Annotated in this window: 114 protein-coding genes (2 of these 114 only partly in view); 58 read left to right on the top strand and 56 right to left on the bottom strand. The window is 75.5% G+C overall.

Going from position 1 to position 111036, the window contains the following annotated elements:
* Positions 1 to 649 carry the 3' portion of a class F sortase gene (locus tag HL663_RS05360; RefSeq protein WP_173027401.1) on the top strand. 62 nt of this gene lie to the left of the window's left edge, so the window shows 649 of its 711 coding nt (coding positions 63–711); its start codon lies off the left edge, out of view; its stop codon occupies positions 647 to 649.
* 24 nt (positions 650 to 673) lie between these two features.
* Here HL663_RS05360 and HL663_RS05355 read toward each other — a convergent pair whose 3' ends face one another.
* Both HL663_RS05355 and HL663_RS05350 read right to left on the bottom strand, forming a co-directional pair.
* Positions 674 to 898, bottom strand: a complete 225-nt coding sequence (locus tag HL663_RS05355) for a helix-turn-helix domain-containing protein (RefSeq protein WP_030526337.1) — start codon at positions 896 to 898, stop codon at positions 674 to 676.
* Complete coding sequence (locus HL663_RS05350) at positions 898 to 1512, bottom strand: DUF2975 domain-containing protein (protein ID WP_173027400.1); 615 nt, start codon at positions 1510 to 1512, stop codon at positions 898 to 900. The genes HL663_RS05355 and HL663_RS05350 overlap by 1 nt, the downstream gene beginning before the upstream one ends.
* 133 nt (positions 1513 to 1645) lie before the next feature.
* On the opposite strand from HL663_RS05350, the gene HL663_RS05345 reads away from it, so the two are divergent.
* Positions 1646 to 2287, top strand: a complete 642-nt coding sequence (locus HL663_RS05345) for a bacterial proteasome activator family protein (protein WP_286175951.1) — start codon at positions 1646 to 1648, stop codon at positions 2285 to 2287.
* 27 nt (positions 2288 to 2314) lie between these two features.
* On the opposite strand, the gene HL663_RS05340 is transcribed toward HL663_RS05345, so the two are convergent.
* Genes HL663_RS05340 through HL663_RS05330 form a run of 3 tightly spaced genes read right to left on the bottom strand, consistent with a single transcriptional unit; the run spans position 2315 to position 5474 of the window.
* Positions 2315 to 3511, bottom strand: coding sequence for an MFS transporter (locus HL663_RS05340; protein WP_173027399.1), 1197 nt, complete (start codon positions 3509 to 3511; stop codon positions 2315 to 2317).
* Complete coding sequence (locus HL663_RS05335; RefSeq protein WP_173027398.1) at positions 3508 to 4755, bottom strand: MFS transporter; 1248 nt, start codon at positions 4753 to 4755, stop codon at positions 3508 to 3510. Before HL663_RS05335 ends, HL663_RS05340 begins: the two co-directional genes overlap by 4 nt.
* Positions 4752 to 5474 (bottom strand): DUF6498-containing protein, encoded by a 723-nt coding sequence (locus HL663_RS05330; RefSeq protein WP_173027397.1) that lies wholly within the window; start codon positions 5472 to 5474, stop codon positions 4752 to 4754. The genes HL663_RS05335 and HL663_RS05330 overlap by 4 nt, the downstream gene beginning before the upstream one ends.
* 116 nt (positions 5475 to 5590) lie before the next feature.
* Between HL663_RS05330 and HL663_RS05325 the strand changes: the two genes are divergently transcribed.
* The 3 genes from HL663_RS05325 to HL663_RS05315 are packed head-to-tail and all read left to right on the top strand — an operon-like array spanning position 5591 to position 8859.
* Complete coding sequence (locus HL663_RS05325) at positions 5591 to 6685, top strand: zinc-dependent alcohol dehydrogenase family protein (protein WP_216842683.1); 1095 nt, start codon at positions 5591 to 5593, stop codon at positions 6683 to 6685.
* Between the two features lie 39 nt (positions 6686 to 6724).
* Entirely contained in the window at positions 6725 to 7651 is a 927-nt protein-coding gene (locus tag HL663_RS05320; RefSeq protein WP_173027396.1) for a LysR family transcriptional regulator, read from the top strand.
* Between the two features lie 50 nt (positions 7652 to 7701).
* Positions 7702 to 8859 (top strand): TDT family transporter, encoded by a 1158-nt coding sequence (locus HL663_RS05315; RefSeq protein WP_173027395.1) that lies wholly within the window; start codon positions 7702 to 7704, stop codon positions 8857 to 8859.
* Between the two features lie 24 nt (positions 8860 to 8883).
* Here HL663_RS05315 and HL663_RS05310 read toward each other — a convergent pair whose 3' ends face one another.
* Positions 8884 to 10557 (bottom strand): FAD-binding dehydrogenase, encoded by a 1674-nt coding sequence (locus HL663_RS05310; RefSeq protein WP_173027394.1) that lies wholly within the window; start codon positions 10555 to 10557, stop codon positions 8884 to 8886.
* A 10-nt stretch (positions 10558 to 10567) separates the two neighbouring features.
* The gene (locus HL663_RS05305; protein WP_173027393.1) at positions 10568 to 11284 is read right to left on the bottom strand and encodes an HAD family hydrolase; all 717 of its coding nucleotides are present in this window, start codon (positions 11282 to 11284) and stop codon (positions 10568 to 10570) included.
* Between the two features lie 445 nt (positions 11285 to 11729).
* Between HL663_RS05305 and HL663_RS05300 the strand changes: the two genes are divergently transcribed.
* Together HL663_RS05300 and HL663_RS05295 are read left to right on the top strand one after the other, a co-directional pair.
* Positions 11730 to 13940, top strand: a complete 2211-nt coding sequence (locus tag HL663_RS05300) for a DUF998 domain-containing protein (RefSeq protein ID WP_173027392.1) — start codon at positions 11730 to 11732, stop codon at positions 13938 to 13940.
* 241 nt (positions 13941 to 14181) lie between these two features.
* Entirely contained in the window at positions 14182 to 15336 is a 1155-nt protein-coding gene (locus HL663_RS05295) for a S1 family peptidase (protein ID WP_173027391.1), read from the top strand.
* A 62-nt stretch (positions 15337 to 15398) separates the two neighbouring features.
* Here the strand turns inward: HL663_RS05295 and HL663_RS05290 are convergent, their stop codons facing one another.
* A complete protein-coding gene (locus tag HL663_RS05290; protein ID WP_173027390.1) occupies positions 15399 to 16292 on the bottom strand; it encodes a ferredoxin family protein in 894 nt (297 codons plus the stop codon).
* Between the two features lie 147 nt (positions 16293 to 16439).
* Here HL663_RS05290 and HL663_RS05285 point away from each other — a divergent pair, with 147 nt between their 5' ends.
* Positions 16440 to 17492 carry an SGNH/GDSL hydrolase family protein gene (locus HL663_RS05285; protein ID WP_286175949.1) on the top strand — a complete coding sequence of 351 codons (1053 nt, stop codon included), beginning with the start codon at positions 16440 to 16442 and terminating at the stop codon, positions 17490 to 17492.
* Positions 17493 to 17535: 43 nt separating this feature from the next.
* Here HL663_RS05285 and HL663_RS05280 read toward each other — a convergent pair whose 3' ends face one another.
* Positions 17536 to 18525, bottom strand: a complete 990-nt coding sequence (locus HL663_RS05280; RefSeq protein WP_216842682.1) for a sugar-binding transcriptional regulator — start codon at positions 18523 to 18525, stop codon at positions 17536 to 17538.
* Positions 18526 to 18611: 86 nt separating this feature from the next.
* Here HL663_RS05280 and xylB point away from each other — a divergent pair, with 86 nt between their 5' ends.
* A complete protein-coding gene (xylB, locus tag HL663_RS05275; protein ID WP_173027388.1) occupies positions 18612 to 20030 on the top strand; it encodes a xylulokinase in 1419 nt (472 codons plus the stop codon).
* Between the two features lie 188 nt (positions 20031 to 20218).
* Here xylB and HL663_RS05270 read toward each other — a convergent pair whose 3' ends face one another.
* Complete coding sequence (locus tag HL663_RS05270) at positions 20219 to 21433, bottom strand: glucose-1-phosphate adenylyltransferase family protein (RefSeq protein WP_173027387.1); 1215 nt, start codon at positions 21431 to 21433, stop codon at positions 20219 to 20221.
* A gap of 50 nt (positions 21434 to 21483) precedes the next feature.
* Here HL663_RS05270 and HL663_RS05265 point away from each other — a divergent pair, with 50 nt between their 5' ends.
* Positions 21484 to 22746 (top strand): saccharopine dehydrogenase family protein, encoded by a 1263-nt coding sequence (locus tag HL663_RS05265; protein WP_173027386.1) that lies wholly within the window; start codon positions 21484 to 21486, stop codon positions 22744 to 22746.
* Between the two features lie 4 nt (positions 22747 to 22750).
* On the opposite strand, the gene HL663_RS05260 is transcribed toward HL663_RS05265, so the two are convergent.
* A complete protein-coding gene (locus HL663_RS05260; RefSeq protein ID WP_216842681.1) occupies positions 22751 to 23917 on the bottom strand; it encodes a flavin-containing monooxygenase in 1167 nt (388 codons plus the stop codon).
* A gap of 98 nt (positions 23918 to 24015) precedes the next feature.
* Here HL663_RS05260 and HL663_RS05255 point away from each other — a divergent pair, with 98 nt between their 5' ends.
* From HL663_RS05255 to HL663_RS05240, 4 genes are all read left to right on the top strand, one after another.
* A complete protein-coding gene (locus HL663_RS05255) occupies positions 24016 to 24447 on the top strand; it encodes a pyridoxamine 5'-phosphate oxidase family protein (protein ID WP_173027385.1) in 432 nt (143 codons plus the stop codon).
* Positions 24448 to 24463: 16 nt separating this feature from the next.
* Positions 24464 to 24955 carry a GNAT family N-acetyltransferase gene (locus tag HL663_RS05250; RefSeq protein WP_173027384.1) on the top strand — a complete coding sequence of 164 codons (492 nt, stop codon included), beginning with the start codon at positions 24464 to 24466 and terminating at the stop codon, positions 24953 to 24955.
* A 55-nt stretch (positions 24956 to 25010) separates the two neighbouring features.
* Positions 25011 to 25472 carry an HIT family protein gene (locus HL663_RS05245; protein WP_173027383.1) on the top strand — a complete coding sequence of 154 codons (462 nt, stop codon included), beginning with the start codon at positions 25011 to 25013 and terminating at the stop codon, positions 25470 to 25472.
* A 72-nt stretch (positions 25473 to 25544) separates the two neighbouring features.
* Positions 25545 to 25709 (top strand): hypothetical protein, encoded by a 165-nt coding sequence (locus HL663_RS05240; RefSeq protein ID WP_173027382.1) that lies wholly within the window; start codon positions 25545 to 25547, stop codon positions 25707 to 25709.
* A gap of 251 nt (positions 25710 to 25960) precedes the next feature.
* Here HL663_RS05240 and HL663_RS05235 read toward each other — a convergent pair whose 3' ends face one another.
* Genes HL663_RS05235 through HL663_RS05215 form a run of 5 tightly spaced genes read right to left on the bottom strand, consistent with a single transcriptional unit; the run spans position 25961 to position 30869 of the window.
* Positions 25961 to 26920: a 2-hydroxyacid dehydrogenase gene (locus HL663_RS05235; protein WP_173027381.1), complete on the bottom strand. Its 960-nt coding sequence runs from the start codon at positions 26918 to 26920 to the stop codon at positions 25961 to 25963.
* A gap of 2 nt (positions 26921 to 26922) precedes the next feature.
* Positions 26923 to 27672 (bottom strand): SDR family oxidoreductase, encoded by a 750-nt coding sequence (locus HL663_RS05230; protein ID WP_173027380.1) that lies wholly within the window; start codon positions 27670 to 27672, stop codon positions 26923 to 26925.
* Between the two features lie 43 nt (positions 27673 to 27715).
* Positions 27716 to 28792 (bottom strand): phosphotransferase family protein, encoded by a 1077-nt coding sequence (locus tag HL663_RS05225; RefSeq protein WP_173027379.1) that lies wholly within the window; start codon positions 28790 to 28792, stop codon positions 27716 to 27718.
* Entirely contained in the window at positions 28789 to 29598 is an 810-nt protein-coding gene (locus HL663_RS05220) for an SDR family NAD(P)-dependent oxidoreductase (RefSeq protein ID WP_173027378.1), read from the bottom strand. Before HL663_RS05220 ends, HL663_RS05225 begins: the two co-directional genes overlap by 4 nt.
* On the bottom strand, positions 29595 to 30869 hold the full coding sequence (locus tag HL663_RS05215) for an acyl-CoA dehydrogenase family protein (protein ID WP_173027377.1): 1275 nt from the start codon (positions 30867 to 30869) through the stop codon (positions 29595 to 29597). The genes HL663_RS05220 and HL663_RS05215 overlap by 4 nt, the downstream gene beginning before the upstream one ends.
* A gap of 40 nt (positions 30870 to 30909) precedes the next feature.
* On the opposite strand from HL663_RS05215, the gene HL663_RS05210 reads away from it, so the two are divergent.
* Complete coding sequence (locus HL663_RS05210) at positions 30910 to 31536, top strand: TetR/AcrR family transcriptional regulator (protein WP_216842680.1); 627 nt, start codon at positions 30910 to 30912, stop codon at positions 31534 to 31536.
* A 59-nt stretch (positions 31537 to 31595) separates the two neighbouring features.
* Here HL663_RS05210 and HL663_RS05205 read toward each other — a convergent pair whose 3' ends face one another.
* Positions 31596 to 33785: a molybdopterin-dependent oxidoreductase gene (locus HL663_RS05205; RefSeq protein ID WP_173027376.1), complete on the bottom strand. Its 2190-nt coding sequence runs from the start codon at positions 33783 to 33785 to the stop codon at positions 31596 to 31598.
* Entirely contained in the window at positions 33782 to 34579 is a 798-nt protein-coding gene (locus HL663_RS05200; RefSeq protein ID WP_173027375.1) for a crotonase/enoyl-CoA hydratase family protein, read from the bottom strand. Before HL663_RS05200 ends, HL663_RS05205 begins: the two co-directional genes overlap by 4 nt.
* Before the next feature lie 105 nt (positions 34580 to 34684).
* Between HL663_RS05200 and HL663_RS05195 the strand changes: the two genes are divergently transcribed.
* Entirely contained in the window at positions 34685 to 35077 is a 393-nt protein-coding gene (locus HL663_RS05195; protein WP_173027374.1) for a tautomerase family protein, read from the top strand.
* Between the two features lie 135 nt (positions 35078 to 35212).
* Positions 35213 to 36304 carry an alkene reductase gene (locus tag HL663_RS05190; RefSeq protein WP_173027373.1) on the top strand — a complete coding sequence of 364 codons (1092 nt, stop codon included), beginning with the start codon at positions 35213 to 35215 and terminating at the stop codon, positions 36302 to 36304.
* Between the two features lie 96 nt (positions 36305 to 36400).
* Here HL663_RS05190 and HL663_RS05185 read toward each other — a convergent pair whose 3' ends face one another.
* Positions 36401 to 37627, bottom strand: coding sequence for an MFS transporter (locus HL663_RS05185; RefSeq protein ID WP_173027372.1), 1227 nt, complete (start codon positions 37625 to 37627; stop codon positions 36401 to 36403).
* Positions 37628 to 37743: 116 nt separating this feature from the next.
* Here HL663_RS05185 and HL663_RS05180 point away from each other — a divergent pair, with 116 nt between their 5' ends.
* Complete coding sequence (locus HL663_RS05180; RefSeq protein WP_173027371.1) at positions 37744 to 38730, top strand: NADPH:quinone oxidoreductase family protein; 987 nt, start codon at positions 37744 to 37746, stop codon at positions 38728 to 38730.
* A gap of 139 nt (positions 38731 to 38869) precedes the next feature.
* Entirely contained in the window at positions 38870 to 39376 is a 507-nt protein-coding gene (locus HL663_RS05175) for a DUF2231 domain-containing protein (protein ID WP_173027370.1), read from the top strand.
* 86 nt (positions 39377 to 39462) lie between these two features.
* Here the strand turns inward: HL663_RS05175 and HL663_RS05170 are convergent, their stop codons facing one another.
* The gene (locus HL663_RS05170; protein ID WP_173027369.1) at positions 39463 to 41442 is read right to left on the bottom strand and encodes a YhgE/Pip domain-containing protein; all 1980 of its coding nucleotides are present in this window, start codon (positions 41440 to 41442) and stop codon (positions 39463 to 39465) included.
* Positions 41439 to 42071 carry a hypothetical protein gene (locus tag HL663_RS05165; RefSeq protein ID WP_173027368.1) on the bottom strand — a complete coding sequence of 211 codons (633 nt, stop codon included), beginning with the start codon at positions 42069 to 42071 and terminating at the stop codon, positions 41439 to 41441. Before HL663_RS05165 ends, HL663_RS05170 begins: the two co-directional genes overlap by 4 nt.
* Positions 42072 to 42142: 71 nt before the next feature.
* On the opposite strand from HL663_RS05165, the gene HL663_RS05160 reads away from it, so the two are divergent.
* From HL663_RS05160 to HL663_RS05140, 5 genes are all read left to right on the top strand, one after another.
* Positions 42143 to 42760 (top strand): TetR/AcrR family transcriptional regulator, encoded by a 618-nt coding sequence (locus HL663_RS05160; protein WP_173027367.1) that lies wholly within the window; start codon positions 42143 to 42145, stop codon positions 42758 to 42760.
* Positions 42761 to 42800: 40 nt separating this feature from the next.
* Complete coding sequence (locus HL663_RS05155; RefSeq protein WP_173027366.1) at positions 42801 to 44885, top strand: NAD(+) synthase; 2085 nt, start codon at positions 42801 to 42803, stop codon at positions 44883 to 44885.
* Positions 44882 to 46384: a fused MFS/spermidine synthase gene (locus HL663_RS05150; RefSeq protein ID WP_216842679.1), complete on the top strand. Its 1503-nt coding sequence runs from the start codon at positions 44882 to 44884 to the stop codon at positions 46382 to 46384. Before HL663_RS05155 ends, HL663_RS05150 begins: the two co-directional genes overlap by 4 nt.
* A 120-nt stretch (positions 46385 to 46504) precedes the next feature.
* Complete coding sequence (locus HL663_RS05145) at positions 46505 to 46765, top strand: hypothetical protein (protein WP_173027365.1); 261 nt, start codon at positions 46505 to 46507, stop codon at positions 46763 to 46765.
* Positions 46766 to 46814: 49 nt separating this feature from the next.
* Positions 46815 to 47645, top strand: coding sequence for a hypothetical protein (locus HL663_RS05140; protein WP_173027364.1), 831 nt, complete (start codon positions 46815 to 46817; stop codon positions 47643 to 47645).
* A 9-nt stretch (positions 47646 to 47654) separates the two neighbouring features.
* On the opposite strand, the gene HL663_RS05135 is transcribed toward HL663_RS05140, so the two are convergent.
* On the bottom strand, positions 47655 to 48086 hold the full coding sequence (locus HL663_RS05135; protein WP_286176045.1) for a GNAT family N-acetyltransferase: 432 nt from the start codon (positions 48084 to 48086) through the stop codon (positions 47655 to 47657).
* Between the two features lie 114 nt (positions 48087 to 48200).
* On the opposite strand from HL663_RS05135, the gene HL663_RS05130 reads away from it, so the two are divergent.
* Entirely contained in the window at positions 48201 to 48518 is a 318-nt protein-coding gene (locus HL663_RS05130; protein WP_173027362.1) for a DUF952 domain-containing protein, read from the top strand.
* A gap of 23 nt (positions 48519 to 48541) precedes the next feature.
* Here the strand turns inward: HL663_RS05130 and HL663_RS05125 are convergent, their stop codons facing one another.
* Positions 48542 to 50260 carry an aminotransferase class V-fold PLP-dependent enzyme gene (locus HL663_RS05125; protein ID WP_173027361.1) on the bottom strand — a complete coding sequence of 573 codons (1719 nt, stop codon included), beginning with the start codon at positions 50258 to 50260 and terminating at the stop codon, positions 48542 to 48544.
* 111 nt (positions 50261 to 50371) lie between these two features.
* Between HL663_RS05125 and HL663_RS05120 the strand changes: the two genes are divergently transcribed.
* The 4 genes from HL663_RS05120 to HL663_RS05105 all read left to right on the top strand — a co-directional run bounded on the left by HL663_RS05120 (position 50372) and on the right by HL663_RS05105 (position 55535).
* Entirely contained in the window at positions 50372 to 51085 is a 714-nt protein-coding gene (locus HL663_RS05120) for a hypothetical protein (protein WP_173027360.1), read from the top strand.
* Between the two features lie 49 nt (positions 51086 to 51134).
* Entirely contained in the window at positions 51135 to 52001 is an 867-nt protein-coding gene (locus tag HL663_RS05115; RefSeq protein ID WP_173027359.1) for a hypothetical protein, read from the top strand.
* A gap of 245 nt (positions 52002 to 52246) precedes the next feature.
* The gene (locus HL663_RS05110; protein WP_173027358.1) at positions 52247 to 52888 is read left to right on the top strand and encodes a TetR/AcrR family transcriptional regulator; all 642 of its coding nucleotides are present in this window, start codon (positions 52247 to 52249) and stop codon (positions 52886 to 52888) included.
* Positions 52889 to 52934: 46 nt separating this feature from the next.
* Complete coding sequence (locus HL663_RS05105) at positions 52935 to 55535, top strand: MMPL family transporter (RefSeq protein ID WP_173027357.1); 2601 nt, start codon at positions 52935 to 52937, stop codon at positions 55533 to 55535.
* A 200-nt stretch (positions 55536 to 55735) separates the two neighbouring features.
* Here the strand turns inward: HL663_RS05105 and HL663_RS05100 are convergent, their stop codons facing one another.
* Positions 55736 to 55957, bottom strand: a complete 222-nt coding sequence (locus HL663_RS05100) for a hypothetical protein (RefSeq protein ID WP_173027356.1) — start codon at positions 55955 to 55957, stop codon at positions 55736 to 55738.
* Between the two features lie 5 nt (positions 55958 to 55962).
* On the opposite strand from HL663_RS05100, the gene HL663_RS05095 reads away from it, so the two are divergent.
* Genes HL663_RS05095 through HL663_RS05080 form a run of 4 tightly spaced genes read left to right on the top strand, consistent with a single transcriptional unit; the run spans position 55963 to position 58763 of the window.
* Positions 55963 to 56913, top strand: a complete 951-nt coding sequence (locus tag HL663_RS05095) for an FAD:protein FMN transferase (RefSeq protein ID WP_173027355.1) — start codon at positions 55963 to 55965, stop codon at positions 56911 to 56913.
* A complete protein-coding gene (locus HL663_RS05090) occupies positions 56910 to 57473 on the top strand; it encodes a ferric reductase-like transmembrane domain-containing protein (protein WP_173027354.1) in 564 nt (187 codons plus the stop codon). Before HL663_RS05095 ends, HL663_RS05090 begins: the two co-directional genes overlap by 4 nt.
* Positions 57470 to 58567: an NADH-ubiquinone oxidoreductase-F iron-sulfur binding region domain-containing protein gene (locus HL663_RS05085; RefSeq protein ID WP_173027353.1), complete on the top strand. Its 1098-nt coding sequence runs from the start codon at positions 57470 to 57472 to the stop codon at positions 58565 to 58567. Before HL663_RS05090 ends, HL663_RS05085 begins: the two co-directional genes overlap by 4 nt.
* Positions 58551 to 58763, top strand: a complete 213-nt coding sequence (locus HL663_RS05080) for a ferredoxin (RefSeq protein WP_173027352.1) — start codon at positions 58551 to 58553, stop codon at positions 58761 to 58763. The genes HL663_RS05085 and HL663_RS05080 overlap by 17 nt, the downstream gene beginning before the upstream one ends.
* A gap of 24 nt (positions 58764 to 58787) precedes the next feature.
* Here HL663_RS05080 and HL663_RS05075 read toward each other — a convergent pair whose 3' ends face one another.
* Positions 58788 to 59702: a LysR family transcriptional regulator gene (locus HL663_RS05075; protein WP_173027351.1), complete on the bottom strand. Its 915-nt coding sequence runs from the start codon at positions 59700 to 59702 to the stop codon at positions 58788 to 58790.
* A gap of 81 nt (positions 59703 to 59783) precedes the next feature.
* Between HL663_RS05075 and HL663_RS05070 the strand changes: the two genes are divergently transcribed.
* Positions 59784 to 59951 (top strand): hypothetical protein, encoded by a 168-nt coding sequence (locus tag HL663_RS05070; protein WP_173027350.1) that lies wholly within the window; start codon positions 59784 to 59786, stop codon positions 59949 to 59951.
* A gap of 37 nt (positions 59952 to 59988) precedes the next feature.
* Here the strand turns inward: HL663_RS05070 and HL663_RS05065 are convergent, their stop codons facing one another.
* Positions 59989 to 60678, bottom strand: coding sequence for an exonuclease domain-containing protein (locus tag HL663_RS05065; protein WP_173027349.1), 690 nt, complete (start codon positions 60676 to 60678; stop codon positions 59989 to 59991).
* A gap of 10 nt (positions 60679 to 60688) precedes the next feature.
* On the bottom strand, positions 60689 to 62560 hold the full coding sequence (locus HL663_RS05060; RefSeq protein WP_173027348.1) for a DUF294 nucleotidyltransferase-like domain-containing protein: 1872 nt from the start codon (positions 62558 to 62560) through the stop codon (positions 60689 to 60691).
* Positions 62561 to 62666: 106 nt separating this feature from the next.
* Here HL663_RS05060 and HL663_RS05055 point away from each other — a divergent pair, with 106 nt between their 5' ends.
* A complete protein-coding gene (locus tag HL663_RS05055) occupies positions 62667 to 62927 on the top strand; it encodes a BatC protein (RefSeq protein ID WP_173027347.1) in 261 nt (86 codons plus the stop codon).
* Complete coding sequence (locus tag HL663_RS05050; RefSeq protein ID WP_173027346.1) at positions 62927 to 64162, top strand: cupin domain-containing protein; 1236 nt, start codon at positions 62927 to 62929, stop codon at positions 64160 to 64162. Before HL663_RS05055 ends, HL663_RS05050 begins: the two co-directional genes overlap by 1 nt.
* Here HL663_RS05050 and HL663_RS05045 read toward each other — a convergent pair.
* Both HL663_RS05045 and HL663_RS05040 read right to left on the bottom strand, forming a co-directional pair.
* Positions 64140 to 65108, bottom strand: coding sequence for a LacI family DNA-binding transcriptional regulator (locus tag HL663_RS05045; protein ID WP_216842732.1), 969 nt, complete (start codon positions 65106 to 65108; stop codon positions 64140 to 64142). The genes HL663_RS05050 and HL663_RS05045 overlap by 23 nt on opposite strands.
* 366 nt (positions 65109 to 65474) lie before the next feature.
* Entirely contained in the window at positions 65475 to 65924 is a 450-nt protein-coding gene (locus HL663_RS05040) for a rhodanese-like domain-containing protein (RefSeq protein WP_173027345.1), read from the bottom strand.
* A 163-nt stretch (positions 65925 to 66087) separates the two neighbouring features.
* Here HL663_RS05040 and HL663_RS05035 point away from each other — a divergent pair, with 163 nt between their 5' ends.
* Together HL663_RS05035 and HL663_RS05030 are read left to right on the top strand one after the other, a co-directional pair.
* Entirely contained in the window at positions 66088 to 66858 is a 771-nt protein-coding gene (locus HL663_RS05035; RefSeq protein ID WP_173027344.1) for a 3-hydroxybutyrate dehydrogenase, read from the top strand.
* A gap of 38 nt (positions 66859 to 66896) precedes the next feature.
* Entirely contained in the window at positions 66897 to 68732 is a 1836-nt protein-coding gene (locus HL663_RS05030; RefSeq protein WP_173027343.1) for a helix-turn-helix domain-containing protein, read from the top strand.
* A gap of 83 nt (positions 68733 to 68815) precedes the next feature.
* Here the strand turns inward: HL663_RS05030 and HL663_RS05025 are convergent, their stop codons facing one another.
* From HL663_RS05025 to HL663_RS05000, 6 genes are read right to left on the bottom strand one after another with little or no spacing between them, the layout of a single operon-like run.
* Positions 68816 to 69745 (bottom strand): alpha/beta hydrolase, encoded by a 930-nt coding sequence (locus HL663_RS05025; RefSeq protein ID WP_173027342.1) that lies wholly within the window; start codon positions 69743 to 69745, stop codon positions 68816 to 68818.
* Positions 69742 to 70779, bottom strand: coding sequence for a branched-chain amino acid ABC transporter permease (locus HL663_RS05020; RefSeq protein WP_173027341.1), 1038 nt, complete (start codon positions 70777 to 70779; stop codon positions 69742 to 69744). The genes HL663_RS05025 and HL663_RS05020 overlap by 4 nt, the downstream gene beginning before the upstream one ends.
* A complete protein-coding gene (locus HL663_RS05015; protein WP_173027340.1) occupies positions 70776 to 71660 on the bottom strand; it encodes a branched-chain amino acid ABC transporter permease in 885 nt (294 codons plus the stop codon). Before HL663_RS05015 ends, HL663_RS05020 begins: the two co-directional genes overlap by 4 nt.
* Positions 71657 to 72370: an ABC transporter ATP-binding protein gene (locus HL663_RS05010; protein ID WP_173027339.1), complete on the bottom strand. Its 714-nt coding sequence runs from the start codon at positions 72368 to 72370 to the stop codon at positions 71657 to 71659. The genes HL663_RS05015 and HL663_RS05010 overlap by 4 nt, the downstream gene beginning before the upstream one ends.
* A complete protein-coding gene (locus HL663_RS05005; protein WP_173027338.1) occupies positions 72367 to 73101 on the bottom strand; it encodes an ABC transporter ATP-binding protein in 735 nt (244 codons plus the stop codon). Before HL663_RS05005 ends, HL663_RS05010 begins: the two co-directional genes overlap by 4 nt.
* Positions 73098 to 74309, bottom strand: a complete 1212-nt coding sequence (locus HL663_RS05000) for a substrate-binding domain-containing protein (protein WP_173027337.1) — start codon at positions 74307 to 74309, stop codon at positions 73098 to 73100. The genes HL663_RS05005 and HL663_RS05000 overlap by 4 nt, the downstream gene beginning before the upstream one ends.
* A gap of 271 nt (positions 74310 to 74580) precedes the next feature.
* On the opposite strand from HL663_RS05000, the gene HL663_RS04995 reads away from it, so the two are divergent.
* Together HL663_RS04995 and HL663_RS04990 are read left to right on the top strand one after the other, a co-directional pair.
* Positions 74581 to 75957: an MBL fold metallo-hydrolase gene (locus tag HL663_RS04995; RefSeq protein ID WP_173027336.1), complete on the top strand. Its 1377-nt coding sequence runs from the start codon at positions 74581 to 74583 to the stop codon at positions 75955 to 75957.
* Positions 75958 to 76307: 350 nt separating this feature from the next.
* Complete coding sequence (locus HL663_RS04990; RefSeq protein ID WP_173027335.1) at positions 76308 to 77363, top strand: alcohol dehydrogenase catalytic domain-containing protein; 1056 nt, start codon at positions 76308 to 76310, stop codon at positions 77361 to 77363.
* A 12-nt stretch (positions 77364 to 77375) separates the two neighbouring features.
* Here the strand turns inward: HL663_RS04990 and HL663_RS04985 are convergent, their stop codons facing one another.
* From HL663_RS04985 to HL663_RS04975, 3 genes are all read right to left on the bottom strand, one after another.
* Positions 77376 to 78038 carry a PIG-L family deacetylase gene (locus tag HL663_RS04985; protein ID WP_173027334.1) on the bottom strand — a complete coding sequence of 221 codons (663 nt, stop codon included), beginning with the start codon at positions 78036 to 78038 and terminating at the stop codon, positions 77376 to 77378.
* 10 nt (positions 78039 to 78048) lie between these two features.
* Positions 78049 to 79056 (bottom strand): SLAC1 anion channel family protein, encoded by a 1008-nt coding sequence (locus HL663_RS04980; RefSeq protein WP_173027333.1) that lies wholly within the window; start codon positions 79054 to 79056, stop codon positions 78049 to 78051.
* Between the two features lie 68 nt (positions 79057 to 79124).
* Positions 79125 to 80462, bottom strand: coding sequence for an NAD-binding protein (locus HL663_RS04975; protein ID WP_173027332.1), 1338 nt, complete (start codon positions 80460 to 80462; stop codon positions 79125 to 79127).
* Between the two features lie 214 nt (positions 80463 to 80676).
* Here HL663_RS04975 and HL663_RS04970 point away from each other — a divergent pair, with 214 nt between their 5' ends.
* The 3 genes from HL663_RS04970 to HL663_RS04960 are packed head-to-tail and all read left to right on the top strand — an operon-like array spanning position 80677 to position 82987.
* Positions 80677 to 82134: an NAD(P)/FAD-dependent oxidoreductase gene (locus tag HL663_RS04970; protein ID WP_173027331.1), complete on the top strand. Its 1458-nt coding sequence runs from the start codon at positions 80677 to 80679 to the stop codon at positions 82132 to 82134.
* Complete coding sequence (locus HL663_RS04965; protein ID WP_173026454.1) at positions 82131 to 82301, top strand: hypothetical protein; 171 nt, start codon at positions 82131 to 82133, stop codon at positions 82299 to 82301. Before HL663_RS04970 ends, HL663_RS04965 begins: the two co-directional genes overlap by 4 nt.
* A 53-nt stretch (positions 82302 to 82354) precedes the next feature.
* Entirely contained in the window at positions 82355 to 82987 is a 633-nt protein-coding gene (locus HL663_RS04960; protein ID WP_173027330.1) for a class I SAM-dependent methyltransferase, read from the top strand.
* On the opposite strand, the gene HL663_RS04955 is transcribed toward HL663_RS04960, so the two are convergent.
* The 7 genes from HL663_RS04955 to trxA form a co-directional block, all read right to left on the bottom strand.
* The gene (locus tag HL663_RS04955; RefSeq protein WP_286175944.1) at positions 82962 to 83684 is read right to left on the bottom strand and encodes a hypothetical protein; all 723 of its coding nucleotides are present in this window, start codon (positions 83682 to 83684) and stop codon (positions 82962 to 82964) included. The two genes, HL663_RS04960 and HL663_RS04955, sit on opposite strands and share 26 nt — an antisense overlap.
* A 106-nt stretch (positions 83685 to 83790) precedes the next feature.
* The gene (locus tag HL663_RS04950) at positions 83791 to 84645 is read right to left on the bottom strand and encodes a hypothetical protein (RefSeq protein WP_173027329.1); all 855 of its coding nucleotides are present in this window, start codon (positions 84643 to 84645) and stop codon (positions 83791 to 83793) included.
* A 417-nt stretch (positions 84646 to 85062) separates the two neighbouring features.
* Positions 85063 to 85224, bottom strand: coding sequence for a DUF8730 family Cys-rich protein (locus HL663_RS04945; protein WP_173027328.1), 162 nt, complete (start codon positions 85222 to 85224; stop codon positions 85063 to 85065).
* A gap of 60 nt (positions 85225 to 85284) precedes the next feature.
* Positions 85285 to 85908, bottom strand: coding sequence for a class I SAM-dependent methyltransferase (locus HL663_RS04940; RefSeq protein ID WP_173027327.1), 624 nt, complete (start codon positions 85906 to 85908; stop codon positions 85285 to 85287).
* A gap of 13 nt (positions 85909 to 85921) precedes the next feature.
* Positions 85922 to 86182, bottom strand: a complete 261-nt coding sequence (locus tag HL663_RS04935; protein WP_173027326.1) for a metal-sensitive transcriptional regulator — start codon at positions 86180 to 86182, stop codon at positions 85922 to 85924.
* Positions 86183 to 86281: 99 nt separating this feature from the next.
* The gene (locus HL663_RS04930) at positions 86282 to 86602 is read right to left on the bottom strand and encodes a rhodanese-like domain-containing protein (RefSeq protein ID WP_173027325.1); all 321 of its coding nucleotides are present in this window, start codon (positions 86600 to 86602) and stop codon (positions 86282 to 86284) included.
* Between the two features lie 46 nt (positions 86603 to 86648).
* Complete coding sequence (gene trxA, locus HL663_RS04925; protein ID WP_030526272.1) at positions 86649 to 87017, bottom strand: thioredoxin; 369 nt, start codon at positions 87015 to 87017, stop codon at positions 86649 to 86651.
* Positions 87018 to 87235: 218 nt separating this feature from the next.
* Here trxA and HL663_RS04920 point away from each other — a divergent pair, with 218 nt between their 5' ends.
* The gene (locus HL663_RS04920) at positions 87236 to 87934 is read left to right on the top strand and encodes a ferritin-like domain-containing protein (RefSeq protein WP_173027324.1); all 699 of its coding nucleotides are present in this window, start codon (positions 87236 to 87238) and stop codon (positions 87932 to 87934) included.
* 12 nt (positions 87935 to 87946) lie between these two features.
* On the opposite strand, the gene HL663_RS04915 is transcribed toward HL663_RS04920, so the two are convergent.
* Positions 87947 to 89086, bottom strand: a complete 1140-nt coding sequence (locus tag HL663_RS04915) for a sensor histidine kinase (protein WP_173027323.1) — start codon at positions 89084 to 89086, stop codon at positions 87947 to 87949.
* Positions 89083 to 89805 (bottom strand): response regulator transcription factor, encoded by a 723-nt coding sequence (locus HL663_RS04910; RefSeq protein WP_173027322.1) that lies wholly within the window; start codon positions 89803 to 89805, stop codon positions 89083 to 89085. Before HL663_RS04910 ends, HL663_RS04915 begins: the two co-directional genes overlap by 4 nt.
* A 44-nt stretch (positions 89806 to 89849) precedes the next feature.
* On the opposite strand from HL663_RS04910, the gene HL663_RS04905 reads away from it, so the two are divergent.
* Entirely contained in the window at positions 89850 to 90845 is a 996-nt protein-coding gene (locus tag HL663_RS04905; protein ID WP_286175941.1) for a small ribosomal subunit Rsm22 family protein, read from the top strand.
* A 74-nt stretch (positions 90846 to 90919) separates the two neighbouring features.
* Positions 90920 to 91198, top strand: coding sequence for an HU family DNA-binding protein (locus HL663_RS04900; RefSeq protein WP_173027321.1), 279 nt, complete (start codon positions 90920 to 90922; stop codon positions 91196 to 91198).
* A gap of 201 nt (positions 91199 to 91399) precedes the next feature.
* On the opposite strand, the gene ykgO is transcribed toward HL663_RS04900, so the two are convergent.
* From ykgO to HL663_RS04880, 4 genes are read right to left on the bottom strand one after another with little or no spacing between them, the layout of a single operon-like run.
* The gene (gene ykgO / locus HL663_RS04895; RefSeq protein ID WP_173027320.1) at positions 91400 to 91522 is read right to left on the bottom strand and encodes a type B 50S ribosomal protein L36; all 123 of its coding nucleotides are present in this window, start codon (positions 91520 to 91522) and stop codon (positions 91400 to 91402) included.
* Positions 91519 to 91686 carry a 50S ribosomal protein L32 gene (rpmF, locus tag HL663_RS04890; protein WP_173027319.1) on the bottom strand — a complete coding sequence of 56 codons (168 nt, stop codon included), beginning with the start codon at positions 91684 to 91686 and terminating at the stop codon, positions 91519 to 91521. Before rpmF ends, ykgO begins: the two co-directional genes overlap by 4 nt.
* 38 nt (positions 91687 to 91724) lie before the next feature.
* The gene (locus HL663_RS04885) at positions 91725 to 92810 is read right to left on the bottom strand and encodes a CobW family GTP-binding protein (protein ID WP_216842678.1); all 1086 of its coding nucleotides are present in this window, start codon (positions 92808 to 92810) and stop codon (positions 91725 to 91727) included.
* Complete coding sequence (locus HL663_RS04880; protein WP_173027318.1) at positions 92807 to 93061, bottom strand: type B 50S ribosomal protein L31; 255 nt, start codon at positions 93059 to 93061, stop codon at positions 92807 to 92809. The genes HL663_RS04885 and HL663_RS04880 overlap by 4 nt, the downstream gene beginning before the upstream one ends.
* A 94-nt stretch (positions 93062 to 93155) precedes the next feature.
* Here HL663_RS04880 and rpmB point away from each other — a divergent pair, with 94 nt between their 5' ends.
* The 7 genes from rpmB (at position 93156) to HL663_RS04845 (ending at position 98220) form a co-directional block, all read left to right on the top strand.
* The gene (rpmB, locus tag HL663_RS04875) at positions 93156 to 93392 is read left to right on the top strand and encodes a 50S ribosomal protein L28 (RefSeq protein WP_173027317.1); all 237 of its coding nucleotides are present in this window, start codon (positions 93156 to 93158) and stop codon (positions 93390 to 93392) included.
* Positions 93392 to 93562 (top strand): 50S ribosomal protein L33, encoded by a 171-nt coding sequence (gene rpmG / locus HL663_RS04870; protein ID WP_173027316.1) that lies wholly within the window; start codon positions 93392 to 93394, stop codon positions 93560 to 93562. The genes rpmB and rpmG overlap by 1 nt, the downstream gene beginning before the upstream one ends.
* Positions 93562 to 93867 carry a 30S ribosomal protein S14 gene (gene rpsN, locus HL663_RS04865; RefSeq protein ID WP_173027315.1) on the top strand — a complete coding sequence of 102 codons (306 nt, stop codon included), beginning with the start codon at positions 93562 to 93564 and terminating at the stop codon, positions 93865 to 93867. The genes rpmG and rpsN overlap by 1 nt, the downstream gene beginning before the upstream one ends.
* 146 nt (positions 93868 to 94013) lie before the next feature.
* Entirely contained in the window at positions 94014 to 94535 is a 522-nt protein-coding gene (locus tag HL663_RS04860; protein WP_173027314.1) for a YbhB/YbcL family Raf kinase inhibitor-like protein, read from the top strand.
* Positions 94536 to 94634: 99 nt separating this feature from the next.
* Positions 94635 to 96113, top strand: a complete 1479-nt coding sequence (locus HL663_RS04855; protein ID WP_173027313.1) for a gamma-aminobutyraldehyde dehydrogenase — start codon at positions 94635 to 94637, stop codon at positions 96111 to 96113.
* 58 nt (positions 96114 to 96171) lie between these two features.
* Positions 96172 to 96783 (top strand): lipocalin family protein, encoded by a 612-nt coding sequence (locus HL663_RS04850; protein WP_173027312.1) that lies wholly within the window; start codon positions 96172 to 96174, stop codon positions 96781 to 96783.
* 60 nt (positions 96784 to 96843) lie between these two features.
* The gene (locus tag HL663_RS04845; RefSeq protein ID WP_173027311.1) at positions 96844 to 98220 is read left to right on the top strand and encodes an aspartate aminotransferase family protein; all 1377 of its coding nucleotides are present in this window, start codon (positions 96844 to 96846) and stop codon (positions 98218 to 98220) included.
* Positions 98221 to 98333: 113 nt separating this feature from the next.
* Here HL663_RS04845 and HL663_RS04840 read toward each other — a convergent pair whose 3' ends face one another.
* From HL663_RS04840 to HL663_RS04830, 3 genes are all read right to left on the bottom strand, one after another.
* Positions 98334 to 99815: an MFS transporter gene (locus HL663_RS04840; RefSeq protein WP_173027310.1), complete on the bottom strand. Its 1482-nt coding sequence runs from the start codon at positions 99813 to 99815 to the stop codon at positions 98334 to 98336.
* Entirely contained in the window at positions 99812 to 100375 is a 564-nt protein-coding gene (locus tag HL663_RS04835) for a TetR/AcrR family transcriptional regulator (protein ID WP_173027309.1), read from the bottom strand. Before HL663_RS04835 ends, HL663_RS04840 begins: the two co-directional genes overlap by 4 nt.
* Before the next feature lie 183 nt (positions 100376 to 100558).
* Positions 100559 to 101104 carry a hypothetical protein gene (locus HL663_RS04830; RefSeq protein ID WP_173027308.1) on the bottom strand — a complete coding sequence of 182 codons (546 nt, stop codon included), beginning with the start codon at positions 101102 to 101104 and terminating at the stop codon, positions 100559 to 100561.
* Between the two features lie 335 nt (positions 101105 to 101439).
* Here HL663_RS04830 and HL663_RS04825 point away from each other — a divergent pair, with 335 nt between their 5' ends.
* The 3 genes from HL663_RS04825 (at position 101440) to HL663_RS04815 (ending at position 106908) form a co-directional block, all read left to right on the top strand.
* Complete coding sequence (locus HL663_RS04825; protein WP_286175939.1) at positions 101440 to 102135, top strand: response regulator transcription factor; 696 nt, start codon at positions 101440 to 101442, stop codon at positions 102133 to 102135.
* Complete coding sequence (locus HL663_RS04820) at positions 102135 to 103499, top strand: sensor histidine kinase (protein WP_173027306.1); 1365 nt, start codon at positions 102135 to 102137, stop codon at positions 103497 to 103499. Before HL663_RS04825 ends, HL663_RS04820 begins: the two co-directional genes overlap by 1 nt.
* A 103-nt stretch (positions 103500 to 103602) precedes the next feature.
* Positions 103603 to 106908, top strand: a complete 3306-nt coding sequence (locus HL663_RS04815; protein ID WP_286175938.1) for a DEAD/DEAH box helicase — start codon at positions 103603 to 103605, stop codon at positions 106906 to 106908.
* A gap of 127 nt (positions 106909 to 107035) precedes the next feature.
* Here the strand turns inward: HL663_RS04815 and fumC are convergent, their stop codons facing one another.
* Positions 107036 to 108457: a class II fumarate hydratase gene (fumC, locus tag HL663_RS04810; RefSeq protein WP_173027304.1), complete on the bottom strand. Its 1422-nt coding sequence runs from the start codon at positions 108455 to 108457 to the stop codon at positions 107036 to 107038.
* A gap of 362 nt (positions 108458 to 108819) precedes the next feature.
* On the opposite strand from fumC, the gene HL663_RS04805 reads away from it, so the two are divergent.
* A complete protein-coding gene (locus tag HL663_RS04805) occupies positions 108820 to 109626 on the top strand; it encodes an esterase/lipase family protein (RefSeq protein ID WP_173027303.1) in 807 nt (268 codons plus the stop codon).
* A gap of 4 nt (positions 109627 to 109630) precedes the next feature.
* Positions 109631 to 111025: a WS/DGAT/MGAT family O-acyltransferase gene (locus HL663_RS04800; RefSeq protein ID WP_216842677.1), complete on the top strand. Its 1395-nt coding sequence runs from the start codon at positions 109631 to 109633 to the stop codon at positions 111023 to 111025.
* Positions 111026 to 111034: 9 nt separating this feature from the next.
* On the opposite strand, the gene HL663_RS04795 is transcribed toward HL663_RS04800, so the two are convergent.
* Positions 111035 to 111036 carry a 2-nt sliver of a VOC family protein gene (locus HL663_RS04795; RefSeq protein ID WP_173027302.1) on the bottom strand. Its footprint extends 421 nt past the window's final position, so a 2-nt sliver of its 423-nt coding sequence is all that appears in the window; its start codon lies off the right edge, out of view — the gene reads right to left on this strand; the stop codon is cut by the window's right edge — 2 of its three bases fall inside, at positions 111035 to 111036.

The following is a 111036-nucleotide window of genomic DNA, read 5'->3' as shown; positions in this document are numbered from 1 at the left end:
GCTCGCCTGCGTCGCGGCCCTCGTCGTCCGCACGGTCACCGCGCCGGGCGATGTCGAGGGCGACGGCCTGGCCGCCCTGACCCCGACCGCGAGCGCGTCGCCCTCGCCCGCTACCGCCACCGACGGCCCGGCACCCACGCCCTCGGTCCGCGCGACCGCCCGCGCCGCCGACCCGGGGGCCATCGAGGCAAACGACGACGCCGCCCCGCCCGTGCGGCTGCGCATCCCCGACCTCGGGGTCGCCGCCGACGTGCGCCCGGTCGGCGTCCAGGACGACGGCGCGATGGTCATCCCCGCCGCGCCCACGAGCGTCGGCTGGTACCGCTACGGCTCCGCGCCCTCGACCCCTCGGGGCCACACGGTCATCGCGGGGCACGTCGCCACCCGCGAGGACGGACCCGGCGCCCTCGCCCCCCTGTCCGGTGCGCGCGAGGGGATGCGCATCGAGGTGACCGACGCCGACGGCGAGGAGCACACCTACGAGGTGACCGGCAGGGAGTCGGTGCGCAAGAAGGCCCTTCCCGTCGACGAGATCTTCGCCCGGGACGGCGAGCCCCGGCTGGTGCTCATCACGTGCGGCGGCGAGTACCTGCCCGAGCTGCGGGCCCACCGCGACAACGTCGTCGTCACCGCCGCCCCGGTCGACTGACGGCGTCGACTGACGGCGTCGGCGTCAGGCCGGCTCGACCGACAGCACGTCGCCGGGCTGGCACCCGAGGACGTCGCACACGGCCGTCAGCGTGCTGAAGCGGATGGCCTTGGCGCGGTCGTTCTTGAGCACCGAGAGGTTGACGACCGTCACCCCGACCGCCTCGGCGAGGGCGGCGAGGGTCATCCCCCGCTCCTCGAGCAGCCGGTCGAGGTGACAGACGACGCGGTGCGGCTCCTCGACGGGCATCAGACCAGGCCCTCGACGTCGTCGCGCAGCTGCGTGCCGACCCGGAAGGCCTCCGCGACGAGGGCGAGCACCATGCCGCCGAGCATCGGCAGCCACGGGACCTCGACGAGCGCCCCCGGGCCGCCGGCGCCGAGGTCGGCCCCGGACAGCAGCGCGAGGTCGGTCGTGACGCGGGCGAACCACACGACCGGCACCCCGAGCGCGAGCAGCAGCGCGAGGCCCCGCAGCCGGGAGACGTTCCTCGGGTCGAAGGCGTCACCGCCGGCCACCCCGCGCATCAGCCGCTGGACGAGGAGGCAGCCGACCGCGACGAGCACGGTGAGCGCGACCCCGGGCAGCAGGTCGAGCAGGCGCTCACCGGCCCCGGCGCCGGTCAGCAGGACGTCGTACTCGCCGTCGCCGTACCGGGTCCCGACCGCGTCGAGGGTCGGGACGACGACCGGGCCGACGGTGCCGACGGCCAGCGGCTCGCCGCCGACCCAGTCGAGGACCGGCCCGACGACGCCGGCGAGCGCGGCGGCGGCCGCCACGAGGACGAGCAGAGCGGTCAGGCCCCAGCGGTCCGAGCGGTCGAAGCGCCACAGGCTGGAGGAGAGACTCGCGCGACCGGCCATGACGGCCTCCTTCACATCGACTGTCGATCTGTTATCGACAGACGATATGCATATCGAGAGTCGATGTCAACGGCACGTCGGCTCGCGCCCCTCGCCGGCGCGGGGACCGCACCCGGCGGGGCAGGATGGGATCATGAGCGACCAGCCCCGCAGCGACCGCGACCAGCCCGCCGACGAGCGCCGCCAGGTGCCGGCCACCGTCGTCGGCGACCCCGACCGCATCGTCGTCGTGACGCCCGACGGGATGGGCGTCGCCGACCGCGAGCCGCAGGATGCCGGCGAGCGCACCACCGACGAGGGCCCGCGCAACCCCGCCGACCTCGTCGAGCAGCCCGCGAAGGTCATGCGCATCGGCTCGATGGTCAAGCAGCTCCTCGAGGAGGTGCGCAGCAGCCCGCTCGACGACCGCGGGCGCGCCCGCCTGGCCGAGATCCACGACCGCTCGATCGCCGAGCTCAAGGACGGCCTCGCCCCCGAGCTCGTCGCGGAGCTGGAGCGGATCGCCCTGCCGTTCAAGGACGAGCAGCCCACCGACGCCGAGCTGCGCATCGCCCAGGCCCAGCTGGTCGGCTGGCTCGAGGGCCTCTTCCACGGCATCCAGACCGCGCTCGTCGCCCAGCAGATGGCCGCGCAGGCGCAGCTGCAGCAGATGCGGGCGCTCCCGCCGGGGATGCAGGCCGGCCGCGGTCACGCCCCGCAGGGTCCCGGCGGGATGCCGGGGATGCCGCAGCCGGGCGGCGAGGGCCACGCGGAGGGCACCGGCCAGTACCTCTGACCTGCGACCCCCGTCGGGCACGCCCCGTCAGGCGGCCTCCTCGCGGCGCGGCAGCGAGAGCGCCAGCAGCGCACCGGGCAGCGCCGCCAGCGCGATGACGACGAGCGCGACCCGGGGCGTGCCGACGAAGGGCTGGACGAGGAGCACGAGCAGGACGCCACCGAGGTTGCCGGCCAGCAGCAGGACGGCCGTCGCGGTGCCGGAGCGGGCGACCCCGACGCGGGCCTCGGACCACTCGAGCGCCACGGGCAGCCCCGCGAGCAGGACGAACCCGAGCACCGCGAGCAGCACGCCGGCGACGACCGGGGTGTTGGCCACGACGAGCAGCGCGAACACCGCTGCGGTGCAGGCGGTCGCGCCGACGAGGAACATCCTGCGGCGCCGCCGGGCGGCCACCGGGCCGGGGAGCAGGGCGGCGCCGACGACCCCCGCGAGCGTCGTCACCGCGATGAGCGGCCCGCCCGTGCCGGGGTGCCCGAGCCCGGCCATCACCGGGTCGAGCCAGGTGGCGAGTGCGTTGAAGACGCCGACGCCGACGAGGAGGAGCCCGGCCAGCCGCCAGAGCAGCGGCTCGTCGCGCAGCCAGCGCAGGCCGTGGGCGTCGCGCTGGGCGACCGGCGCGAGCACGGCGACGCGGAGCATCCCGACGACGGCGGCGGCCGCGACCACGGCGAGCCCGGCGTGGACGCCGAGGAGCAGCGGCAGCCCCCCGGCCGCGACGAGCGGTGCCCCGGCGAGCGCCCCGACGAGCACCCCGACGAACTGAGCGGCCGACCCGACGGCGATGGCGGTCGTGCGCTCCCGGGCCGGGAAGGCGCGGGCGGCGAGGGTCGTCGTCGCCGTGAGGACGAGCGGCTGGGCCACCGACGCGAGCAGCTGGCCCGCGAGCTGCCAGCCGTAGGCCCCGGGGTCGACGAGGCGCACGAGCGCACCGGCGGCGGTGAACAGCGCACCGGCGACCAGCGTCGGGTGGAACGAGCGGTCGACGAACCGGCCTGCGGGGAGGGCGAGCACGACGAAGAGCAGCGGGTTGACGACCGCGAGGTCGCCGACGAGCCCCTCGGAGACGCCGAGCGCCCGGGCGGACTCGACGGTGACCGGCGCGAAGGTCAGCCACAGCACCTGGGTCGTCGCGACGAGGAGGGAGAAGGCCGCCAGCAGCGCCCACCGCGACCGGCCGGCGACCCGCTCGGCCCGCTCGGCCTGCGGCGCACCGGCGCTCACGCCGGCACCGGGGCCTCGCGCAGGGTGCGCAGCGGCGAGAGCCATCCGTAGACGGCGGCCAGCACCCCGACCGACACGGTGGCGACCATCGCGCCGCGGGTCCCCAGGACCCCGGCGACCGCGCTGGCCCCGAGCGCACCGGTGGTCCAGCCGACGCCGAAGGAGAGCATCCGGCCGGTCGTGTTGACGCGGCCGAGCAGGTGCTCGGGCGTCGCCTGCTGGCGGTACGTGATGGAGGTGAGGACGACGGCCTGGTACGCGATGCCCCAGCCGACCATCGCGACGAGCGCGACGACGAAGGACGACGTCGTCGCGACGACGAGCCCGGCGACCGCCGACACCGGCAGGGCCAGCAGCGTGGCCCGCGGCATCGAGAAGCGGCGGTGCAGGCGCGGCGTGAGGGTCGCGGCGACGATGCCGCCGATCCCCCACGCCGCGAACACCGCCCCGAAGCGCCAGCCGCTCGTGCCGACCCCGAGCAGCCGGTCGGCGTAGGGCACCGAGAGCGCCATGAAGCCGGCGCCGGAGAGCGACTGGAGGAAGCCGATGACGGTCTGCGAGCGCACCCCCGGGTGGTCCAGGAGGAAGCGCAGCCCGACGCGCACCTCGTCGGCGACGGCGCGCGGGCTGATCGGCGGCAGGTCGCGGGCGCCCGAGAGCCGGGCCGTGATGCCGACGACGGCCGCCGCCGAGGCGAGGAAGCTCAGCGCGTCGACGCCGAGCAGCAGCGCCGGGTGCAGGGCGGCGAGCAGGACGCCGGCGAGCATCGGCATCCCGAGGTCGAGGAGCGAGCCGAACCCCCAGATCGCGGCGTTGGCCGGGCCGAGGCGCTCGCGGCCGACGATGCCCGGCAGGGCGCCGAACGCGGCGCCGTCGAAGAAGACGAAGCAGGCCTGCGTGAGGAAGCCGGCGAGCAGGGCGTGCCCCACGGTGAGCATCCCGAGCTCGTGGGCGAGCGGCACCGACCCGATGGCCACCGCGCTCGCGAGGTCGGCGGCGACCATGACGCGGCGGCGGTCGAGCCGGTCGGAGATCGCCCCCGACACGAGCCCGAAGAGCAGGTAGGGCAGGCCCTCGACGAGGGTGACGAGCGCGGTGAGCGAGGGGCTGCCGCTCAGCCGGTAGACGAGGACGGGCAGTGCGACGGCCGTCACGAGGGTGCCGGCGATGGAGACCTGGCGGGCCAGCCAGAAGCGCCGGAAGTCCGGGTCGCGCCGCAGCGGGACGGGGGTGGAGGCGCTCACGCCGCCCGCCGGACCGTGACGACGACCGGTCGGCCGAGGACGAGCAGGCGCCCGTCGCGCCGCTCGACGGCCAGGACGAGCAGCAGCTCGAGGACGAGCTTCGCGGCGAGCACGAGCAGGGCGAGACCGCGCGACTGCCCGGCGCCCAGCCGGGTCAGGTCGTCGCTGCTCCCGACGCCCTGCGCGACGAGCGGGACGAAGAGCGCGGCGTACGCGAGCGCCATCCGGGCGTAGGCCCGCACGAAGTCCCCGATGCCGAGGGGCCGCCGCTCGCGCAGCCGGCCGGCGCTCGCCCAGCCCGCCGCGAGGAAGCCGATGCCGCCGAGGACGAGCACCGTGAGCCAGGGGCTGCGCAGCGGCGCGACCGGCAGCACCGTGGCGAGCCCGACGAGGAAGGGGACGAGGGCGAACATCCCGTAGTGGAACCCGAAGAAGAGGGTCCCGAAGGAGCGGGCGCGGCCCCGGCCGTCGGGTCCGCGGGAGACCAGGGCCCGGGCGAGGGACCACACGTAGATCGTCACGACCTCGAGCGCCAGCCACAGCCAGACGTCGCCGTAGCCGATGGTGCCCGTCGCGACCGCGAGCATCGGCGCCGCGTTGACGACGACGACGGTGGCGGCGAGCAGACCACGGGCGGCGGCGCGCGGCATCCCGTCGCTGAGGCGCAGGACGAGCTGGAGCCCGAGCACCCGGCCGAGGCCGGTGAGGACGACGTTCACGCGGCCCCCGCCCGGCCGTCGGCCCGCGGTCGGGGCGGCGTCGTCGGCACCCGCGGAGTCTACGAGCCGTGGTCGGCCCCTGTCGCCGATCGCCCCGGACCGGTAGGAAGGTGGGCGTGCCCGACGCCGTGCGCCCCGACGCCCCCACCGCTGCCTCCTCCTCCGCCTCCCCCTCCGGGTCCTCGATGATGCGGGCCGTCGTCTACGACGCGCCGCGCGAGCTCGAGGTGCGCACGGTGCCGCGGCCGGTCGCCGGCCCGGGCGAGGTCGTCGTCGACGTCGACCTCGCGGGCCTCTGCGGCACCGACCTGCACCTGCACGAGGGCGGGTTCTTCGCCGGCTTCCCGCTGACGCCCGGCCACGAGGCGACGGGCACCGTCCGCGCGGTCGGCGAGGGCGTGACCCACGTGCGCCCCGGGCAGCGGGTGGCCGTCGACAACGCCTCGTCGTGCGGCCGCTGCCGGGAGTGCTCCCGCGGCAACCACCTCTTCTGCGAGCACTTCCACTCGCTCGGGGTCAACGCGCCCGGGGGTTTCGCGGAGTCGCTGCTCAGCCCGGGCCACAAGGTCTACCCGGCCGACGACCTCGACCCCGAGGTCGCCGTGCTCGCCGAGCCGCTGGCCTGCGCGGTGCACGGGATGGACGTGCTCGGGCTGCGGCCCGGGGCCGACGTGCTCGTCGTCGGGGCCGGGACGACCGGGCTGCTGCTCTCGCAGCTGCTGCTGCACGGCGGGGCCGGGCGCGTGACCGTCGCCGCGCCGACGCCGTTCAAGCTCGAGCTCGCCGACGCGTACGGCGTCGACCGGGTCGTGCGCGTGACGCGGGACGCCGACGAGACCGCGCGCACGCTGGCCGCACTGCAGCCCGACGGGTTCGACGTGACGGTCGACGTCACCGGGGCCGCGTCGGTCGTCGGGATGCTGCCCTCGCTCACGGCGGCGAACGGCACGGTGTTCGTCTACGGGATGTGCGACGAGGACGCCCGGGTGCCCCTGCGCCCGTACGACGTCTTCCGGCGGCAGCTGACCGTCAAGGGGTCCTTCGCGCAGGTCGACTGCCTCGACCGGGCACTGGCGCTGCTGCGCTCGGGGCGGGTGCGGACCGAGGGGCTCGTGACGCACCGCTTCCCGCTCTCGGGCTACGCCGAGGCCCTCGAGACGCTGCGCTCGGACCCGACGAGCCTCAAGGTGCTCCTCGAGCCCGGTCGCTGAGGCGGCGCGGCCCGCCGTCGCGCTCGTACGGTGGGGCCCATGGCCCCGGACCTCGCCTCGCTGCGCCTGCTCGCCGACGTCGCCCGCCTCGGCGGCATCGCGGCGGCCGGTCGCGCGCACGGCATCACGCAGCAGTCGGCCTCCGAGCGGGTCCGCTCGCTCGAGGCGGACGTCGGGCTCGACCTCGTGACGCGGGGCCGCTCGGGGTCGGCGCTCACCCCGACCGGGCGGCTCGTCGTCGAGTGGTCGGCCGACCTGCTGGCCCGCGCCGACGACCTCGACGAGGCCCTCAGCACGCTGCGCCGCGACCGCTCGCGCGAGCTGCGGGTCCACGCGAGCCTCACCGTCGCCGAGACCGTCCTGCCGCGCGTCCTCGTCCGGGCCCGGCGCGACTCGGTGGCCCACGTGACGCTGCACGCCACCAACTCGGCGTCGGTCGTGGATGCCGTCCGCTCCGGCGCCGCGGACCTCGGGTTCGTCGAGGGCCCGGTCCCGCTCGACGGCCTCGGCCACCGCGGCGTGGGCGTCGACGAGCTGGTCCTCGTCGCGGCGCCGGACGACCCCTGGGCCCGGCGCCGGCGCGTCGTCGTCCCCGACGACCTCGGGGCGCGGGCGCTGAGCAGCCGCGAGGAGGGCTCCGGCACCCGGCGCGTCTGGGAGGACGCGCTCGCCGAGGCCGGGGTCGCGGCCCCGCCGCCGGAGGCCGTGTTCGACACGACGACCGCGCTGCTCGCCTCGGTCGCCGCTGGCGGCCCGCCCGCGTTCGTCAGCCGCCGCTCCGCCATCCACCTCGTGGGGGCCGGGGAGCTCACGGCGCTGCCGACGGTGGGCCTGGCGCTGCGTCGGCCGCTGACCGCCGTGTGGCAGGGCGGCTCCCTGCCGGCGCGCGGCCCCGCACGCGACCTCCTGGCGCTCGTGGCCGCGGCGCTCCGCACGCCCGAGGCACAGGGGGAGCCTGTCACCTGACAGGGACGCGGGGGCTGGCCGGCGCCGGACCGGGCGACGAGGCTCGGAGCATGCCCCCGCCCACCGCGACCCCCTCCCGGACGACCGCCACCACGCTGCCCCCGGCGGGGCCGGCCTGGTACCCGGCCGTCATGGGCACCGGCATCCTCGCGACGCTCCTCCAGGCCCACGCCGGCGGGTCCGCCGCGCTCCACGGCGCCGCCCTCGTCGTGGTGGCGATCGCCTGGGCCGTGCTGCTCGGGCTCACCGCGGCGTTCGCGACGCGGGTCGTCACGCGACCGGGCACCCTGCGCGCGAGCGTCACCGACCTCGCGACCCTCCCGCTGTGGGGCACCGTCGCGATGGGCCTGCTGTCGGTCGGCGCCGCGACCGCCGCGGTGCTGCCCGGCTCCTCCGCGGCCGAGCTCGTCGACCCGGTCGCGGTCGACGCCGTGCTCTGGGTCGCCGGCACGGCGCTCGGGCTCGTGACGGCGCTCGGCTTCGCCGCGCTGCTCGTCCGCGGCCATCCGGGGGCGCCGTCGCCGGTCTGGGGGCTGCCGGTCGTGCCGCCGATGGTGTCGGCGACGACGGCCGCGCCGCTCGTGGCGCACCTCGACGGCGCCGGGTCGCGCTTCCTGCTCGTCCTCCTCGCGTGGGCGTGCTTCGGCCTCGCGCTCGTCCTCGGCACCCTCGTCTTCGCGGTCGCCTACCACCACCACTGGCGGGTCAGCCCGCTCGAGCCCGCCGTCGCCCCGTCGGCGTGGATCCCGCTGGGCGTCGTCGGCCAGTCGACCGCGGCCGCGGTGTCCCTGTCGGCGGCCGGCGCGGGCCTTCTCACGCCCGCCGTGGCCGCCGTCGCGCAGCAGTCCGCGGTGGCCTTCGGCGCCGTGGTGCTCACGGTCGGCGCCCCGCTGGCGGGCTGGGCCCTCGTCGTCACGCTGCGGGGGTTCGCGTCCCGGCCCCCGTTCGCACCCGGGTGGTGGGCGCTCACCTTCCCGGTCGGGACCCTCTCGCTCGGGGCGCACCAGCTCGGGCTGGCCACGGGCTCCGGGGCGCTGCAGGCGGTCGGCGCCGCCCTCCTCGTGGTCCTCTGCGGGACGTGGACGCTCTGCGCGGTGCTGTCGCTGCGGGCGCTCGCGGCATCCCTGCGCCGGCACCGCGGCCCGACGCAGGGGTTCGTCGACGAGACCCCGGAACCGTCCCGGGGTCTCGTCGACGTCTCGGGGTGACCCCGAGAAGCGGAGGTCCGAGGTCTAGAGGGCGGCGGCGAGGGCGCGGCCGGCCTGCCGACCGCTGAAGAGGCAGCCGCCGACGAACGTGCCCTCGAGCGCGCGGTAGCCGTGGACGCCACCGCCGCCGAACCCCGAGACCTCGCCGGCTGCGTACAGCCCGGGCACCGGCGCGCCGGACGCGTCGAGGACCCGCCCCGACAGGTCGGTGTGCAGCCCGCCGAGGGTCTTGCGCGACAGCACCCGCAGCCGGACGGCCACGAGGGGGCCGTGCTTGGGGTCGAGGATGCGGTGCGGCGGGAAGGCCCGCTTGGTCAGGCGGTCGCCGCGGTAGCGCCGGGCCCCCCGGATGGCCGCGACCTGCGCGTCCTTGGTGAACGGGTTCTCGACCTGCCGGTCGCGCTCGACGACCTGGCGCTCGAGGTGGGCGGCGTCGATGGGGGTGCCGGGCTCGAGCTCGTTCATCCGGGCGACGAGCCCGCCGATGGTGTCGGCCGTGAGCCAGTCCTCGCCGTGGTCGAGGAAGGCCTGGACGGCCGGCGGCACCGGCGTGACCGGACGGCGCAGGACGTCGAGCCAGCGCCGCTCCGTGAGGTCGAGGTTCTGCTCGGACCCGGACAGCGCGAACTCCTTGCCGACCAGCGAGCGGTTGAGCACGAACCACGAGTGGTCGAACCCGGTGTGCCGCAGGTGGTCCAGCGTGCCGAGGGTGTCGAAGCCCGGCAGGTAGGGCGAGGGCAGGCGGTCGCCGCGCGCGTCGAACCACAGCGCGCTGGGCCCGGGCAGGATGCGGATGGCGTGCCCCGGCCAGACGGGGTCCCAGTTGCGGACGCCCTCGACGTAGTGCCACATCCGGTCGCGGTTGACGACCGCCCCGCCCGCGGCCTCGGTGATGCCGACCATCCGGCCGTCGACGTAGGCCGGGACGCCGGTGAGCAGCGTGCCCGGGGCGTCCCCGAGCCGGCGCGGCCAGTTGGCGCGGACGAGCTCGTGGTTGCCTCCGATGCCGCCGGACGCGACGAGCACCGCCTGCGCCCCGTACTCGAACGACCCCGTGACCTCGCGGCTGCTCTCGGCCCCGCGCGGTGCGCCGTCGTCGGCGAGCACCGACCCGCGGACGCCGGTGACGGTGCCACCGGTCGTCACGAGCTCGTCGACACGGTGCCGCGGCCGGTGGACGATGCGCCCGCCCGCGACGTGCTCGTGCACCCGCCGCGCGAACGGCGCGACGACGCCGGTGCCGGTGCCCCACGGGATGTGGAAGCGCGGCACCGAGTTGCCGTGTCCCCCACTGGTGCCGTCGCCGCGCTCGGCCCACCCGACGACCGGGAAGAAGGAGACCCCCTGCTCGCGCAGCCACGCCCGCTTGCCGTCGGCGGCCCACTCGACGTACGAGCGCGCCCACTCGCGACCCCAGTGGTCCGGCCCGGGCGAGCCGTCGGGGGCGGTCAGCCGGTCCCAGCCGGCGCTGCCCTGCCAGTCCTGCCACGCCAGGTCGACGGAGTCGCGGATGCCCATCCGCCGCTGCTCGGGGCTGTCGACGAGGAACAACCCGCCGAAGCTCCACCACGCCTGGCCGCCGAGGTTGACCGCCGACTCCTGGTCGAGCAGCACGACGGACCCACCGGCGTCCGCGACCTCGCACGCGGCGACCAGGCCGGCGAGGCCGGCACCCACGACGACGACGTCGGCATCCACGGGATGCACCCTAGGCGGCGCCACCCGCGTCCGGCGAGGCCCCGTCCGTCCCGACGAGCCGGATGCGCCCACCGGCGACCTCGACGCGCAGGTCGGCGAGGCTGCCGACGACGAGGTCGGCGACCTCGGCCAGCTCCTCGGGGGCCATCGTCGTGGTGACCGCGACGAGCCCGCCGCAGCCGGCGTCCCGGGCCGCGCGCAGCCCGGCGACTGCGTCCTCCAGGACGAGGCAGTCGGCGGGGTCGACGCCGAGGCGCTCGGCGCCGAGCAGCCACGGGTCGGGGAACGGCTTGCCGCGCACGACGTGGTCGGCGGTGACGACGACCTCGGGGTGCGGGAGCGCGGTGGCCGTCAGGCGCGCCTCGGCGAGCGGGTCGCTCGAGGAGGTGACGATGGCCGTGGGGACGCCGCCGTCGCGCAGCGCGGTGAGGAGGTCGAGCGTGCCGGGCAGGACCTCGATCTCGCCGACGTCGGCGACCTCGAGCTCGACGATGCGCTCGTACGCGGCGTCGCGCCGGTCCTCCGGGAGGAGCCCGGCGATGAGGTTGCGGGCCGTGACGCCGTGGGAGCCGGTGAGGCGGCGGGGGTCGACGCCGTGCTCCTCGCACCAGCGCAGCCAGCTGCGCTCGACGGCGGCGATCGAGTCGATGAGCGTGCCGTCCATGTCGAGCAGGACGGCGCCGAAGTCGCGCCGCAGCGCCTCGGGCAGCGGGGTGGAGGACGTCATGCCCGCCAGCCTAGGTCGCCTCCCACCCGCCCCCGTCCGGCCGACCCTCGACCAGGGCCGGACCCGACCCTGGCCCGGCCCCGGCCCCGGCCCCGGCCCCGGCCCGAGGTGTGTCCTCCCGGACTCCACGCGCCGCGGGAGGAATCCCTGCCACACCGCAACCACCTGCGGACCTCGTGGGAGGGAAACGTCCCGAGTCGGCAGGACTGGTCGCACCGCGGGAGGAAAACCTCCCGGAGCGGCAGGACTGGTCGCACCGCGGGAGGTAAACCTCCCGCGGTGACAGGAGTGGTTGCGCTGCGGGAGGTAAACCTCCCGCAGGACGTGGAGCCGGGGAGAGCACACCTTTCCCCGGCTGCCGGGCGGACACCCGCGGGTCGGCCGCTCGGCCCCTCCCGCCCCCGGCCGCTCCGGGCCTGCAGGGAGCCGACCTAGGGTGGAGCGCATGGCCCGCCCCGCCGGACACCTCAGGACCGCCGTCGTCAGCGCGGCCCTGACCCTGACGGCCCTCGTCGGCGGGTGGACCTGGGCGGCCGGTCTCGTCGGGCCGGGCTTCGACCCGCTGCGCGAGTCCATCAGCGCCCTCGCCTCGCTCGAGACGCCGCACCGCTGGGTGATGACGAGCGCCCTCGTCGCCACCGGCCTCGGCCACTGCCTCACCGCCTGGTGCCTCGGCGCCGCCCGCCCCGCCGGGCGTATCGCGCTGGCCCTCGGCGGCCTCGCGACCCTCGGGGTCGCCGCGCTGCCGCTGCCCTCGCGCACCGAGTCCTCCGCCGCGCACACCGCCGTCGCGACCGCCTCCTTCGTCCTGCTCGCCCTCTGGCCCGCGCTCGCCGCCCGGCGGCAGGGCCCCGAGGTGCTGCGCCGCCGCGTCGCCTGGCCCGCCTCCGTCGTGCTCCTCGCCGCCGTCGCCTCCCTCGGCCTCGGCCTGGACGCCACCTTCTTCGGCGCGCACGAGCGGCTCGTCGCGGTCCTCACCGCCCTCTGGCCCTTCGTGACGGCGGTGGGGGTGTGGTGGAGCGCGGGCCACCGGGTCGGGTCCCGGCGCGTGCGGCAGGGCCTCGGGACCGTGGCCCTCGTCGGTGCCTTCACCATCGCCGGCCTCGCGACGACGACGCTGCTGCCCGCCACCGCCGAGACCCGCAGCTACCGGGCGACCGTCAGCCTCGACGCCAGCCCGTCCCGGGTCGGCGAGCTCGTCGCCGAGACGACCTTCGGCGACGTCGAGCTCTCCTTCTCCGGTCTCGCCCCCGGCGTGCGCGCCGTCCCGCAGGTGCGCTCGAGCATCACCGACGTCCTCGCCCGCCCCAACGTCAGCCTCGCCACCCTGCGCCCCGGCCCCGAGGAGCTCAACAGCGCGATCCGCGGCGTCGCCGTCGAGGTCGTCGTGCGCTTCGCCGCCGGCGCCCTCCTCCTCGCGCTCCTCCTCGTCGGCGGCTGGGCCCTGGCCCGGCGCCGGCCCCCGCCCCGCTCGCTCGTCGTCGCCGCGACGGTCGCCTGGACGGTCGCGACGCTCGGCACCGCCGCGTCGATGTACACGACGTACCAGCCGAGCCGCCAGACGACGTGGCGCGCGACCGAGGTGCTCGGCACCTTCCAGCAGAACCAGGGCCTCCTCGACGACGTCGAGTCGCGGGCCAGCCAGGCGACCCCGTACGTCCGCAACCTGCTCGCGCTCTCGACCGCGTTGCAGCAGAAGTACGCCGCCGACTCCCTCGAGTCGGCCCCGGCCCTGCGCATCCTCTTCGTCAGCGACCTCCACGGCGGCAACCAGTACGCCCTGATGCGCTCGGTCATCGAGTCGGAGAGCATCGACCTCGTCGTCGACAGCGGCGACCTCGTCAACTTCGGCACCGTCGCCGAGGGCGAGGCCGCCGGGATGTTCGAGGGCATCCGCTCGCTCGGGGTGCCCTACGTCTTCGTCCGCGGCAACCACGACGCGACGAGCGCCACCGACACCGCGCTGCTGCGCCGGATGGACCGCATCCCCAACGTCGTCCTCCTGGAGCCGCCGGGCGACGACTACCAGGAGGTGACGGTCGGCGGCGTGACCATCGCCGGCTTCAACGACCCCCGGTGGTTCGGCGACTCCGGCACCGGCTCGCGGGCCAAGCAGCTGCCCGCGCGGGACGCGTTCCGGGCGGCGTTCACCGGCCGGCCGGCCCCCGACGTCGTCGTCGGCCACGAGCCCTGGGCGGTCGCCGGCCTCGACGCAGGCGTGCTGCTCAACGGCCACATGCACTCGACCGACCTCGAGGGCAACCGGATCCAGGCCGGCACGTTCACCGGGGGCGGCCCCCTCAGCCACTTCATCGGTGCCGAGGGCGGCGAGGAGCTCGTGGGGCAGCCGTCGGCCTTCGACGTCCTCACCTTCGGCACCGACTGCCGCCTCTCGTCGCTGACGCGCTACCGGTTCCGCGACGTCATCGAGGGCCGACCCGCGTACGACGACGTCTCGCTCGTCAACGGCGACCGGGTCGACACCCGACCCGTCGACCCCACCCGCACCTGCGAGCCCGGTGGCGCGCCGCAGGTCGTCCGGGTCCCCGCGACCCCGGTGCCCACCACGTCGACCGACCCCTCGGTCACCCCCTCGTCGAGCCCGGCGTCGACCACCTCGGCGAGCCCCTCCGCGACGCCCTCGCCGACCCCCTGACGACCGCCCGGCGCACCCCCCCGGGTCGAGGGCCGAAGGTCAGGAGTTCCCCCACGGGACCCCAGCCGGTGGTCAGAGCTTGCACCGGGGGTCGGAAGGATCGCGTCAACTTTGGGTCAATCGGGCTGCCCCGGTTTGCGATCCGCGGTCGCGCCTGAGGAGGTGGAAGCGGCCCCGGACATCCCGGCGGCCGAGCCGCCCCGTCCGAGGACGGGGCGACCACCCCGAAGGAGCACCCCTGATGAAGCACCGCGTCCTCGCCGTCGGGCTCGCCACGAGCGCTGCCCTGGCCGCCGCCTCCACCGCCGCCTGGGCCGCCCCGAGCGTCGCCCCCGTCCCCTCGCCCGACAACGTCGTGGCCGGCTTCGTCGCGCAGCGCGACGGCATCAGCGTCGCCCAGGCCGAGCAGCGGCTCGACCGGCAGGCGGCGCAGCAGCGCAGCCTCGACTCCCTCGACGTCGCGACGGACGGCGCCTACTACCGCGGCGACACGATGGTCGTCGTCGTCGACTCCGCCGCGGACCGCCGGGCCGTCGAGGCGAAGGGCCTCACCGCACGCCAGGGCAGCGGGCAGCGCGAGCTCGACGCGCTCTCGCGCACCGCCCAGCGGGTCACGAAGGGCCAGGACGGCCTCGTCTCCCTCACGCCCGACCTCGCGAACCAGCGCGTCGTGGCGACCGTCGAGGCCGACGCCCCCGCCGCCCTGCGCGACCGGCTGGCCGCCCTCGACGGCGTGACGGTCGAGACCGGCGCCCCGCTGAGCACCCAGGCCGACGTCGTCCCGGGTCGCATCATGGACCTCGTCCCCGGCACCAACTGCTCGCTGGGCTTCCCCGGCACCACGGCCTCCGGCAACAACGTCCTGCTCACCGCCGGCCACTGCGTCGAGGGGCTCCCCGACGTCCACGACGCCAACGGCACCCACATCGGCAAGGGCACGAACAGCCGGTTCACCTCCGGCGCACCGAGCGTCGACATGGGCCTCATGGACATCGACGCCGAGGACACCGGCCGCGCCTACGTCGACACCCGCGGCGCGCTCTCCGGCTACGTCCCGGTCCGCGGCGTGAGCAAGAACGCCGTCGGCACCGACATCTGCAAGGCCGGCAACACGACCGGATGGACCTGCGGCCAGGTGCAGGCCTACAACGTGACGGTCAACTACTCCGGCGGCACGACGGTCACCGGCCTCGCGCGGGCCTCGGTCTGCACCGAGGGCGGCGACTCGGGCGGCGCGTACATCGGCACGAACAACTACGCGCAGGGCATGACGTCCGGCGGTCCCACCGGGGTCGAGTGCGGCTTCAACGCCGGCTACGGCGCCGGGAGCTACAGCTTCTACCAGCCGGCCGTCGACGCGGCCTCCTACTACGGCGTGACGGTGGCGACCTCCTGAGCCACCGCACGCCCCGCGGCGCGGTCCGCCCCTCCCCGGGGTGGGCCGCGTCGGCCGTGCCCTCAGCCCGCGACGACCTCGGTGCGGTGCACGACAGCCGGTTTCGGCCCCGCGCCGCAGCTGAGCGCGGCATCCGTGACGGTCTCGGAGCGGACCTCGACGACGACGCGCTCGGGGACCGGTCCGCTGCCCTCGACCTCGACCCGCGTCACGTCGCCGGTGGCGTCGACCCATCCGGGCACGGCGTCGGCGAGCGAGGCCGGCCCGTGGTCGGTGAGCACCCGGGCGAGCGCGGCCTGCACGGCCGGCTCCCAGCGCGTCAGGCCGCGCAGGTGCGTCCCCTCGACGCTGCCGGCGAGGTGACCGCGCACGACGTCGGCCGCGCTGCGGGGGTCGAGGTAGCCGTAGCAGGCGCCCTCGGGCAGGACGAGGAGCGTCCCGGCGAAGCGGTGCCCGCCGAGGTGCGTGCACTCCCAGACCTCCTCGGGCCACTCGCGGGCGAGGCTCGAGACGATCGGCCGGCCGCGCACGGCGCAGCAGGCGTCGCGGGTGCCCTGGGTGCAGACGAGGACCCTCGGGTCGGCGTCGGTGTCGCTGCCGCTCAGCTCGGCCCCGAGCGAGCGGGCCGCCGCGAGGACGTCGTCCGCCGTGCGCCAGGTCCCGCGCACCCACGTGCCGCGCACCGTGTCGACGGCGTACCAGTGCCACTCGTCGACCTCGGCAGGGCGCCGGCCGGGCCTGCGCACGAGCAGCGCGCGGCCGCCGAAGGACGCGCAGAGCGACTCCACCTCGGCGCCGACGCGGCCGGTGAACGGCGCGGTGTCGAGCGGCTGCTTCGCCCACGGGCCGGGGTGCTCGACGAGCAGCCAGCGGCTGGCGACGGGTGCGGACCCGGCGAGCGGCTCGCCGCGGTGCCGGGCGGCGGCCGAGCAGCGGGACAGGTCGGTGAGGGCCATTCCGGCGATGCTACGCGGCGCCCCGCCCGCCGACGCCCCCCGCCCACGACGACCACGGCGACCACGACCGACATCCCCCACGACCTGCACCACCCCGCACCACACCACCCACACCCAGGAGGAAGACCCATGTCCCGACGACGTGCCATGGCCGCCACCGCAGCCGCGTCCGCACTCACCACCCTCGCCGCCCTCGGGGTCGCCGGCCCGGCCCACGCCGCCGGCGAGGCCTACGTGGCGCTCGGCGACAGCTACTCGTCCGGCACCGGGACGCGCGACTACATCGCCGACGGCACCTCGTGCCTGCGGTCCGTCTACGCCTACCCCTCCCTCATCGCCTCGGCCCGCGGCTACGCGCTGACCTTCCGGGCGTGCTCGGGCGCGACCGTCGCCGACGTGACGAGCACCCAGCTGCCGGCGCTCTCGTCGAGCACGAAGTACGTCTCGATCTCCATCGGCGGCAACGACGCCGGCTTCGCCGACGTCCTCACCGAGTGCGCCCAGCCGGGATGGATGAGCGACTGCAACGGGGCGGTCGACGGGGCGCAGGCGTTCGTCGACGGCACCCTGCCGGGCCGGCTCGCGACGCTCTACTCGGGCATCCGCGCCAAGGCGCCCAACGCCCGGGTCACGGTCGTCGGCTACCCGAGGATCTTCAACGGGGAGGACTGCAACGCGCTCACGTGGTTCTCGCCGGACGAGGAGAGCCGGCTCAACGCGATGGCCGACCGGATCAACACCGTCACGGCGCAGCGCGCCTCGGCGGCCGGCTTCTCGTTCGCGAACCCGACGAGCCGGTTCGTCGGGCACGCCGTGTGCGACAGCCCGGAGTGGCTCAACGGACTGTCGAACCCGATCGAGAACAGCTACCACCCGAACAAGGCCGGCCACGCGAGCGGCTACACCCCGACGGTCAGCCCCGTCCTGACCGGGGCGACCGTCCGGGCCACCGCCTCGGTGCGCGAGGCCGCCGCGGCGTCGGCCGACCGGCTCGCCGCCGACCAGCGCCGCTACGCGACGGCGGACCGCACCATCCGGCCCGAGCGCTTCGTCCTGCCCGACCTGCACAGCCCGCAGGCGCTGGCCGCCGCCCGGCGCGCCGGGGTCGACGTCGACGACCGGGCGAGCGTCGACGCCGCCGACCGTCGCGCGTCGGCGCGGCAGGCGGCCGAGCACCGCGCGGCGGTCGCAGCCCGCTGACGCGCGGCGACGACGGACGCCGCCGGCGCCCGACCCGCCCGGGTCAGGCGCCGGCGGCCCGCACGAGCACGGTCGCGAGCGAGCGGTCGGTGACGAGCGAGCCGACCCATCCACCGAGGAGGAAGGCCCGCACGGCCGCGGCCTTGGTCGACCCGGTCGCGAGCGCGACGACCTCGGGCACGGCCCGCAGGCGCTCGGCGTCGATCGTCACCATCCGGTCGACGAGCTCGGGATGGACCGCGCGGCCCTCGGCGTCGACGAACACCCCGAGCGCCTCGCCCACGGCGCCGGTGTCCGAGACCGCGGTCCGCACGGCGGGGTCGACGGCGTCGTGGATGGTCGAGTGGCCGGCACGCCAGGCGCCGATGCTCACGACGGCCACCGAGACCCGGTCGACCTCGGCCATCGCGGCGGCGACCGCGGCCTGGCGGCGCATCGCGGCGGCGCTCTCGGCGTCGTCGAGGATGAGCGGGGCGTAGAAGACGTGGGCCTCGCCGCCGGTCAGCCCGGCCGCGACCCGGACCATGTCGACGGGGCTCGTCTCGCCGGGGATGACCATCGAGCCGCTCAGCTGGACGACGGGCACCCGCGGCAGGGTGGGCCGCGCCTCGAGCATCGCGCTGACGGTCCGGGCCCAGGGCAGGCCGAGGACGTCGTCGGGCCCGACGAGGTCGACGAGGAGGTCGGCCCCCGCCGCGCCGACGTGGGCACGCAGGCGCGGGGCGTCGTCGCCGCGGTCGACGACGACGCAGCGGCGCAGCCCGTACGCCCGGCGCAGCCGCGCCGAGAGCTCGCCGTCGACGCCCTCCGGCTCGACGATCTCGATGCGGACGATGCCGGCCGTGCGGGCGGCCTCGAGCAGCCGGGCCACCTTGAAGCGGCTGATGCCCGTCGCGCCGGCGATCTCGACCTTGCTCTCGCCCGCGAGGTAGTACCGGCGCGCGACCTCGGCGGCGAGCACGGCCTCGGACGCGCGCAGCGGCTCGGGCGGCCGGGCGTCGCCGGCCGCGTCGCCGGGCACGGTCTCGACCACGGGGCGCATCCTCTCGGCTCTCACGTGAGCGCATTATCGTTCACGTGAGCACGCCCGTGACACCTCTTCCCGAAAGGGCCCACCGGATGACCGACCGCCCGCTCGTCGCCGGGGTCGACACCTCGACCCAGTCGTGCAAGGTCGCCGTGTGCGACGCCCGGACCGGCGAGGTGGTGCGGCTCGGCCGTGGCACCCACCCGGACGCGACGGAGGCCGACCCCGCGCACTGGTGGCGCGCCTGGGAGGAGGCGACCGCCGGCGGGCTCCTCGACGGCGTGCAGGCCCTCGCCGTCGGCGGCCAGCAGCACGGGATGGTCCTGCTCGACGACGCCGACGAGGTCGTCCGGCCGGCGCTGCTCTGGAACGACACCCGCTCCGCCGGCACCGCCCGCGACCTCGTCGACGAGCTCGGCGGCCCCGCCGCGTGGGCCGAGGCCGTCGGCGTCGTCCCGCTCGCGGCGATCACCGCCGCCAAGCTGCGCTGGGTGCGCGACCACGAGCCCGCGTCGATGGAGCGTGCCGCCCGCGTCGTGCTCCCCCACGACTGGCTGACCGGTCGGATCCTCTCCGCCGGAGGCGGGTTCGAGGAGTGGACGACCGACGCCGGTGACGCCTCGGGCACCGGGTACTTCTCCGCCGCGACCCGGGAGTACCGCCCCGACCTGCTGCGCCTGGCCGCCGGCCGCGACCTCGCGGTGCCGCGCGTCGCCGGGCCGTCCGAGGTCGTCGGCCGCACCCGCGACGGGATGCTCCTCGCACCGGGCACCGGCGACAACATGGGCGCCGCGCTCGGCCTCGGCCTGCGGCCCGGCGACGTCGTCGTGTCGCTCGGCACGAGCGGCACCGCGTTCGCCCGGCACGACCGGCCGACGGCCGACGCCCGCGGCTTCGTCCAGTCCTTCGCCGACGCCGAGGACGCGTTCCTGCCGCTCGTCTGCACCCTCAACGCGGCGCGGGTCCTCACCTCCGGCGCCGCGATGCTCGGCGTCGACCTCGCCGGGCTCGACGCGCTCGCGCTCGCCGCGGAGCCGGGCGCCGGCGGGTTGACGCTGCTGCCCTTCCTCGACGGCGAGCGCACGCCCAACCTGCCGACGGCCACCGGCTCTCTGCACGGCCTGACCCGCACCAACGCCACGCCCGAGAACCTCGCCCGGGCGGTCGTCGAGGGGATGCTCCTCGGCCTCGCCGACGCCGTCGACGCGGTGCGCGACGCCGGCTGCCCCGTCGAGCGGGTGCTGCTCATCGGCGGGGCCGCGCAGTCGGCCGCCGTGCAGCGCATCGCGCCCGACCTGCTCGGCGCCCCCGTCGCCGTCCCGGCGCCCGGCGAGTACGTCGCGGTCGGGGCGGCCCGGCAGGCGGCCTGGGCGCTGGCCGGCGGCGGCGAGGCCCCCGCGTGGGAGGTGCCGGTCGAGGCGACGGCCGACCCCGTCGCGCCCGAGCGCGGGGCGCAGGCGCGCGAGCGCTACGCGCAGGCGCTGGCCGCGACCCATCCCGGAGCCGTCTGACGCCCCCGACCCGGCGTGCAGAAACTGACGAAAGCGACGATTCCTGCACACCCGGCCGGACCCCCCGCGTGCACGAACTGACGAAAGTGTCGATTCCTGCACGCTCGAGCGGACCCCCCGCGTGCAGAAACTGACGAAAGCGACGATTTCTGCACGCTCGAGCGGCGCCGGATGACGCCCGGCGCGGGTCAGGCGGTGGTGCCGGGCTCCAGGCGCGAGCCGGCGGGCAGCGACGCCCCCGCACCCACGGCGACGTCGCGCCCGAGCAGCGCCACGTGGTCGTCGACCAGCCGGGTGCCGCGCGGGCGCCCACCCACGCGAGCGCCCCGCCCGACGACGACCCGGTCGTCGAGCACGGCGGTGGCCACCCGGGCGTCACGGCGGACGAGCACGTCCTCCATGAGCACCGCGTCCTCGACGACCGCACCGGCCTCGACGACGACCCCCGGCCCCAGCACGCTCCGCCGGACCGTGCCCCGCACCCGGCATCCCGGTGAGAGGAGCGAGTCCTCCACCACCGCACCGGCGTCCACGCGAGCCGGCACCCGCTCGGGCCAGCGGGTCAGCAACGGCACCGCTGGGTCCTCGACCGCGTCGACGCGGCGGGCCAGGAGGTCACGGTGGGCGGCGAGGTACGCGGCGGGGGTGCCGCAGTCGGCCCAGTAGCCGGGCAGCGGCTCGGCGAGCACCGTCCCGGTCGCCACGAGGTGGGGCAGCAGCCGCTCCGAGAAGTCGCCGAGCCCGCCGTCCGCGTCCTCCCGGCGCAGCGCCCCGATCGCGTCGACGAGCGCACCGGTGCGGTAGACGAACACCTCGGCGGCGATGGTCGTCGACTCCGGGCGCTCCGGCTTCTCCTCGACCCGGCGCACCCGCGACCCGCGCCCGGTGTGCACGACCGTCTTCTCCCGGGCCCGGGTTCGCGTCACCTCGGTCGTCAGCACGGTGCAGTCGGCGCCGCGCTCCAGGTGGCGCTCGACGACCGGGCGCAGGTCGAGCGACAGCACCTGGTCGGCGCTCATGACGACGACCGCGTCGGCCCCGACGGACTCGATGGCGTCGACGTACTGGTGGAGGTCGTCGGCGTTGCCCTCGGCGAACCCCTCCTGCCCGGTGGAGCTCCCGCCCTCCTCGGGCACGAGCCACCGCAGGCCGCCGCGGGTGCGGTCGAGGTCCCACGGGCGCCCGCCGGCGACGTGGCCGTGGAGGCTGCCCGCGCGGTACTGCACCGACAGCCAGACGTCGGTGATGCCACTGCCGGCGAGCGTCGAGAGGGCGAAGTCGACGAGCCGGTGCGAGCCCCCGAACGGCAGGGCCGGCTTGGCCCGCTCACGCGTGAGGACGTCCATCCGCGACCCGGCGCCACCGGCCTGCACCACACCGAGCACCCGCGTCGTCGCTCTCATCACCCCATGCTGCCCCACCCGCGGGCGCCGCTCCCCCGTACGGTGGCGCCATGACTGCGGCGCGCGAGCTCGACATCGTCCTCTTCGGCGCGACCGGCTTCGTCGGCCGGCTGACCGCCCGCCACCTCGCGGAGCACGCCCCGGCCTCGGTGCGCATCGGCCTGGCCGGCCGCTCCCGCGAGCGCCTCGAGGCGGTGCGCCGGGAGCTCCCGAACGCCGCGGCCGACTGGCCCCTGGTCGTCCTCGACGCCCTCGACGAGGCCGCCGTCGCCGACCTCGCCGCCCGCACCCGGGTGGTCGTGACGACCGTCGGCCCGTACGCGAAGTTCGGTGTGCCGCTGGCCGCCGCCTGCGCCCAGGCCGGCACCCACTACTGCGACCTCACCGGCGAGGTGCTCTTCGTCCACCGCAGCGTCGCCCGCAACCACGAGGCCGCGATGCTCTCGGGCGCCCGCGTCGTCCACGCCTGCGGGTTCGACTCCATCCCGAGCGACCTCGGCGTCATGCTCTGCGCCGACGCGGCCCGCGCCGACGGCGCCGAGCTCGGCCGCACCCGGCTCGCGGTGCGCAGCATGAAGGGCGGCTTCAGCGGCGGCACCATCGACTCCGCCCGCACCCAGGCCCTCGAGATGCGCTCCGACCCCTCGACGCGCCGCGTCGCCGCCGACCCGTGGGCGCTCGCCGAGGGCGGCCGCCCGCCGCGCGGCCCCCGCCTGCCGGCGCGCGGGGGCGTCGCCGGGATCCTCGACCGCGTGACGAAGGCCTCCCCGGTGCGCCGCGACCCCGACAACGGCCACTTCACCGGGCCGTTCGTCATGGCCGCGTTCAACACCCGCGTCGTCGCCCGCTCGGCGTCGCTGCTCGGCTACGGCGACGGCTTCCGGTACACCGAGTACTCCGACTACGGCAGCGGCCCGCGGGGCGCGGTCACCGCGTCCGTCGTCTCCGCCGGGCTGCTCGGCGCCGTCGGCGGGATGGCCTTCGCGCCGACCCGGGCCGTGCTCGACCGCGTGCTGCCCGCGCCCGGCGAGGGCCCGAGCGAGGAGGCGATGGCGAGCGGCCGCTTCCGGATGGAGGTGACGGCCGAGGCGACGAACGGTGCGCGCTACCGCTCCGTCGTCGCGGCGCCCTACGACCCGGGCTACTCCGGCACCGCCGTCATGCTCGGCCAGGCCGCTCTCGCCCTCGCCGAGCAGGACGCCGGCCTGCCCGACGCCTCGGGCGTCCTGACCCCGGCGACCGGCCTCGGCACCCCGCTCGTCGAGCGCCTGCGGGAGCACGGCTTCACGCTCGAGGTCGAGCGCCTGCCCTGAGCCGTCAGCCGCGCTCGCGGGTGACGGCGCGCGCGATGCGCTCGGCGTCGATGCGCAGCTCGCGCAGCATCCCCGAGATCGGGTTGGTGAAGCCGGTGAACCACAGGCCCGGTGCGGCCTCGGAGCGGACCGAGCCGTGCGTCGCCGGCAGCCCGCGCGCCCCGAGCACGCCGAGGTGGCCGACGAGCGGTTCGAGGCCGGCGCGGTAGCCGGTGGCGACGACGACGGCGTCCGGCGTGACCCGCGTGCCGTCGACGAGGACGACCTCGGCCCCGTCGAAGGACTCGACCGCGGCGACCGGCTCGACGCGCCCGGCCCGGATGGCCCCGACGACGCCGACGTCCTGCACGGGGATGCGCCCCTCGAGGACCCGGCTGTAGAGGTCCCGGCCGGCGCGCGGCAGACCGTGCTCCGAGAGGTCGGGCTCCTGGACCGCGGCGAGCACCCCGGCGACGCGGTCGACGACCTTCGGCGGCAGGCGGCGCACGGCGATGCCGGTGGCCTGCGCCGGCACGCCGAAGCGGGTGCGGGACAGGATGTGCGGGGGCGTGCGCACCGACAGCAGGACGCGCAGCGCACCGTGCTCGGCGAGGTCGGTGGCGATCTCGGTGCCGGTGTTGCCGGTGCCCACGACGAGCACCTCGCGGCCGGCCCAGCGGCGGCCGTTGCGGTAGTCGCGGGCGAGGACGACCTCGCCGGGGTAGCCGTCGAGCCCGGGCCACGACGGCTCGACCGGGGTGTGGTTGTACCCGGTCGCGACGACGACGTCTCGCGCCTCGACGGAGCTGCCGTCCGCGAGGTCGACGCGCCAGCGCGCGGCGCGGGCGGCATCCGGGCCCGGCGCCCCGACCCGGTCGATGCGCGTGACCGCCGTGCCGAGGCGCAGCCGCAGCCGGTGGTGGCCGGCGTACTCCTCGAGGTAGCGGACGACGTCGGCGCGGGCGACCCAGCGGCCGAACCGTCTGGGGATGCGGTGGCCCGGCAGGTGCGACCAGCCCCGGGGCGTGTGGAGGTGCAGGCGGTCGTAGTGGTGGCGCCACGAGTTCCCGACCTCGGCCGCTCGGTCGACGACCAGCGGGTCGAGCCCTCGGGCGCGCAGGGCAGCGGCGACGGCGAGCCCTCCGGGGCCCGCTCCCACGACGACGACGTCCTCGGTGCCCGGGGTCTCCACGTCCGGAGCGTATCCCCGGATGCGTCACACCGGGAGCGGACCGGACGACCCGTCCACTACCCTGTGTAGTAGTCACCCGTCCCGCCGAGGAGGACACCATGACCGAGTCGCCCGTCACCCGCCTCTCGACGCAGGAGGCCTGGGAGCTGCTGCGCGGCCACGAGTTCGGCCGGCTGGCGTTCCACCTCGCCGACGAGGTCCACCTCGTGCCGATCAACTACGCCGTCGACGCGCAGGACCGCATCGTCGTCCGCACGGCCGAGGGCAGCAAGCTGCTCGGCCTGACGATGAACGCCGACGTCGCGTTCGAGGTCGACGAGGTCGACGAGCACGTGGCACGCAGCGTCGTCGTCCGCGGTCGCGCGCGCACCCTCGAGGGCCACGAGGCGGACGAGACCGAGGGGCTGCCGCTGCGGCCCTGGGTCGACACCGTCAAGCTCAACGTCGTCGCCATCACCGTCGACGAGCTGTCCGGTCGCTCGTTCTCCCTCACCCGCCCCTGGCTGCACCTGCGCCCCGAGCACGCCTGAGCCGTAACCTGACCGGATGATCATCCGGCCGATCGAGGACGCCGACTGGGCCTCCTTCCTGCCCACCTTCCACGGCATCGTCGACGACGGCGAGAGCTACGCCTACCCGTCCGGGCTCTCCGACGACGAGGTGCGCCGGCTCTGGGACGAGGGCGCGCCGTCGCTGGCCGTCGTCGCGGTCGACCCCGTCGACGGCGCGGTGCTCGGCTCCGCGAAGACCGGGCCCAACCGCCCCGGCCGCGGAGCGCACGTCTCGACGGCGTCGTTCATGGTCTCGCCGGACGCGCGGGGCCGCGGCGTCGGTCGGGCGCTCGGCGAGTGGGTGCTCGCGTGGGCCCGCGAGCAGGGGTACGACGCGATGCAGTTCAACGCCGTCGTCGAGACCAACACCGCCGCCGTCACGCTGTGGCAGGACCTCGGCTTCCGGGTCGTCGGCACCGTGCCGGAGGCGTTCGACTCGCGTCGGCACGGACGCGTCGGCCTCCACGTGATGCACCGCCCCCTCTGACCGGCGCTCCTCCGGCCCTCAGCGCCCGGCGGGCCGGTGTGGCACCGTCGGCGGCATGGACTGGCGTGAGGACCGCGTCGGGTCCGCCCTGCGCGGCGAGAACCCCACCGTGCTGCTGCGGATGCCGTCGGCGGTCGCCGTCATCGGGGACGTGCAGTGGCTGCCCGGCTACTGCGTCCTGCTGACCGACGACCTCCACGCGTCGCGCCTCTCCGACCTCGCCCCTACGGCGCAGGTCGAGTTCCTCACCTCGATGGCGCGCCTCGGCGAGGCCGTCGAGCGGGCCTGCGCCGAGCACGACCCCGGCTTCCGGAGGGTCAACCTCGAGATCCTCGGCAACACCGACCCGTTCCTCCACGCCCACGTCTGGCCCCGGTACGACTGGGAGCCGGCCGGGCTCGTGACGAAGCCGGTCTGGCTCCACCCACCGGAGCGCTGGTCCGACCCGGCGACCGCGCTGTCGACGCGGCACGACGGCCTCCGGGCCGCGATCACCCGGCACCTGCGCGCCGGCTGACGTCCGGGTCGAGGTCTTCCCACCGCGAGCACCGGGCCCTACCGTGGAGGCACGAGCACCCAGGGGGTCCCCATGGCCGCACCGTCCGCCGTCCCACCGCCACCGGGCATGATGCGCCCGCTCGTGCTCGACGAGCACCCCACCCATCCCGTGCGCGACCACGCGCTCGGCGCGCTGGCCCTGGTCACGTTCTGCCTGGTGGCCCTGCTGCCCCTCCTCACGGGGAGGGCCTCGTGAGGTGCGAGCGGTGCCGGGCCGAGGCGACGTCGACCGGCGCGCGGGGACAACGCCTCTGCGACCGGCACTACAACCCGACGATGGCGGCGGCCCCGGCGCTGGTCAGCACGGGGACCACGGCGGACGCGGTGGGCGCGCACATCGTCGCGGGCGGGGTGGCCTCGCACGTGCACGGCGGGCACACCCCGGTCGCGGCGCCTCGACGCGTGTGGCGTCGGCTGCGTCGTCGCCTCCGCGGCTGACCGCCGGGGTCAGCGGACGGGGGTCACGGGCTCCCGGCCGGCGAGGACCGCGAGGACGTTGTCGGCGGCCAGGCCGGCCATCGCGGTGCGGGTCTCGACGGTCGCCGAGCCGATGTGGGGCAGCAGCGCGACGTCCTCCCGCGCGAGCAGGGCCGGGTGCACGCGCGGCTCGTCCTCGAACACGTCGAGCCCGGCGCCGGCCAGGTGCCCCGACTCCAGCGCGGCCGCGAGGGCGGCCTCGTCGACGAGCGGTCCCCGAGCGGTGTTGACGAGGTAGGAGCCGGGCCTCATCCGGGCCATGGCCACGGCGTCGACGAGGTGGCGCGTCGCGGGCGAGAGCGGGACGTGCACCGACACGACGTCGGCGCGCTCGAGCAGCTCCTCGAACCCGACGACCTCGGCGTCCAGCTCGGCGACCGCGGCGGCGTCCGGCGCCGAGCGCCCCGACAGCAGCACCGACATCCCGAAGGCCCTGGCCCGCCGCGCGGTCGCGAGCCCGATGGCCCCCGGCCCGAGGATGCCGATGACCTTGCCCTGCACCGAGGTCCCGAGCAGGTGGAACATACCCCAGCCTCCGCCGCCGGTGCCGCCACGGACCTCGCGCTCGGCCTCGCCGAGGCGGCGCGTCGCCATGAGGACCAGAGCGAAGGCGATGTCGGCGGTGGCGTCGGTCAGCACGCCGGGGGTGTTGGTGACGACCACCCCGCGGGCGCGGCAGGCCTCGACGTCGATGTTGTCGTAGCCGACGGCGACGTTGGCGACGACCTTCAGGCCCGGGCCGGCGGCGTCGAGGAAGGCGTCGTCGACGCGGTGGCCGAGCGTGACCACGACGGCCTCCGCACCGGAGAGCAGCACGGGCAGGTCACGGACGGTGACGGGCGAGTCCTCGTCGCGGTAGCGGACCTCGTGCTCGGCGCGCAGCCGCTCGACGGCGTCACCCGGCAGGCGGCTGAGGACGACGACGCCCACGGTCACATGATCTTCCGGACGACGGGCAGCGGCAGGTGGCGCAGCGCCTTGCCCACCGGGACCCACGGCCACGACGGCACGAGGGCGTGGGCCTTCTCCTTCTCGATGGCCTCGACCATCGCGGTGACGCCGGGCACGGTGTCGACCATGAACGGGGTGTGCGACACCTTCTCGTTCATCTCCGAGCGGATGTAGCCCGGGTAGATGACCGAGACGCGGATGTCGAGGTCGGGCTCGCCGAGCATCTCGTTGCGGATGCCCTCGGCGAGCGCGGCGACGCCGGCCTTGGTCGCCGCGTACGTCGTGACGGTCTTGCGCATGCCGCGCATCGCCGAGACCGAGGAGATCATCACGAGGTGCCCGCGCTTCTGGGCCCGGAAGACCTCCATCGCGGCCTCGGTCTGGGCCAGGGCGGCGACGAAGTTGACCATCGCGGTCTGCCGGTTGGCGTCGTAGCGACCGGTGCCGAGCGGCGCCCCCTTGCCGAGGCCGGCGTTGACGACGACGCGGTCGATGGTGCCGAAGTCGTCGCGGAAGGCGCGCATCGTCTCGAAGACGGCGTCGTCGTCGGTGACGTCGAGGGCGCGGACGACGACCCGGCGGCCGGTGCGCTCGACGATCTCCTCGCGCAGCTCCTCGAGGCGCTCGGTGCGGCGGGCGCAGAGCCCGAGGTCCCAGCCGCGGGCGGCGAGCTGGCGGGCCATCTCGGCCCCGAGGCCGGAGCTGGCCCCGGTGATGATCGTCGTCGGCACGGTCGGTCCTTCTCGTCGGTGGTCGGTCGGGTCGGGCTGCGGGTCAGGCGGGCTCGGCGAGGAGCCGGGCGCACCGCTGGTCGAGGTGGGCGACGACGTCGCGGAACGCCCCGTACGCGGGGTTGGTCGTCTGCCCGTGGTGGAAGCGGTAGTAGATCTGCTGGGCGATGACGGCGAGCCGGAAGAGGCCGAAGACCTCGTAGAACAGCAGGTCGCGAGGCGAGACCTCGACCCCGCGGGCCGCGCAGTAGCGCGCCACGACCTCGTCGCGGGTCAGCATCCCGGGGGTGTGCGTGGGCTGGAGCCGGAGGGCGACGAAGGTCGGGTCGTCGTCGGCCTGCACCCAGTAGGCCAGCACCGAGCCGAGGTCCATCAACGGGTCGCCGACCGTCGCGAGCTCCCAGTCGAGGACGCCGATGACACGGGTGGGGTCGTCGGGGTCGAGGACGAGGTTGTCGAAGCGGAAGTCGTTGTGGATCAACGTGTGCGGGCGGTCGGCCGGCCGGTGGGCCTCGAGCCAGGCCATCGTCGCCTCGTGGTCCGGCACGTCGGGGGTGTGCGCGCGGCGCATCCGCCCGGCCCAGCCGCCGACCTGCCGCTCGACGTAGCCGTCGCCGCGGTCGAGGGCGCGCAGGCCGGCGGCGTCGACGTCGACGTCGTGCAGCCGCACGAGGACGTCGACCGCGTTCTCGCAGAGCGCGCGCACGGCATCCCGGTCGAGGCCGAGGGCGTCGGGCACGTCCTTGCGCAGGATGGTCCCGGCGATGCGCTCCATGACGTAGAACTCGGAGCCGATGGCCGACTCGTCGCCGCAGTACCCGACCATCGTGGGCACCAGCGGGAAGGACGCGGCGAGGCCGGCCTGGAGGTCGTGCTCACGGCGCATGTCGTGGGCACCCTTGGCCTTCGTGCCCGACGGCGGCCGGCGCAGCACGAGGTCGCGCCCCGGCCAGCGCAGCAGGTAGGTGAGGTTGCTCGCCCCGCCGGCGAACTGCCGCACCTCGGGCTCGCCGTCGAGACCCGCTGCGTCCGAGGCGTTCTCGCGCAGCCAGGCCGCCGCGGCGGCGACGTCGAAGGCGTCCTCGTCGCGAACCCGCGAGGCCCCGGCGACCTCGGTCACGGCAGGTACTCCTGGGGGTCGGCACCCGCCTTGCGGGCGAGCCGCTTGGCCTGGCCGACCATCATCCGGTCGTAGAGCGGCCGCAGGAAGCGCTTGCCGTAGTAGGCCTGCTTCCCCATCCGGTCGGTGAGGATGACCGACTTCTTCTTGTCGATGCCGTCGAGGACGATGCGCGCGATGTCCGCGGCATCGACCGAGGCCTTCGTGATGAGCCGGATGCCGGCCTCCTGCATCGCGGTGTCCTTGCCGGCGAACGACTCGTGCAGGTTGGTGCGGAAGAACGCCGGGCAGACGACCGAGACGTCGATGCCCCACGGGCCGAGCTCGAACCCCAGCGTCTCCGAGAGCGCCACGACGCCGGCCTTGGTCGCGTTGTAGCTCGACATCCCCGGGCCGTGGACGAGCCCGGCGAGGGAGGCGACGTTGACGATGTGGCCGGCGCGCTGGTCCTTGAACAGCGGTGTGACGGTGTGGCACCCGCGCGCGACGCCGAGGAGGTTGATCGAGACGACGCGCTCCCAGTCGGCCATCGCCTCGACGTCGATGCGGCCGCCGGTGGCGATCCCGGCGTTGTTGACGAGCAGGTCGAGGCCGCCCCACTCCTCGCGCACCCACGCGAGGGTGGCGTCCCAGTCCTGCTGGCTGCGCACGTCGAGCCGTCGGTACTCGGCGCCGGCCGGGACGCCCGCGGGGCGGTCCTCGGCGAGGTCGACCGCGAGCACCCGGTCGCCGCGGGCGACGAGCAGCTCGACGAGGGCACGGCCGAGGCCGGAGGCCCCACCGGTGACGAGGGCGCGGCGGGTCATCGGGTGGCCTCCTGGGCTCGGGTGGCGTAGGGCTTGAGCAGGTGACGTGCGACGACGCCGAGGTGCACCTCGTCCGGGCCGTCGGCCAGGCGCAGGCTGCGCGCCCCGGCATAGGCGGCGGCGAGGGGGAGGTCGTCGCTCATGCCGGCACCGCCGTGCAGCTGGATCGCGAGGTCGATGACGTCGCAGGCCATCTGCGGCACGGCGGCCTTGATCTCGCTGACCTCCGAGAGGGCGCCCTCGATGCCGACGGTGTCGAGCTTCCAGGCGGCGTGGAGCACGAGCAGCCGCGCCTGGTTGATGGCGATGCGGGCCCTCGCGAGGCGCTCGCGGTTGCCGCCGAGGTTCGCGATCGGCCTCCCGAAGGCGACCCGGTTGCTGGAGCGCTCGCACGCCATCTCGAGCGCCTTCTCGGCGAGGCCGACGAGCCGCATGCAGTGGTGGACGCGACCGGGGCCGAGGCGCCCCTGGGCGATCTCGAAGGCGCGGCCGGGGCCGAGGAGGACGTTGCCGGCGGGGACGCGGACGCCGTCGAGGGTCACCTCGCCGTGGCCGAGCGGCTCGTCGTGGTGGCCGAGGGCGCTGAGCATCCGCTCGACGCGGACCCCCGGGGCGTCCATCGGGACCAGGACCATCGAGTGCTGGCGGTGGCGGTGCGCCGCGGGGTCGGTCAGGCCCATGAAGATGCCGAGCCGGCTGTCCGGGTGGCCGGCGCCGGTCGTCCACCACTTGCGACCGTCGACGACGACCTCGTCGCCGTCGAGCGTGGCCGTGGCGGCCATCGTCGTGGCGTCCGAGCTCGCGACTCCGGGCTCGGTCATGAGGAAGACGCTGCGGATGCGCCCGTCGAGGAGCGGGACGAGCCAGGCGTCCTGCTGCTCGGGGGTGCCGTAGCGCAGGAGCACCTCCATGTTGCCGGTGTCGGGGGCGTTGCAGTTGAGGACGAGCGGCGCCAGGGTCGAGCGGCCGGTCTGCTCGGCGACGGTGGCGTAGTCGAGGTTGGTCAGCCCCGTGCCGCCGTCGGTGCCGAAGCGCTCGGCCCACGCGTCGCCCTCGCCGGCCGGCAGGAAGAGGTTCCAGAGGCCCTGCGCGCGGGCCTTGGCCTTGAGGTCCTCGACCTCGGCGGTGGGCGGCCACGGGTCCTCGCCCCGGGCGCGGCGGGCGGCCACGTCGGCGAGGAGGCGCTCCTCGACCGGCGCGACCTCGGTGTCGACGAAGGCGCGGACCCGGGAGGCGAGGTCGGCGGCGCGGGCGGACGGTGCGAAGTCCATGCCCTTGACCCTAGACCCCTGTTGAGCAATGCTCAATAGCGTGGGAACGGCGGCGCGCGTGCGGATGACCCCCGACGAGCGGCGCCGCCAGCTCGTCGGCATCGGCCTGCGGATGTTCGTCGAGCGGCCGGTCGGCGACCTCTCGGTCGACGAGGTCGCCGCGGCCGCGGGCGTCTCGCGCGGGCTGCTCTTCCACTACTTCCCGACGAAGTCCGACTACCACCGCGCCGTCGTCGATGCCGCCGGCCGCCGGGTGCGCCGCAACGTCGCCCCCGACGAGGGGGTCACCGGCGAGGCCGCCGTCAGGCAGGTCGTCGGGCGCTTCCTCGACCAGGTCGAGCGCCGCCGCGCCTGGTACGTGGCCCTCGTCCGCGGCCGCACCGAGCTGTCGCGGGCCGCACCGGACGACCCGATGGAGACCGTCACGGCCTTCGTCGCCGACCTCGCCCGGCGCGAGCTCGACCTGCCCGCGGCCGCCGGGCCCGCGGCCCGGGGCTGGGTCGCCTACCTCGAGGACCGCGCCCTCCAGTGGTCCGCCGAGCCGCCGGCCGAGCGCGCGGCGGGGCGCGACGCGCTCGTCGAGCACTGCGTCGCCGCGCTGCGCGCCCTCGTCGCCCTCAGCCCCGACCCGCTCGACCCCGGCTCGGACTCCCCCGAGACCCCCTGACCCCCGCTCCTCCCGCGAACGTGCGGGCTACACCGCAGGAGGTGCTGCGATGACGACACTTACTGCGGTGTAGCGGGGGCGGGGGCGAGGGTCACCGGGACGCCGTTGAGGACGGCGTTGCCGCTCAGCGGGTCGACGACCCCGGGGTCGGTGAGGTCGTTGACCGAGACGCCGGGCAGCGTCGTGGCGGTGCGCATCCGCACGCCGTCGCGGGCGTGCCCGTACCCGTGGGGCAGCGAGACGACGCCGCGCATCACGTCGGTGCTGGCCGCGGCCTCGACGACCACCTCGCCGACCGCGGACGCCACTCGCACCCGGTCGCCGTCGGCGAGCCCGTGCGCCGCGAGGTCGTCGGGATGGACGAGCAGCGCGTGCCGCGGACGTCCCTTCGTGAGGACCGCGGCGTTGTGCAGCCACGAGTTGTTGTCGCGCTGGTGGCGGCGGCCGACGAGGAGCAGCCCCGCGCCGCCGGCGTCCTCGAGGGCGGCGAGCACCCCCGGCAAGGCGTCCAGCACGAGCGGCGTCGCGAGGTCGACGCGCCGGTCCCGCGTGCGCAGCCGCCCGGGCAGCCGCGGCCGCAGCGGCCCGAGGTCGAGCCCGCCCGGGCCGGCGGCCCGCAGCCGGCGCACCGAGAGCCCGGCGCCGCCGGTGCGCAGCAGGACGTCGAGCTGACGGGTCGGCGAGGTCCGCAGGCGCGCCTCGAGGGCCAGCGAGGCCCGGGAGAGCCGTCGACGCGGCGAGGTGCCCCGGGCCCGCAGGTACGCGAGGCCGAGGTCGCGGGCGATCTCCCAGTCGTGGCGCCCATCGGGGTCCTTCGGGAGGACGGCCGGCGTGAAGCGCGCGGTGTCGCGGACGGCCAGCAGGTGGAAGACGAGGTCGTAGTGGTCGCGCTCCAGCGGACCGGTCGGAGGGAGCACGACATCGGCGTGGCGGGTCGTCTCGTTGAGGTAGAAGTCGACGCAGACCAGGGCGTCGAGCGACCCCAGGGCCTCGTCGAGCCGGTGCCCGCCGGGCGTCGACGACACGGGGTTCCCCGCGATGGTCAGCAGCGCCCGCACCTGCCCCTCGCCGGGGGTCGCGATCTCCTCGGCGAGGGCCGAGACCGGCAGCTCGCCCCCGAACCCGGGCAGGCCACGGACGCGGGTGCGCCTGCGCGAGAACCCTCCCGGCGAGAGCACGCCCCGACCGACGAGGTCGACGGCCGGCGTCGTGAACATCGTCCCGCCCGGCCGGTCGAGGTTGCCGGTGAGGAGGTTGAGCAGCTGCACCGCCCACTGGCACACGACGCCGTGCGCCTGGGTCGAGGCCCCCATCCGGCCGTGGACCGCGGCCGACCGCGCGTCGAGGAGCTTCCCCGCCAGCGCGCGCACGGCCTCGGCCGGCATCCCGCTCGCGCGCTCGGCGAGCTCGGGGGTGAAGGGCTCGACGGCGGCGCGGACGGCGTCGAGGCCGTCGGCCCACGCCGCGGGCCGGGCCCGACCGGAGGCCAGCACCTCCCGGACGAGCGCGAGCAGCACCGCGGCGTCCGAGCCCGGGCGGACGAAGTGGTGGGCGTCCGCGACCTTCGCGGTCTCGGTACGCCGCGGGTCGAGGACGACGAGCCGGCCTCCGCGCGAGGCCAGCTCGCGCCGCCGCCCGGGGAAGTCCGGCACCGTCCAGAGCGACCCGTTGGAGGCCATCGGGTTGTGCCCGACGAGCACGAGCAGGTCGGTGCGGTCGATGTCGGGCACCGGCAGGAGGAACTGGTGGCCGTAGAGGGCGTGCGCGACGACGTGGTGCGGCAGCTGGTCGACCGACGTCGCGGAGAAGCGGGTCCGGGTGCGCAGCAGCCGCACGAGGGTCGGGTGGTGGGTCAGCGCCCCGAGGCTGTGGACGTTCGGGTTGCCCAGGTAGACCGCGAGCGCGTCGTCCCCGTGCTCGCGCTGCACGCCCGCCAGCAGCTCGGCCGCCCGCCGGAACGCCTCGTCCCACGTGGCCTCGTGCAGCTCGCCGTCCGCGCCGCGGACGAGGGGCCGCCGCAGCCGGTCCGGGTCGTCCTGGACCTGCGGCAGGGCGAACGCCTTGGGGCACAGGTGCCCCCGCGACAGCGGGTCGGTGTCGTCACCGCGGATGCCGGTCACCGCGCCCGAGGGGTCCTGCGTGACGACGAGGCCGCACATCGCCTCGCACAGCGTGCACGCCGCCCGTCGCGTCGTGGCGGACCCGGCCGACCCGGCGGACCCGGTGCTCCGGGTGGTCGTGGCCGTCATCGGGCGCGGGGCCCGAACGAGGGGGTCTCGCTCCGGAGCGCGGCCTCGCGGGCGGCCTTCGTGTTGCCGCGGCCGAGCAGGCGGGCCTGTTCCAGCCGCTCGCGGGCGAAGGTCCGACGCGGGCCGGCGCTCCACGTCCGCTCGAAGATGCGCTTCGTCGCGGCGACGGCGTCCGGCGAGCGCGTGGCCACCTGCTCGAGGAAGCGGGTCGCGGCGACGAACGGCTCGTCGTGCACCTCGCTCGCGAGGCCCAGCTCGACCGCGCGCGTGCCGCTCACCACCTCCCCCGTCATGGTCAGCCGCTTGGCGACGTCGAGGCGCACCTGCTGCGAGAGGGCCTGCACACCGCTCATGTCCGGCACGAGCCCCCACCGGGCCTCGAGCACCGACCACCGCGCGTCGGGGGTCGTCATCCGCAGGTCCGCGGCGAGCGCGATCTGCAGCCCGCCGCCGTAGCAGTGGCCGTGGACGGCCGCGACGACGGGCACGGGCAGGCGCCGCCAGGCCCAGCAGGCCTCCTGGAAGAGGTTGGTGCCGCGCCAGGGCCGGGGGACGAAGGCCCGGGCGACCCGGGGCGGCTCCCGCAGGACGGTCGCGAAGTCGAGCCCGGCGCAGAAGGACTCGCCGGCCCCGCCGAGGACGACGCCGCGCAGCGTGCGGTCGGCCCGCAGCGAGCGCGCGGTCTCGACGAGCCCCTCGAGCGTGTCGAGGGTGAGGGCGTTGAGCTTGTCGGGGCGGTCGAGGCGGACCTGCGCGATGCCGCCGTCGACGGTGCAGGACACGGGCGCGGACATGCGGTCAGCGTACGGCCGCCGCCCCCGGGCGTCCCGGGGCGGAACAGCCCACCCGCGCCGCGGCGTTGAGGCCGACGACCGCCCGCCCCACCCCGAGGAGACCCCGTGCCGCTCGTCCACCTCCACGTCATCGAGGGCCGGCGCGACGCCGCCGAGCTCCGCCGCCTCGCCGACGTCGTCCACGAGGTCCTGCGCGAGCGCTTCGCGGCCCCGCCCCGCGACCGCTACCAGCTGGTCACCGAGCACAAGCCGGGCGGGATCATCGTCGAGGACACCGGGCTGGGCTTCGAGCGCACCGACGACGTCGTCCTGGTCCAGGTCGTCCAGCAGGGACGCACCACCGAGCAGAAGCAGGCCCTCTACGCCGGCCTCGCCGAGCGGCTGGGGGCCGAGTGCGGCCTCGCCGGCACCGACCTCGTCGTGTCCGTGACCGAGAACACGACCGCCGACTGGTCCTTCGGGATGGGCGTCGCCCAGTTCGTCACCGGCGACCTCTGAGGGCGCAGGCTTCGACACCGCCCCACCCCCGGGGAATGGGTGGGCGCCGGGATGGTTGAACCGTCAACAGGATGACGGGACGCCGCCCTCGAGCGCGGCCGTCCCCGCCCCCACCCCCGAGAGACAGGACACCCCGTGCCCGACCTGTTCACCCCCCTGCCCAGCCCCTTCGGCGAGCTGCCGCACCGCGTCGTGCTCGCGCCGCTGACCCGCAACCGCGCCGACGAGAACGGCGTCCCCACCGACCTCCAGGTCGAGTACTACCGCCAGCGGGCCTCGGCCGCCCTCGTCATCACCGAGGGCACGCAGCCGAGCGCGGTGGGCCAGGGCTACCTGACGACCCCCGGCATCCACAGCGACGCGCAGGTCGAGGGCTGGCGCAGGGTCGCCGACGCCGTGCACGGCGAGGGCGGCAAGATCGTCGTCCAGCTCATGCACGCGGGCCGCGTCTCCCACCCCGACAACAAGCACGGCCTCGAGACGGTCGCGCCGAGCCCCCTGGCCGCCCCCGGCGAGATGTTCACCGCCGACGGGATGAAGCCGCACCCGGTGCCGCGCGAGCTGGCCGAGGACGAGATCCCCTCGGTCGTCGCCGAGTACGTCGACGCCTCCCGCCGCGCGGTCGAGGCCGGCCTCGACGGCGTCGAGGTCCACGGCGCCAACGGCTACCTCATCCACCAGTTCCTCGCGCCCGGCTCGAACGAGCGCACCGACGGCTACGGCGGCTCCCCGGAGAACCGGGCGCGCTTCGGCGTCGAGGTCGTCCGCGCCGTCGTCGACGCGATCGGCGCCGACAAGGTCGGCCTGCGGCTCTCGCCCGCGCACAACATCCAGGGCGCCACCGAGGAGGACCCGGCCGACGTGCTCGCCACGTACACGGCGTTCATGGAGGGCATCCGCGGCCTCGGCATCGCCTACGTGTCGGTGCTCGCCGACCCGCAGGCCGAGGTGACGGGCCGCATCCGCGACCTGCACGACGGGCTCTTCCTCCTCAACACCGGCTTCGCCGAGGTGACGACGAAGGAGAGCGCCGAGGAGCTCGTCTCCGGCGGCCACGCCGACGCGGTCGTCGTCGGGCGCCTCTTCCTCGCCAACCCTGACCTGCCGCGCCGCTGGCAGGAGGGCGCCGAGCTCAACGAGCCGGACGCCGACACCTTCTACGGCGGCGGCGCCGAGGGCTACACCGACTACCCGTTCCTCGACGACGAGGAGCAGAAGTCGGCCTGACCCGACCGCTCGAGCACCGCACACGGACGAACCCGCCGGCAGCAACCGGCGGGTTCGTCCATGTGCAAGGGCGGGCGCGGTGCGGGAGTGGTGTGGTCAGCCGGCGCGCAGCGACTCGGCGCGCTCGGCGGCGGCGCGGCGCCCCGGCCGGCGCCAGGGGGCCGTGCGCTCGTGCACGAGGAGCGAGACGCCGAGCACCGCGAGGCCGAGGACCGACAGGCCCACCCCGACCCACGAAGGCGCGGTGTAGCCGTAGCCGCGGGCGATGACGACCCCGCCGAGCCAGGCGCCGAGCGCGTTGGCGAGGTTGAGCGCCGCGTGGTTGCCCGCCGCGGCGAGGGTCTGCGCCTTGCCGGCGACCTGCATGAGCCGCAGCTGGAGGTTGATGACGAGCACGGACGCCAGGACCGAGGTCAGCGCGAGGACGAGCAGCGCCGGCACGACCCACTGCGCGACGAGCGCGAAGAGGCCGAGCGAGATGCCCAGGCCGACCATCCCGATGACGACCGAGCGCAGCACCGACCAGTCGCCCATGCGCCCCGCGAGGAGGTTGCCGACGAAGCCGGCGACGCCGAACACGAGCAGGAAGAGCGGGACGGCGGAGGCCGGCAGCCCGGTGACGTCGGTGACGGTCGGGGCGATGTAGGAGTACATCGCGAACATCCCCCCGAAGCCGACGGCCCCGACCGCGAGCGTGAGCAGCACCTGGAGGTTGGTCAGCGCGCCGAGCTCGGAGCGGACGGTCTTGCTGCGGTCGCCCGGCAGGTGGGGCACCTGGGCGAGGACGAGCGCGACGGTGAGCAGGCCGAGGACCGCGACGAGCCAGTAGGCCGAGCGCCAGCCGAGGGTCTGCCCGAGCCAGGTCGCCCCCGGCACCCCGAGGACGTTGGCGACGGGGATGCCGAGCATCACCGTGCCGACGGCCCGGCCGGCGCGGCCCGGCGGGGCGAGGTCGACGGCGACGAGCGCCGCGACCCCGAAGTACGCGCCGTGCGGCAGGCCGGCGAGGAAGCGGGCCCCGACGAGCGTCTCGTAGCCGGGGGCGAGCGCGCTGAGCGCGTTGCCGACGGCGAAGGCCACCATGAGCCCGACGAGCAGCCCCTTGCGCGGCAGCGTCGCCCCGAGCGCAGCGATGAGCGGCGCCCCCACGACGACGCCGGCGGCGTAGGCCGAGATGGCGTGCCCTGCGGTCGGGATGGACACGTCGACCCCGTAGGCGATGTCGGGGAGCAGGCCCATCGTGACGAACTCGGTCGTCCCGATGGCGATGCCCCCGAGGATGAGGGCGAACGTGGCGAGGGAGGCGTGTCGGGGCTGGGGCACGAGGAGTGCAAGGCCTCGCGCCGCCCCGGGAATTCCCGGCGCCGGGCATCCGGGCCGGATGTCACACGGTGTTCACACGCCGGGCCCCGGGCGCCGGTCGTTCCTAGGATGGCGGGATGCGTGCAGCCCAGGTGACCCGGCTCGACGGACCCGAGGCCGTGGAGGTGGTCGACCTGCCGGACCCGGCGGAGGCCGACGGCGCCGACCGGAAGGTCGTCGTCGACGTCGCGGCCGCGGGGGTCTGCTTCCCCGACGTGCTGCTGACCCGCGGTCAGTACCAGATGCGCCCCGACCCACCCTTCGTGCCGGGGGCGGAGGTCGCCGGGGTCGTGCGCTCGGCGCCGCCCGGCAGCGAGTACTCCCCCGGCGACCGGGTCGCGGCGTTCACCGTGCTCGGCGGCTTCGCGCAGGCCGTGGCCGTCGACCCCGCGATGGTCTTCCCCCTGCCGGACGACACGACGTGGTCGCAGGGCGCCGCCCTGCCGATGAACTACCTGACCTGCGACTTCGCCCTGCGCGAGCGGGCCCGCCTCCAGCCCGGTGAGACGGTGCTCGTCCACGGCGCGGCCGGCGGTGTCGGCACGGCCGCCGTCCAGCTGGCCAGGGCGTGGGGCGCCCGGGTCCTCGCCGTCGTCTCCAGCGACGCCAAGGCGGAGGTGGCCCGGGCCGCCGGGGCCGACGAGGTCCTGCCGGCCGACGGCTTCCGCGAGGCCGTCGGCGACCTGACCTCCGGCCGCGGGGTCGACGTCGTCGTCGACCCGGTCGGCGGCGACCGGCTCACCGACTCGCTGCGGGCGCTCGGTCCCGGCGGGCGCCACCTCGTCATCGGCTTCACGGCCGGCTCCATCCCCGAGGTCAAGGTCAACCGGCTGCTGCTGGGCAACCTCTCGCTCGTCGGCGTCGGCTGGGGGGCCTGGTGGATGCACCCCGCCGGCCCGGGCGCCGGCTACCTGCGCGAGCAGTGGGACCACCTGCTGCCGCTCCTGCACGACGGCTCGGTCGACCCGGTGCTCGGCGAGGTGCGCGACCTCGACGAGGTGGTCCAGGCCCTGCAGGCCGTCGAGCAGCGCCGGGCCACCGGCAAGGTGCTCCTCACCCCCTGACCTGCGCCATCGGACCTGCGGACACCGCCCGAAAGTCTCAGCGCGGCTTGACGCTCTCTTGACGGTCGGGGGCGCCCGGGAGCGGCAGAGTGTGTGCCACACCCGTGGATCAGCCACGCCCTGCCTGGGAGGTACTCCCGTGTTCGACACCATCTTCGGCATCCCCGTGCACGCGCTCGTCGTGCACGCGGTCGTCGTCCTCGCGCCCCTCACGGCGCTGCTGCTGCTCCTCTTCGCCGTCTCCGAGAAGCTGCGCGCCCGGATCGGCATCGCCCTCCCCCTGCTCGCCACCGTCACCGCCGTCAGCGGCTTCGTCGCCAAGGAGTCCGGCGAGGCGCTCGAGCGCCGCGTCGGCGAGAGCGGCCTCGTCGAGGAGCACGCCGAGCTCGGCGACGTCCTCCCGCTCATCGTCCTCGGCGTCGCGATCCTCAGCTGGGCGATCTACCTCCTGTGGAAGCGCACCCCGCGCGACGTCGAGGGCGGCCCGCGCAAGGCCTCGGGGGCGCTGCGCATCCTCCTCGTCGTCGGCGTGCTGGCGGCCGTCGGCCTCACCGTCGACGTCGTCCTCGTCGGCCACTCGGGGGCCAAGGCGGTCTGGAGCGGTATCGGCTCGCAGCCGGCCCAGGGCGGCGGCGACTCCGACTGACCCACCCTCTCCGCGAACGTGGGTGAACCCGCCGGTGATCTCCGGCGGGTTCACACACGTTCGGGGGCAGGGGGCCGTCGTGGGCGTCAGGCGACGAGCTCGGGCTTGACCCGGGCCGCCGTCCACGTCCGGGCCCGCCGCGCGGCGAGCGCCCCGAGGGCCAGCGCCGCGAGGCCCCATCCGCCGACGACGGCGACGTCGAGGGCGAGCGGCGCCATCGGGCCGCCGTACATGAGCCGCCGAACGCCGTCGACGGCGTAGCTCATCGGCAGGGCGTGGTGCAGCGGGTGCAGCGGGGCGGGCAGGGTCTGCCACGGGAAGGTGCCCCCGGCGCTCACGAGCTGGAGCACCATGAGGACGAGGGCCATGAACTGCCCGACGACCCCGAAGCGCGCCATGAGCACGTGGATGATCGCGATGAACGCCGCGGACACCCCGACCATGAACAGCCCCAGCAGGACCGGGTGCGCGACGTCGATGCCGACGCCGAGCGCGACGACGCCGAAGGCGACGACGGCCTGGGCGGCCCCGAGCAGCGCCGGCCCCAGCCAGCCGCCGATGGCCACGCGCCACGCCGGCTGCCCGGCGGCCAGGGCCCGGGACGAGAGCGCCCGCATCCGGGTGAAGAGGACGAACCCGCCGATCCACAGGGCGAGGCTCATGAAGAACGGGGCGAGGCCGGCGCCGTAGCTGGCCGCCGCGGCCTCGGCGTCGCGGTCGACGGCCACCGGGCTGCCGATGGTCTGCGCCATGGCCCTGCGCTGCTCGGCCGAGGGGTCGGGGATGTCGTCGACGCCCGTCGCGAGCCCGTCGGAGAGCTTGGTCGCGCCGGTGGACAGGTCGCCGAGGCCGTCGTCGAGGTCGTGCGCGCCGGACGCGAGGCGCGAGGTGCCCGAGACCGCCTCCCGCTCACCGCCGGCCAGCTGCTGCGCGCCGCTCGAGAGCTTCGCGCTGCCGGCGGCGGCGTCGGCGATGCCCCCGCTGAGGCGCGGCGCCGCGGCGGCGAGCTGCTCGGCGCCGTCGGCGACCCGGTCGGCGCCGGAGGCGAGGGCGTCGAGGTCGTCGGCGGTCGACTGGACCTTCTCGTTGGCGTCGGTGACCGGGCCGGAGAGGGCGTCGACCCGCTCGAGCACCGTCTGCACCTGCTCGTCGGTGAGCCCGGCGGCGGCCAGGTCGTCGGCGAGGCGGCCGCGCGTCGCGGTGAGGTCGCCGAGCAGGGTGTCGGTGGCGTCGGCGACCTGGCGGCCCGCGGCGGCGACCTTCGCGTCGCCGTCGCTGACCTGTCGCGCCCCGTCGGCGAGCTGCTTCGTCTGCGTCGGCAGGGAGGCGGTGCTCGAGCGCAGCGTCTCGAGGCCGGAGCTCAGCGCGCCCGCGCCGTCGGCGAGGTCGCCGGCCCCGGCGGAGAGCTTCTTCTGGCCGGCGAGCAGCTGGTCGGCCCCGTCGGCGAGGTCGCCCGCGCCCGTCGAGGCCTTCCGCGCGCCGTCGGCGAGCTGCTGCGCGCCGTCGGCGGCGTCGACGACCTGGGCGTGGATGTCGGCGAAGCCCTCGAGGAAGCGGCTCGCGGCCGTGCTGCTGACCTGCTCGGCGACCGAGGCGGTCACCTGGCTGACGAGGGTGTTCGCGATGGTCCGGGCCAGGTAGTTGTTGGCGTCGTTGGTGCGGATCTCGAGGCGGGCCTGGCGCGGGTCGTTCGTCGCGCTGCTCGCGAGGTCGGCCGAGAAGTCCTTCGGCAGGACGAGCACGAGGTCGTAGTCGCCGTCGCGCAGACCGGTGTCGGCGCGCTGGCGGCCGACCTTCGACCAGTCGAAGGTCTTCGTGTCGAGGAGCTCGTCGGCGACCTGGTCACCGACCTGGAGCCGCTCTCCGCCGGAGAGGGTCGTGCCCTCGTCCTCGACGACGAGGGCCGCGGGGACCTCGCTCAGACCGCCGTAGGGGTCGTCGTTGGCGTAGAGGTACAGGCCGCCGTAGATGGACGGGACGAGGACCATCGCGACGAGGGCGAGACGCCCGACGCGGCTGGCGCCGATGCGGCGCAGCTCGGTGAGGGCCAGGCGCAGGGCGGTCACGCGGCCACCTCCTCGGTCGAGCCGAGCTCGGCGCGGACGACGAGCCCCAGCTGGCGCATCGTCGCGTGGGTCAGCTGGACGACGACGGTCAGGCCCGACGCCGCGTGGTGGGTGAGGATCGGCCACCACAGGCGCGGGTCGCCGCCGCGGCGGTCGGGGTTGGTGACGACGAGGACGCGGGTGGCGGCGCGCTCGGCGGCGGCGGAGGTCAGCACGCGCACGCGCTCCTGCGCCGCCAGCCGCTCGAACGGCTCGTCGGCGGAGGCGAGGACGCCGTGCCGCTCGAGGAACGCGTCGACGGCCGTGCGGCCGGAGGGGCGCCCGGCGAACGCGAGCTCCTCCGAGACGACGTGGTGGACCGCCAGGCCGTCCTCGGGCGCCGAGACCTCGGGGACGTCGACGAGGGCGACGTGCCGGCGCAGCAGGCCGGCGTCGGCGGCGCCGTCGAGCAGGACCGCGCCCGCGGCGAGCGGCATCCGGCCGCCGAGGGCCAGGGCCAGCGCGACCTGGCCGTAGCCCGGGTCGCCGGCCACCGGGGTGACGTGGGAGGGCGGCGCCGTGAAGGACGTCGGCCGTACGAGAGGGCTGCGCGTCCCGGCGACCGCGACGGCATCGGCGGTGAGCTGCACGAGGTGCTCCTGGGCTGTCGATCCAGCGGTACCGACTGGTACCACCATGGTTGGTACGGTACAGTACCAGCATGAGCAGCTCCTCCACCACCGCCGTCCCGGGCCTCGACCGCACCCGACCGGTGCGCGAGCGCCTCGAGGCCGGGCTCGCCGCCGCGGTCGCCGACAAGGGCCTCGCCGCGACGACGATCGCCGACGTCGCGCGCCTCGCCGGCACCTCGAAGCGCACCTTCTACGAGCACTTCGACGACAAGGAGGAGTGCTTCCTCGCCCTCTACCGCACCCGCAGCGGCGAGCTGATGGACGCCGTCGACGCGGCGCTCTCCCCCGGCGCCACCCCGGCGACCGTCCAGCTGCAGGACGCCGCCCGCGCCTTCCTCACCTACGTCACCGAGGACCGCGCGCTCGGCCGGGCCCACGTCGTCGACGTCCAGACCATCGGCGAGCGCGGGGTCGCGGCCCGCCAGGAGGTCGTCGACCGCCACGCCGACACCCTGCTGCGGATGCTCGACCAGGCCCGCGAGGCCGGAACCGCCGTGCGCCGGCTCAGCCACCTCGAGGCCGTCTGCGTCGTCGGCGGGCTCAACGAGGTCGCCCTGCGCGCCCTCGAGGCCCCCGACGACGCCGCCCTCGACGAGCTCGTCGAGTCCGCCACCCGGTTCATGCAGGCCGTCGTCCTCGCCGACTGACCCGCGGCCCGTGTCGGCGCGCGCCGACTAGCCTCGGGTCATGGAGTTCCGGAACGTCTACGCCCAGGGGTTCGCCCGGGTCGCGGCGTGCACCCTGCCCGTCGCCCTCGCCGACCCCGCCGAGAATGCGCGGCGCATCGCGGAGCAGGTGCGGGCCTGCCACGACGACGGTGTGGCCGTCGCGCTCTTCCCCGAGCTCTCGCTGTCCGGGTACGCCGTCGACGACCTGTTCCTCCAGGACGTCCTCCTCGACGCCGTCGACCGCGCCGTCGTCGCGCTCGCCGAGGCGACGGTCGGCCTCACCCCGGTCGTCGTCGTGGGCGCGCCGCTGCGGCACGCCAACCGGCTCTACAACTGCGCGGTCGTCATCCACCGCGGCGAGGTGCTCGGGGTCGCGCCCAAGTCCTACCTGCCGACCTACCGCGAGTTCTACGAGAAGCGCTGGTTCGCCGCCGGCACCGGCCAGGAGGGCCAGAACCTCGTCCGGCCGCAGTGGCCCGGCTCCGACGTCGACGGCGAGGTGCCCTTCGGCCCGGACCTGCTCTTCACCGCCGACGACGTGCCGGGGCTCGTCATCCACGCCGAGGTCTGCGAGGACCTGTGGGTCCCGGTCCCGCCGAGCCACGAGGCCGCGCTCGCCGGCGCCACCGTGCTGCTCAACCTCTCGGCCTCCCCCATCACCGTCGGTCGCGCCGAGGACCGCCACCTCCTCGCCCGCAGCGCCAGCGCCCGCTGCGACGCCGCCTACTTCTACGCCGCCGCGAGCGCGGGCGAGTCGAGCACCGACCTCTCGTGGGACGGCATGACGATGGCCTACGAGCTCGGCGAGCTGCTCGGCGCGTCCGAGCGCTTCCCCGACGGCCCGCGCCGGACGGTCGTCGACGTCGACCTCGACCGGCTGCGCCAGGAGCGGATGCGCGTCGGCTCCTTCGACGACAACGCCGCGGCGTACGCGGCGGACGAGGCCGGCTTCCGCGTCGTCCCCTTCCGCCTGCGGCCGCCCGCCGGCGACCTGGGGCTGCGCCGCGTCGTCGACCGCTTCCCCTTCGTCCCCGACGACGAGTCGCGCCTCGCGCAGGACTGCTACGAGGCCTACAACATCCAGGTCTCGGGGCTCGAGCAGCGGATGCGCTCGATCGGCGGCGGCGACCCGGCCCGGGTGCCGCGCATCGTCATCGGCGTCTCGGGCGGCCTGGACTCCACCCACGCGCTCATCGTCGCGGTCAAGGCCTGCGACCGGCTGGGCCTGCCCCGCACCCACGTCCTCGGGATGACGATGCCCGGCTTCGCGACGAGCGCCGGCACGAAGTCCAACGCGGTCGCGCTCATGGAGGCGCTCGGCATCGAGTGGGAGGAGGTCGACGTCCGGCCGCTCGCCACGCAGATGCTCAAGGCCCTCGGCCACCCCGCCGGCGACGGCGAGCCCGTGTACGACGTGACGTTCGAGAACGTGCAGGCCGGCCTGCGCACCGACGTGCTCTTCCGCGCCGCCAACCAGCGCGGCGGCATCGTGCTCGGCACCGGCGACCTCAGCGAGCTCGCGCTCGGCTGGTGCACGTACGGCGTCGGCGACCAGATGTCGCACTACGGCGTCAACGCCGGCGTGCCGAAGACGCTCATCCAGCACCTCATCCGCTGGGTCGTGTCGCACGGTGAGCTCGGGGACGCCGGGGCCGACGAGACTCTGCTGGCCATCCTCGACACCGAGATCAGCCCCGAGCTCGTGCCGGTGCGCGAGGGCGAGAAGATCCAGTCGACCCAGGACACGATCGGCCCCTACGGCCTGCACGACTTCACGCTCTTCCACGTCCTGCGCTGGGGCTACCGGCCGAGCAAGATCGCCTTCCTCGCCGAGCACGCGTGGCGCGACGCCTCGGTCGGGGCCTGGCCGGCCGGCTACCCCGAGCGCGACCGGGTCGCCCACGAGCTGCCCGCCATCCGGCAGTGGCTGGGCGTCTTCCTGCGCCGGTTCTTCCAGAACCAGTTCAAGCGCTCCGCGATCCCCAACGGCCCCAAGGTCGTCGCCGGCGGGTCGCTCTCGCCGCGCGGTGACTGGCGGATGCCGTCCGACGCCGTCGCCGCGGCGTGGCTCGCCGAGCTCGACGAGAACGTGCCCCAGGCGTGAGGAAGGCCGACCGGCGCGAGCCGCGGATCGGCGGCCGCACCGCGGTCGCGCTCGTGTTCGGCTGCTCCGCAGCGGTGCTCGTCGTCGAGATCGTGTCCCTGCGGCTCCTCGCGCCGCACCTGGGGCTGACGCTCGAGACGAGCACGCTCGTCATCGGGCTCGCGCTGGCAGCCATCGCCGCGGGGTCGTGGCTCGGCGGGCGGTGGGCCGACGAGCACGACGGCCGGGCGCTGCTCGGGCTGCTGCTCGTCGTGTCCGGGGCGGTCGTCGCCGCGACGCCCTTCCTCGTCCGCGGGGCGGCCGGGCTGGCGGACGGCGCCTTCCTCCTCGTGGCCGCCGGCGCGTCGATCATCGTGCCGGGGGCGCTGCTGTCGGCGGTCCACCCCGTCGTCACGGCGCTGCGCCTGTCGACCCTCGAGGAGACCGGCTCGGTCGTCGGCCGGCTGTCCGGGCTCGGCACGGCGGGCGCCATCCTCGGGACGGTCCTCACCGGGTTCGTGCTCATCTCGCGGGTGCCGGTCACCTGGATCATGGTCGGGCTCGGGGTGCTGCTCGTCGTCGGGGGCGTCGCCGTCGAGGTCGGCTCGCGCCGCGGGCTCGCGGGCGCCGCGGCCGCCGTCAGCGTCGTCGGCGGGCTGGGCGCCGTGCTCGCGCCGAGCGGCTGCGACGTCGAGACGACCTACCACTGCGCCGTCGTCACGAGCGACCCCGAGCGGCCGACCGAGCGGGTGCTCGTCCTCGACGACCTGCGCCACTCGACGGTCGACCTCGCCGACCCGACGGCCCTCGAGTTCGCCTACGTCAAGGCCCTCGCCGCCGCGACCGAGAGCCAGCTGCCCGCCGGGCCCCTCACCGCGCACCACCTCGGCGGCGGCGGTCTCACGCTGCCGCGCTTCCTCGCCGCCGAACGCCCGGGGACGGTGAGCACGGTCTCCGAGATCGACCCCGGCGTCGTCGCGCTCGACACCGAGCGCCTCGGCCTGCGGACCGGCCCGGACCTGCGGGTGCGCGTCGAGGACGCCCGGCTCGGGATGCGGGACGTGCCCTCGGGGTCGCTCGACCTCGTCGTCGGGGACGCGTTCGGAGGCGTCAGCGTCCCGTGGCACCTCACGACGCGCGAGGCCCTGACCGACGTGCGCCGGACGCTGGCCGACGACGGCGTCTACGCCGCGAACCTCATCGACCACCAGCCGCTGGCCTTCGCCCGGGCCGAGGTCCGCACCCTCGGGACGGTGTTCGAGCACCTGGCGCTCGCGGCGACCCCCGAGGCCACCCGGGGCCAGGGCGGCGGCAACCTCGTCGTGCTCGCCTCCGACGCACCGCTCGACGCCGCCGCGTGGCGCACCGCCATCGCGGCCCGCGACCTCGACTGGGCGGTCCTCGACGGGGCCGCGCTGGAGGACTGGGTCGGCGACGCCCCCGTCCTCACCGACGACCACGCACCGGTCGACCAGCTGCTGACGCCCTACCCGCCCCGGGTCGCACCGGCCGCCGGCTGAGGCGTCAACCGGCGGCGAGAGTCCGACCTCCGACCACCCGGTACCATCGGGTACTCGGATACCGTGGTGCTACGCTAGGTCGACCGGTCCACGGACCGCCCAACCCACCGTGAGGTCCTCATGCCGACCACCGTCGCCCCCATCAAGGTCTCCGGGGCCACCGACCAGCTCATCTCGCACGCCGCCCACTTCATGGGCGCGTCCAAGAAGGACGTCGTCGACGCCGCCGTCCGTGAGTACATCGACAACCACCGCGACGAGATCAACGCGAACGTCCGCGTCGCCCTCGCCCAGCTGAACGGCTCCGCGGAGGCCGCGATCTCCCTGCTCAGCGGCCTCACGGGTGAGGAGCTCGACGACCTCGGCGGCCTGCCGCACTGACCCGGGCTGCACCGTCCCCGGTGTCGGTCCTGCCTCCTAGCATCGCGGCATGCCGGGTGGGGAACGGGTACGACCGACGAAGCTGTGTCTCGACGCGCTCGGGGTGGCGCCGCCCACCATCGACCGGTCACTGGCAGACCTCGACGCCGGCCTCCTGGTCTCTGCCCAGTCCCTGCCGGAGAGGTACGGGTCGGGTGCCGCTCAGAGGATCCGCAGCCTCAAGGACCGGGTGTGGTTCAAGGTCAAGACCGGACGGTGGCGCGGTGCAGCGACGCGCCTGACCGATGTCGACCTCGCCCGGGAGGCGAGCGCCGCCCGTGAGCAGGGCATCGAGCCCGACACCACGTCCGCCCACCGCTGGTGGCTCGGTGCGGCGGGATGGCGCGAGGACGGGAGCCCGACCGACTTCTACTCCGACGTCGCCGTGGGCGCGCACTGTCCGCGCACTCCCGCCAAGCCGGACGGGGTCGACACGGACCGGCTGCTGCCGCACGACTGGGACCGCCGCCGCCTGCGAGCCGAGCTCGCGTTCTCGGAGCGCGACGTCTACCGCCGGGTGATGATCATGGCCGCGGCGCGCAGCCTTCGGACGGGCAAGGTCATCACGGCCGGCTTCGAACGGTTCGACATGGGCGTCGTCGTCCGAGCCGATCGCGGAGACCAGTTCGTCGCGCTCATCGCTCGGAACGTCTTCGACCCCACGAGGCTGGCCGTGATGCTCGACTCCCTCCCGGGAGTGGACCATGACGACTGGCAGCCGGAGCCGGGAGGGATCGCCGGCATCCAGCCCGGAGCGGGCGAGGTCATCTGGTCGGCCGTCCTCACCCCGGAGGCCGCCGACCAGATCCTGGAGCTCGAGCCTCGGGGTGACGCGGACTGAGGCGGCCGGTCAGCCGGCGGCGAGGGCGGCGAGCGCCGCGCCGTCCATCCGGTAGGTCGTCCACTCGCCCTGCGCGACGGCGCCGATCGACTCGTAGAACCCGATGCTCGGGGTGTTCCAGTTGAGCACCCACCACTCGAGGCGCCGGTAGTCGCGCTCGACGCAGACCCGGGCCAGCGCCGCGAGCAGCTCCTTGCCGAGGCCCGAGCCGCGGTGCTCGGGGTCGACCCAGAGGTCCTCGAGCCAGATCCCGTTCCGGCCGGTCCAGGTCGAGTAGCTGAGGAACCAGACGGCCATCCCGACGACCTCGCCGTCGACCTCGGCCACGTGGGCGAAGGTCGAGGTGGCGCCGTCGTCGGGGAAGAGCGCCGCGAGGACGTGCCGCTCGGTCGACTCCACGGCGTCCGGCTCGCGCTCGTACTCGGCGAGGGCGTGGACCATCCGCTGGATGGCGGGGACGTCGTCACGGGTCGCGGGGCGCGTGCGCTGGCTCACCCGCCGGACCCTACGCCTCCCCGGCGCGCCGACGCGGCCGACTCGTGGCACCCTGCTGCCGTGACCGACGACCTCTTCCACATCGCCCACGCCGAGCAGTGGGAGAAGGCCCGCGCCCTCGGACGCTACGAGCAGTCGACGCACGGCCTCTCCCTCGACGAGGTGGGCTTCATCCACCTCTCGACGAGCGAGCAGTGGCCCGGTGTCCTGCAACGGTTCTACGCGGACGTCGACGACGAGCTCGTCCTGCTGACCATCGACCCCGAGCGCCTCAGCTCGCCGGTGCGGTGGGAGGCGCCGGAGGGCGTCGACGAGGAGTTCCCGCACCTCTACGGCCCGCTCGACGCCGGCGCGGTGACGGCCACCCGGCCGCTCTGAACCGGCGGCCCTGACCCGGCGGGTCAGCCGCTGACGACGACGCCGTCCGGGAGGTCGAACCAGCGCAGGTGCTCGAAGTCCGCCGAGACGTGGCGGTCGGCCCGGCCGAGGTCCGGGGCGTCGGCGGCGGCCAGCACCGCGGCGGCCTCGCGCAGGTGCTCGGCGAGCATCTCCTCGCCGCCGCGGGCCTCCGAGGCCGGCATCGTCACCGAGCCGTCGTCGCCGTACACGACGTCGGTCAGGCGCACCGGCGGCTCGACGACCCCGCGGCGGTGGCGCCACATCCCGGTCTCCGGGCAGAACGTGTAGTCGCCGAGCAGCCGCCAGCCGTCACGGGCGACCATCCGGACCGCCTCGACCACGTAGTCCGCGACCGCGTCGGACAGGAAGTAGTTGAAGTTCACCCGGACCCAGCCGGGCTTGATGCCCTCGCAGCCGCCGGTGATCTCGCGCTCGAACTCGTGGCTGCGCTCGAGGTCGATGCCGAGCAGCCGGTGGCCGTAGGGGCCGGCGCACGAGCAGCCGCCGCGCGACTGGATGCCGAAGAGGTCGTTGAGCAGGGCGACGACGTAGTTGTGGTGCAGGTGGCTGCCGGAGGGCGAGCGGACGACGAACGAGACGATGGACAGCCGCTTCAGCTCGAGGTTGCCGAGGATCTCCAGGCCCGGCTCGTCGTGCCACGCCGTGACGGCCCGCTCGAGGAAGCGCTCCTCGCGGGCCCGGATGGTGTCGACGCCGACCGCCTCCTTGAGCTGGAAGACGAGCCCGGCGCGGATCGACTCGATGATCGCCGGCGTGCCGCCCTCCTCGCGGTGGGCCGGGTCCGGCAGGTAGGCGTGGTCCTCGGGGTTGACGTACGCGACCGTGCCGCCGCCGGGGGTGACCGGCACGCGGTTGGCGAAGAGCTCGCGGCGGGCCACGAGGACGCCCGGGGTGGACGGTCCGCCGATGAACTTGTGCGGCGAGAGGACGATCGCGTCCTTGTAGGCCAGCGGGTCGACGCCGTCCGGCGCGGTCATCTCGATGTCGACGTACGGAGCGGCGGCGGCGAAGTCCCAGAACGCGAGCGCGCCGTGGCGGTGCAGCAGCGCCGAGATGCCGTGCGTGTCGCTGACGATGCCCGTGACGTTGCTCGCGGCGCTGAACGACCCGATCCGCAGCGGCCGGTCGGCGTGCTCGAGCAGCCGGGCCTCGAGGTCGGCGGCGTCGATGCGCCCGTCGGCGTCCTCGCGGATGGTCACGACGTCGGCGATCGTCTCGCGCCACGGGATCTCGTTGCTGTGGTGCTCGTACGGGCCGATGAACACGACGGGCCGCTCGTCCGCGGGGATGTGCTCGCTCAGGTGCCAGCGGTCCTCGAGCACGCTCGGGACGCGCAGCCCGAGCACGCCGACGAGCTTGTCGATCGCGCCGGTGCATCCCGAGCCGGCGAAGACCACGACCGTGTCGTCGTCGCCGTGCACCGCGTCGTGGATGATCCGGCGCGCGTCCTCGCGCAGGCGGGTCGTCTGCAGGCCGGTGCCGCTGGACTCGGTGTGCGTGTTGGCGTACGCCGGCAGCACCTCGTCCCGCAGGAAGTCCTCGATGAACGACAGCGCGCGGCCGCTCGCGGTGTAGTCGGCGTACGTGACCCGGCGCGGGCCGTACGGCGTCTGCATCACGTGGTCCTCGCCGACGACGGACTCCCGGATCCGGCGGAGGAGGGCATCGGCGCGGCTGTCGGCGGTGGGGCTGTCGACCATGCCCCCACCCTCCCACGCCGGGCCGGTCCGGCTCCGGCGGTGGCGGCTCCCCGCGGGACCCGTGCGCAGCGGTCGGGTCGCGAGGGGCCCGGGCGGCGATACGGTCCGGGGATGGCGCGCGACGACCTGGACGCCGAGCTGGAGCACCGCCGCTCCGGCGAGGGTGAGCACCGCCTGCCGCCCGCGCTCGCGGTGCTCGTCGCCATCGTCACCTACGCCCTGCTGCCGCAGCCGCTCCTCGTCGGCCCGCGCTTCGTCATCCCGGCGGTCGAGGTGCTGCTGCTCGTCGCGGTCGTCAGCGCCAACCCGGTGCGCCTCGTCCGCCAGACGCGGTGGTCGCGGTGGGTGTCGGTCGCGCTGGCCGCGCTCGTCATCGTCACCAACCTCGTCGCGCTCGGGATGCTCGTCGCGACCCTCTCGAGCGACTCGGCCGACCCCGGCGGGCTGCTGCTCGGCGGGATGCAGGTGTGGCTCACCGGGGTCGTCGGCTACGCCCTCCTCTACTGGGAGCTCGACCGCGGCGGCCCCGTGGCGCGCCACCGCGAGCGCCGCGACCGGCTGCCGCCCGCCGACTGGCGCTTCTCGCAGGACGAGGACCACGACACCGTCACCGAGGTGGCCGCGACGGCGAGCCGCACGAGCGGATGGGTGCCGCTGTTCGTCGACTACCTCTACGTGTCGGTGACCAACTCCAGCGCCTTCAGCCCGACCGACACGATGCCGCTGAGCACCCGGGCCAAGCTGCTCATGGCCAGCGAGGCCACCGCCGCGCTGCTCGTGTCGCTGCTCATCGTGGCGCACGCCGTCGGCTCGCTCGGCGGCTGACGGTGCCGGGCCCGGGCGTCCGGGGCCGGGGGCTGCGACGATGGGGCGCGTGAGCATCGAGGAGGTCGCCGACGAGCTCTACGGGCTGCGGCCCGAGGAGTTCATCGCGGCTCGCAACACGGCTGCGGCGCAGGCGAAGTCGACTGGGGATGCCGGGCTGGCGGCGTCCGTCAAGGCGCTGCGCCGGCCGGTGGCCGGGGCGTGGGTGCTCAACCGGCTGGTCCGCGACGACCCGGAGCAGGTGCACGGCGTGCTCGAGCTCGGTGCGCGGCTGCGGGCCGCCCAGGGCACGCTGGCCGCCGCCGAGCTGCGGGCGCTCGACGCACAGCGCCGCGAGCTGACCCGGGCGGTGGCGCGGCAGGCGGTCGACGCGGTACGCGGTGAGGGCAAGCCGGTGTCGGCGGCCGTCGTCGGCGCCGTCGAGGAGACGCTGCGCTCGGCGATGGTCGACGCCGGGGTCGGCGCGGCGCTGGCCACCGGCCGGCTCGTCGACACCGTGAGCGCGAGCGGCCTCGAGCCCGTCGACCTGTCGCGGGTCGTGGCCCTCGGGCCGGAGGGCGGGGCGGCGCCGGCGCGCCGGCCCGCGGTCGACCGGGCGGCTCGCGACGAGGCCGCGCTCGCCGCCGCGCGCACGGCATCCGCCGAGGCGGAGGCGGCGCTGGCCCGGGCGAGCGAGGCGGCCGGGGAGGCGCGGCGGCGGGCGACCTCGGCCGGCCGGCGCCGCGAGGAGGTCGGGGCGCGGCTCGAGGAGGCGCGGGCCGCGGTGCTCGCGCTCGAGGCCGAGCTCGGCGCCGCCACCGAGGCCGAGCACGACGCCCGGCGGGCCCAGCTCGCGACGACGCGGGACGAGCGCACCGCCCAGGACGCCGCCGCCACGGCCCGGCGCGCCCTCGACCGCCTGACCCGCGACACCTGACCCCCGTCTCCTCCCGCGAACGTGTGTGAACTCGCCGGGCTTCCCCGGCGTGTTCACACACGTTCGTGAGAGGCGCGCCATCGAGAGGAGGCGACACGCAGGCGCGCGGCGTCATCCGTCGGCGTGTTGCCTCCTCTCGACGGCGCCCGCTGGATGCGCGGGGTGGGTGGGAGGCGTGGGCCGGGCTGTCCATGCATGGCGGTGCAGATTTGCACCGGAGTGCAAGAGATGCCTACGCTCGTCCGGTGACCCGACCGAGCTGCGTGACGACCTCGCTGCGCGACCGCAAGCGCGAGCGCACCCGTCACGACCTCGCCCTGGCGGCCTACCAGATCGTCCGCGACGAGGGCGTCGACGCCGTGACCGCCGAGGCCGTCGCCGACCGCGCCGGCGTCTCGCGCCGGACGTTCTTCAACTACTTCCCCTCGGTCGAGTCCGTGCTCACCGCGAGCGTCGCCGAGTTCTTCGCGTCGCTGAGCCGCCGCCTCGAGGACCGCCCCGCCGGCGAGAGCGTCCGCGACTCCCTCCTCTCGGTCGTCGACGACCCGACCGACCTCGACCTCGTGCAGCGCATCGGCGCCCTCGCCGCCGCCGGCGAGGCCTCGCCGCACGCGAAGGGCCTCATCCTCGGCGAGCTGCACTCGTGGCTCGACTGGTTCGAGGCGTGGCTGCGCGAGCGCCTCGGCCCGGGTCCGACCGAGCTCCAGGTCGCCACCCTCGCGAGCACCGTCGTCGGCGCCGGGGAGGCCGCGCTGCGGGTCTGGGCCCGCCACGCCGTCACCGATCCCGCGGCCGCCGACGCCCCCGGGTTCCTCGCGACCTTCGCCGAGGCCCTGACGAGCCTGTCCCGACCGCTCCTGCCGGACACCGCCGTCCGACCCGCCTGACCCGACCGTCCCCCGCCCCACCCTCTCGCCCGCCCCGGAGGCCCCCATGTCCACCGCCCTCTACCGCATCGGCCGCTGGTGCGCCGCGCACGCCTGGCGCGTGCTGGCCGCCTGGGTCGCGGTGCTCGTCGCCGTCGGCACCCTCGCCGGCACGGTCGGCACGCCGCTCACCAACCAGGTCTCCATCCCGGGCACCGAGTTCGAGCGGGTCGTCGAGCGGCTCGGCACCGAGATCCCCTCGGCCGCAGGCGGCTTCGGCCGGGTCGTCGTCGAGAGTGACTCCGGGTCGTTCACGGACGCGCAGAAGCAGGCAATCACCGAGGCGATGGACACGTGGAAGACCGTGCCGCACGTCCAGCGCGTCGTCGACCCCTTCGCGGCCCAGCAGCAGATCGACGAGTCCGCGCAGAAGCTCGCCGACAGCCAGGAGCAGCTGGCCGACGGCCGCGCGCAGCTCGAGAGCGGCACCGCGCAGCTCGCCGACGCGAAGGGGCAGCTCGCGGGCGGCGAGGCCTTCCTGGCGCAGCTCGAGAAGACCGACCCCGACGGGCAGGCGACGGCCGACCTGCGCGCCCAGGTCGAGGACGGCCAGCGCCAGGTCGCCGAGGGTCAGCAGAAGCTCGACGACGCCCGTGAGCAGCTGCTCGCCGGCGAGGCGCAGTACGCCGACGGCAAGACGGTCGCCGACGCCTCCGCCGGCACCCGGCTGGTCAGCGAGGACGGCCGCTACGCCGTCATCCAGGTGCAGTTCGACGACAACGCGCAGTCCATCGCGCCGGAGGACCGCGCGCTCATCCCCGAGAAGGGCGACCCGATCCTCGAGGCCGCCGGCGTCACGCCGAGCTACAGCGTCGAGATCACCCAGGCGCTCGAGTTCATCGGTCCCGGCGAGATCCTCGGCCTCGCCGTCGCGCTCCTCGTGCTCGTCCTCGTGCTCGGCAGCCTCGTCGCGGCCGGCCTGCCGCTGCTCGTCGCGCTGCTCGGCGTCGGCGTGGGCCTCGGCGGGGCGATGGCGGCGACCGCGTTCATCGAGCTCAACTCGACGACCCCGGCGCTCGCGCTGATGCTCGGCCTCGCGGTCGGCATCGACTACGCCCTCTTCATCGTCAACCGGCACCGCGCGAACATCCTCCACGGGATGCCGCTGCGCGAGTCGGTCGCCCGCTCGGTCGCGACCGCCGGCTCGGCGGTCACCTTCGCCGGCGCCACGGTCGTCATCGCCCTGGCCGCCCTCGTCCTGTCGGGCATCCCGATCCTCGCCGAGATGGGCCTGGTCGCCGCCGTCACCGTCGCCGTGTCCGTGCTCGTCGCGGTGACCGTCGCCCCGGCGGTCATGCGCCTCATGGGCACGCGCATCGTCTCACGGAGGGCCTGGCGCAAGGCCGGGTTCGCGACCCCCGCGGACGCCTCGAGCCGCCCCGACACCGCCGCCGACCGCCCGGAGGAGCACGGTGCCTGGTACGTCGGCGCCGTCACCCGCCGCCCGTGGCTGACCGTCCTCGGCGTCGTCGCCCTCGTCGGCGTCATGGCCGTGCCCGCCCTCGACATGCGCCTCGGCCTGCCCGACGGCGGCAGCGAGCCGACCGGCTCCAGCGCGTACACCGCCTACACCGCCGTGGCCGACGAGTTCGGGCCCGGGATGAACGGCCCGGTCGTCGCCGTCGCGGAGCTGCCGGCCGTCGACGGGACGCGCACCGACGCGCAGGTCCTCGACGCCCAGGCCAGCATCGCCTCGGCCCTGCGCGGGGTCGACGGCGTCGTCAGCGTCGTGCCCTTCGGCGTGAGCGAGGACAAGGAGACGCTCGCCTTCCAGGTCGTCCCGAGCACCGGCCCGGCCGACGAGGGGACGCCGGCCACGATCGACGGCATCCGCGGCGTCGCCTCGCTGCTGGAGCGCCACGACGGCGTCGAGATCGGTCTCACCGGCCAGACCGTGGCGAACATCGAGATCTCCGACCGCCTGCAGGGCGCGCTGCCGTTCTACCTGACGGTCGTCGTCGGCCTCTCGCTGCTCATCCTCATGGTCGTCTTCCGGTCGGTCGTCGTGCCGCTCGTCGCCACCGGCGGGTTCCTGCTCTCGGTCGTCGCGGCGTTCGGCGCGACCGTCGCGGTGCACCAGTGGGGCTGGCTCGGCGACTGGTTCGGGGTCACCCAGCCGGGCCCGATCCTGTCGTTCATGCCGATCATCCTCATCGGCGTCCTCTTCGGCCTGGCGATGGACTACCAGATGTTCCTCGTCTCCGGGATGCACGAGTCGCGGGCCCACGGCGAGGACGCCCGCACCGCGGTGCGCTCCGGGTTCGTCCACGGCGTCAAGGTCGTCACGGCCGCGGCGATCATCATGACCTCGGTCTTCCTCGGCTTCGCCTTCAGCCACCTCGTGATGGTCCGGCCGATCGGCTTCGGCCTCGCGGTGGGCGTGCTCGTCGACGCCTTCGTCGTCCGGATGACGCTGACGCCGGCGGTCATGCACCTCCTCGGCGAGCGCGCCTGGTGGATGCCCCGCTGGCTCGACCGGCTGCTGCCCGACCTCGACGTCGAGGGCGTGCGGCTCGCCGACCACCTCGCGCAGGAGGACGCCCGGACCACGCCGGCCGAGGCCGCGGACGCCGCCGAGGTGCGGGAGCCCGTCGCACCCCGCGCCTGACCCGCGAGCAGGGCACAGAGGAGGCATCGAGGTCGCACAGGTCCGCCACAGCGCTGGGGCGGATGGTCGAGGGGTCAGCACGTCCCGACTCCCCCGGAGGCGACCACCATGCGCACCACCCCTCGTGCCCTGCAGCGGGCCAAGGCCTGGACGGCCGGAGCCGTGCTCGCCGCCGCCCTGACCACCGGGGTCGCCGGATATCACCTCGCGACCGCGACGACGACGACCACGGCGAGCGCCGCGACGACGTCGACCTCGACGGACGACGGCTCCTCGGGGTCGGCCTCCTCCGGCTCGGACGACTCGAGCAGCTCGTCCGGGTCGAGCAGCAGCTCGTCGGGGGCGTCCGGGTTCTCCTCCACCGGTGGGGTGTCCGGCAGCAGCGGGTCGTCGCAGTCGACGACCCACGGGTCCTGAGGCACCGGCCGTGCCCCCCGCACCGTCGACCCTCACCTTCCCGGCGGCGACCGAGCTCGAGGCCATCGGCACGAGCGTCCGGCTCCTCGTGACCGAGCCGCTCGTGCTCGCCGAGGCGGAGGCGATCGTGCGCGACCACCTCGCGGACCTCGACCGGGCCGCCTCGCGCTTCCGGCCCGACTCCGAGGTGAGCCGGCTCGCCGCGGCCGCCGCCCACGGTCCCGCCGGCGCGCTCGTCTCCCCCGTCCTCGCGAGCAGCCTGCGGGCGGCACTGCGCGCCGCACGCCTCACGGACGGGCTCGTCGACCCCACGGTCGGGCGGGCGGTCGCGGCCTCCGGCTACGACGCTGACCTGGAGGTCGTCCGCGGCCGCACGGCGTCGGTGCTCCAGGCCGCCCCCGTGCCCGGCTGGCGCAGCATCCACCTCGACGCGGCGACCGACCGCGTCGAGGTCCCCGCGGGCTGCCTGCTCGACCTCGGGGCCACCGCCAAGGCGCACGCCGCCGACGTCCTCGCCGACCGGCTCGCGACCCGGCTGCCCGGGGGCTTCCTCGTCGACCTCGGCGGCGACATCGCCGTGGGCGGCCCCGTGCCGCAGGACGGCTGGCGGGTCGGCGTCGAGGACGTCGACGGTGGCGTCGTCCAGGTGCTCGCCCTGCGGCGCGGCCAGGCCGTCGCGACGAGCTCGACCCGGCGGCGCACCTGGGCCGTCGCCGACGGCAGCACCCGCCACCACGTCCTCGACCCCCGCACCGGCGCCACGGCCCCGGCGACGTGGGCGCAGGTCACCGTCGTCGCGGCGAGCGCCCTCGAGGCCAACGCCGCCTCGACCGCGGCGGTCGTCCTCGGCGACGACGCCCCCGCCTGGCTCGCGGCCGCCGGCCTGCCCGCCCGCCTCGACACCGGCCACGCCGTCGTCACCACCCCCGGCTGGCCCGACCCCACGGAGGTGACCTCGTGAACGAGGCACTCTGGTACCTCTCGCGCGCGACCGGCGTCGCGAGCATCGTCCTGCTCACCGCCGTCGTCGACCTCGGCGTCGTCACCGCCGGCCGGCGCCGGCCGCACGGCGAGTCCGCGACCGTCGTCATGGCCGTGCACCGCTGGCTCTCCCTCGGGATGCTCACCTTCGTCACCGTCCACGTCGCGACGGCCGTCGCCGAGACCTACGTGAGCATCGACGCCGTCTCCGCCGTGCTGCCGTTCACGAGCGGCTACGAGCGGTTCTGGGTCGGGCTCGGCACGCTCGCGCTCGACCTGCTGGCCGTCGTCGCGGCGACCTCGTGGCTGCGGCCGCACCTGCCCGAGCGCGCCTGGCGGTGGGTGCACCGGGCCACCTACGCCCTCTGGCCGAGCGCCCTCGTGCACGGCTTCGCGCTCGGCACCTCCGACCAGCCGGGCCTGCGGGCCGTCACCGCGGCGTGCGGGGCCGTCGGCGTCGCGGCCGTCGTGTGGCGCCTGCTCGCCACGCACGCCGACCGGGCCCGCCGCGACGTCGTCCTCGGGGGTGAGTGGTCGTGAGCCTCGTCGAGGACCTGCACGCCGCCGGGCTGACCGGCCGGGGCGGCGCGGCGTTCAGCACCGGCGTCAAGGTCGCGGCCGCCCACGACCACGGCGCCCACCTCGTCGTCAACGCCTGCGACGGCGAGGTCGGCGCCGCCAAGGATGCCTTCGTCGTCGAGCACCACCTCGCCGAGCTCGTCGAGGGAGCCCACCTCGTCGCGCCCGGCCGGGGCCGGAGCATCCGCTTCGCCACCCACCGGGGCTCGCGCACCGCCGCGCTGCTCGCCGCCGCGGGCCTCGACGTGCTCGAGATCCCGGGGCGCTACGTCTCCTCGGAGGAGAGCGCCCTCGTCTCCGCCGCGCAGGGCGGCCTGGCGCGCCCGATGACCAAGCGCCGCCCCTTCGTCACGGGCGGCCGGGACGCCCAGGGTCGCCGCGTGCCGCCGACCGTCGTCCTCAACGCCGAGACCGTGTGGCGCATCGCCCAGGTCGCGACCCACGGGCCGGCGTGGTTCCGCTCGGTCGGCACCGACGCCGAGCCCGGGCCCCGCCTGGTCACCCTGACCGGCGCCGTCGCGTGGCCCGGCGTCCTCGAGACGCGCGCCGGGGTGCCGGTCGCCGACCTCCTCGCGGCCGCCGCGCCGCAGGAGGGCGCCGAGCACGTCGTCGTCGGGGGCCTCGGCGGGGCGCTCGTCCCGCTGCGCTCCCTCCGGGCGCTGCGCTGGACCGGCGAGGACCTCGCGACGGTGGGCGCCACGATCGGGCCGGGGGTCGTCGACGTCCTCGACCCGCAGCGCTGCCCCGTCCGCACCGTCGGCGGGTACCTGCGGTACGCCGCCGGGGAGACCGCCGGGCAGTGCGGTCCGTGCATGTTCGGGGTGCCGGCGCTCGCCGCCGCCTGGGACCGCCTCGCCGCCGACCCCGGCCCCGCCGCCGTGCACGAGGTGCGCCGGCACGCGGGCCTGCTGCCCGACCGCGGGGCCTGCCGCTTCCCCGACGGCGTCTCGCACTTCGCCGCCTCGGCGCTGCGGGCGCTCGGCCCCCACCTCGACGCCCACGCCGCCGGGACCTGCCCGGCGCACGAGAGGAGCACCCGTGCCCACCACGCCTGAGCCCGCCCCGGCGCTGCGGGTCGACCGCGTCGCCTGCACCGGCCACGGGGTCTGCGCCACGCTCCTGGCCGGGCGGGTCCGCCTCGACGAGTGGGGCTACCCCGTCGTCGACGACGCGCACGTGCCCCGACCGGACGGCGACCGCGCCCTCGCCTTCTGCCCGGCCCGCGCCCTCTACTGGTCCGACCGCCGCTGACCCGCCGCGCGCGGACCGGCCGCCTCAGCGCGCCGAGCGCCGCCGCGGGGACCAGGCCGGGTGCGAGATGAGCTCCTCGAGGAGCTGCACCGCGCGCTCGGCCGGGGCGCTCGAGGCCCCGAGCTGGCGCACGACGGCCGAGAGGTGGCGCACCGGCGCCGGCGGGGCGAGGTCGACGCGCACGACCGACGGCGGCAGTCCTCGCGCCGCGAGGCCCGGCATCACCGAGACGCCGACGCCGGCCGCCACGAAGCCGATGGCCGTGTGGTGGTCCTGGGCCTGCACCGTGAAGCGGGGCCGCAGCCCGACCGCCGCGCAGGCCGCCACCAGCAGGCGGTGCCCGACCGCGTGCGGGTAGTCGCTGCTCACCCACGTCTCGCCGCGCAGGTCGGTCAGCGCGATCTGCGCCTCCCCGGCGAGCGCGTGGTCGCGCGGGAGCACCGCCACGAACGGGTCGTCGGTGAGGTCGACGCGGCGCAGGCCGGCGGGCAGCGGGGTGTCCGGCGGGTCGATCGCGAGGTCGAGGTCCGGGCGGGGGCCACGCTGCTCGACCTCGTTGAGCCGCAGCTCGAGGACGAGGTCGGGGAACTCGCTCGTCAGCCGGCGCACGAGGCTCGGCATCCAGGCCGACCCGGCGCTCGCGAAGTAGCCGATGGACAGGCGTCCCGAGCGGCCGTCGCGCAGGTCGGAGACGACGTGCTCGAGGCGGCTCCACTGGCTCATCGGCTCGTCGCTCTGCTCGTCGAGGACGAGGGCCGCCTCGGTCGGGACGATGCCCCGTCCGGAGCGCTGGAAGAGGGTCAGCCCGGTCTCGCGCTGGAGCGCCGCGAGGTGCTGGCTGACGGCCGAGGAGGTGAGGCCGAGGTTGTCGGCGGCGGCCTGGACCGAGCCGCTGGCGACGACCGAGCGGAAGACCGTGAGGCGGTGCGGGTCGAGCATCCACCAATGTTAAGCGTTACTGCGGGATACTTCAGCAAAGTCGCGTTGTGCTGCACGATCTGCAGGCGGATCATGGACGTCATGAACGCCGCATCGCTCTCCGTCCAGAAGGCCCGTCACCTCGCGAGCACCCTCCGTACCAACCGCCTCTCCGGGCGTGGCTGGGACGGCCAGGTCGACCGCGACCTCGTCCGCGAGACGCACGAGATCTACCTCCTCGCGCAGTCCGCCACCCCGCGTCACATCTGAGCACCCACCGGGGGCCCAGCAGCACGCAGACCGACCCTCACGCCACCACGTGGCGGAGGGTCGTCGTCGTCCCCGGGGCCTCGAGGTGCGCCCGCTGCGCGAGGTAGAGCTCGGCGCAGGCGAGCGCGTCGGTCACCGCCTCGTGCGCCCGGTAGACCGGCAGGCCGTGGCGCGCCCGGGCGGTCCACAGCCGCAGCGCCCCCGGGTCGGACGCGGCGTCCCACCCCGGGCCGAGGGCCCGTCGCTCCAGCTCGAGGGTGTCGACGACCTCGACCGGCAGCCCCGCCCCCCAGAGCCGCTCGCACGCGGCGCCGAGGAAGGTCGTCTCGACCCGGGCGAAGTGCGCGAGCATCACCCGCCCGGCGAGGGCCCGCAGGAGCGCGCCGAGCGCCTCCTCCAGCGGGAGCCCGGCGGCGAGGGCGTCGTCGGTGATGCCGTGCACGGTCGCGCTGCGCCCCACCTCCCCCGCGTCGGCGACCACGTGCCCCCCGGCTCGGCCGAGGTCGATGCGCCCCCCGTCGACCGGCACCCAGCCGAGCGACAGGACCCGGTCGCGGGCCGGGTCCAGCCCGGTCGTCTCGACGTCGACGGCGAGCAGCGGCAGGTGCGCGAGCGGGGTGTCGCGCGGCGGCGACGGTGACGCGAGGAGGTCGGCGAGCGGGCCGGGGGCGACCCGGCGCAGGGCGCGCTCGCGCCGCTCGGCGACCGTGCGGCGCAGCAGGCTCACGCGGCCCCGCTCACGAGACGTACCGGGTGTGGTGGCGGCGCCCGAGCGCCTGCTGGGCCGAGCGGACGATGGCGAAGGCCTCCCGCAGGTGGCGCTTCTCGAAGCTGGAGAGGGTCCCCGGGTCGACGAAGTCGTCGGGCGGCCGGCCGTCCCGCACCTGCGCGGACTGGTGGCGCAGCCGCACGTAGCCGAGGAACTCGAAGGCGTCGCGCAGGTCGTCGGCGAGGTCGTCCGCGAGCGCGCCGGCCAGCCGGGCGTCCTCGAGGCGGGCGCGGGTGGTGAGCGCCGGGGACCCGGTCGCGAGGGCGTGGACCCGGGCCAGCTCGACGACGGGGAGGATGCCGCCGCGCTTGACCTCCAGCCGGTCCCGGTGCTCGCCGGCCTTCTCGAGCACCAGGCCCCGGAAGAAGCCGAGCGGCGGCTCGTGCTCCGTCGCCTGCCGCGCGAGGTGGGCGAGGAAGGTCGGGGCCGAGGGCGTGACCGCGAGGACGTGCTGCTGGAGGCGGGCGTGCAGCGACGCGTCCCCGTGGACCGGCCGCAGGTCGAAGACGATCGAGGAGTGCAGCACCGCCTCCGGGGTGGGGGTGGTGACCCACGACGACAGCTCGCGCCGCCACCCGCGCAGCGTCCGCCGCCAGCGGGGGTTGCTCGCCATCACCCCGCCGGAGCACCGGGGCAGGCCGCAGCGCACGAGGGCCTCGGTGACCCGCTCGGCGAACGTCGCGAACCACGCCAGGCCCGCGTCGTCGACGGCGTCGTCGATGACGAGCGCGGTGTCCTGGTCGCTGGCGAGCGCCTGCTCGAGCCGCCCCCGCGACCCGAGCGCCAGCCAGCAGTAGGGCACCGGCGCCGGTCCCATCTCCTCCTCGACGAGGGCGATGAGCCGCCGCTCGACGGCGTCGCCGACGGCCGTGACGACCCGGCCGATGTCCTCGGCCGAGGCGTCCTGCCCGACGAGCCCCTCGACGACCCGCGGCAGCCGCGAGGCCGCCCGGGCGACGCCCTCGACGTCCGGCTGACGGGCGACGTCGCCGGCGAGGTAGACCGGGTTGGCCTCCTCCAGCCGCAGCAGGTCGGTCGTCGTGACGACCCCGGCCGGCCGGCCCGCCGCGTCGACGAGCGGCAGGTGGTGGATGTGCCGGCTCGTCATCGTCAGCAGCGCCTCGAACGCCAGCGACTCCGCCGGGGCCGTCACCGGGTGGGGCGTCATGACGTCGGCCACGGCCGACCCGGGGTCGGTGCCCGCCGCGAGGACCCGGCTGCGCAGGTCGCGGTCGGTGAGGATGCCGACGAGCCGCCCGGCGTCGAGCACGACGAGCGACGAGACGCGCTCGGCGGTCATCGTCGCGGCGGCCTCCCGGATGCTCGCCGTCGCCGGCACCGAGACGACGTCGCGCGCGACGAGCTCGTGGACCGGCGTCGTGAGGATGGCGTGCCCCGAGGCCGAGACGTGCAGGCCGGCGACGGCTCCCCGCATCCGGTGGCGGCGCTGGGCGTCGAAGAACGCGTCGAAGGCCGGGTGCTCGCGGCAGAGGGCGTGGAAGTCGTCCTCGGGCAGGAGGAGGACGAGGCAGTCCTCGATCGCGGTGACCGAGAAGGTCGACGGGGTGCCCTGCGTCAGCGTGATGGACCCGAACGAGCTGCCGGGCTCGCCGCGGTCGACGAGCGTGCCCTCGGCGTCGCGGACGTCGGCCGCCCCCGACCGCAGGACGTGCAGGTGGTGGTTCTCCTGCCCCCGCGCGACCAGCTCGCGCCCCCGCCGCACGTACTCGAGCGACATCCGCGCCGGCAGCCCCGCGAGGACGCGTGGGGGCAGCCCGGCGAACGGCTCGTGCGCGGCGAGGAAGTCGCGGACCTCGGCCAGCTCGACGTCGAGGGGCATGCGCCCATCGTCCCAGCGTGCGCGCGAGCCACACAACGGCGCGCTGACCTGCTGGGATGAGGAGACTCGGGTGCCGCAACGGCGCCCCGGCGAAAGGGTGGGCACGATGAGCGAGAACCCGACCGAAGGACCGGCCGACAGCGACGCCGGCGCTCCCGGCATCCCCGGCGAGCACGACGGCGGCGCGGACGGCGGCGCCGGCGCCGAGGGTCCCGCCGACAGCGGCGCGGGCCAGGAGACCGTCCCCGGCCAGGAGGACGGTGGCGCCGACGGCGACGCCGAGGGTCCGGCCGACAGCGGCGCCGGCGAGCCGGGTGCGCCCGGCGAGCACGACGGTGGCGCCGACGGCGGGGCCGACGGGTCCTGATGACCGACGTGCACGACCCCGGGCCCCCGGCCCCGGTCCCCTCGGGGGCCGGCCGGGGGCTCGGGCCGTTCGTCGCCCTGCCCCCGGAGCGCTTCGCGGCCGAGCACTGGGACCGCGCCCCGCTGCTCACCCGGGCCGCCGACCTGCCCGCGCCGACCCACGGCTTCGGGGCCGACGCGGTCGACGAGCTGCTCTCGCGCCGGGCGCTGCGCACGCCGTTCCTGCGGATGGCCAAGGACGGCGCGACGCTCGACGCGCGCGAGCTGACCCTCGGCGGCGGGGTCGGCGCGAGCATCACCGACCAGGTGAGCGAGGACCGCGTGCTGCGGCACTTCGCCGACGGCGCGACCATCGTCCTCCAGGGCCTGCACCGGACGTGGGCGCCGGTGTCCGACACCGCCCGTGGGCTGTCGTCGGCCCTCAGCCACCCCGTGCAGGTCAACGCGTACGTCACGCCGCCGCAGAACCGCGGCTTCGACGACCACTACGACGTCCACGACGTCTTCGTCGTGCAGGTGGCCGGCGAGAAGCACTGGCGCGTGCGGCCGCCCGTCCTCGAGGCGCCGCTGCGCGGCCAGCCGTGGACCGACCACCGCGACGACGTCCGGGCCGCCGCCGAGCAGGAGCCGGTCGTCGACGCCGTGCTCGCCCCCGGCGACTGCCTCTACCTGCCCCGGGGCTGGCTGCACTCGGCGACCGCCCTCGGCGGCACGAGCATCCACCTGACCTTCGGCGTGCACGTCTGGACCCGTCGGACCCTCGCGGACGACCTGCTGGCCGCCGTCGGCCGCGTCCTCGACGACGACCTCGCGCTGCGACGGGCCCTGCCCCCGGGCGTCGACGTGCTCGACCCCCGGACCGTCGCGAGCGCCCGGGAGGCGCTGCGCGAGAGCGTCCTCGCCGCGCTCGACGCCGTGCGCGACGAGGACCTCGCGGCCGCCCTGGCCCGGGGGGCGCGGGCGGCCGAGCGGGCCGAGCCGCTGGGGGTGCTCGCGCAGCACGCCGCCGCCGACGCCGAGGTCGGCCCGCGCTGGCGGGTCCGCGACGGGCTCGCCGCCCGGTGGGAGGGACCGACGCTCGTCACGCGGGTCGGGCGGGTGGCGCTGGACTCGGCCGACGCGGCCGAGGTCGGGGCGCTGCTCGCCGGGAGCTCGGCCCCGGACGACCTCGCGCCGCGCCTGCGCCGCCGGCTGGCCCTCGCCGGCGTGCTCGTCAGCGGGCCGTCGAGCCCCTGACGACCAGGCGCGTCTGGAGGACGGTGTCGGGCGGGACCTCGCGCCCGGCGATGCGGCCGAGCAGGACCTCGACCATGACCCGGCCCATCCGCGCGACCGGCTGGCGCACGCTCGTCAGCTCGGGGTCGGTGTGGCGGCAGACCGGGGCGTCGTCGAAGCCGACGAGCCCGACGTCGGTGGGCACGTCGAGGCCGGCCTCGCGCAGGACCCGCAGGGCGCCGACGGCCATGAGGTCGGACGCGGCGAAGACACCGTCCGGGGGCGGACCGGCGGCCAGCACCTCGGCCATCGCCCGGCGCCCGCTCTCCTCGGAGTAGTCGCCGACGGCCACGGCGACCTCGGCGCGGTCGAGCCCCGCGGCCTCGGCGGCGTCGAGCGCCCCGACGAGCCGGTCGCGCCCCGAGGACATGTCCTGGGGGCCGGCGAGCACGGCCAGGCGCCGTCGGCCAGTGGAGACGAGGTGGTCGACGGCGCTGCGTCCGCCGGCGAGGTTGTCGATGTCGACGACGTAGTCCGGGCGGCCGGTCGCCGGGCTGCCACCGCAGACCGTCGGCACCCCGCGGCCCTCGAGCAGCGCGGGCAGCGGGTCCTCGGCGTGCAGCGAGAGCAGGAGGACGCCGTCGACGTGCTGCTCGGTGAGGTAGGCCGCGGCCCGCTCGCGCCCGCCGGCGGCGCCGGCCATCGTCAGGACGAGCTGGAGCCCCGCCTCGGTGAGGCGCTCGCCGATGCCGCGGACGATGCCGGCGAAGTAGGGCTCGCCGAACACCCGCTCCTCGGGCTCGGAGACGACGAGGACGACGGTGTCGGTGCGCCGCGTGACGAGCGAGCGCGCGGCCCGGTTGGGCACGTAACCGAGCTCGGCGACCGCGGCGAGGACGGCCGCGCGCGCCGATGGGCTGACCTGCGGGGAGTCGTTGAGCACGCGCGACGCGGTGCCGCGGCCCACCCCCGCATGGGCCGCGACCTCGGCGAGGGTGGGAGGCCGCCCGGCTCCCGTGCCGCGGCCGGGTTCCCACACGGCGGCCGCGGCACGGGTGCCGGACGGGTGCGGACGGTGGCCGACCTCAGGAGGGCCGGTCACCGTGGGAGCGCTCCCATCCGTCACCGCGCCAGTCTCCCCACCCGGTCGCCGCCGCGTCAACGCCCCGTCCACGACGTGTCCGAACCGTGACCGCCTTCACCCCCGCCGCGGTGCGCCCCACCTGTCGGGGTGACCCCGAGATGTCCACCGGGCCCCGGCTCGGAGCCGGGGTCTCGTGGACGAACCGGGGTGACGCGCCTGCGGTCGGCCCCGGGCAACGGGCGGCGACGCTCAGCCGGTGACGACCTCGCCGTCGGCCTGCTGCCAGGCGCCGATGCCGCCGGTGAGGTCGTAGGCCCCGGTGAAGCCCGACTGCGCCATCGCCTCGAGCGCCACCCCGCTGCGGTTGCCGGAGCGGCAGTACACGGCATAGGCGCCGGCCGGGTCGAGCTGCGCCATCCGCGCGCCGAAGTCGGCGCCCTCGATGTCGAGGTTGACGGCGCCCGGCAGGTGGCCCTGCGCGAACTCGCCCGGCGTGCGCACGTCGAGGACCGTCGTCCCGGGGCGCTTGAGCGCGGCCGCGAACTGGGCCGCGTCGAGGTGTGCGCCGGCGCTCGGCGCCGCGGTGGCCGCCGCGCCGGCGGTGGCGCTCACCTGCGGACCCTCGGAGCCGCAGGCCGCGAGCGTGCCGGTGGTGAGGACGGTGAGGACGAGGACCGTGGCGAGACGGCGCAGACGCATCGGGGCTCCCGGATGGACGGTGTCGGACCAGCCCACGATATACCCCTAGGGGTAACAGCGCCGCTCGGTCGTCGACGACGGTCGCCGCGCACCACCGCCCCGCCGGCAATGTGTGACGCGCACACACCGGGCGCGGCGGTCCTCATCCCTACTGTCGAGCCCCATGACCGCAGCGAGCACCCTCCCCGCCCTCGACCTCGCCGGCCGCACCGCCCTCGTCACCGGCGCCGCGAGCGGCATCGGCGAGGCCGTCGCGCTCGCCCTCGCCGGGGCCGGCGCGAAGGTGCACGCCGTCGACCGGGACGCCGCGGGCCTGGAGCGCCTCGGCGCCGTGACGGGCGTCCAGCCCCACGTCGTCGACCTCAGCGACCTCGACGCCATCGCGGGCCTGCCGACCGACGTCGACGTCCTCGTCAACAACGCCGGCATCCAGCACGTCGCCCCGCTCGAGGACTTCCCCGTCGACCGCTTCGACCTCATCCTCGACCTGATGCTCCGAGCACCCTTCCGGCTCGTCCGGCAGTCGCTGCCGCACATGTACGACCGCGGCTGGGGCCGCGTCGTCAACGTCTCGAGCGTCCACGGGCTGCGGGCCAGCGCCTACAAGGCCGCGTACGTCTCGGCCAAGCACGGGCTCGAGGGCCTCTCGAAGGTCGTCGCGCTCGAGGGCGGCCCGAAGGGCGTCACGTCCAACTGCCTCAACCCGGCCTACGTCCGCACCCCGCTCGTCGAGAAGCAGGTCGCCGACCAGGCCCGCTCGCACGGCATCTCCGAGGACGAGGTCCTCGAGTCGGTGATGCTCGAGCCGGTGGCCGTCAAGCGCCTCGTCGAGCCGGCCGAGGTCGCCGAGCTCGCCCTCTTCCTCTGCGGCCCGGCGTCGGCGTCGGTCAACGGGTCCGCGTTCACGATGGACGGCGGCTGGACGGCGCACTGAGCGCCTCCGACGCCGACCACGTGCCTACTATCGACGGGATGACGAGCGCGGCGGACCCCGGAGGGGAGCAGGAGGGGGCCCTGCGGCTGCTCGCGCTCCTCGCCGACGACGCGACCGTGGCCGAGGTCGCCGCCGTCCCCGCGCCCGCCGCGGCGCGCGAGCTCGCGGTCCGCGTGGCCGCCGCCCGCGAGGTGCACCAGCGCCGCGAGGCCGGGCTGTCGGCGCTGCTCGAGACCGCACGCGCCCTGGCCAGCGAGAGCGACACCGCCCAGGTCCTCGACGCGATCGTGCGGCGCGCCCGCGCGCTGCTCGGCACCGACCTCACGTACCTGACGCTGCACGACCCCGAGCACGGCGACACCTACATGCGGGCCACCGACGGCTCGGTGTCGGCGGCCTTCCAGTCGGTGCGCCTCGAGCTCGGCGCCGGCCTCGGCGGGCTCGTCGCCTCGACGCGCAAGCCGTACTGGACGGCCGACTACTGGAACGACGAGCGCTTCGTCCACACCTCCGACATCGACGGCGCGGTGTCCGAGGAGGGCATCATCGCCATCTGCGGCACCCCGCTGCTCGTCGAGAACACCTTCGTCGGGGTGCTCTTCGCCGCCAACCGCACCCCGCGCCCGTTCACCCGCGAGGAGGTCGCCCTGCTCGGCAACCTCGCGACCCTCGCGGCCGTCACCCTCGTCCAGACCCGCGCGCTCGCCGACGCCGAGTCGGCGCTGGCCGCCCTCTCCGAGGCCCACGAGACGGTGCGGCAGTACGCCGACGGCATCGAGAAGGCAGCGGCGGCCCACGACCGCTTCGCCTCGCTCGTCCTCGGCGGTGGCGGCACCGAGGACCTGACGCACGCGCTGGCCGACCTCCTCGGCGGGTGGGCCGCGCTCGTCGACGAGGACGGCGGCGTCCGCAGCACGACCCCCGGGGCCGTCCTGCCCGCGGACTTCCCCGACCTGCGCGCCGGCCGGCTCGTGACGCACGGCGGGGTGCACGGCCTGGCCGTCGCGACCGGCGACGAGCACCTGGCGACCCTCTACGTCGGCGGCACCGGCGACCTCACGGATGCCGACCGCCGCACCGTCGAGCGCGCCGGCGTCGTCACGGCCCTCGTGCTGCTCTTCGAGCGGCAGGCCGCCGACTCCCGGCAGGCCGCGCGCAACCGGGTCGTCGCCGAGCTGCTCGCGGCGCGCGGGCCCGCCGAGGACCGCGTCCAGCTGGTCCGGACGACCGGCACGGACCCCGACGCCCCGTACTGCCTCCTCGTCCTGCGCGGCGACGCGACCTCCTCGACCCGCGCGCTCGCCCTGTCGGCGTCCGCCGCCGCCGGCGACGGCGGGCTCGTCGGCGTCCAGGACGGCGACGTCGTGGCGCTCGTGCCCGGGTCGGACGCCGGGGCGCTCGCGCGCTCGATGGCCACCCGCGTGGGGCGGCGCGGTGACGTGACGGTGGCCGGCGTCGGGCCGCTGACCGGCGTCGACGCCATCCCGGCCGCGCACGAGGAGGCGACCCGGACGGTGGCGGCGCTCGTCGCCCTCGGCCGGCGCGGCGAGGGCGCGGCGGCGACGCAGCTGGGGTTCGCCGGCCTCATCGTCGGCTCCGACCCCGACGTCTCCGCCTACGTGACGCACGAGCTCGGCGCGCTGCTCGACTACGACGCCCGCCGGGGCACCGACCTCGTCGGCACGCTGGCGGCCTGGTTCGCCGCGGGCCGCTCGCCCCGGCACGCCGCGACCCGGCTGCACGTGCACGTCAACACGGTCGCGCAGCGCCTCGACCGGATCGGCGCGCTGCTCGGCGACGGCTGGCAGGAGCCGGAGCGCTCGCTCGAGCTCCAGCTCGCCCTGCGGATGCGCGACCTCCTCGCCGCCGACTGACCGACCGCGCCTTTCCGCGAACGTGTGTGAACTCGCCGGTGATCCCCGGCGAGTTCACACACGTTCGCGGTGAGGGAGGGGGATCAGGGGGTCGGCGGGAGCATCCGCTCGACGGCGTCGGCGACGGCCGTGACGCCGGCCGGCTCGAGGACGACCGAGTAGTGGTCGGCGTCGACGTCGCTCGTGCGCAGGGCGTCCGGCAGGTCGAGGGCGGCGAGGCGCTGCGGGTCGTAGAGGCCCTGCGGCTCGGCCATCAGCCCGCGGTGCGCCCAGACGAGCTCGACCGGCAGCCCGCGATCGACGGCCACCCGGGCGGCGCCGTGCGTCTCGGGGTCGGCGAGGACGTCGGCCCCGTCGGCGCGGACGGCGTCGAGGACGCACGAGCTGCGCCATCCGCCGTCGCCGTCCTCGACGAGGTCGGCCAGCACGTAGCGGCGGGCGGCGTCCCCGGCCGGCCCGCGCAGCACGGGGCCGAGGGCGGGGTGGGCGTCCCAGAAGGCCAGGTACTCGTCGGCGGAGGCGAAGCGCATCGACAGCCGCTGCATCGCCGGCCCGATGACCGCCTGCAGCGCGGCGTCGACGTCGAGGTCCGGCGGGGCGGGGAAGGCCAGCCCGCCGTCGACGAGCACGACCCCCGAGAACCGCTCGGGATGCCGCGCCGCGGCGAGCGCCGAGACGAAGCCGCCCATCGAGTGGCCGACGAGCACCGGCGCCGCGGCGAAGGCCGACGCGATGCCCGCGAGGTCGTCGGCGTGCACCCCGAGCCCGTACGGGCCGGGGGCGGCGGCGCTCGCGGCGCGCCCGCGCAGGTCGGGGGCGAGCACCCGGACGGCACCGGGCCGGCGGCGGCCGAGCTCGTCGGCGACGCGCTGCCACGACAGGCCGTTGGCGGTGATGCCGTGGACGGCGAGGACGACGGCGGCCTCCTCGGCCACCGGGCCGGTCGTCAGGTCGTGGACGGCGAGGTGCCCCTCGGGCAGCTCGATGACGAACGCGGGCTCGACGATGCTCATGTCCGCACACCCTTCCGTACGAGGCGGCCCCCGAGGCCGGTCAGGCCGCTCGGGGCGAAGTAGACGACGACGACGAAGAACGCGCCGAGGACGAACAGCGGCTGCGACAGCACCGACTGCAGCGCCCCGGGCAGCGAGTCGAGGATGCCCGAGCCGCTCGCCTCGGTGAGCCGGGCGTCGGCGTAGTGGTAGAGGAAGCCGCCGACGACCGCACCCCACGTGCTGCCGGCGCCGCCGAGCACGACCATGACGAGCAGCGAGAGCGTGAACTCGGCGGTCGTCAGGTGCGGCCCGGACCCGCCGAGCACGAGGGCGTGGACGACGCCGCCGAGCCCGCCGAGGAAGGACCCGACGACGAGCGCGAGCAGCTTGACCCGGTAGACCGACAGCCCCAGCACGGCCGCGCGGGACTCGTTCTCGCGCACCGCCGCCATCGCGTGGCCGGCGCGCGAGCGCACGAGCAGCCGGACGACGACGACCGCGACGACGAGGAACGCCAGGGCCAGCCAGTAGCGGTACGGGGCGTTGGCGACGCCGACGAGCAGGTCCGGCACGGCGTCGCGCGCGAGCGCCTTGCCCTCCTCGCCGCCGGTCACGCCCGCGGGGTCGCGCAGCACGATGATGGACGCCGCCTGCGCGAATGCGAGGGTGACCATCGCGAAGGCGATGCCACCGACCCGCAGCGCGACCGCGCCCACGACGAGGGCCAGCAGCGTCGTCCCGCCGAGCGCGACGAGCACCGCCAGCGGGAGCGGCATCGACCACTCGGCGAGCGAGACGGTCAGCAGGTAGCTGCCGGCGGCGATGAACAGGGCGTGCCCGAAGCTCAGCAGGCCGGTGCGCCCGAAGACGACGTCGTAGCTGAGCGCGAACCCGGCGAAGACGAGGCACGTCGCGAGCAGCTGCATCGAGCCCGGCCCGTTGACCCGCCCCGGCAGGAGCCCGGGCACCGAGAACGACAGGTACGGCAGGTACGCCAGCAGCGCGAGGAGCAGGACCGGAGGCAGGACCCGGAGGAGCGGACGGGCGCTCATGCGGTGGCCCCTTTCAGCGAGGACGGGCGCAGCAGGAGGACGAGGGCGAGCAGCAGGACGACCGAGAGGTCGCCGATCCCGCTGGCCGCGTAGTAGTTCGCGAGCTGCTGGACGAGCCCGACCGCGACGGCGGCGACCGCGGTGCCGGTCAGCGACCCCATCCCGCCGATGACGACGACGATGAACGCGTAGATGAGCAGCGAACCGCCCTGGAGCGGCGACACCGTGCCGGCGTACTGCGAGTAGAGGACGCCGGCGAGGGCCGCGACGGCGCCGCCGAGCCCGAAGACGACGGTGAAGGTGCGCCGGACGTCGATGCCGAGCGCCTGGACCATCGTGCGGTTCTCGACGCCGGCCCGGATGACCAGCCCGAGGCGCGTGTGGTTGAGGAGCGCCAGCAGGCCGCCGTAGAGGGCCAGGGCGACCGCGAGGTAGAGGAACCGGTCGACCGGCAGCCGCGCCCCGAGCACCTCGACCGTGCCGGTCAGCAGCCGCGGCCTGGCGACCGGGTGGGGGTCGGAGCCCCAGATGCCCTGCACCGCAGCCACGCTCGCGAGCGAGAGGCCGACGGTGACGAGCACCTGCTGGATGTGGTGCCGGTACAGCGGGCGGATGAGGACGACCTCGACGAGCACGCCGACGACGGCGCCGACGAGCACCGCCACGACGGCCGCGACGAGCAGCCGCAGCCCGACGGCCATCGACGCCGGGAGGGCGTCCATCGTCAGCCACGCGGCATACGCGCCGCCGGTCATGAACGAGCCGTGGGCGAAGTTGAGCACGCCCATCAGTCCGTAGACGAGCGAGAGGCCGCTCGCGGCGAGGAAGTACAGCGCCCCGAGGCCGAGCCCGGTGACGAGGACGAGGACGAGGTCGCTCACGCCATCTCCTGCCGTCGCATCGAGACGCCGAGCAGCTCGGTCGTCAGGTCGGGGTCCTCGACGAGCGCCCGCGCCTCGCCCCGGTGCACGACCCGTCCGGCGTCGAGGACGACGACGGTGTCGGCGATGCGGCGCACGAGGGGCAGGTTCTGCTCGACGAGGAGGACCGGGGTCGTCCGGGCCACGCGGGCGAGGACGTCGGCGACCTCGGTGACGAGCTTCGGGGCGAGGCCCTTCGTCGGCTCGTCGACGAGGAGGAGATCGTTCTCGCGCAGCAGGACCCGCGCGAGCGCGACCATCTGCTGCTGCCCGCCCGAGAGCGTCCCGGCCTTCTGCGCCCGGCGGGCCAAGAGGTCGGGGAAGAGCTCCTCGACGATCGGGGCGTCAGTGCCCGTCGTGCCGCCGACGAGGCGCAGGTTCTCGTCGACGGTCAGCCCACCGAAGACCTCGCGGTCCTCGGGGACGTAGCCGATGCCACCGGCGACGATGCGGTGCACGGGGTTGCCGGTGATGTCGCGGTCGCGCAGGCGGATGCCCCCGGTGCGCGGCGCGAGGCCGAGCACCGCCTTGAGGGTCGTCGTCTTGCCGACGCCGTTGCGGCCCAGCAGGGCGGTGACGCCGGTGTCGGGCACCTCGAACGAGACGCCCTGGAGGACGTGCGAGCCGCCGTAGCGGACGTGCACGTCGTCGAGGGTGAGGACGCTGGTCACAGTGCTTCTCCCAGGTAGGCCTGCTGGACGCGCTCGTCGGCCGTCACCTCGTCGGGCGCGCCGACCGCGAGGAGGCTGCCGTGGTGCAGCACCGCGACGCGGTCGGCGAGGCCGAGGACGACGTGCATGTGGTGCTCGACCATCGCGACGGCCACGCCGGAGTCGCGGACCTCGCCGATGATCTCGGTCAGCCCGTCGACGTCCTCGGCCGAGACGCCGGCCATCGGCTCGTCGAGCAGCAGCGCGCGCGGGTCGGACGCGAGGGCCATGGCGAGCTCGAGCTTGCGGCGACCGCCGTGCGACAGGTCGCGGGCGAGGGTTCCGGCGGTGCCGCCCATCCCGACCCGCTCGAGCAGCTCCTCGACCCGGCCGGCCGCGACGGACGCCGCGCGGCGGAAGGGCGAGGCCGGGGCCGGGCCGGAGCCCTGGACCGCGAGCCGCACGTTCTCGCCGGCGGTCAGGCCGTCGAACAGCGCCGAGGTCTGGAACGAGCGGGCCAGCCCGAGCCGCGAGCGCTTCGTGGCGGATGCCCGGCTCACGTCGGCCCCGTCGAGGGTGACCCGGCCGGTGGTCGGGCGGGTCACCCCCGAGAGGACGTTGACGAGCGAGGACTTGCCGGCGCCGTTCGGGCCGATGATGCCGACCAGCTCGCCGGCGGCGACCGTCAGGCTGACGTCCTCGAGGATGCGCGCGCCCCCGACCTGCCAGCCGACGGCCTCGGCGCCGATCACTTGAAGGCGCTGACCGGCGGGGCGACGGCCTGCGGGTCGAGCGTCCTGCCCGGCTTGACGGCGTACCCGTCGCCGCTCTTCTCGAGGGACGCGGTGAACATCGGCTGCAGCAGGGCGTGGTCCTCGGGGCGGATGGTCATCTGCCCCTTCGGCCCCTCGAAGCTCCAGCCCTCGAGGGCCGTGACCATGGCGTCGGTGTCGTCGGCGCTCTTCTCGAGCGCGTGGACGACCATCTGGGCGGCGACGAAGCCGTCGTTGGTGAAGAGGTCGACCGAGCCGCCCTGCTCCTTCATCCCCGCGTCGAGCGCCTGGTAGGCCGGGTTGTCGGCCGCGCCCTCGTAGAAGTGCGAGAGGAAGTCGATCTTCGTGGCGGACTCGCCGAAGAGGGCGTGCGTCGGCTTGATGTCGAGACCGGTGACGACGGTCGTCACGTCGAAGACGCCCTGCTGCGAGAGCGAGGTCCACATCTGGGTGGCGTTGGCGCCGGCCCACGCGACGAAGAGCAGGTCGGGCTTCGCGGCCTTGATCTTGCTCGCGAACGGGGTGAACTCGGTCGCGGCGGCGGGGACCTCGACGGCCGAGACGGTCGCGCCCTTCGTGCCGAGGACGCTCGTCACGGCGGCGACGTTGGCCTTGCCGAAGGCGCTGTCCTGGGCGAGGACCGTGACCTTCTTGCCCTCGACGTCGCCGATCATCGTGCCGGCGGTCGCGACGTCCTGGAAGGTCTGACGGCCGGAGCGGAAGGTGTACTCGTTGGCGCCGGTGACGGCGTCGACGGCGGCGGGGCCCGAGATGAAGAGGACCTTGTTGTCCTTGGCCAGCGGGGCGACCTGGAGGGCGACGCCGGACGAGGTCGAGCCGGCGAGGACCTTGACGCCCTGGCCGATGAGGTCGGTCGCGGCGGCGACGGCCTTGGCGGGGTCGCCGGCGTCGTCCTGCTCGGTCACCTCGACCTGACGGCCGCCCACGGCGTTGGTGCCCTGCGTGGCGTAGTCGAGGCCGGCCGTGAACCCCTGCCGGTACTGCTCGCCGTACGTGGCCAGGGGGCCGGACTTGCTGTAGACCAGCCCCACCTCGACGGGGCCGCTCGAGGCGGACGACCCCGAGCCGGCGCCGCTGTCGGCACCGGGCTCCCCGGGGGTGCCGCAGGCCGCGAGGGCCAGGATCAGGGCTGCGCTCGCCACGGCGAGAACTGGGCGACGGTGCACGGGTTCCTCCTCCGGGGGGACGCTCGCGCCATTGCTGCAACGAATTCCGTTGACGCCCCTGCCGATTCGAGGACCGTAATCGCCGGTCAGCGGGCGCTCCGTGGGCGCGCGCCCCACAACCCCGCCGTGCGCCTGTGGGGCGGGGCCACCCCCGCGCGGCGGGGATGCCGGGCCACGGCCCTGGTTGCGCCTTGGACATATACCCCCTAGGGTATTTGCCAGAGCCCGGGGACCGCACGGCCCGACCACCACCTTCCCGACCGGAGGACCGATGATCTTCACCCAGTACTACCTCGACTGCCTCTCGCAGGCCTCCTACCTCGTCGCCGACGAGACCACGGGTCAGGCGGTCGTCGTCGACCCGCGCCGCGACGTCGCCGAGTACGTCGAGGACGCCCGGGCCCGTGGGCTGACCATCGTCGGGGTCGTCAACACCCACTTCCACGCCGACTTCGTCTCCGGCCACCTCGAGCTGGCGCGCGAGACGGGCGCCTGGATCGGCTACGGCGAGGCCGCGCAGGCCGACTTCGAGGTCCGCCACCTCGCCGACGGCGAGCGCATCTCGCTCGGGGACGTGACCCTCGAGATCATGGCGACGCCGGGGCACACCCCCGAGTCGATCTCGGTGCTCGTCCTCGAGCACGCCGACGACGAGGTCGCGTACGGCGTCCTCACCGGTGACGCGCTCTTCATCGGTGACGTCGGCCGCCCGGACCTGCTCGCGTCCATCGGCGTCACCGCCGACGGGCTCGGCCGGATGCTCTACGACTCGATCCAGCACCGGCTCATGGGGCTCGACGACGCGGTGCGCGTCTTCCCGGCCCACGGCGCGGGCTCGGCGTGCGGCAAGAACCTCTCGACCGAGAAGCAGTCGACGATCGGCGAGCAGCGGCGGTTCAACTACGCCTGCCAGCCGATGACGGAGGAGCAGTTCCTCGCCGTCGTCACCGCCGGCCAGCCCGCCGCCCCCGAGTACTTCGTCTACAACGCGATCCTCAACCGTCAGGAGCGTGAGGTCCGCGAGCTCGACGTCGCGGTGCCGGCGCTCGACGCGGACGCGGTCGACGCAGCGCTCGCGTCCGGCGCCGTGGTGCACGACGCCCGCGACCCGCAGGAGTTCGCCGCCGCCCACCTCGAGGGAGCGGTCAACGTCCCGGTCGACGGCCGGATGGCCGAGACCGTCGGGATGGTCTTCGCGCCGGAGCAGCGGATCGTCGTCATGGCGCCGGAGGGTCAGGAGCAGGAGGTCGCGACCCGCTTCTCGCGCATCGGCTTCGACCACGTCGTCGGGTACGTCGCCGACGTCGAGGGCTTCCTCCTCGCGCACGCCGACCGCGTGCGCCGGGCCAGCCGGCTCACCGTCTCCGAGGCGGCCGAGGCCGCCGCGACCGGTGACGTGCAGCTCGTCGACGTCCGCAACGCCGGCGAGGTCGAGAACGGCACCATCCGGGGCGCCCGTCACATCCCGCTCGCCGAGCTGGGCCGCCGCAGCGAGGAGCTCGACCCGGGCCGCCCGGTCGTCGCGTTCTGCGCGGGCGGGTGGCGCAGCTCGGTCGCGACGAGCCTGCTGCGCTCGCGCGGCTTCGCCGACGTCTCCGACGTGCTCGGCGGCTACGCGGCGTGGGACGCCGCGCACGCCAGGGCCTGAGCGCACTCCCCCGCCGAAGCCCCCGGGCGCCTCTCGCCGCCCGGGGGCTTCGTCGCGCGCGCAGAAAGGTCGCGCGCGAGACCCTGTGGCCGGTGCCCGGACCGATACCGTCCCGGGTGTGCACCTCGGTGCACGGGGCCCCGGACAGACGGCGGCGGAGCGGAGACCCGAGTCCTGCCCGCCGCCGTCGTCCGTCCCGGGGAGGGAAGGGCGCGGGTCGAGGTGATCCCCGACCACCTCGCGGTCGCCTTTCACCTCGACCCACGAGGCAACACCCGGGTCAAGGTGATGCCCGACCACCTCGCGGTCGCCTTTCACCTCGACCCACCGGCCGCTGGCAGGCTGGTCCCGTGCGAGCCCTCGTCTACGACGCCTTCCGCGAGCCCCTGCGGGTCACCGAGCTGCCCGACCCCGCTGCCCCGCAGGGCGGCGCCGTCGTGCGGGTGCTCAGCGCCGGCCTCTGCCGCAGCGACTGGCACGGCTGGATGGGCCACGACGGCGACATCGCGACCTTCCCCCACGTCCCGGGCCACGAGCTCGCCGGCGTCGTCGAGTCGGTCGGCGACGGGGTCGACCCCGCCTGGGTCGGCCGTCCCGTCACCGCCCCCTTCGTCCAGGCCTGCGGGGCCTGCCCGACGTGCGCCGCCGGCGACGGCCAGGTCTGCCCGCACCAGCGCCAGCCCGGCTTCACCGACCCGGGCTGCTTCGCCGAGCGGGTCGTCGTCCGCGCCGCGGGCACCAACCTGGTCGCCCTCCCCGACGCCGTCCCGCCGGAGGTCGCGGCCGGCCTCGGCTGCCGGGTCGCGACCGCCCACCGGGCCGTCGTCGCCCGGGGCCGGGTCGCGCCGCGTGACACCGTGCTCGTCAGCGGCTGCGGCGGCGTCGGCCTCGCCTCCGTCGCCATCGCCGTCGCCCTCGGGGCGCGCGTCGCCGCGACCGACCTCGACCCGGCCTCACGCGCCCGCGCCGAGGCCCTCGGCGCGGAGCTCACCCTCGACGCCGCGCTCGACCCCGCCGACCTCGTCGCGGCCGTCGCCGACTGGTCCGGCGGCGGCGCCCGCGTCGGCGTCGAGGCCGTCGGTGCACCCGCCGCCTGCCGCACCGGCATCCTCGCCCTGGGACGCCGTGGCCGGCACGTCCAGGTCGGCCTGCTGCCGCCTGCCGCCGGGTCCGCGACCGTCCCGATGGAGCGCGTCATCGGTTGGGAGCTCGACGTGCTCGGCAGCCACGGGATGGCCGCCGCCGACTACGCGGGCCTGCTCGACGACGTCGCGGACGGCCGGCTGGACCTCGGCGCGCTCCTCGCCCCCAGTGACCCGGCCGGGCTGGAGGAGACCGGCCACCTCCTGGCCCGGATGGGCGACGCGGGCTCGCGTGGGATGGTCCTCGTGGACCCGTCCCACTGACCCCGGGCACCCTCAGACCAGCCGGCGCACGTGCTCCCGGTCGCCGAGGAGCTCCAGCCGGCGCCACAGCACGCTGCCCGGCACCGCCTGCGTCGCGTGGCAACGGACGGCCTCGAGCTGGCGGGTCCGGTCGACGACCACCCCGGTCAGGTCCTCGAGCGGGTGGCCGGCGAACCCGCCCCCGGTCTCGTCCCGCAGCGTCGCCGCGACCTCGGCGGGCAGCGCCCACCCCAGCACGGGCACACCGAGACCGGCGCCGACGGCCACGGCGGCGACCGAGGCCGCCTCGTGGTCGGCGTGGCCGGTCACGCCGGCCACCGGGTCGAACACGAGCATGCCGTCGGGCGCGACCCGGCGGACCTCGGCCGCGACGTCGCCCCGGAGCACCTCGTCGGGGACCGAGGGCAGGCCCCCGTCCGGATGCGCGAGCAAGGACGTGCGTGCGACCCCCAGCGCCGCTGCCGCAGAGCGCAGCTCGGCGTCGCGCACCGACGCGAGGTCGCCCTCGACCTCGCCGAGCGTCGACGCCTCCCCACGGGTCAGGCACAGCACCGACACCTCGGCGCCCGCGGCCCCGAAGGCGTCGAGCAGCGCCCCCAGCCCGAAGGACTCGTCGTCGGGGTGGGCGACGACGGCGAGCACCGTGCGCCACGCCGGCAGTGCCTCAGTGGTCATCGTCGACTCCTCACTCCGGCAGGCAGATCCGCCCACGGGCCGCAGCCCGCAGCGTCAACCCTGTCACCACCAGCACGAGCAGGCTCGTCGCACCGAGCAGGGCCACGGCGACGACGTCGTACGCCACCTGCGGCCGGGCCCCGGCCATCGCGACGGCCGCGGCCGACGCAGCAGCGAGCGGGAAGGTGTAGGCCCAGTAGGGCACCGCGAACGGGATGCGCCGCAGCCGGCCCACCTGCGCCAGGAGGATCGCCACGAACGACATCGCCGCGGAGAACAGCAGGACGCCGACGGGGTCGTCGACCGCACCGGTCAGGACGCCCCACGAGAGCATCGCGACCGACGGGGGCGCGACGAAGATCGCCATGGTCGGCAGGAGCTTCTCGGGAAGAGCGCTGTCGTGCAGCAGGACCCGCTGGAGGACGAGGGGCAGCAGGGCGACCCAGAACGCCACCCCGACACCGAACGCGAACCGCGCGAGCTCGACGGAGCCGATCTCGCGCGCGGCCAGCGGCGTGATGACGTTGCCGACGACGGGGATGAACCACGCGGGGGTCACCGTGCCGTGGACGATGTCGGCGCGCCCGAACCAGGCGCTGACGACGGCCACGGTCGCCACGAGGTGACCGATCGCCCCCACCCACCACAGGACAGACGCGACTCCCGGCGCGACCGACTGGCCGGCCGTGGCGAGCACGAGGAGGGCGATGGTCACGGTCGGCGCGAAGGCCATCCGCACCGGGTGGCACAGCTCGGCCCGTGCGGCGTCCGGGAAGCGGACCCACTTGGCCCCGTAGGCGGCGCCGACGACGAGGAAGGCCAGCGTCGCGAGGCTGAGGAAGCCCTGGGCCGGCCACGCCGGCAGGTCGTAGACGCGGGCGGCGCGACGCCAGGCCAGCGACACCCCCCCGAGCCCCATGACGGACGAGAACAGGGTGACGGGCAGGTGCGCCAGCGAGCGCCCGCCCGGCGACGGGCCCGTCGCCGCGGAGGCCTGAACGGTCGTGGTCCGGGTCATCGTCCTGGTCCTTCCCGGCCCCGTGGGCCGCTGCCGTCGACATCATCTGGCTGATACCCCCATGGGTATCAGCCCGCGGCGCATCCGCACCGCACGGGCACCTCGCGGCGACCGACCCCCTCCGCGTCCAGCACGCCCACCCGGTGCTCGCCGGCCCACACGACGCGCGGCCGGCGACCACGCACCGAGGCACACACCCACGCCGCCGTCATGACGCCCACGTCGGCGACCCGGGCGATGCGGAAGAGGGACGTGGTCTCGGTGACGGCGGCGCCCTCGCCGGCCCGCAGGACGGCCCGGACGCCGGGAGCCACGGCGAGCGCGTTGATGACGACGGCGACGTTGTCGAGGTCCTCCGACCCCATCGCCGCGACCGCCCGGGCCCGCGCGAGCCTCAGCCGCGTCAGCACCGCCCGCGAGCCGGCGTCACCGAGCACGACCGGCACCCGGGCCGCCCGCGCCGCCCCGAGGTGCGGCGCGTCCCGCGACCGTTCGACGACGACGACCGGCACGCGCAGCGCGGCCAGCAGCTCGGCGACCCGCAGGCCGACCTGCCCCAGGCCGGCGACGACGACGTGGTCGCGGACCGGGACGCGGCGGGGCCCCACGAGGGAGGCCGTGCGCGGCCCCACCATCCACTCGACGATCCCGGCCACCAGGGCCCCCGTGAAGGCGATGCCGACGAGCATGAGGAGCGCCGACACGACGAGGTACCAGGCGGGCGCGCCGTCGGCCTCGGCCCCTGCCGGACCGACCGTCGCGACGAGGCGCGCCGACCCGTAGAAGCCCTCGACGAGACCCTCGTGCAGCACGCCGACGCCGAGCGCCCACTCGAGCGCGATCGTCGCCGTCAGACCGCCGACGCCGAGGAGCAGGACGCCGTCAGACCCCCCGTCGTGCCGCGGCAGCCACCGCGCGACGCGGGCCGCCCGGTCGAGCGGCTCGGGGGCGCCGGGCCGCAGGACCGGACCGTCGTCACCGTCCACGAGCTCGCGCACACCCTCCGGACCCGCGAGGAGGGCCAGCACCCCCGGCCGCACGCACGCGGCGGCGACCGCCGGCGCCGCGACCTCCGCCGGCGAGGTGACGGTGCACTGCGGCACGACCCGGGCGAGGTGCCCGCCGAGGGTGCGGTCGAAGATCGTGACGACGAGCCGGACCCCGGGACGCAGGTGCTCGACGAGCAGGGCCAGGCGTAGCGCCGGCAGGTCCCCGCGCACGAGGACGGCCACGCCGTCGACCGGGTCGACGAGCGCGGCGCGCAGCGCGGCCTCGTCGGGGTCGAGGAGGTGGACGACGTCGACACCCTCCTGCGCGAGGAGCGTGCAGAGGAGGCGGGTCGCCTCGAGGTCCCCCACGACGACCGTGCGCGGTCGGGCCGCGCCGCTCGGCGGGGACGGGCTCACGGACACCTCCGCACGGTGGTCTGGAGACGGTGGCCACGGGGGCCGGGCACGGCGCCGGGTAGACCACCCGACCCGGCGCCGCTCGTCCGGCCGGACGGCTCGAGCATATACCCCACGAGGTATACGTCACCGGTGATCCGAATCACCGGACGGCTATACCCCTGTGGGTATATGGTGCAGGCGACCACCCACCCGTCGAAGGAGACGTGAAGCCATGGCCGATGTCGTCATCCTCGGCGCGGGCGTCGCGGGGCACACCGCAGCCCTGCACCTGAGCCGCCTGCTGCCGAAGGGCCACACGGTGACCGTCGTGTCACCGAACTCCCGCTGGAACTGGATCCCGTCCAACATCTGGGTCGGGGTCGGCAAGATGGGGAAGAAGGACGTCGTCTTCCCCCTCGAACCGGTCTACCGCAAGAAGGGGATCCGGTTCGTCCAGGCCAAGGCCGTCGCGATCCGCCCCGACGGCGACGCCGACGACGCACGCGGCGCGGTCGACGTCGTGCACACCTCCGCCGAGCGCGACGGCGAGGAGCAGCGCCTGCGCTACGACTACCTCGTCAACGCCACCGGCCCCCAGCTGAAGTTCGGCATGACCGAGGGCCTCGGCCCGGACGGCGGCCACACCGTGTCGGTCTGCACGGCCGACCACGCGGTGCACGCCGCGGCCGAGCTGCGCGCCGCCATCGACCGGATGAGGGCCGGCGAGCACCAGACGATCGTCGTCGGCATGGGCCACGGCACGTGCACGTGCGAGGGGGCGGCGTTCGAGTACGTCTTCAACGTCGACCACGAGCTGCGCGAGGCCGGCGTCCGCGACCTGGCCCGCGTCGTCTACCTGAGCAATGAGGCCGCCCTCGGCGACTTCGGCGTCGATGGGATGACGTTCGCGGAGAGGGGTTTCGAGACCACCTCCGAGCTCTGGACCGCAAGCCTGTTCCGCGAGCGCGGCGTCGAGGCCATCCTCGGCGCGCACGTCCACCGCATCGAGCCGGGCGTCATCCACTACGAGACGCTCGACGGCGAGATGCACGAGCTCGCCTTCGACTTCGGGATGCTCCTCCCGCCGTTCGGCGGCGTGCCGCTCAGGGCCTACGACCGCGACGGCGCCGACGTCACCGACCGGATGTTCGCGCCGAGCGGGTTCATGCGGGTCGACGCCGACTACACGGCCAAGCCGTACGAGGAGTGGCGCGGCGAGGACTGGCCGCTCACCTACCTGGCCCCCGGCTACGACAACGTCTTCGCCGTCGGCATCGCCTTCGCCCCGCCGCACCAGATCTCGCGCCCGCGCACGAGCCCGAACGGCACGGTCATCGCCCCGTCGCCGCCGCGCACCGGCATGCCCTCGGGCGTCATGGGCAAGACGGCGGCGCTGACCATCGTCGACCGGATCAGGCACGGCGCGGACCGGCCGGCCCACGAGGCGTCGACGGCCCGGATGGGCGCGGCGTGCGTCGCGTCGGCGGGCGCCGGGATGCGGCGCGGCTCGGCCGCGGCGATGACGATGATGCCGGTCGTCCCCGACTACTCCCGCTACCCGACGGGGCGCGACACCGCGGACACCCGCGGCGAGCTCGGCCTCTCGGGGCACTGGGTGAAGCTCATGCTCCACCACCTCTTCATCCACAAGGCCAAGGGCCGGCTCGGCTGGCACCTCATCCCGGAGTGAGCACCATGGACCAGACCCACACCCCCGACCCCGTCGCCGACCTCTCGAAGGCGCCGCTGCCCACCGAGAGCACGCTGCGCAAGCGCCGCAGCCTGCCGCTCCAGACCATCCGGTTCGCCGTGTTCAACGTGCGCATCATGCGGATGGTCCTCAAGGGCCACCACTGACGCGAGCCTCCTCCCGCTCGTCCGGGCGCGACCCCGTGGGACACACTGGCCCCATGGGGCCGCGCCGGTGGTGGGACGAGCGGGTGCTGCCGCGCCTGACGCACCGCGCCTGCCAGGGCCCGGACGTCGACCGCTGGCGGGCACCCGTGTGCGCGCGGGCCGAGGGCGTCGTGCTCGACATCGGCTTCGGGTCCGGCCCGAACCTCGAGCACTACCCGGCGTCCGTGACCCACGTGCTCGCGGCCGACCCCTCCGACCTCGCCTGGGAGCTCGCGGCGCCGCGCGTCGCCGCCTTCGGCCGACCGGTCGACCGGGTCTCCCGCGACGCCGCCGACCTCTCCGCGCTCGCCGACGGCTCGGTCGACACCGTCGTCACCGCGTGGGCGCTCTGCACGGTGCCCGAGGTCGAGCGCGCGCTGGCCGAGGCCCGGCGGGTGCTGCGGCCCGGGGGCGTCCTGCACTTCGTCGAGCACTCGCTCGCCCCGGACCCCGCCACGGTCCGGGTGCAGCGCGCCGTCCAGCCCCTGTGGGGGCGGATGACCGGCGGCTGTCACGTCGACCGCGACCTGCCTGTGCTCATCGGGGCGGCGGGGTTCGAGGCCACGCTCGACCGGGCCCGCTACATCGCCCCCGGCCCGATGCGTGCCTGGGGCTGGCTCGTCACCGGCTCCGCCCGCCCCACCTGACGAGCCGCACGCCCGTGGCGACGAGCCACCCGAGCCAGAGCGTGAGACCGAGCAGCCCGACGAAGAGCAGGGGCGAGCCGTCGGCGACCGCGAGGGCACCGACGCCCGCGACCAGCATCAGCCCACCCGCGGCGAGGCCGAGGACGCGCAGCCAGGAGCGGGTCAGCCCGCTCGCGTGCGCCGCGAGGGCCAGGCCGACGGCGGTGGCACCGAGCATCGGCAGGACGAACGCGAAGGCCGCCGCGTGGACGTGCCAGACGAGCTCGAACGCGGGTGAGGACCGCGTGAGCCCGTCGGCCGAGATCGCGAGCCCGACCTGCAGGACGTTGGCGAGCACGAAGCCGGCCGACGCCGCCGCTCCGGCGGCCACGGCGAGCCGCGACCACGCGGCGCCCGCTCCGCCGCGACGCTCGACGATGCCGTGGAGACCGGTCACGAGCAGGAGCAGCAGCGGCAGGTACACGGCGACCAGCCCCGCCGCGACACCGACCGCGCCCCGCTGGGCCGCGAAGTAGCGCGCGACCTCGTCCATCGGGGTGTCGTAGCCGGGAGCCCCGGCCGCCGCGAGCACCACGTTCTCGGCCACCACCCCCACCGCGACGGCGATCGCGCCGGCCCCGACGAGGCGGGCTCGGTCCGGCCGGTCGGAGGTGACGGGGGGTTCCGTCAGGAAGAGGGCGCCCTGGGCCGATGACATGGTCGTGCTCCTTCGCAGAGTGGGGACGGGTGAGGCGCAGGCGCCCCGGGGGTGCAGGCTCGGATGGCGGCCGGCCACCGAGGACCGCCGCGGGTGGAGAGGCGGGTCAGCCGCCGAGCGAAACCACGAGGGCGGGGACGGGACGCACCCACGTGCTGACGTTGGCCGCGGCGAGCAGGAGGAGGGCGGCTGCGGCCCCGCCGTACAGGCCGGCGCGAAGCAACCACGTCGGCGTCGACCGACCCGTCCCGCGCAGCCGCCACCGCCCGAGGACGGCCCGGGCGGCCGGCACGATGAGCGCCACACCCACCAGGGCCGCGAGCACGGCGAACACGGCGTGGTACCGGGCGAAGTCGGCCAGCAGCGCGCCACCGACCCCACCGACGGACGCGGCCGGACCGACCTCCACCGCGGCCCGCAGGTCACCCAGCACCGCCGCGAGCCCACCGGCCCCGCCGGACCTGCCGGCCGGCAGGAACGAGGTCACGGAGGCGAAGGGTGCCGCGGCACCCTGGAGGTTGGCGAGCAGGAGGGTGAGCGCCCCGAGCAGCCAGACCACCGCGCCGGCGTGGGTCGCCCGCAGCAGCCACCGGCGGCGGCCGGGGTCGGCCGCCTCGGCCCGTCGGCGTGACGACGACACCAGGCCGACGAGGACGAGCACGAGCAGCCCGGCCATCGCCGCCTTGACGAGGTGGAACTCCCGCCAGGTCGCGGTCAGCGCGGAGAGGGCGGCCGAGTCCTCGACGGGAGCGGAGAGGTCGGCGTCGACGAAGGCCGACACGACCGCGGACCGCAGGGAGGACTCGCCCGCGAAGCCACGCAGCGCGACCACGCCGGCCGGGACGACGAAGGTGGCGACGGTGAGGAGCGCTGCCGCGGCGGCGCGCCGGTGACGACGCGAGGCGGCGGCACCGGCCAGTGCAGGACCGGTCGGGGCGGCGGGTGCGGGTGAGGCGGTCACGCGGGGGTCCTCCCGGGTCGGTGTCGTGCGGCGTGGAGCAGCCTGCTCGACGCCGCCGCAGAAGTCACGAGCCCCGACGAGGAGTCAGGGACGAACCAGGGTCGACCCGCAGGGGCGCGTGTGTGGCGGCCGACCCGCAGGGGCGCGCGTGTGGAGGGTCGACCCGCAGGGGCGCGCGTGCGTGGCGGTCGACCCGCAGGGGCGCGTGTGTGGAGCGGGCCGAGGTGCACCCGGTGGCGCAGGAGGTGGGGTGGTCGCCCCACGTCCGACGCCACGTCCGACGCCACGAGCGGCGCCACGACCGCCGTCGGGCCGCGGCACCCGGCGCGACGCCCCGCGCATCGCCACGGGGGCGCCGTCACCCCGGGCACGACGACGCCGCGCCACCCGGCGGGGTGGCGCGGCGGTCGGGGCGGCTCAGCGGCCGAACAGCTTGCCGAGGAAGCCGGTGCTCGGCTCGCCCTCGTGGCCCTTGCAGCGGTCGGACGACGGCACGCCGCGCATCACCTGGTCGACGTGCTGGCCGCAGCCGGCCCAGGTCGTCTTCCCGCACTTGCGGCAGCTGACGGCTCGGCACATGGGGGGTCCTCCTCGGGGAGAGTGGTTTCCGGATCGGGACCAGCATACCCCCGGGGGTACCTAGACAGCAAGCCGGCGGAGGAGGACCACCGTGTCGAGGGCCGGCCGGTCGGCGCCGTCGACGACCCGCTCGCGCAGGTCGGACGAGACGACCTCGACGGGGAGGTCCGCGGCCGCGGCGACGACGTCGTCGGGGTCGTGCAGGACGGCGGGGTCCTGCGGCCCGCCGACGCCCTCGGCGAGGTTGCGCGCGGCGTGGCACACGACGAGGACGGTGCCCCCGGCGCGGACCGCCTCCACCCCGCGCGCCAGCGCCCGGCGCCACTGCGCGTCGGGCAGCTGCAGGTACGCGAAGAGCACGAGGTCGTAGCCGTCGCCGGAGGGCGCCGCGGGCAGGCGCTCGAGCGCGTCGGCGACGAGCGCCCGGAAGGGCCCCGCGTCGGCGCCGAGCCGCCGGCCGGCGATGTCGCGGGCCCGCTCGACGGCGACCGGCGAGAAGTCGGCCGACGTGGCGTCCCATCCGCGCTCGGCGAGCCAGAGGGCGTTGCGCCCCTCGCCCGCGGCGACGTCGAGCACCGAGCCGGGCGCCATCGGCCCGACGAGCTCCTCGACGAACGCGTTGGGGCCGGCGGACCAGACGAGGTCGGAGCCCGAGTACCGGGCGTCCCAGGCGACGGAGTCCATCACGACCTCCCGGTCAGGCGAGCGAGAGGAAGAGCTTCTCCATCGACTCGACGTCCATGGAGCCGGCCTCGGGGTTGGTGATGCACTGCCGCAGCCCGAGCGCGATGACGGCGAAACCGGCCCGGTCGAGGGCCTTCGAGACGGCGGCGAGCTGCGTGACGATGTCCTGGCAGTCGCGGCCGTCCTCGATCATCTTGAGGATGCCGCCGATCTGGCCCTGCGCCCGCTTGAGCCGCTTGACGACGGCCTGCATCTCGGTGGGATCGAGCTCCATGCTGGGGCCTCCGGGGGCGATCGACGACAAGGCGTCGAGCGTACCCCCCGCGGTACCTGACGTGGGGCGAGCGGGTGCGGACACGGGGGTTCTCCTGTCTCAGGCGGCCTGGCGGCCGGTGACCAGCGGCCGCCCGGAGGCGGCCCAGGCCGAGGTGCCGCCCTCGACGCTCACCGCGTCGTAGCCGAGCCCGGTCAGCAGGTCGGCGCCGGCACGGCTGCGGTTGCCGCTCGCACAGACGACGTGGACGGTGCGGTCCGTCGGGATGGACGCCAGGACGGTGGCGACCCGCGAGAGCGGCGCGAGCACGGCGCCGGGGACGTGGCCCTGGACGTACTCCGCCGGCTCACGGACGTCGAGGACGAACGCGCCGTCGGCGTGCCGGGCGGCGAGGGTGGGGATGTCGATGGTGCGCGTCATGACCGAAGGATACCCCCAGGGGTATCCTCTCCGTCAAGCGCGACGGTCAGTTGGCGTCGGACTGGGCCGCGACCTGGGCGCGGACCTCGTCCATGTCGAGGCCCTTGATGCCCTCGACGACCTGCTCGAGCGCGGCGGGCGGCAGCGCGCCGGCCTGGCGGAAGACGAGGATGCCGTCCCGGAAGCCCATGAGCGTCGGGATCGAGGTGATCTGCGCAGCGCCGGCGAGCGCCTGCTCGGCCTCGGTGTCGACCTTGCCGAAGGTGATGTCGTCGTGCGCCTCGCTCGACTTCTCGTAGGTCGGCGCGAACTGGCGGCACGGGCCGCACCAGGACGCCCACCAGTCGACGAGCACGATGCCCTCGTCGGTGACGGTCTTCTCGAAGGTCTCGGCCGTGAGGTCCACGGTGGCCATGTCAGCTCCTCGGAGTCGGGGGAACGGGTTCGGATCGGTCAACAGGATACCCCTACGGGTATATTCCCGGACACGCTGTCGCGAGGGAGAACGCCCCGGCGGCGCGAGTTCATCCCCGTGCGCACCTTCACGCAGGCTTCACACCGGCCACGCGGGGCGCTTCACACGGGCCCGCTGTCATGGGGACACCCCCTCGAGACAGACGCCAGGAGCACACCATGGGACGCACCCGCACCGCCACCCTCGCCGCGATCGGGGCCGGAGCCCTGCTCGCCGTCGGGCTCGCCGCCGGCCAGTCCTCCGCCGCGACCCCGACCGGGGGTGCCGCGACGGCCACCGCCACCCCGGCCCTCACCGCCGCGCTGCGGTTCGCGAGCGACGAGGAGCGGATGGCCCGTGACCTGTACGCCGCGATCGCCGACCGCTACGACGACGCCCTGCCCTTCGGCCGCATCACGACGAGCGAGCAGCGCCACCTCGACGCCGTGTCGGGCCTGCTGGACCGCTACGGGGTCGCCGACCCCGCCGAGGGCTCCACCGCCGGCCGCTACGCCGACCCGGCCGTGCAGCAGCTCTACGACACCTGGTGGGCGCAGGCCCGGCGCTCGCTCGACGACGCCGACGACGTCGGCGTCGCGCTCGAGCAGCGGGACATCGCCGACCTCGAGAGGACCGTCGCCGCCGACCTCCCGAGCGACGTCGACGCCGTCCTCGGCCGCCTCGTCCGCGGGTCGCGGATGCACCTGCGGGCCTTCACGGCCGCGGCCGACGGGCAGACCGTCGGCGGGATGATGACCGGACCCGGCTCCATCGACGGCACCGCCGGCCGGGGTCGTGGCGGGCTGATGACCGGCCGCGGCGGCCGGGGCGCCGGGACCTCCCGGACGGCGGGCTGCCCGACGCTCGACGCCGGCTGACCGCCCTGCCGATCAGGCCCCGGGCCCGGCCGGACCGCGCGTGACCCTGCCGTCTCCCTGCTGCGGCAGGGTCACCTCGAAGCGGGCACCCCGCCCGGGGCCGTCCGACGTCGCCACGAGCTCGCCGGTGTGGGCACGGACGATGTCGCGCGCGATCGTCAGGCCGATGCCCGACCCCGTGTCCGCACCCTCCCGGCGCCGCCCGGGCACCCGGTAGAAGCGTTCGAAGACGCGCTCGAGGTCCTCGGCGGCCAGCCCCTCCCCGGTGTCCTCGACGGACACGCGGACCGTGCCGGCCGCGGCGTGCACCGCCACCTCGACGCGGCCCCCGGCCGGCGTGGCGCGCACCGCGTTGCCGACGAGGTTGGTCACGACCTGGGCGATGCGGTCGGGGTCGACGACCGCCTCCACCGACCCGCCCACGACGAGCACGAGCTCGAGGCCGGCGTCCTGCGCCTGGGGCCGCAGCCGCTCGCCCGCCGCGCTGACGAGCGCGGCGAGGTCCGTCGGACGGGGCCGCAGCCCGAGCCGGCCCTCCTCGGCCCGGGAGAGCGCGGAGAGGTCCTCGGCCAGCCGACGCAGCCGCCGCACCTCGTCCGCGACCTTGCCGAGCTGCTCCGGGCCGGCCGGGAGGACGCCGTCGATCATCCCCTCGACGTAGCCGTCGACGACGGTGAGCGGCGTGCGCATCTCGTGCGCGACCTCGCCGAGGAGCCGGGTGCGCCGGGCCTCGGTCTCCGAGAGCGCCCGGCCGAGCGTGTTGACGTCGTCGGCGAGCGCGGCGAGCTCCTGCTCGCGCGGCGGCTCGACGTGCACGTCGTAGCGGCCCGCGGCGATGAGCCGGGTCGTCTCGCCGACCTGCCGCAGGGGCCGCACCAGCCGCGTCGCCGCGAGCACCCCGAAGGCGGCGGCCGCGACGACCCCGACGAGCAGCCCGACGCCGATCGCCTGGGTCAGGGCGTCGACGACCTGCGCGCGCACCTGCTGCTGCGTCCCGGGGCCGGGGCCGCGGCCGGTCATCATCCGACCCATGCCGGTGGAGCGGTCGAAGATGACCGGCGTCAGCGCCCGCACGACGAGCACCGTCGCGAGGCCGCCGAGCAGCGCGACGACGAGGTGGCTGAGGACGAGTCGGACGGCGACGCGGTTCACGGCTCCCCCTCGGGACGCGGCAGGAACTTGTAGCCGACCCCGCGGACCGTCCCGATGACCCGGGGGTCGGCGGCGTCGTCGCCGAGCGCGCGGCGCATGCTGCGGACGTGCACGTCGACGACGCGGGCGTCGCCGTAGAAGTCGTAGCCCCAGACCTCCTCGAGGAGCTGGGCGCGGCTGAACACCCGTCCGGGAGAGGCGGCGAGCGCGTGCAGGAGGTCGAACTCCAGCGCGGAGAGCCGCACCTCGCGACCGTCGACGCGCAGCTCCCGCCGCACCGGGTCGAGCGTGAGGCCGTCGAAGCGCAGGACGCCGTCGTCGGCCGGGGCGCCGGGGGCCTCGGCGTCGCGGCTGCGGCGCAGCACGGTCCGGACCCGGGCGACCACCTCGCGCGGGCTGAACGGCTTGGTCACGTAGTCGTCCGCGCCCGTCGCGAGCCCGACGAGGGTGTCGACCTCCTCGGCGCGCGCGGTCACGAGGACCACGTAGACGTCCGAGGTGCGCCGCAGGGTCCGCAGCACGTCGAGGCCGTCGAGGTCCGGCAGGCCGATGTCGAGGAGCACGAGGTCCGGGGCGCTGCCGTCCGTCGCGAGCGCCCGGCGCAGCGCCTCGGCGCCGGTGGCCGCCTCGGCGACCAGGTGGCCCTCGGCCTCGAGGTAGGCGCGCAGCACGGTGCGGATCTCTGGCTCGTCGTCGACGACGAGGACGCGACGCGACATCCGACCTCCTGCGGGTGACCGTCACCAGCGTAGGAGGATGGGGCGTGCCCGCCCCGCTCAACCGCGCCCTCGAGGCCGTCCTCGACGGCGCAGACGCCGACGCCCTGCGCCGGGCGACGACCCGCCTCATCGACGTCTACCGCTCCGGCGCACCGCCGGCCGAGCAGGTGCTGCGCGACCGCGTGGCCGCCACGGCGTACGCCGCCTACCGGATGCCCGCCACCCACGCCGCGATCGCCCGCGTCCTCCGGTACGCCCTCGAGGTCGACCCGGCCCTGGCCCCCCGCTCGCTCGTCGACGTCGGCGGCGGCACCGGCGCGGCGGCCTGGGCGGCGGTCGAGGAGTTCGACGTGCTGGAGTCGGTCGAGATCGTCGACGGCTCCGCCGACGCCCTCGCGGTGGGGGCCGCGGTGGGTCGCCACGGCCCGCCCGCGCTGGCCGGCGCCCGGTGGACCCGGCGCGACCTCGGCGACGGCGCCGCCCTGCCCCCGGCCGACCTCGCCACCGTCGCCTACCTCCTCGGCGAGCTCGAGCCCGCCCTGCAGGAGCGCGTCGTCGACGCCGCCGCGGCCGCCGCGGACGTCGTCGCCGTCGTCGAGCCCGGCACGCCGCGGGGCTTCGCTGCGGTCCTCGCCGCCCGCGACCGGCTGCTCGCCGCCGGGTGGCACGTCCTCGCGCCCTGCCCGCACGAGCAGGCCTGCCCCCTGGCCGCGGCCGGCGACTGGTGCCACCTCGCCGTCCGGCTCGACCGCACCGCGCTGCACCGCCGCCTCAAGGGCGCGGCGCTCGGGCACGAGGACGAGAAGGTGTCGTACGTCGTCGCCCGCCGCTCGCCCGTGCCGCCGTCGGTCCGACCCTCCGGACGCGTGCTGCGCCATCCGCGGACCCGCAAGGGGATGGTCGCGCTCGAGCTCTGCCGGGCCGACGGGAGCGCCTCCGAGGAGGTCGTCAGCAAGCGCCAGGGCCCGCGCTACCGGGCCGCGCGCCACGCCGGGTGGGGGGACCAGTGGCCCGAAGGGGGAACGGACCCGGCAGACTGACCGTTGACGCCGCCGGACACATCCCGGCGGTAGCGTCGGAACTTCAGCACCACACGACAACGAGGAAAGGTCCCATGTCGACCAAGAAGGACATCGCCCAGGCCGTCTCGCAGCGCACGGACGTCTCCGCGTCCGCCGCCGAGGAGATCATCAACGCGGCCCTCGACGTGGTCGTCGAGCACCTCGCCAAGGGCGAGGACGTCAAGCTGGCCGGCTTCGGCAGCTTCGAGACCCGTGAGCGCGCCGCCCGCACCGGCCGCAACCCGCAGACCGGCGCCGAGATCCAGATCGCCGCGTCGACGTCGGTCGGCTTCAAGGCCGCCGCGCAGCTCAAGCGCGCCGTCAACGGCTGACCCAGCCGCGAACGCCCGAACGGGGCGCCGACCACCCGGTCGGCGCCCCGTTCGCGCATCCCGCGCCGGCGCGCGTCCCACCCCGCCCCTGCCGCCCCCACGTCTCGGGGTCACCCCGAGAGATCCCCGAGACCCCGGTTCGGAGCCGGGGTCTCGGGGACGAACCGGGGCGTCAGTGCGGCGAGGGGCGCCGAGGCGGCCTCAGCCCTGGCGCGCCTTGAGGCGCGGGTTCTGCCGGTTGATGACGTAGACCTTGCCGCGCCGGCGCACGACCTGGGACCCCGGCGCGTTCTTGAGCGACCGGATGCTCGCGCGCACCTTCATCGCACCTCCACCCGCCCCTCGATGACGGCGCGGACGAGCCGACGAGGCACCTCGACCCGACGACCGTCGACGAGCACGGGGACGAGGTCGGGCACCGCGGCCTTCCAGTTCGCCCGGCGGTGACGGGTGTTGCTGCGCGACGTACGGCGCTTGGGGACGGCCACGGTCGGCCTCCTTCTCTGGTGGGGGATGGACGCCGGGGTCAGGCGACCCGGCGGACGGGCCCGAGCCACGGCTCGAGGCCGTCGTCGGCGACGTCCCAGTACGGGCCGCGCGCCGAGAGCTCGGCATCGGTGAGCAGGCACTCGACGAAGACGCGACGCAGCTCCTCGCGGGCGTCGTCCTCGCGCAGGCCCGTGACGAGCAGGCGCGTCATCGGGCGGGAGCGCCCCCACTCCCCCTGGAGCCCGACGCTCAGCTGGCCGCCCGCGCCGTCCCACACGCCGACGGCGCCCGGCCGGCTGGCGAGCCAGAAGCAGCCGCGCGAGCGGAACGGCCCGCCGCCGAGGACGTCGACGCGGTCATGGAGGCGCTGCGGGTGGAAGGGCCGGTCGGCCACGAGCTCGAGGCTCCAGACGTGGTGGCCCTCGGCCGCGCGGCTCGGGCCCTCGTGCACCTCGCCGACCCACGCCTCGGTGGCGTCGTGGTCGTGCAGGCCGGGCAGCAGCTGCTCGGCGCGTAGCCCCGGCCAGTCGCGCGTCACGAGGGCGCCCGGCCGCACGAGGTGGGTGACGAGCTGCACGCCGGCGTCGGGGGTCTCGCCGAACAGAGCGACGAGGTCGGCGTACTCGACCATCCCACCGAGCACCTCACCCACCCCGCGCCGGTCGGACGCGAGCGTGCCGAGGTCGCGCTCGGGGAGGATCTCGTCGCCGAGGACGTCGTCGAGGACGCGGGCGCCGTCGAGGGCGGCGACCACCCCGGCGATCCGCACGCTCGGGGCGATCGCGGGGTCCCACCCGAGCACCCGGCAGACCGACAGCCCGTCGGCGGCCACGGGCAGGTGCGCGACGACGGCGCCCCAGCGCCCGAGGGCGCCGAGCCGCTCGAGGGTCGGCAGGACGTCCTCGCGCACCGCACAGCTGGAGCAGGCGTGCTCCAGCGGCACGACCTCGCGCTCGAGCAGCCCGGTGAGGTCGGACACGGTGCGCACGAGGTGGCCGGCTGCGGCGTCGAGGTCGTGCCGGACGACGACGGCGTCGGGCAGGTCGAACTGCAGCCCGATGGTCGCGGCGGCCATCGAGTCGGCGTCGAGGCCGGTGACGAGGAAGACCGGGACGCGGCTCACGACGCGCTCCCGCCGCGGCCGTAGCGGCGGTTGAAGCGCTGCACGCGGCCCTCGCTGTCGAGGGTGCGGGCGCGCCCGGTCCAGAACGGGTGGGAGTCGGCCGAGACCTCGACGTCGATGACGGGGTAGGTCGCGCCGTCGAGCTCGACCGTGGCGTCCGGGACGCGGGTCGAGCGGGTGAGGAACATCGCGCCGGTCGAGCGGTCGCGGAAGACGACCTGCTCGTAGCGCGGGTGGATGCCGGGACGCACGCGCCCCTCCTTCCGGGTCGGGAATAGTTTGATAACGGTTCTCATTCTATGTCATGGTGGCCGCGCCACCGCAACCACCCAGGAGGTCCCACCCGTGTCCCGCACGTGCCAGGTCACCGGAGCCACCCCCGGCTTCGGCCACCGCATCTCGCACTCGCACCGCCGCACCAAGCGACGGTTCGACGTCAACGTCCAGCACAAGCGCTACCGGGTGCCGAGCCTGGGCCGCTCCGTGCGGCTCACGGTGTCCGCCCGGGGCATCAAGACCATCGACGTCCGCGGCATCGACGCGGTCGTCACCGACCTGCTCCGGAAGGGAGTGAAGCTCTGATGGCGAAGAAGTCCGCCGACGTCCGCCCGAAGGTGATCCTGCGCTCGAGCGCGGGGACGGGCACGAGCTACGTCACCGAGAAGAACCGGCGCAACGACCCCGAACGGCTCGTCCTGCGCAAGTACGACCCGAAGGTCCGCCGCCACGTCGAGTTCCGCGAGTCGCGCTGATGGCGAAGCGGAGCCTGCGCGTCGCCGACGAGCGGCGGCGCGCGGTCGTCGCCCGGTACGCCGAGCGGCGCGCCGCGTTCAGGGAGGCCTCGCGCGACCCGCGCGCGAGCGAGGAGGAGCGCGCCGCGGCCCGGCTCGGGCTGCAGCGCCTCCCCCGCGACGCCTCGCCGACCCGCCTGGTCAGCCGCGACGTCGTCGACGGCCGGCCGCACGCGGTGTACCGGCGCTTCGGGCTCTCGCGGGTCCGGCTGCGCGAGATGGCCCACCGCGGGGAGCTGCCGGGGGTCACCAAGAGCTCCTGGTGACCCCCGGCCCCACCCGACTGATTGCGAGTTCGGCCGCGCGACACGCCGCCAGCAGGCGTGTCGGGCGGCCGAGCTCGCAATAAGTGGGGGCGTCACGGGGTTGGCTTGAGGGACCGCACTCCCCCGACGTCGCAGGAGATGACCGCATGAGCCTCGAGCGCCCCACCGCCCCGAACCCGTACGAGATGCTGCCCGCCGTCCCGTCCTTCACCGTGACGAGCGACGACGTGACCGACGGCGCGCCGCTGAAGGACGACCAGGTCGCCGACCATGGCAACACCTCCCCCCAGGTCTCGTGGAGCGGCGCCCCCGAGGGCACGCAGAGCTACGTCGTCACGGTCTTCGACCCGGACGCCCCCACCCCCTCGGGCTTCTGGCACTGGGTCCTCGTCGACGTGCCGGCCGACGTCACCTCGCTGCCGGCCGGCGCCGCCGCCGGCGAGCTGCCCGGGAAGGCCTTCCACGTCCGCAACGACACCGGCGAGCAGGGCTTCGCCGGCGCCGCCCCGCCCCAGGGCGACGTGCCACACCGCTACTACCTCGTCGTCCACGCCGTCTCCGAGCCGACGCTCGGGGTCGACGCCGACGCCTCGCCGGCGGTCGTCTCGTTCAACCTGGCCTTCAAGACCCTCGGACGGGCCGTCATCCACGGGACCTACCAGCACTGATGCGAGAAGCCGTCGCGCCCCGGCGCGACGGAATCCGTCGTCTCATCGCGCCCCCGCTGCCCTTTCCGGCAGCGGGGGCGCACCCGTATGCTCGCCGCCATGCACCAGTACATCGCCGGTGAGCGGCGGACCGGCAGCACCGGCGAGCGCTTCGACGTCCTCGACCCCAGCACCGACGAGGTGGTCGAGTCCGTCGTCCTCGCCGGCACCGACGACGTCGACGCCGCCGTCGACGCGGCCACGACCGCCTACGCCGAGTGGTCGCGCGCGACCCCGGCCGAGCGCTCCGCCGTCCTCCTGCGGGCTGCCGCCCTCCTCGACGAGCGCGCCGAGGAGCTCGCGCAGCTCGAGTCGCGCCAGGCCGGCAAGCCGATCCGCCTCGCCCGCGAGTTCGACGTCCCCGGCACCGTCGACAACACCGCGTTCTTCGGCGCGGCCGCCCGCCGCCTCGACGGGATGGCCACCGGCGAGTACTCCGCCGACCACACGAGCGGCATCCGCCGCGAGCCCATCGGCGTCGTCGGCTCCATCGCGCCGTGGAACTACCCCCTGCAGATGGCCGCGTGGAAGGTCCTGCCGGCGATCGCGGCGGGCAACACGATCGTCCTCAAGCCGGCCGAGATCACCCCGCTGACCTCGCTGCCCTTCGCCGAGGCCTTCACCGAGGCCGGCGCGCCCCCCGGCGTCGTCAACGTCGCCACGGGCACCGGCCCGGTCGCCGGCGAGCACCTCGTCGGGCACCCCGGCGTCGCGATGACCTCCTTCACCGGCTCGACCGCCGTCGGCCGCCGGGTCATGGCCACCGCGTCGGCCACGGGCAAGCGCGTCCACCTCGAGCTCGGGGGCAAGGCGCCGTTCGTCGTGTTCGACGACGCCGACCTCGAGGCCGCCGTCCACGGCGCCGCCGCCGGCAACCTCATCAACGCCGGCCAGGACTGCACCGCCGCGGCCCGGGCCATCGTCCACCGCTCCGTGTATGACGAGTTCGTCCGCGGTGTCGCCGACCTCTACGGCTCCGTGCGGATGGGCCCGACGGCCGACCCCGCCACCGACCTCGGCCCGCTGTCCTCGCGTGCGCACCTGAACAAGGTCGCCGGGATGGTCGAGCGCGCCCGCGGGTACGCCCGCGTCGTCCGGGGCGGAGCGACCCCCACCGGCGACCTCGCGCGCGGCTGCTACTACGAGCCGACCGTCGTCGCCGACGTGCCGCTGGACTCCGAGATCTGGCGCGACGAGGTCTTCGGGCCGGTGCTCGTCGTCGTCCCCTTCGACGACGACGACGAGGCCATCCGCCTCGCGAACGACACCGAGTTCGGTCTCGCCGCCTCGGCCTGGACCCGCGACACCTACCGCGCCGGCCGCGCGACCCGCGAGATCGCCGCCGGCTGCGTGTGGGTCAACGACCACATCCCGATCATCAGCGAGATGCCGCACGGCGGATACAAGTCCTCCGGCTTCGGCAAGGACATGTCGGCGTACTCCCTCGACGAGTACACCAACGTCAAGCACGTCATGCACGACATCACCGGCGAGGCGCGCAAGCCGTGGCACCGCACGATCTTCACGCTGCCCGGCTGATGCGGCGCCGTCCGCTCCGGGCGGGCGCGACGCACCTCCCCTCGCCTACCGTGAGGGGATGAGCGACCTGCTGCCCGGCGACCCCCTGCGCACCGCCGCGAACATCGTCACCGGCGCGGTCGACCGCGTCGTCGACCTCGTCCGCGGCGACGACCGCCCGCCGCCGCCCACCGTCGGCTCCGTCGACCTGGCCCGGTACGCCGGCCGCTGGTACGAGCTGGCCCGGCTGCCGATGACCTTCCAGGACGACGCGACGGTGAGCATCGCCGAGTACACGCTGCGCGAGGACGGCTCGGTCGGCGTGCACAACGAGAGCCACCGCGGCGACGAGCAGGAGCACTCCATCGACGGCTCGGCCACGCCGGCCGAGGGCGCCGAGGAGAGCAACGACCGGCTGCGGGTGCGCTTCGGCGGGCTCGTGCGCTTCGTCCCCGTGTCGTCGGAGGGCAACTACTGGGTGCTCCGGCTGGCCGACGACTACTCGACGGCGCTCGTCGGCACGCCCGACCGCTCGGCGCTCTGGCTGCTGGCCCGCGACGAGCACGCCTGGGGCACACCGGCCGTCGAGGCGCACCTGGCGTGGGCGCAGGAGCAGGGCTTCGACCTCGACCCGCTCCTCGTCGCCGACTGGACCACCCGCACGACGCATCCCTACCGCCCCACCGCCTGACGCACCGACCCCTCACGTTCCGACCCCGACCCGCCCACGAGAACCCCGAAAGGCCGCCCGATGACCGAGTTCGCCTCCCCCGACGTCCAGCCCGACAGCGACAAGGGCGCCCAGGTCGCGCGCGACGACCGCGCCCACGTCTTCCACTCGTGGTCCGCGCAGGCCCAGATCGCGCCGCTGCCCATCGCCGGCGCGTCGGGCTCGTACTTCTGGGACTTCGAGGGCAAGCGCTACCTCGACTTCTCGAGCCAGCTCGTCAACGTCAACATCGGCTACCAGCACCCGAAGCTCGTCGCGGCCATCCAGGAGGCCGCGGCCCGCCAGTGCACCATCGCCCCGAGCTTCGCCGACGAGTCGCGCTCCGAGGCGGCGCGGATGATCGCCGAGCGCGCCCCGGGGGACCTCGACAAGGTGTTCTTCACCAACGGCGGCGCCGAGGCCACCGAGAACGCGATGCGGATGGCGCGCATCCACACCGGCCGCAACAAGATCCTCACGACCTACCGCAGCTACCACGGCGCCACGAGCGGCTCGATCCTCGCGACCGGTGAGCCGCGCCGCTGGGGGTCCGAGCCCGGCGCACCGGGGTTCGTGCACTTCTGGGGCCCCTACCCCTTCCGGTCGGCGTTCCACGCGACCTCCCCGGAGCAGGAGTGCGAGCGCGCGCTGCAGCACCTGCGCGACACCGTCATGGTCGAGGGCCCGCAGACGATCGCGGCGATCATGCTCGAGACCGTCGTCGGCACCAACGGCATCCTGATCCCGCCGGACGGCTACCTCGCCGGCGTCCGCGAGCTGTGCGACGAGTTCGGCATCCTGTGGATCGCCGACGAGGTGATGGCCGGCTTCGGGCGCTGCGGCGAGTGGTTCGCCGTCGACCACTGGGACCTCGCGCCCGACCTCATCTGCTTCGCGAAGGGCGTCAACAGCGGCTACGTCCCGCTCGGTGGCGTGGTCATCTCGGCCCGGGTCGCGGCCACGTTCGACGACCGCCCCTACCCGGGCGGCCTCACCTACTCGGGCCACCCGCTGGCCTGCGCCTCGGCCGTGGCGTCGATGCGCATCTTCGAGGAGGAGGGCATCCTCGAGCACGTCCGGAAGATGGCCGACACCGTCGTCGGGCCGCGTCTGCAGGAGATCCGGGCGAAGCACCCGTCGGTCGGCGAGGTCCGCGGCCTCGGGATGTTCTGGGCGCTCGACCTCGTCAAGGACGCGACGACGAACGAGGCGCTCGTGCCCTACAACGCCTCGGGCGAGGACGCGAAGCCGATGGGCGAGCTGATGGCCGCCTGCAAGGCCGAGGGCCTGTGGCCGATGACGCACTTCAACCGGCTGCACGTCGTGCCGCCGCTCACGACGACCGCCGAGGAGCTGACCGAGGGCCTCGACGTCCTCGACCGCGCCCTGGCCGTCACGGACGCGCACGTCACCGCCTGACGCCCGAGGTCCGCAGCGCGGGCTACACCGCAGTACGTGTCGCCAGAGCGACGGTTACTGCGGTGTAGCCCGCGTCGTGCGTCGGGGCCGGGGGTCGCTGGGCCGGCGCCGCTTCAGTGGTGGGCGTCGTCGAGCGTCAGGTCCGCCGGGACGAGGCGCCACACGGCGACCGCCGCCAGGGCCGTGAGCACCGCGCCGACGGCACCGACCGCCGCGAAGGCGGTGACGAACGCGTCGGAGGCCGCGCCGAACGACGGGCCACCCACCGCCCCGGCCACGGACTCGCGGACGGCGGCGCCCACGTCGTCGGGCAGGCCGGCGCGGTAGACCGCCCCGACGAGGCTGCCGAGGAAGGTGATGCCGAGGACGGCGCCGAGCTCGTAGGTGATCTCCTCGAGGGCGGCCGCGGAGCCGGCCTGGACGTCGGTGGCCGCGCCCATGATGAGGGCCGACCCGAGGCCGAGCGCCGAGGTCCCGAGGCCGACCACCGCGAAGGCCACGGCGACCCAGGGGTAGGTCGCGGGCACGACCGCCAGGAGGGCCAGGCCCGTCGCGAGCACCCCGAGACCGCCGGCGAGCACGAGCCGCGGGCTGGTCCTAGCCGCGAGGGCGGGCGCGAACGGCGAGGCGACCATCGCGCCGACGGCCAACGGCAGGAGGGCGACGCCCGACTCCAGCGGGCTCCATCCCTCGACGAGCTGCAACCACTGGCTGCCGACGAAGAGGACCGAGGCCATCGCGGCGCTGCTCGCGAGTGCGGCGACGACACCGGCCCGCAGCACCGGCTGCCCGAAGAGGCGCACGTCGAGCATCGGCCGGTCGGAGGCCAGGGACCTGCGGGCGAAGACGGCCAGCGCGGCGACGCCGACGACGAGGAGCACGAGCGTCGGCAGGGTCGGACCGTGCTTGCCGAGCTGCTTGGCCGCGTAGACGACGGCGGTCATCCCGCCCGCCGAGAGGAGCACCCCGGCGGCGTCGATGCGACCCGGGCGCTGCGAGCGGTTCTCGGGGAGCAGCCGGAGCGCCGCGCCGATGGCGAGGACCATGAGCGGCACGTTGAGGAGGAAGGCGGAGTGCCAGCTGAACGCCTCGAGCAGCGCGCCCCCGACGACGGGGCCCACCGCGGCGCCGAGCGCGGCCGTCGCGCCCCAGACGCTCAGCGCGAGGGTGCGCTCGCGGGCGTCGGGGAACAGCGCGCGGATGAGCGAGAGGGTCGAGGGCATGACCATCGCGCCGCCGACGCCGAGCACGGCCCGGATGGCGATGACGGCGCTCGCGCTGTCGGCCCCGAGGACGGCGACCGAGCCGACGCCGAAGACGGCGTAGCCGGTGACGAGCATCCGCTTGCGCCCCCAGCGGTCGCCGAGGGCGGTGACCGGGACGAGGAGCCCGGCGAGCGCGAGCGCGTAGGCGTCGACGACCCACAGCTGCGGGACCGAGCCGAGGCCGAGCTCCTCGGCCATCTCGGGCAGCGCCACGTTGAGGATCGTCATGTCCATGACGACGACGAGCAGGCTGGCCGCGAGGACGGCGAGCGCCCACCAGCGGCGGGGGTCGGCGGCCGTCCGGGCCCGGGGCGGGGTGAGGACGGTCATGACGCCACCGCACCGGCGAAGAGGGTCGACAGCACGAGGCGCCCGGCGTCGCGACGGGCCACGTCGCCGATGCGGACGGCCTCGCGGGCGGCGACGAGCAGGCCGTAGATGGCGTGGCCGAGCCACCGCAGCGGCAGGTCGGCGCGCAGGACGCCGGCGCGCTGGGCCGCGGCGAGGAGGACCGCCTCGCGGTCCTCGAGCACCTGGGTGCGGGCCACGAGCTCGGCGCTGGCGAGGATGACCTGGTCGGTCAGCGCGAAGCCGAAGTCGTCGGAGTCGGCGACGTAGCCGAGCACGAGCGCCTCGAGGGTGGCGCGCAGCCGGGCGGCGTCACCGGTGGCGGCCACGCCCTCGACGTCGGCCTCGTCGAGCCGGCGCTCCCACTGGTCGAGGGAGCGGGTGCCGAGCTCGACGAGCAGCGCCTCGCGCGAGTCGAAGTGCCGGTGCAGCGTGGCCCGGCTGATGCCGGCGGCCTCGGCGACGGCGCCCATCGACGCGGACGCGTCCGTGTTGAGCACCCGCTGGGCGGCGCCCAGCACGTGGTGGCGGTCTGCGGCCATCGGTCGTGCACTCCCTCGTCGTCGATATGAGACATCACTGTCTCATATGCGACATCGGGATCTCAAACGGAGAGGGGGTGCCGATGGGGTGCGCCAGCCCCCGGTGGGCACACCGCAGGCGCGGGCTACACCGCAGTAATCGTTGCCAGAGCGACGGTGACTGCGGTGTAGCCCGCGTTCGCGTCAGGAGGCGGAGGGGGCCGGGGTTGCGGACGGCGCGCGGTTGGCCGGCTTGGCCGGGAGCTCGACGCCGCACGTCTGCGCAGCGGCCTTCAGGTCCGCGCGGACCTCGCGACGCTGGTCCTTCGTCATCGGGCCCCACGGCCGGCTGACCTTCGCGTCGTCGAGGCACTGCTTCTGGGTGGCGCTCAGGTCGTCCCAGAAGGCGCGGGCCTTCGGGAAGGGCAGCTCGACGCCGCACGTCTGCGCGGCGGCCGTCACCTGGTCGCGCAGGGCCTTCTTCTCGGCGTCGTCGAGGGGGCCGACGGGGCGGCTGACCTTCGCGTCCTCGAGGCACTGGCGCTGGGTGTCGTCGAGCTTCTTCCACCAGCCGCGGCCGGGGTGGATGCGCGCCTGCGGGGCGGTGTCGTCGGCGGTCGAGGCCGCGCTCACGGCATCGACGGCGGCGACCGGTGCGGGCGCGGCGGTGGCGGTGGTCGCGACGACGCCGGTGGCCACGGCGGCGCCGCCGACGGCGAGCGCGACGAGGGAGGTGCGGAGGGCGGGCATCGGGTGCTCCTTGCGGGGGTGGGTCGGGGTGCTGACGGGGACGAGCCTGACGAGCGACCCTCGCGGCCACCCCGGCCTCACCTCGCGACTTCCTGAAGACCGCCCTCATGGCGGGCTCCGCCGCTCGGCAGGCCGCCGGACGGCGCAGCCGCAGCCGGTCACCCGCCGTGGACGCGGTCGTGGTCGCCTCCGTGGCGTCGGGGTGGGGGCGACCACCCCCGTTTCGACGCCACGGCCGGCACCTCGGAGCGCACCGCCCCGGCAGCCCTGGCGTCTTCAGGAAGTCCCGAGGTGTTCTCCAGACGGGCGCGACCCCGGCGTGGGAGCGTGGCGTCGTGGCCGAGCCCGCCCCCGCCCCGCGCGTCCTCGTCGTCGACGACGAGGAGAACATCGCCTACCTCGTGACCTCCGCGCTGCGCCTGGCCGGGATGGACGTCAGCAGCGTCGCGAGCGGCGAGGAGGCCCTGGCCGCCGCGGCCCGCACCCGCCCCGACGCCGTCGTCCTCGACGTCATGCTCCCCGACCTCGACGGCTTCGAGGTCCTGCGCCGGCTGCGCGCGACCGGCAGCACCGCCCCCGTCCTCTTCCTCACCGCCCGCAGCGACACCGCCGACCGGGTGCGCGGCCTGACGAGCGGCGGCGACGACTACGTGACCAAGCCGTTCGCGCTCGAGGAGCTCGTCGCCCGGGTCCACGTCGCGCTGCGGCGGGCCGGCACCGCGGCGGCCCCCAGCGCCCGCCACCGCGTGCACGACCTCGTCCTCGACGAGGACCAGCACCGGGTCTGGCGCGGCGACACCGAGGTCCACCTCACCGCGACGGAGTTCAGCCTCCTGCGGCTCCTGCTCGTCAACGCCGGCCGGGTCGTCACCCGCGCGCAGATCCTCGACCACGTCTGGCAGTACGACTTCGCGGGCGAGAGCGCCATCATCGAGTCGTTCGTGTCGACGCTGCGCAAGAAGGTCGACGCCGTCGAGCCCAAGCTCGTCCACACGGTCCGGGGCGTCGGCTACACCGTCCGGGAGCCCTGATGACCCTGCGCCGTCGGCTCCTCGTCGCGGTCGCGGTGCTGGCCGTCCTCGCGCTCGTCGCCGGCACGGCGGTCGTCCTCGCGCAGCGGGCCTTCCTCGTCGGCCGCCTCGACGCCCAGGTCGCGGCCCTCGCCCAGAACCCCCGCGCCGTCCTCCTCGCGTCGCAGCGGGCCGACGGCGCCGTCGCGACCGCGGCGCTCAGCGACGTCTACGTGGGCCGGATGACCGGCGACGGACGGCTGACGACCGTGCTCGCCCCGCAGACCGACCCCGACCTCGTGCCGGCCCTCGACCCCGGCGAGCGCATCCCGACCCCCGAGGGGCGAGCCACGGCCTCCGGCGCCGCGCAACGGGTCCGCGTCGTCACCGTCGAGCTGCCCAACGGCCGCGCGCAGGCCGTCGTCGCCGTGCCGACCACCCCGGCCGACGTGGCCACCCGGCGCCTCGCCGCGACCCTCGGGCTGGCCGGCCTCGTCGCCGCGGTCCTCGTCGGGCTGCTGCTCTGGTGGGTCGACCGCCTCGGCCTGCGCCCCATCGCCGGGATGACCGAGGCGGCGGGCGCCATCACCGCCGGCGACACCGCCCGCCGTGTGCCCCCGGGGCCGCCGGGCACCGAGGCCGCCCGGCTCGGCGAGGCCCTCAACACGATGATCGACACGACCACGGCGACGCAGGAGCGGATGCGCCGCTTCGTCGCCGACGCCTCGCACGAGCTGCGGACCCCGCTGACCACGGTCGGGGGCTACGCCGCGCTGCACGCCGCGCGCCCGCCGGGGCCGCTCGACGACGCCGGCCGCGCCGAGGTCGACGACGCGATGCGGCGGATCGGCGACGAGGCCGGCCGGATGCGCCGCCTCGTCGACGGGCTGCTCGACCTCACCGGGCTCGAGTCCCCCGACGCGCTGCGCCGCGAGCCGGTCGACCTCGCCGCGCTCCTGCGCGACGTCGCCTCGGACCTGCGGGTCGTCGCGCCCGACCGGGTCGTGACCCTCGAGGGGCCCGAGCGGCTCGTCGTCGACGCCGACCGCGACCGGGTGACCCAGGCGGTCGTCGGGCTGACGTCGAACGCCGTCCGGCACACCCCGGCGGGCACCCCGGTCGCGCTGCGGCTGCACCGCGTCCCGGGGTGGGTGCGCGTCGAGGTCTCGGACGCCGGCCCCGGCATCCCCGCCGAGCACCTGCCGCACCTGCTCGAGCGCTTCTACCGGGTCGACCGCTCGCGCAGCTCGGGCAGCGGGGGGTCCGGGCTCGGGCTGGCCGTCGTCGAGGCCGTCGCCCGGGCGCACGGCGGGTCGGTGGCGGTCTCGTCGAGCCCCGGGGTGGGCACGACGTTCGTCCTGGACCTGCCCGACCGACCGGCCTGAACCCTGTGGACGGACTCGGCGGATGTCGGTGCCTCGACGTACGGTGGGGTGTTCGGGTCCGCCGCGCCAGGGGGCGGACCGTTCTCGTCGGAGGAGGGTGCCCGTGGCCCGGGTCGTCACCGCCGGACGCCTCGCCGAGCTGACCAACCGCGAGCTCGGCGACGTCTGCGGCACCGTCACCGTCGCGCGCGGGCTGGCGTACGTGCGCGAGGGCCGCGTCGTCGACGTCCACGTCTCCTCCGACGGCGCGCACGCCACCGGGTGGGTCGGTGGCAGCCAGGGCGAGACGTACACGACCGAGGTCGCGCTGCGGCCGAGCGAGTCGGTCGGCACGCGCTCGGTCCGCCGCTGGCACAGCGAGTGCTCCTGCCCGGTCGCCAGCGACTGCAAGCACGCCGTGGCCGTCGCCGCGCGCGTCCGCGAGCTCGACCCCGCGCCGCCCGCCCCCGGCGAGGAGCCCCGGCCGACGTGGGAGCGCGCGCTCGGCGGCGTGCTCACCGACGACGTCCCGCGGCACGTCACGCCCGTCGGCCTGCTCATCGAGGACGCCACCGCGACCGGCGGCCGCGCTCGCGTCACCGACGACACGGGGCGCGCCCAGCTGCGGCTGCGCCCGGTCGTGCCGGGCACGCGCGGCGCGTGGATCCGTACCGGGGTCTCCTGGGAGAGCTTCGCCGGCGGCTACTACGGCTACGGCCGGGTCACCTACTCCGACGACCACGTCGACGCGCTGACCGCCATCGCCGACGCCCACCGCCGCTCGGTCCGGGCCTTCGGCTACGGCCGGATGCCCGACGCCATCCTCCTCGACCACCTCGGCAGCGGATGGGTGTCGCTGCTGCGCTCGGCCGACCGCGCCGGCGTCCGCCTGCTCACCGACCTCACCGGCGAGGGACACGTCGCGTTCGCCTCCGACCCCGCCGAGCTCGTCGTCGACATCGAGCGCAGCGCCGACGGCGCGACCCTCCACCCGCGCCTGGACCTGCCCGTCGAGCCCGGCACCGACACCCACCTCGTCGGCTCGCCGGCCACCGGGTTCTGGCTGCGCGACGACGGCACGCTCGTCCTCGGCGCCCTGACCGAGCCGCTCGACGGCTCCCGCCAGCGCCTGCTCGACCTCGGCGCGGTCGAAGTCCCCGAGGACGACTGGGCGCGCTTCACCGTCACGCACCTGCCCGCGCTGCGGCGCAAGGCCCGGGTGCGCAGCCTCTCCCCCGAGCTCGACCTGCCGGACGCCGTGCCGCCGCGCCTCGCCCTCGACGTCACGGTCGAGCCCGGGCACCGCACGCACCTGCGCTGGGGCTACCGCTACGGCGGCCCGACCGGCGTGTACGTGCCGCTCGGCTCCGACGAGCCCGACCCGATGCGCGACCACGGCGCCGAGCGCCGGCTCGTCGACGAGCTGCGCGGCGTGCCCGACGCGGCCGAGTTCGACGTCCTGTGGCAGCTGCTCGCCCAGCACCACCGCCTCGTCCCCGAGCTGCGCCTGCACGCGTTCACGACGATCGCCTTCGCGCGCCTCCTGCCGGTCCTCCAGGAGCTGCCGTTCCTCGACGTCGAGGTCCACGGCCAGGTCGCCGAGTACACCGAGGTCGACGAGGCCCCGCTCATCCAGGTGTCGACGAGCGACGGGTCCGGCGGCGGGGGCGGCGCCTCCACCGACTGGTTCGACCTCGACATCTCGGTCACGGTCGCCGGCGAGGACGTGCCGCTCGCGCCGCTCATCGAGGCGATCGCCCGCGGCCACGAGCACCTCATCCTCGACTCCGGCACGTGGTTCGCGCTGGCCCGCCCCGAGCTCGAGACGCTGCGCCGGCTCGTCGACGAGGCCCGCTCGCTCCAGGACAAGCCGTCCGACCCGCTGCGCATCTCGGCCGTGCACGTCGGGCTCTGGGAGGAGCTCGCGGCGCTCGGGGTCGTCGACGAGCAGAGCGAGCGCTGGCGCCGGACCGTCGGGCGGCTCGTCGACGGCGAGGGCGTCGAGCCGGCCGAGGTGCCGGCCGCGCTCCAGGCCACCCTGCGGCCCTACCAGGTCGACGGCTTCCGCTGGCTGTCCCTGCTCTGGGACTGCGGCCTCGGCGGCGTGCTCGCCGACGACATGGGCCTGGGCAAGACGATGCAGATGCTCGCCCTCGTCCTGCGTGCCCACGAGCGCGGCGAGCTCGAGCACCCGGTCCTCGTCGTCGCGCCGACCTCGGTGCTCTCGACGTGGGCCGGCGAGGCCGCGCGCTTCGCGCCCTCGCTGCGCACCGTCGTCGTCGACCGCACCCGCGGCAAGGACGGCCGCTCGCTGGCCGCGGCCCTCGGGGACGCGCAGGTCGTCATCACCTCGTACACCGTCGCGCGCATCGACGAGGAGGCCTGGCGCTCGCGGGAGTGGTCGGCCGTCGTCCTCGACGAGGCGCAGTTCGTCAAGAACCACCAGGCCAAGACCTACCAGGCGGTGCGCCGGCTCACCGCTCGCGCGAAGTTCGCCATCACCGGCACGCCGCTGGAGAACTCGCTCATGGACCTGTGGTCGCTCCTGTCGATCGTCGCGCCCGGGCTGCACCCGCGGCCGGGGGCGTTCAAGGAGCAGTGGGCCAACCCGATCGAGCGCGACGGCGACGTCGAGCGCCTGGCCCTGCTGCGCGCCCGCGTCCGGCCGCTCATGCTGCGGCGCACCAAGGAGGCGGTCGCCCGCGAGCTGCCGCCCAAGCAGGAGCAGGTCCTCACCGTCGACCTCCACCCGCGCCACCGCGCCGTCTACGACCGGCACCTCCAGCGCGAGCGGCAGCGCCTGCTCGGGCTCATCGACGACCTCGACGGCAACCGGATGGCCGTGCTGCGCGCCCTCACCGCGCTGCGGCAGATGTCGCTCGACCCCTCGCTCGTCGACGAGGAGTACGCCGGCCTCGCCGAGTCCGCCAAGGTCGACACCCTCGTCGAGCACGTCACCGAGCTCGCCGGCGAGGGGCACCGGGCGCTGGTGTTCTCGCAGTTCACCGGCTTCCTCGCGATCGTCCGGCGGCGCCTGGAGGCCGAGGGCATCGCCTACGAGTACCTCGACGGCCGCACCCGCGACCGCGCCGACCGGATCGCCGCCTTCCGCGACGGCCAGGCCCCGGTGTTCCTCATCTCGCTCAAGGCCGGCGGCTTCGGCCTCACCCTGACCGAGGCGGACTACGTCTTCGTCCTCGACCCGTGGTGGAACCCCGCCGCCGAGGCGCAGGCCATCGACCGCGCGCACCGCATCGGGCAGACCCGCCCGGTCAACGTCTACCGGCTCGTGTCCCGCGGCACGGTCGAGGAGAAGGTCGTCGCGCTCCAGGAGCGCAAGCGCGACCTCTTCACCCGGGTCGTCGACGAGGGCGCGGCGATGAGCCGGGCCCTGACCGCGGACGACCTGCGCGGCCTCCTCTCCGGCTGACCGCCACCCGCCCCTGCGCCCGCTCTCCCGTCCCCCCGTGCGCGCCTTCCGCGAACGTGTGTGAACACGCCGGTGATCCCCGGCGTGTTCACACACGTTTGCGGGAGGGGGCACAGGGGGCCGGGGGTCAGTCGGGGCGGGTCATCGCGGCGGGGACGACCCAGCGGTCGTAGTCCTCGTCGGTGACGTGCCCCGAGGCCAGCGCCGCCTCGCGCAGCGTCGACCCGTCGCGGTGCGCCTGCTTCGCGATGGCCGCCGCCGCGTCGTAGCCGATGTGCGGTGCGAGGGCCGTCACGAGCATGAGGTCGGCGTCGAGGTGCTCGGCGATGCGCTCGCGGTCGGCCTCGAGGCCCTCGACGCAGTGCTCGCGGAAGGAGCGGCAGACATCCGAGAGCAGCCGCACCGACTCGAGCACCGCGTGCGCCATGACCGGCGTGAAGACGTTGAGCTGGAAGTTGCCCTGCGTGCCGGCGAACCCGACGGTCGCGTCGTTGCCGAACACACGCGTGACGACCATCGTCATCGCCTCGGACTGGGTGGGGTTGACCTTGCCCGGCATGAACGAGGACCCCGGCTCGTTCTCGGGGATGCGCAGCTCGCCGATGCCGGTGCGGGGCCCGGACGCCAGCCAGCGCACGTCGTTGGCCAGCTTCATGAGGCCGCCCGCGAGCGTGCGCAGCGAGGACGACACCGCGACGAGCGCGTCGTGCGCGGCGAGCTGGACGAAGAGGTTGTCGGCCTGCCGGAACGCCAGCCCCGTCTCGGCCTCGAGGTGGCGGGCGACGGTGGGGCCGAACGCCGCCGGGGCGTTGAGCCCGGTGCCGACCGCCGTGCCGCCGATGGCCAGGGCCAGCACCCGCTCGCCGGCGTACCGGACGTCGGCCTGCGCCTCGCGCAGCTGCCCGGCCCAGGCGCCGATCTCCTGCCCGAGGGTCACCGGGGTGGCGTCCTGGAGGTGGGTGCGCCCGACCTTGACGACGTCGCCGAGCTCGGCGGCCTTGGCGACGAGGGCGGCGCAGAGGGCGTCGACCGCCGGGTGCAGCCGCTCGGCGAGCTCGAGCGCGACGGCGACGTGCACCGCGGTCGGGAAGGTGTCGTTGCTCGACTGGCTGCGGTTGACGTGGTCGTTCGGGTGCACCGGGTCCTTGGAGCCGAGCTCGCCGCCGAGCAGCTCGACCGCCCGGTTGGCGACGACCTCGTTGGCGTTCATGTTCGACTGCGTCCCCGAGCCGGTCTGGAAGACGACGAGCGGGAAGTGGTCGTCGAGCTCGCCGCGCGCGACCTCGTCGGCGGCCCGGACCACCGCGTCGGCGACCTCCTGCGGCAGCAGCCCGAGCTCGGCGTTGGCCAGGGCCGCGGCCTTCTTGAGCAGCCCGAGCCCCCGCACGACCGGCCGTCCCCAGACGAAGGTGTCGCGGCCGATGTCGAAGTGCTCGAGGCTGCGCTGGGTCTGCGCCCCCCAGTAGCGGTCGGCCGGCACCTCGACCGGCCCCATCGTGTCGCGCTCGGTGCGGGTGGCCCCGCCGACGGCCTCGGGCTGCGTGCTCATCCCTCCACGGTAGGCGCGTGCCCCGGCGCCGCCGCGCCCGCGTGTCACACCGTGTGACACCCTCCCCGCCCCGTGCACCGATCGTCGAAAGTGTCGAAAGATGCACACCCGACCCCCGACCCAGCGTGCATCAATCGTCGAAAGCGTCAGTTGGTGCACGCCGGCGGACGCAGGCCCGTGCAGAAATCGTCGAAAGCGTCGACTGATGCACGCCCGGCGCCGTGCAGGTGACGGTCCGGACACGGTCCGACGGCAGACTCCCGCGGCGAGCCGCGCTCTGCCACACTCACCTTCTGCCCAGTCGCACCGTCGCGAGCCCGGGTCCGGGTCCGTCGGCGGTGCGCCGCACGGAAGGAGCGAGGATGCCGAGGCTCGATGCGACGACCGGTGCCCCGGCCGCGCCGACGCTCTGGATGGCCCGCCGCGAGTGGCGCGCGGCCCTCGAGCTGGCGTCATCCGCCGTGCACACCCGCGACATCGGCGGCTGGCCGGTCGGCGACGGCCACCCCGTCATCGTCCTGCCCGGCTTCCTCGCCGGCCCCGAGTCCACCGTCTTCCTCCGCTCGCACCTGCGCCGGCTCGGCTACCGGGTCCACGACTGGCGCCAGGGCCGCAACCTCGGCGCGAGCCCCGAGCTCGCCGCCCGGCTCGAGGACCTGCTCCTCGAGGTCTACGACCGCTACGGCCGTCGGGTCAGCCTCGTCGGCTGGAGCGCGGGCGGCATCTACGCCCGCGAGATGGCCCGCGCCCTGCCCGACTACACCCGCTCGGTCGTCACGCTCGGCAGCCCCTTCCGGCACCACCCGGCCGCCACGCGGGCCTGGGCGATGTACCGCGTGATGAACCGCCACCACCTCGACCAGATGTTCACCGACGAGGCCATGGCCCTGCGCGCGGCCCCGCTCGAGGTGCCGACGACCAGCATCTGGTCGCGGACCGACGGCATCGTCGCGTGGGAGTGCTGCGTCGTCGACCCCGGCCCGCTCGCCGAGAACGTCGAGGTCGAGGCCACGCACCTCGGCTACGGCCACCACCTCGACACGCTGCGCGTGCTCGCGGACCGGCTGGCCCAGCAGGAGGGGGACTGGCGGCCGTGGGCGCCGGCCACCGACGAGGCCCCGCCACAGCACCCCGACGACGGCGACCCGCTGCACGACGTGGCGGGCTGACCGCGTGCCGCGCACGCGCTGGGCCTCCCCGCTGGACTCGATCTTCCTCATCGGCGAGACCCCCGAGACCCTCATGCACGTCGGATCGCTCCTCCACTTCACGCTGCCCCCGGACGCCGGGGACGGCTGGCTGCGCGACCTCGTCGCCGACGTGCGCGCCTCCCCCGTCGAGACGCCCTGGACCTTCCGCCTCCAGACCCGTCGGGTGCTGCGGCAGCCCGTCCACCGCTGGGTCGAGGACGACGGCTTCGACGTCGACTACCACGTACGCCACTCGGCCCTGCCGAGCGGCGGCGGCGAGCGCGAGCTCGGGGTGCTCGTCTCGCGGCTGCACTCCAACCAGCTCGACTTCCGCCGCCCGCCGTGGGAGATGACCTTCATCGAGGGGGTCGCGCCCGGGCGGTTCGCGGTCTACACGAAGATCCACCACAGCCTCGTCGACGGCTACACCGGCAACCGCCTGCTCCAGCGCGGCCTGTCCGAGGACCCGGACGACCGCACCCACCCGCACTTCCTCGGCCTGACGCGCCGGCCGCGGGCCGAGGGCGAGGCGCGCGAGCCGGTCGGCGACGTGACCGCCATCCTGCGCAGCATCGGCAACGCCGTCACCTCGATGCCGGAGGTCGCCCGCACCCTCGTCGGCACCCAGCTGCGGCGCGGCGGCCCGAGCACGCGGGCCGTGACGTCCTACCAGGCACCGGTGAGCATCCTCAACGGGCGGACCGGCCGGGCGCGCCGGTTCGCGACGCAGCAGTACGAGCTCGAGCGGCTGCGGGCGGTCGCCCGGGCGCGCAACGCCACGCTCAACGACGTCCTCATGGCGATCTGCGCGGGTGGGCTGCGGCGCTTCCTCGACGACCTCGCGAGCCTGCCCGACCGGCCGCTGGTGGCGTTCGTGCCGGTCAACGTCCGCGCCCCCGAGAGCGAGGGCGGCGGCAACTACGTCGGTGCGACGCTCGTGTCGCTGGCGACCGACATCGAGGACCCCGTCGCCCGGCTCGCCGCGATCACCGCCTCGTCGCGCGCGGCCAAGACCCGGATGCGTGGGATGGGCGGCGACGCGGTCATCGCCTACAGCGCGGCGCTCCTGGCGCCGGCCGGGCTCCAGGTGCTGCGGGCGATGAGCGGCCTGCCGCTGCCCGGCCCGCTGACCCTCAACGTCTGCATCTCGAACGTCCCCGGGCCGACCAAGGCGCTGTACTGGCGCGGGGCGCGGCTCGACGCCACCTACCCGGTGTCGATCCCCGGGCACTCGATGGCGCTCAACATCACCGCGCAGTCGTACGCGGGCACGCTGAACCTCGGGTTCATCGGCGACCGCGACGCCCTGCCGCACCTCCAGCGGCTCGCCGTGCACACCGGCGCCGCGCTCGAGGAGCTCGAGGCCGCGACCGCCTGACCCGGGGGGTC

Source organism: Arthrobacter sp. NEB 688 (assembly GCF_013201035.1).
Classification (GTDB): domain Bacteria; phylum Actinomycetota; class Actinomycetes; order Actinomycetales; family Dermatophilaceae; genus Phycicoccus.
This window is presented reverse-complemented; position numbering and strand designations above follow the sequence as displayed.

What these genes read in the sequence shown, in the direction of transcription:
- HL663_RS05355 (WP_030526337.1), bottom strand. Translation starts at nt 898, where the DNA reads ATGCCCGTCGAGGAGCCGCACCGCGTCGTCTGTCACCTCGACCGGCTG.
- HL663_RS05350 (WP_173027400.1), bottom strand. Translation starts at nt 1,512, where the DNA reads ATGGCCGGTCGCGCGAGTCTCTCCTCCAGCCTGTGGCGCTTCGACCGC.
- HL663_RS05345 (WP_286175951.1), top strand. Translation starts at nt 1,646, where the DNA reads ATGAGCGACCAGCCCCGCAGCGACCGCGACCAGCCCGCCGACGAGCGC.
- HL663_RS05320 (WP_173027396.1), top strand. Translation starts at nt 6,725, where the DNA reads ATGGCCCCGGACCTCGCCTCGCTGCGCCTGCTCGCCGACGTCGCCCGC.
- HL663_RS05315 (WP_173027395.1), top strand. Translation starts at nt 7,702, where the DNA reads ATGCCCCCGCCCACCGCGACCCCCTCCCGGACGACCGCCACCACGCTG.
- HL663_RS05305 (WP_173027393.1), bottom strand. Translation starts at nt 11,284, where the DNA reads ATGACGTCCTCCACCCCGCTGCCCGAGGCGCTGCGGCGCGACTTCGGC.
- HL663_RS05300 (WP_173027392.1), top strand. Translation starts at nt 11,730, where the DNA reads ATGGCCCGCCCCGCCGGACACCTCAGGACCGCCGTCGTCAGCGCGGCC.
- HL663_RS05295 (WP_173027391.1), top strand. Translation starts at nt 14,182, where the DNA reads ATGAAGCACCGCGTCCTCGCCGTCGGGCTCGCCACGAGCGCTGCCCTG.
- HL663_RS05290 (WP_173027390.1), bottom strand. Translation starts at nt 16,292, where the DNA reads ATGGCCCTCACCGACCTGTCCCGCTGCTCGGCCGCCGCCCGGCACCGC.
- HL663_RS05285 (WP_286175949.1), top strand. Translation starts at nt 16,440, where the DNA reads ATGGCCGCCACCGCAGCCGCGTCCGCACTCACCACCCTCGCCGCCCTC.
- xylB (WP_173027388.1), top strand. Translation starts at nt 18,612, where the DNA reads ATGACCGACCGCCCGCTCGTCGCCGGGGTCGACACCTCGACCCAGTCG.
- HL663_RS05270 (WP_173027387.1), bottom strand. Translation starts at nt 21,433, where the DNA reads ATGAGAGCGACGACGCGGGTGCTCGGTGTGGTGCAGGCCGGTGGCGCC.
- HL663_RS05265 (WP_173027386.1), top strand. Translation starts at nt 21,484, where the DNA reads ATGACTGCGGCGCGCGAGCTCGACATCGTCCTCTTCGGCGCGACCGGC.
- HL663_RS05255 (WP_173027385.1), top strand. Translation starts at nt 24,016, where the DNA reads ATGACCGAGTCGCCCGTCACCCGCCTCTCGACGCAGGAGGCCTGGGAG.
- HL663_RS05250 (WP_173027384.1), top strand. Translation starts at nt 24,464, where the DNA reads ATGATCATCCGGCCGATCGAGGACGCCGACTGGGCCTCCTTCCTGCCC.
- HL663_RS05245 (WP_173027383.1), top strand. Translation starts at nt 25,011, where the DNA reads ATGGACTGGCGTGAGGACCGCGTCGGGTCCGCCCTGCGCGGCGAGAAC.
- HL663_RS05240 (WP_173027382.1), top strand. Translation starts at nt 25,545, where the DNA reads ATGGCCGCACCGTCCGCCGTCCCACCGCCACCGGGCATGATGCGCCCG.
- HL663_RS05220 (WP_173027378.1), bottom strand. Translation starts at nt 29,598, where the DNA reads ATGACCCGCCGCGCCCTCGTCACCGGTGGGGCCTCCGGCCTCGGCCGT.
- HL663_RS05215 (WP_173027377.1), bottom strand. Translation starts at nt 30,869, where the DNA reads ATGGACTTCGCACCGTCCGCCCGCGCCGCCGACCTCGCCTCCCGGGTC.
- HL663_RS05205 (WP_173027376.1), bottom strand. Translation starts at nt 33,785, where the DNA reads ATGACGGCCACGACCACCCGGAGCACCGGGTCCGCCGGGTCGGCCGGG.
- HL663_RS05200 (WP_173027375.1), bottom strand. Translation starts at nt 34,579, where the DNA reads ATGTCCGCGCCCGTGTCCTGCACCGTCGACGGCGGCATCGCGCAGGTC.
- HL663_RS05180 (WP_173027371.1), top strand. Translation starts at nt 37,744, where the DNA reads ATGCGTGCAGCCCAGGTGACCCGGCTCGACGGACCCGAGGCCGTGGAG.
- HL663_RS05160 (WP_173027367.1), top strand. Translation starts at nt 42,143, where the DNA reads ATGAGCAGCTCCTCCACCACCGCCGTCCCGGGCCTCGACCGCACCCGA.
- HL663_RS05155 (WP_173027366.1), top strand. Translation starts at nt 42,801, where the DNA reads ATGGAGTTCCGGAACGTCTACGCCCAGGGGTTCGCCCGGGTCGCGGCG.
- HL663_RS05145 (WP_173027365.1), top strand. Translation starts at nt 46,505, where the DNA reads ATGCCGACCACCGTCGCCCCCATCAAGGTCTCCGGGGCCACCGACCAG.
- HL663_RS05140 (WP_173027364.1), top strand. Translation starts at nt 46,815, where the DNA reads ATGCCGGGTGGGGAACGGGTACGACCGACGAAGCTGTGTCTCGACGCG.
- HL663_RS05135 (WP_286176045.1), bottom strand. Translation starts at nt 48,086, where the DNA reads ATGGTCCACGCCCTCGCCGAGTACGAGCGCGAGCCGGACGCCGTGGAG.
- HL663_RS05125 (WP_173027361.1), bottom strand. Translation starts at nt 50,260, where the DNA reads ATGGTCGACAGCCCCACCGCCGACAGCCGCGCCGATGCCCTCCTCCGC.
- HL663_RS05120 (WP_173027360.1), top strand. Translation starts at nt 50,372, where the DNA reads ATGGCGCGCGACGACCTGGACGCCGAGCTGGAGCACCGCCGCTCCGGC.
- HL663_RS05105 (WP_173027357.1), top strand. Translation starts at nt 52,935, where the DNA reads ATGTCCACCGCCCTCTACCGCATCGGCCGCTGGTGCGCCGCGCACGCC.
- HL663_RS05075 (WP_173027351.1), bottom strand. Translation starts at nt 59,702, where the DNA reads ATGCTCGACCCGCACCGCCTCACGGTCTTCCGCTCGGTCGTCGCCAGC.
- HL663_RS05070 (WP_173027350.1), top strand. Translation starts at nt 59,784, where the DNA reads ATGAACGCCGCATCGCTCTCCGTCCAGAAGGCCCGTCACCTCGCGAGC.
- HL663_RS05060 (WP_173027348.1), bottom strand. Translation starts at nt 62,560, where the DNA reads ATGCCCCTCGACGTCGAGCTGGCCGAGGTCCGCGACTTCCTCGCCGCG.
- HL663_RS05055 (WP_173027347.1), top strand. Translation starts at nt 62,667, where the DNA reads ATGAGCGAGAACCCGACCGAAGGACCGGCCGACAGCGACGCCGGCGCT.
- HL663_RS05050 (WP_173027346.1), top strand. Translation starts at nt 62,927, where the DNA reads ATGACCGACGTGCACGACCCCGGGCCCCCGGCCCCGGTCCCCTCGGGG.
- HL663_RS05040 (WP_173027345.1), bottom strand. Translation starts at nt 65,924, where the DNA reads ATGCGTCTGCGCCGTCTCGCCACGGTCCTCGTCCTCACCGTCCTCACC.
- HL663_RS05035 (WP_173027344.1), top strand. Translation starts at nt 66,088, where the DNA reads ATGACCGCAGCGAGCACCCTCCCCGCCCTCGACCTCGCCGGCCGCACC.
- HL663_RS05030 (WP_173027343.1), top strand. Translation starts at nt 66,897, where the DNA reads ATGACGAGCGCGGCGGACCCCGGAGGGGAGCAGGAGGGGGCCCTGCGG.
- HL663_RS05025 (WP_173027342.1), bottom strand. Translation starts at nt 69,745, where the DNA reads ATGAGCATCGTCGAGCCCGCGTTCGTCATCGAGCTGCCCGAGGGGCAC.
- HL663_RS05020 (WP_173027341.1), bottom strand. Translation starts at nt 70,779, where the DNA reads ATGAGCGCCCGTCCGCTCCTCCGGGTCCTGCCTCCGGTCCTGCTCCTC.
- HL663_RS04995 (WP_173027336.1), top strand. Translation starts at nt 74,581, where the DNA reads ATGATCTTCACCCAGTACTACCTCGACTGCCTCTCGCAGGCCTCCTAC.
- HL663_RS04985 (WP_173027334.1), bottom strand. Translation starts at nt 78,038, where the DNA reads ATGACCACTGAGGCACTGCCGGCGTGGCGCACGGTGCTCGCCGTCGTC.
- HL663_RS04980 (WP_173027333.1), bottom strand. Translation starts at nt 79,056, where the DNA reads ATGACCCGGACCACGACCGTTCAGGCCTCCGCGGCGACGGGCCCGTCG.
- HL663_RS04970 (WP_173027331.1), top strand. Translation starts at nt 80,677, where the DNA reads ATGGCCGATGTCGTCATCCTCGGCGCGGGCGTCGCGGGGCACACCGCA.
- HL663_RS04960 (WP_173027330.1), top strand. Translation starts at nt 82,355, where the DNA reads ATGGGGCCGCGCCGGTGGTGGGACGAGCGGGTGCTGCCGCGCCTGACG.
- HL663_RS04955 (WP_286175944.1), bottom strand. Translation starts at nt 83,684, where the DNA reads ATGTCATCGGCCCAGGGCGCCCTCTTCCTGACGGAACCCCCCGTCACC.
- HL663_RS04945 (WP_173027328.1), bottom strand. Translation starts at nt 85,224, where the DNA reads ATGTGCCGAGCCGTCAGCTGCCGCAAGTGCGGGAAGACGACCTGGGCC.
- HL663_RS04940 (WP_173027327.1), bottom strand. Translation starts at nt 85,908, where the DNA reads ATGGACTCCGTCGCCTGGGACGCCCGGTACTCGGGCTCCGACCTCGTC.
- HL663_RS04935 (WP_173027326.1), bottom strand. Translation starts at nt 86,182, where the DNA reads ATGGAGCTCGATCCCACCGAGATGCAGGCCGTCGTCAAGCGGCTCAAG.
- HL663_RS04930 (WP_173027325.1), bottom strand. Translation starts at nt 86,602, where the DNA reads ATGACGCGCACCATCGACATCCCCACCCTCGCCGCCCGGCACGCCGAC.
- trxA (WP_030526272.1), bottom strand. Translation starts at nt 87,017, where the DNA reads ATGGCCACCGTGGACCTCACGGCCGAGACCTTCGAGAAGACCGTCACC.
- HL663_RS04920 (WP_173027324.1), top strand. Translation starts at nt 87,236, where the DNA reads ATGGGACGCACCCGCACCGCCACCCTCGCCGCGATCGGGGCCGGAGCC.
- HL663_RS04910 (WP_173027322.1), bottom strand. Translation starts at nt 89,805, where the DNA reads ATGTCGCGTCGCGTCCTCGTCGTCGACGACGAGCCAGAGATCCGCACC.
- HL663_RS04900 (WP_173027321.1), top strand. Translation starts at nt 90,920, where the DNA reads ATGTCGACCAAGAAGGACATCGCCCAGGCCGTCTCGCAGCGCACGGAC.
- ykgO (WP_173027320.1), bottom strand. Translation starts at nt 91,522, where the DNA reads ATGAAGGTGCGCGCGAGCATCCGGTCGCTCAAGAACGCGCCGGGGTCC.
- rpmG (WP_173027316.1), top strand. Translation starts at nt 93,392, where the DNA reads ATGGCGAAGAAGTCCGCCGACGTCCGCCCGAAGGTGATCCTGCGCTCG.
- rpsN (WP_173027315.1), top strand. Translation starts at nt 93,562, where the DNA reads ATGGCGAAGCGGAGCCTGCGCGTCGCCGACGAGCGGCGGCGCGCGGTC.
- HL663_RS04860 (WP_173027314.1), top strand. Translation starts at nt 94,014, where the DNA reads ATGAGCCTCGAGCGCCCCACCGCCCCGAACCCGTACGAGATGCTGCCC.
- HL663_RS04855 (WP_173027313.1), top strand. Translation starts at nt 94,635, where the DNA reads ATGCACCAGTACATCGCCGGTGAGCGGCGGACCGGCAGCACCGGCGAG.
- HL663_RS04850 (WP_173027312.1), top strand. Translation starts at nt 96,172, where the DNA reads ATGAGCGACCTGCTGCCCGGCGACCCCCTGCGCACCGCCGCGAACATC.
- HL663_RS04845 (WP_173027311.1), top strand. Translation starts at nt 96,844, where the DNA reads ATGACCGAGTTCGCCTCCCCCGACGTCCAGCCCGACAGCGACAAGGGC.
- HL663_RS04840 (WP_173027310.1), bottom strand. Translation starts at nt 99,815, where the DNA reads ATGACCGTCCTCACCCCGCCCCGGGCCCGGACGGCCGCCGACCCCCGC.
- HL663_RS04835 (WP_173027309.1), bottom strand. Translation starts at nt 100,375, where the DNA reads ATGGCCGCAGACCGCCACCACGTGCTGGGCGCCGCCCAGCGGGTGCTC.
- HL663_RS04830 (WP_173027308.1), bottom strand. Translation starts at nt 101,104, where the DNA reads ATGCCCGCCCTCCGCACCTCCCTCGTCGCGCTCGCCGTCGGCGGCGCC.
- HL663_RS04820 (WP_173027306.1), top strand. Translation starts at nt 102,135, where the DNA reads ATGACCCTGCGCCGTCGGCTCCTCGTCGCGGTCGCGGTGCTGGCCGTC.
- fumC (WP_173027304.1), bottom strand. Translation starts at nt 108,457, where the DNA reads ATGAGCACGCAGCCCGAGGCCGTCGGCGGGGCCACCCGCACCGAGCGC.
- HL663_RS04805 (WP_173027303.1), top strand. Translation starts at nt 108,820, where the DNA reads ATGCCGAGGCTCGATGCGACGACCGGTGCCCCGGCCGCGCCGACGCTC.